Raw genomic sequence first — 115,343 nt, forward strand, 5'->3', positions numbered from 1 at the left:
TAGGTTCCATAACCGTAAGGACTGATTATTTTATCTCCTAAAGTTTGTTCCGACCAAACTTCAGGCATATGAATAAAATGAGTTTCTGGATTGGTATTGATGAAATCAATTGGGTATAATAATTCATTCCAATAAAATTCCCATTCTCCGTCAAGCTTCGATAGTTCATCATAAAAAGATTCCTCTTTTTCAGATAAGTCTAAAATACCTTTTTGAATTAAGCTTTGCTGAGGAGTTTGAGCAAATGCGGTGTGTTGAAAAAGTAGAATAGGTAGAAGAAAAAAATATAAAAATAATCTCATCAGATCAGATTGTTAGTGTTATCGGTGGCAATATAGCCAATGTAGCCCAAATAATTCAATCACAAACATTTAAACAATATGTATTTGAACTAAATTAAAGCTAGGTAAGGATACATAACATCTTGAAAAGACGATATTTACAAATATCAGATTATGAAAGGGTTAAGGCTGGTGTTTGTATGATGTTAAAGAAAGAGTATTCTTGAGATATTTTATTAAAATATATTCACAAATATTGATTCAATCTTTATTTAGTCTAAAATTAGGCTGATAAAAAAGAACAAATTCATACAGAAAGAAGCGATGATATTCATTCGCATGGTGTATTTATAATTCGCAAAATCTAAGTCTTTGAATACTTTTCTAGACCAATAAGTGAAGTAAATAAGAATAGGTTGGGTACAAAGAAGGTAAAATAGAATATGAAGATTCAGGTTATTTTGCCAATAATAAAAGATAAATCCGATACCTGTAACCAAGAAAATTCCTGCCGAGAAAAATAGTGTACCTTTTATACCAAGTAGTCGGCTCATTGTCATATCACCTCTTTGTTTATCTTCCTCATGTTGATAAATCTGTGTGAGCGGGTAATTGGCAAAAAGCATTAGGGTACACAAAAATGCAGGGAATAGATATTTATCTTGAAGTAACTCACTGATTTCAATATTTGCCAAAGCTAGTATTGTACACAGGTATACCCAAGCCCCTTGAAAGTTTGCAACCACAAACCATGAGAGAAGCGGTAATTTCTTCAGTCTGATACTCGGGTGACTGTATGCTTTAGAAACTAAACCATAGATAAGTACACCTAACATAAAGGGTGTACCAATGAAAAACCATGATAACACAAGTGCAATCAAGTCCATGACTAGCGAAGTGTACAAAAGGCTAGTATGTACGGGCGGAGGAGCTTCTATCCCACCAATACTTCCTTCGTCTTTATCGTAAAAGGAATTGTAGGCATTACTCGCTGGGTAAACGAACAGGTGCCAAACAAGAAAGATGATACCTACTTTGAATAGGTCAAGATCATCTAAGTTACCTACGGCGAATAAAAAAATAGGCATAAGCCAAATTGAGAAAGGGATTCTCAAATGTACCAGTGTACTCTTTATATTCGCTTGACTAACTTTCTGCATCTTTCTTGAACATAGTGAAGACGAAATTTAATAATTGTTGTATAAAAATGGGTGCAAGTCCTTCTATTTCATCTCAAAAAGATAAAATTAATACTTAAATTCGCACTCTAGTTTAAATAATGAGTGAATTTAGAAGAAGAGGAATATCGCTAATTCACTTTATTGCAAGTTTGAGAAAGTCACTTTTTATACCTCTACAATACGCCAATTTTCAATCTGTAGAAAAGTGAAATTTGTAATTCAGACCTGTTTAGGAATGAAATACGTTTAGAACAATGTTTTGGGTTTAAAGACTACAAAATGTACTGTTTGCTTTCTAGAAATGGTAAGATTGAAACTCTTTCAGAAGGTCTTCTCTCAACTTTAGTCATTAAATAAGAATAAGATGTCCGTACACAAACCAGGAATAAAGAAAGTAACAACCCACCAACTTCAAGCCATGAAAGAACGTGGAGAGAAAATCTCAATGTTGACGGCTTATGATTTTACAATGGCAAAAGTATTAGACCAAGCAGGGATAGATGTGCTATTGGTTGGTGACTCCGCTTCAAATGTAATGGCAGGGCATGAAACAACATTGCCTATTACACTTGACCAAATGATCTATCACGCTCAGTCTGTAGTAAGAGGTGTCGATAGAGCGTTGGTGGTTGTAGATGTTCCTTTTGGTAGTTACCAAGGAAGTTCTTCAGAAGCACTTCGTTCTTCAATCCGAATCATGAAAGAATCGGGTGGCCATGCCGTAAAAATGGAAGGTGGTGAAGAAATTGCTGATAGTGTAAAACGTGTGCTTAGTGCAGGTATTCCAGTGATGGGGCACTTAGGACTTACGCCACAATCAATTTATAAATTTGGGACGTACTCAGTAAGAGCAAAAGAAGAAGAAGAAGCAAAAAAATTGATCTCTGACGCTAAACTTTTGGAAGAGTTAGGTTGTTTTGCGATTGTTCTAGAGAAGATCCCTTCAGCACTTGCTGGCGAAGTAGCAAAAGCTGTAAAAATTCCTATCATTGGTATTGGGGCTGGTCCTGAAGTAGATGGTCAAGTACTGGTAGTACATGATATGTTGGGAATCAATAAAGATTTCAGTCCTCGATTTTTGAGAAGATATGCTGATCTGCACACAATTATGACGGATGCAGTACAAGGCTTTATCAAGGATGTGAAAGACAGAGACTTCCCGAACGAAAAAGAAAGCTATTAATTTAGTAAATAAGTTAAGTGCTCAGATAGTGGAGCATTATTTTGTGAGAAAGAAATGATGAATGATCCTTTTCAGGTGATTTATGAAGATAATCACCTAATTATCGTCAATAAAGAAAGTGGTATCCTAGTTCAAGGAGATGAAACAGGAGATATGCCTCTTTCTGAGATGGTCAAAGAATACATAAAAGAAAAATATAATAAGCCAGGAGCTGTTTACTTAGGAGTGGTTCACCGTATTGACCGTCCAGTAAGTGGTTTGGTGCTTTTTGCAAAAACTTCGAAGGCGCTCGAAAGAATGAACAAGCAGTTCCAAGAGCGTAAAGTGAAGAAAGTGTATTGGGCTCTTGTAGACAAGCGACCAGAAATGGAAGAAGAAACGCTTGTACACTGGATTAAGAAAAATCCAGAAAAAAATAGAGTAACAGTACAGCAGTCTGACCGAAGAGGTGGACAGCGTGCAGAATTGACTTACCGAATTAAAGCAAAAGTAAATAAATACTACTTGCTAGAGGTAGAGCCAAAAACAGGTCGTCCGCACCAAATTAGAGCACAGCTGGCTGCAATGGGTTGTCCAATCTTGGGTGATTTGAAGTACGGTTCTCAGAAAAAAATAAAAGGAGGGCGTATTTATCTTCACTCTAGAGCTTTAGGCTTTATTCATCCAACTCGTAAAGATGAGACTTTGATCACGGCTCGTTTGCCAAAAGATCAGCGTTGGAGTGAATACGAAGGCGTATAAATTTTTCTTTTTAGAAATAGTAAATCCCAACTTGGAGAATACTCAAGTTGGGATTTTTTGTATGAATGAAATATTTAGGCTAGTCCTAATACTTTGTCGCAATTAGTTCAATCACTCGATCTGGGTAATCAGAAATAATGCTGTACACAGGGTATTCCATTACTTTCTTGATGTCATCTACTTTATTTACCGTCCAAGGAATGATTTTAACATTGTTCTTTTTCGCAAAGTCAAATACATGCTTGTTTAGGTAAACATAGTCTGGACTATATGCCCAAGGAATAAAGCCAAGTTCATTAATATTATCGGCAATAGATCGACTGTTTTCAACAAGTAAAGCCAATCGGAACTGAGGATATTTTTTCTTTAAGACTTTCAGCGTCTCAATATCAAAACTCTGAAGAATAACTTTGTCATTTTTTCCGTATCGATTGATTTCCGTAACGACCAAGTCGGCATAGGTATTCACATCAGGGTGATAAACACCATCTTGCTGGGGTACTCTTTTAATCTCGATATTATACTCAGGCTCTTTTATATTATTTTCAGTGCAAACACGCTCAACCATTTCAAATACATCTCCTAAAAGTGGCTTTTCTACAGCAAAATTGATTTGTTCGGGAAATCTTGGATGATTTTTTTTACCTACATCATATTTTTTGATTTCCTCATAACTCATTTGATAAAGATTATGGCTTTTTTCTGCACCCTCAGAAATTATTTTTCCTTCTGGTGTTAGGCTAATTTCATGATTGAAAAAAGGCTCGTGAGAAAGTACGACTTGATGATCTTTAGAAATCACAACGTCCATTTCTAAAGTATTTACACCTAGTTCAATTGCTTTTTGGAATGCAGGTAGTGTATTTTCAGGATAAATACCACGACATCCTCTGTGACCTTGAACTCTAGGACGTTGAGTGCTAGATTCAAATGAACAGCTGAAAAAAATCAAAGACAGAAATAAAAAAATTAAAATAGATAGATTACGCATATTGATAGAAGACAATTTTAAGCCTAAATATAAAATCCTATGATTGACTTTATACTAACTTAATAATAAAAAATCCGCACCGCTAAAAAGCAGTACGGATTCTGATTATAATCTTGGTAAAATGAATTCTTTTTTAACCTCTCTTATTGTGAAAACGGATACCTGCATGGAATCCAAACCATCCATTCATTTCAAATTGTTGGCTGCTATAACGAATTTGTTCGCCTGTCCAAGGGTCATAATGACTATGTCTGACGGTTTGGAATGATCTGTTATAGAAAATATTGCTCTCTGAGAAGCTCGGCATTTCTTGTGCTCCAAGTGAAGTTTCTCTGATCTGTAGATTGAAAGAAGGTCCGAAAATAAGTGATGTATTTCCAGAGAGTTGAACGGCAAAATTAAGTCTCATCTGATTTAGTAGGTTTAATTGATTTGTCCAAAATTCATTTTCTGCTACTTGGTAAGTCATGGCTTCTATTCCCATTTTAACCCAACCATCGTGTGCTATTTTCCATTGTGAACCGATACCTAGACCAATTCCCCAACGTTCATAATCGTTGTCAGACTTTTGATAACCAAATCCGATCATTGTATAGAAAGGATCTACGCCAACTTTATAAGTACCTGTAAGTTGGAAAGAGTCGGTATAGGAAAACTCCATTCCTCTAAAACCATTTTTTCGGATTACATTAATCAAACCGATAGGCGCACCTGTCAGAGAATCGGCAACATTGATCAGCCCTACCATAGCTCCAGTGCTATTTTTACTTCTGTTGATTAGTCCAAACTGAGCACCTTTCATGTTGCCAGTTCTATTGATTACACCAATTTGAGAACCTTTTAACTCGGTCGATTCATTGAGGATACCAAATTGACCACCAGTGGCATCTTTGGTGATATTTACGACTGATATTTGAACACCTCTAAGGCTTTCTGAAATATTGCTAACTCCTGCTACTTGGAAACCCGTCACTTGGTTTGTGATATTTACCACACTACCAAATTCGATTCCTTGTAAGCCCCCGTTATAACCTGCAATCGCATTTATAGATATTCCATTATTATATTTTTCTGAAGAAATACCATTTGTACCGATTGGGTATAAAAATGATAATTGTGCTGGTCGGTATTTCAATTCTTCTGAACTTTCCGTTTCTATAGCTTGCTCTTGAACAACAGAAGCTTCAATTTCTACCTTAGTTTCTTCGGCCTCTGGTTTTTGAACAATTGTTGCCTTTTCTTCTGAAGAGGTATTTTTTAGAGTATCGGTATCAATGCCATTTCTTTTTTTGAACAGCGCCATTTGATTGTAGAACCTGTTCAGTTTGCTTTGGGTAGAATCAAGTTGTGTGTCAAGACTATCAGATTGATTGACTGATTGCTTAATAAAAAGTTGTTTTAGGTATTCAAAATCAGAAACTTGTTCCTTTTTCTCTTCTTTTTCTTGTCCTAAAACAATTGAAAAAGGGTTTGCTAAAAGGGTAATTGATAATAGAAATGTAAGCCAAGTCGATTTCATTAGTATAAAAATTTTGGTTTTGGTTTCGCTTATTTATCTATCAGTTTCCTTCACTTTCAAATACCCCTATCTCTGAATGATTTTTTTTGAAAATATTTTAAAAAGTTTTCTTCAACTAAAAAGTCACTGATTAAATAAGGTAAATCAGTGACTTTTTGGTGCAGTTTAAAAGGATGGCTATTCAGAAAGTTGATGGGCGAGTTTTTCACCTAGGCTACTTCCTATTGCTACTCCCATTCCTCCGAGTCGTACACCTATCGCGACATTCTCACTAAGTTTTTTATGTATTGGTCTTTTATTTTTTCCAAAAGCCATAATTCCTGCCCATTTGTGCTCTATTTCAAAATCTTGTTGAGGAAGGATGACATCTTTTAGTTTTTGTTGAAGTGTATGAATAATCTGATCGGTTGTTGCAAATTCAGTTGTCGATTCTCCTTGAAAATCAAGATTACGCCCCCCTCCAAAAATTACCCGATTTCCATGATTACGGAAATAGTAGTAGCCTTCATCCATATGAAAAACGCCTTTAAACTTTAAGTTTTCTATGGGTTTAGTAACTAAAACTTGTCCTCTTCCAGCTTTTACTTCAAGATTTGGAAGAAGACTTGGCGTAAATGCATTTGTGCAGATTGCTAATTTCTGAGCACTGAAAGCGATTGGAGAATTAGTTGCTGTATTTTTTACTTCCACTCGAACATCGGAGCCACTATCTTCAAAGTGTAAAACTTCCGAACCAGTGAGTAGAGTTACATTTTTTTGCTGAACATAATTAAGGAGTGATCGCATCATTTTTCCTGTATCAATTTGTCCTTCAAAAGGGTTGTATACTACCGATTGTACCATTCCGGAGTTAAAGCCAAATTGCTCAATTAATTCATCTTTGATGTGAAATACATCTTTTTTGAATAAAGGAAAAAGCATTTTATTCACGGCATCAATCGCATCTAAAGCATCAATTTCTTCATCTGACAAAAGTTCATAGCCTCCATCTTGGATAAATTCGATTGCTTCATCTCCCAGTCTACATCTGAGCTTTTGTAAACCCGACCATCTTTCATCTACCAAATGCATAACCATATCTAGTGGCATATAGTCTAGATCAGAAAGTAGTTCTGTAAGACTACCGAAACAGGCAAACCCTGCATTTTTTGTACTTGCTCCTGTTGGGAAAATCCCTTTTTCTAAAACTAAGATTGATTTATTAGGATGAAGTTCTGCAAGTGAGGCAGCCGTAGAAAGCCCGACTATTCCGCTGCCAATGATAATGAAGTCATATGAGGTGAAATGTTTATTTTCCCAATAACTGAGCATGATGTATTGTGTGTTTGGTTGTGAGATAGATAAAAAAGGCAGCATAAAAAAAGTGCTACTAATTATCTTAACGACAATTAGTAGCACTAGGATATATTTTGAGATGAAATTGACTTAGTTTAAGCTAAGTGCTTGATCATCTTTTTTTTCAGAAACTTTGATTTCAGCTAGTTTACAAACTGCATTGAAAATGCCGTCGTGGTCGAAACCAGCTTCTCTTTGTAATTCAATTTGTTCACCATGCTCGATAAGTGCATCTGGAATACCCAAACGAACAACTTTACTTTGGTAACCATTGTCCATCATCCATTCCAAAACAGCACTACCAAAACCACCCATCAGACAACCATCTTCAACAGTGATGACATTGTCAAACTTTTTGAATACTTCATGAAGCATTTCTTCGTCAAGAGGTTTGGCAAAACGCATATCGTAATGAGCAGGGTTTACGCCTACCTTTTGAAAACGGTCTTCTAGTTGTACTACATAGTTTCCGATGTGTCCGAAAGTCAGTACAGCTATATTTTCACCATCTTTGATTTTGCGTCCTTTACCAATTTCAATTTTTTGCATTGGTACTCTCCACTCAGGTTTTACACCTTGACCTCTTGGATATCTGATAGTGATTGGTGCATTTCTATTTTCAACAGCCGTAAACATCATATGACGAAGTTCCCATTCGTCCATTGGTGCTGCAACAACCATATTTGGGATAGAACGCATATATGAAATATCGTAAGCTCCGTGGTGTGTTGCTCCATCTGCCCCTGCAAATCCGGCTCTGTCCAAACAGAAGATTACAGGAAGGTTTTGGATAGCTACATCGTGAACTACTTGATCATAGGCACGTTGCATGAATGAAGAATAGATATTACAGAAAGGAATCATGCCTTCCGCTGCTAGACCCGCAGAGAAAGTAACTGCATGTTGTTCTGCAATTCCGACATCAATTGCTCTTTCAGGCATCTCTTTCATCATGATATTCAGAGAACTACCCGAAGGCATAGCAGGTGTAATACCCATGATCTTATCATTTTGCTTGGCAAGTTCTAAGATCGTGTGTCCAAATACCTGCTGATATTTTGGAGGTTGTGGTTTTTCGAAAGTTTTCTTTTTGATCTCACCAGTAAGCTTGTTGAACTTACCCGGAGCATGCCATTTCGTTTGATCTTGTTCTGCCAATGAGAAGCCCTTACCTTTTGTTGTGATGCAGTGCAATAACTTAGGTCCCGGTATATGTTTAAGGTCTTCCATCACACTAATCAAATGATTGATATCGTGTCCGTCTACAGGTCCGAAATAGCGAAGATTCAATGCTTCGAATAAATTGCTGTGAGAAAGCACAAAAGACTTTAATGTGTTTTCTAGCTTTCCTGCAATTTGTCTTGCTTGAGGACCTACAGCATTTAGTTTGCCAAGTCCTTTCCACAATTCGTCACGAAGCTTATTGTAAAGAGGGGATGTAGTGATGTCAGTCAGGTAATCTTTCAATGCCCCTACATTTGGGTCAATCGACATACAGTTGTCATTGAGCACAATCAGAAGGTTGGCATCGCTAACTCCTGCATGGTTCATAGCCTCGAAAGCCATACCTGCAGTCATAGCGCCATCTCCGATTACGGCAATGTGCTGTCTATCTTTTTCACCTTTTAATTGAGATGCTACAGCCATACCCAAGGCTGCACCAATTGAAGTAGATGAGTGACCTACCCCAAAGGCATCGTATTCACTTTCATCTCTTTTTGGGAAACCAGAAAGCCCACCATACTGACGGTTCGTATGAAATTCTTCACGACGACCAGTCAATATTTTGTGTCCGTATGCCTGATGTCCAACATCCCATACCAAACGGTCATAAGGAGTATTGAATACATAATGCAAAGCAACGGTTAGTTCAGTAACACCTAAACTAGCACCAAAATGGCCTCCAAAAACAGAGACATGATCAATAATAAATTGTCTCAACTCTGTACATACTTCGTACATTTGTTGAGGATCGAGCTTCCTGAGATCGTTTGGATCTTTGATCTGAGCAAGCAGTTTACCGGGTTTGATCAACATAATTCTTATTACTTATACCTGACGACAGTCCTTCTTTTTTTAAGAATCGACTAGCAAATATAATATTTCAAAGGGAAAGACTTTCTTTTTAAATTGGTAAATCCATATTTGAATGCATAGCAAATCTAGAATATAGATAAAGCTAACTATAATATATACAATATTTATCAGAGAATAGACTTCCTATTCGATCAAATTCACGAATATTCAGATTTATAAAGACTCTGAAAGAAGGATTTCCCAAGCTTTTTCAAGCTCCCCTTGATCTAATAACTTTGCCGCTTCCGTATGAACTTCGGCTCTTGTCTTTAATTGTGTAATATTTTTTTCTTCTTGCAATACAGGTATTGCTTCTATATTTGCCAGTTTCCCTAAATGATTTCCAGTAAGTATTGTACTACTTTTAATCTCTTCAGGAAGAAGGTCTATACCAATTCCTTTTTTGCGTAATGGTTTTTCTACTTCAAACAATGCATTTCCGTTTGCTCTAGAATACCAATTACCACCCATTCTACCAACTAGATCAAGCTTTTGCGTATCTACTTTACCATCTTCATCAAGAATCCTTTCATGGAAGTGAGCTTTGATAACTTCACAAATCACAAGATTTCCTGCACCGCCTTCATCTCCTAATGAAATTACTTCTTTCACTTTACACTCAAATTGAGCTGGAGCTTCTGCAACTCTTGGTGGTTTTACTAATTCAGAGGGTAACTCTGTGAAGCCAGCTTTAACAAATTCATTGACACCTTTATCATATTCAGTGCTTGACAATGACATTTGTTCAACCATATCATAATTAACGACATTGATCACAACCTCTTTTACCTCAAGCACATTTTCGAGTGTATGCTTGGTGGTATTGTCTCTCACTCTTCGGGCAGGGGAAAAAATGAGAATTGGAGGGTTTGCACTAAAAGCATTGAAAAAGCTAAAGGGACTAAGATTGACATTGCCATCCTGATCAATCGTACTAGCAAAAGCGATTGGTCTGGGAGCTACAACTCCTAGCATGTAGGAATGGAAAACGCCAACACTTACCTCTGAAGGAGCAATGGTTTTGTACATAGTTAATAAGCTTTGTCTACTGGTCGTATGTGTTTTTCTTACCTTTATAAGACAGGATATCCTTTAAATGTTTAGCAAAAAAATGATTTTTTACTCATAAAGGCATTTCAATACGTGCCTTTGGTAAAAAGAGTAATTTATAAACCACTCCAAAAAGATGGATATTTTTCTTTCAGATGGGCAATATACTTATATAAATCCTTGTCAAATTTCTCTTCCCACTCTTTTCTGAATTCATTTTGCTTTTCACGATAACGAATAAACCCCATAAAGAAGGTATTGTTTGGTAATTCTTCCTGATCAAAGTAATTGCGATAATTAGGATTATGGAAAGAAACAGTATCAAGATTTGCTACAATTTCTTCAATCTTAGCTTGTTTGAGGTTATTCTTTTCTTCGTCATTCATCTCTGAATCAAAGGATTCATAGAGTTGATTTAATGACTGACTAGATTGAATTATATATTGAGTAAACTTGCTACGATCTTCTTTTGCTAAGGAATAATTTGTATATTTCTCTGATTGTTCGCCGTATTTATCCTTCAAATATAGTTTAGCTCCCTCGTCACCTATAAATGATGCGAGATTTTCGTTATAACTAATATTACTTTTGATGAAGATGGTACCATGCGTGAGTTCATGAATAATGAGATTAGCTAGGCTAGCTTCACTCCTTTTTAACATCGATGAAAGGATGGGGTCGTTTAGAAAACCGAGGGTAGACCAAGCGCTGACTTCTCGAATGTCAGTGTCAAAACCTTGATTTTTCCATATTTTTTCTTCAGCCACAGCTTTGTCATATTCGAAGAATCCTTTGTAGCTAAAAGAGCCTGCAATAGGGAACATCCACCTCACTGCTTTCATCTCAAATGGGGGGCAAGCAGTAACAACCCACAGAATGGGTTTGTCTTGTTGATCGAACATTTTTTCATAGCTATTGGACGGATTTAATCCAAGAGAGTTGACCGTAAACTTTTTAATGTCTTGAATTAATGCTATTTTGTCCTTCAGAATTTGAGGATATTTTTCGTCATTGGTGTATTTAGAGATGGGTTGTGCCGAAGTCAGAATTTTTACTTGACCTTTCAGTTGTCCCCAACCATATACAACAGATTGATAGTGAATAATTAAAAAGGATAGGGATAAAAGAATTCCTACAGAAAATAATATTTTTAGTATTCTCTTTTTGTTTAGCATAGAATAAATTATTACTAAATATTTTGATGCTCAATTTAATTTCGGACGTACTTTCAAAGTAATGAAATTAATTTAGCTATGAATTGGATTTAAAATTTTTAATACTGCAAGTTTTTTAACCAACTCTATAACAGGTACTCATTTTAATGGCAATTGTACTCGTTGCCAAACTACTGTTTAATTACGACTATTTATGAAAGACACTATGCTTTATACGTTAGAGCAGGACAAAATTTCAAAGTATGCGAAAGCAATGGCACATCCTGCGCGTGTTTTTATTTTGAATTACTTATTGGAAAATGAATCATGCTATGCTGGTGACATAGTAGCAAAATTACCAATGGCTCAATCATCAGCTTCTCAGCATTTAAGAGAGTTAAAAATTGCTGGATTGATTAAGGGTAAAAATGAATTACCAAAGATTAAGTATAGTATTGAAATTGAAAACTGGAAAGAAGCAAGTAAGCTATTTGGTGGATTTTTCAATTAATGTACTAAACATTGAAATAATATAAAGATTTCAATATCAATCTTAAAAAAGTAATATTAATAAAGAGAAAGTTTGAACTTTCTCTTTTTTTTATCGTTTTTTGTCTATGCTGAGAGTGCAATAAAGTTTCTTTCAAAAAAGAAATTAAAAATATAGGGAAGCAAGCTTCCCCAAATTTAACACCCTTAGTTGTGATTGAGTACCATCGAAAGGAGATGCATCTTATGCGTCTCTTTTTTAGTATATAGAAGTTACAACTATTGTAAAAACTCGAAACGAGCACCTCTTTTCTCAATAAACCAATTATTTCTTACTTCGATAGCTTGTAATGTAGAATCTGCAATTACACCGCTAGGCCACGGCGTAAACTCCAATGAAGAAGAACTACCTTTCGCGGTAAAATCATATTCCACTAATGTTAGATTATTAAAACCTTTGATAAAGAGCTCATAAGTACCATCAGGGAAATTAAATGGTAATTCGATGGTTTCTGACTCAGGGTTAGAACTTTCTGCGGAAAGGATAATAGAGCTATCTAGTTCAAGGAAAAGATCAAGATCAGCCCCTTGTTCTAATTCGTTTTCTTCATTTATCCAATTCACAGATATAACTAAACCACGTTCATCAATTACTCCATTGGCAATAGAAGTTTCATCATTATTATTACAGCTTAGCATAGATAAGGATAGAGCTAAAAAGCCCACTATACCAAAAAGTGAATTCGTTTGCCTATTAATCATTATGTTTTCGTTTTAAAAAAATATCCTATTTATAAACTCAGATGCGATACCTTTTCACTAAATCTTGATAAGCATCTATTCGTCGATCTCTGAAAAATGGCCAAATTCTTCTGACATCTTCACTTCTTTTGAGATCGATTTCTACTACTGTATTTTCTTCTTGTTCTCTACTTCCTTCAAATAAAAACTCTCCTTGAGGACCAGCAACAAAGCTATTACCCCAAAATTGAATTCCTTTTGTGACTTTCGTCCAATCTTCTTCAAATCCTACTCGGTTAACACTGACCACAGGTAAACCATTAGCTACGGCATGTCCTCTTTGAGAGATAATCCATGCATTACGCTGTCTGTCTTGCTCATCGTTGGTATCTGTAGTTTCATATCCGATAGCAGTTGGATAGATTAGAAGGTCTGCTCCAGCCATAGCCATAAGTCTAGCTCCTTCTGGATACCACTGATCCCAACAAACTAAAACACCAAGCCTACCAACAGATGTATTTATAGGCTCAAAGCCTAAATCTCCAGGAGTGAAATAGAACTTTTCGTAGTAAGCAGGGTCATCAGGAATGTGCATTTTACGGTAAATGCCCGCAATGCTTCCATCAGATTCTAGAACAACAGCAGTGTTGTGATAAATGCCTGGTGCTCTTTTTTCAAAAAGCGAAGTCACAATCACAATCCCTAATTCTTTAGCTAATTGTCCAAATCGGTCTGTAGATGGTCCAGGAATTGATTCTGCCCAATCAAATTTTTCAACCTCTTCTGCCTGACAAAAATATAAGCCTGTGTGCAATTCTTGAAGAACAACTAGTTTAGCGCCTTTCGCTGCACAATCTCTAATCCCAGCAATACTCTTTTGAATATTGACCTCGTGGTCGGCAACACAGCTTTGTTGCACTAAACCAACTTTGAGTTTTTGTTGACTCATGATTTCTCCATTAAATACCTTGAAGTCGGGCAATATATTAAAATTACACCTATTCTCAGTTTCGAATATTAGACTTTTACTCGATAACTTTTTTTATTTTCAATGGATTCAAATCCTTAACTTTTCTTTACGCTAGTTTTTGAATTTGTTTCTGAACTAGGATGGTATTTATACTCCAAAGGATAATACTTAGGCTGATAATAAGCCAAAATGTATTTTTAATAGGGTTAGAAACTTCTCCAAAGTTTGTCATGAAGTCTAAAGGAAGAAGCGAAATAATGCCCATTGAAGAGATACCGATGAATAGGACTATTCCTGCAAATCCTTTGCTGTAAAATTTGACTATTTCTTGATAATCGATCCCCAATTGAATGAGCATTTGTAGCTCTGTTCGATTTCTAGTGAGAAGAAGTTGGAAGGCTAGAATGAATATGAAAATGGCAAGTACAAGAATGAATAGCGAAATCCCTCCTACGCTACCAAGTACAGTATGTGCAATTGAAATCACCTTGCTTCCTTTTATTTTTTCTTGATTGGTTTGATAATTATTCTCTTCGAGGTATTTAGGTAAATCTTCAATGGCTGAACTGTTGGTGGCGAGTAAAACCCTAGAAGGTTTATTGTCTTGGTCGCCATAGTTTGAGTTTGCCCACTTTAGGAATGACTCAGGAACAAGAATAGAATTGATTCTGTCAGTAAAACCTACAATTCTAGCTCTTAGTATTTTCTCTTTATATCTGTTTTTTTTACTTCTTAGTTTTAAATTGAAGCTCACTTGCCGAATCATGTTTTCAGATACTTGAGGTAAGCCTTGTCCTGCTGAAAATCCAAAATTGTATAGCATTAGATACTGACGAGGTATGACAATCGGTACTTCTGAAGATTTTTCATTCCATTGCCATCTGTGCAGGTCAATGTCTAGATACTGATCAGGTACAGATTCAAAAAATAAGTAGGTGTAGAAATCAGGTAAAAAGCTATTTTTTTCAATAAAGGCATAAGCTTTAAACTGATTCTTTTTGAAAGGTACAACGGAATCAAATAATTCTGAACCTTGAAGCTTCTCGATCTCAGAAGAAGAAAAAGTATTGTCAGATAAACCGATCGAATTGAAAAGAGAAACTTTTTTATTGATGACAATATATTCTGTACCTAAAGCCCCTTGTTTATTCGCTAAAAGACTATTGAGGGATTGGTAAAAATGCCATGAAAGTCCACAAAGAACCATCCCGATTACACTTCCGAGGATAGCTCCTATAAAATATGTTTTATTGATATTCTTAAGTAAGACTTTTTGAGCGAGTTTATTCATTAAAAAGTATCGTTAGGATAGAAAAAAGAAAAGCGAGAGTAAAACTTTGTTGCTCTACTCTCGCTCAAATTTATAACTATTCAAGAAATTATTTCTTCTCATCATCAATAGCACGAATTACATTTCGAATGATATCTTTTTGTTCTTCTGTCGTAAAGAAGTTTAAAAGGTCTTTATGTAAATCATAATTCAATTTCAGACCTGCTCTCAAGAAATGTTCGGCTTGCTTCAAATCTCCAATGATTAGATTATAAGCAACAATTCGGTAATGAAGTTCTGCTTTTTTGGGGAATGCATCTGCACCACTTTCCAAAATACGAATAGCCTCTTCTGTTTCACCATTCTGATGGTAGATGTCAGCCCAGTTTATCCACATTTTATGGTTGTCATGCTCATAGAGTTCTGCTTTCTCAAATGCTTCAAGAGCTGAAGTGGTATTTCCCATTGCCTTTTCAGCCTCGCCTAAAGTACTCCAATAAAGGGCATATTGAGGATAAACATCTGTTGCTTTTTTCAAATAATGAATAGCTTCAGAATACAGGTTTTCCTTAAAAAGGCAAAGACCTATACCATACAATGCTTCATCATAATTCGGGTCTATTTTAAGTGCTCTTCGGTAATTACGAATAGCAACTTTATAGTCTTTTAGATGTTCTGCTGCTGCTCCAATATGACAATAAACCTCTGCTGTAGGATCTTCAGTATCAAGCGTCTTAATATAAGCATTCAAGGCTTGACGGTACTCTTTCATATTCATGAAAGCATTACCCATATTGAAGAAGGCAGAAGAGAATTGATCGTCAATTAGCGTTGCGTATTCATAGGCTTGAGCTGATTTCTCAAATTCATCAAGGTATTCAAATGCAACACCAAGGTTGAACCAACCTTGTGCAGAATAAGGATCTTTATCTACTACACGTTCAAAGAAGGGAAGTTCATCTCTTAAATTTCCTGCTTCTTTTAAACAAGCAACAAGTTCATAGACAGCATCTTCATGCTCAATATTATGACGAATTGCTCTCTTATAATATTCAATAGCAGGTTCTAATTCACCAAAAGAATGATGAGTAAAACCTAAACAATAATATACTTCTGATTCATCTTCTGCAAAAGGAAGTGCTTTATGAAAATATTCAAGAGCTTCTTCTTTACGATGCATAGCTGAAAGTAAAGAACCCTTAGCAAAGAGAATGTCAAAATCTAATGGATTGATTTGTTCTGCTTTTTCAGCAACTTGTAGTGCATTACCATATTCTCCAACAGAAGTAAGAATACGTACTTGATGCATCATTAATTCTGTAGAATATGGATATTGCTCTAAAGCGGTTTGGCATACGTTGAGGGCATCTCTAAAGCGAAGTAATTCAAGATAATGTTCAATGATTTGTTCAAACACATCAAGGTCGAAAAACTCCGATGTATTATTCTTAATCATTTGTTCGTAACGCTTTAAAGCCTCTGTAAAATCTCTATTTTTCCTTGAGCTGTCTGCCATTAAGCTATCTCCTCTTTAATTTAAAATTACGAAATCACGATTTCCCGTGGATCGTCTTGATAAGCATAAAAAAAACACGTCGGCCTTTGATTGAATTCTATTCAGATCAAAAGTATGACATTTATTCACAGTCTGTAAAACATATTATTAAATGTGGGTTTTCCATTTTTGATATTTGATGATAGGGTATAAAAAATGGAAGGAGTCCAGTATTTTAAATACGTAGTTATCAAACTTGTGTTGCTGCTATCCAATCAATTGTATCGGATAGTTCTCTGAATTTATGATTAGTGAAGTTGATAGCTTTTTGATTTTCATAGAAGTTATCCTTTTTCAAGGAATTAATCATAGGTTTTGTGATAAATCGTTTTCCGCCAAGCAGTCTACATCTTATTCCATCTAAGATTCGCAGTTTTTCAAGAACAGTAGGGCTAATCCCCATTTTTGGAGCTTTTTTATTCATGGCGGTAGCTAAGCTCTCAAAAAACGATTTGTAGGATGTTTTTCCTGCATTTAAGATAAACCTTTCGCTTACAATATCTGATTGAATGAGTGTATAGGTCATTTCTATAACATCTCTTACATCTACATAATTGAAAGTCCCAATAGGGTAAAAAGGTTTTTGATCTTGTACATGTTTAATGAGCTTTAAGCTACTTCTTGTCGTATCACCAATTCCTAAAATTACTGAAGGATTAACCATAAAAGCACTTAAACCTTCTGCTATTCCGCGCCAAACTTCTAGTTCTGCTTTGTATTTACTCAGAGCATAATGGGATGTGTTTTCATCATATTCCCATTTACTATTTTCAGTGATTTTATCTTTAGATTCGTTGAGTGTAGCGATAGAACTGATGTGGCAGAAGCGTTTGACCTTAGCTTCTAAGGCTGCATTCACGATTGTGGCTGTTCCTTGAACATTCGTTTCGAGCAAGGTTGATAGCTTATCTGAATATGAGACTAATCCTGCTGCATGAATTACATTGTCTGAAGTTCTTAGTTCATCAACAAGTAAGTCATAATCGGATAATTGACCTTCAACATATTCTAAGTTTGAGGGAATTTTACTTTTATCTAATTTCTCTAATGTACTTGGTCGAACTAAAGCTTTGACTTTATGCCCTTCAGAAAGGAGTTTTTCAATCATAAAACTTCCTAACAGTCCTGTTCCTCCTGTAATAAAGTAATTCAAAACTTGCTTAGACTCATTCATTCTTCCAATATCTTCCTTTTCTTCCCTAAATTTTCTTGAAGGCTATAAGCTATTATTGAGCACTCCGTCTTTTAGTGTTTTCTGATAATAATAATCAGATTCTAATTTTTGATACCATTCTAGATGTTTTGCTTTATGGCAGTCACTTCCAACAAAGGCTATTAGGCCATCATCTGAAAGTTGTTGAGCTACTTTTTGAGCATCTTTTGAATAATAACCAAGGAAAGATAATGCATTAACTTGTAATAATACACCCCTTTCATGAAAGCTCTTTAACCTTTCGTAGTTTCCATATAAATATACATATCTCTCTGGATGCGCCATAATTGGCTTTAAACCTTGTGATTGCATGAGGAAAATTGCTTCATCTAAAAAGGCATTTGCAGTCATGTATGAGGTTTCAAATAAAATGTATTTTTCCTCACCTATGGTCAGTAGTTCCTCTTCATTTTTGAGTTTCTTAATGAAAAACTCATCTAAATAATATTCTGCGGCAGCTTCAATACGAATATCAATACCTTGTCTGTAAACCTCATTTCTGAGTTGATCAAGTCCATTAAGAATGATCTCGGGTGAGTTTTTAAAGTAATCCTCCATAACATGTGGAGTTGTGATGATTTTTCGAAAGCCCATATTCGAAAATGTTTTAATCATCTCAATCGATTCCTCTAAATTTGCAGCCCCATCGTCAATTCCTGGTATCAAGTGTGAATGTACATCAACTTGAAGTGCTGGTACTTCTCCAAGCGTTTTGACATTCTTTTTTTTCTTAAAAAGCCCCCACATAGTATTTTAATAAATAAAGAAAAACTACTACTTCAAACAAAATTAGTTTAAAATAGTAGTTTTCAGTTTATTTTAAGAAAGAAATTATGCTTTAGCTAAAGAATCGCTTCCACCATTTCTCGCTAATATCATTTTCATCGTAGTATCCATAACCATTGTAACCACCGTATCCATAACTATAATTATTTCCATAATAGTTACCGTAGTTCAATGTTCTAGAGTATACATCATTTACAACTAAAGCCAAATTCTTTATTTTCTTAGATTTAGAAAGTTCATTGGCATTTTCAACAAATGAAGTTTTCGAATACTCAGCTCTGACAACGTAAATTGGTAAATCAACATGTCTCATAGCTATCATACCATCTGTAACAGCTCCTACAGGAGGAGTATCAAGTACAATTACATCAAATTCTTCTTTTAACTGATTGATAACAGCACTGAAGCCTTTTGACATAATTAGCTCCGATGGATTAGGAGGAACAGGTCCTGCGGTGACATATTTCATAGTCGCAATAGGACTGCTTCTCAGAACATCTTTCAAGTTAGATTTACCGATAAGAACAGATGATAATCCATCTAAATTCTCATTCCCAAATGCGAAGTGGATTTTAGGTTTACGAAGGTCTACATCCAAAAGAGCCACTTTAGCTCCCGACATTGCAATTACTCCTGCAATATTCGCAGCGACAAATGTTTTTCCTTCACCACTAATTGTAGAAGTTACAGAAAGGACTTTTTGCTCTTCTCCTACATTCATGAAGTCAATATTTGTTCGTATAGAACGAAATGCTTCACTTATAGATGCTTTAGGTCTTTTTTGAACAACAAGTTGGGAGTAGTTCATATCCTCCTTGCTGTAATGAGGTACATATCCTAGAATTGGAAGATTAGAAATACGTTCAACCTGTTTTACAGAGTCGATTCTAGTATGAAGTAAATAGCTCAATACAATTAAAAGAAGGCTTAAGAAAACACCGCTTCCGATACCTACTCCGTAGACCATTATAGTTTGTGGGAATACGGGTGCAATATCTGCATTGGGTTGAGATAGTACTTGGAAGTTTTCTACAGTTCCCGATTTTGCAATATTCAGCTCAATCATTTTAGAAGCGATTAAGCTTGTCATTTCTTCATATATACGGAAGTTCTTTTCTATATTTTTAAGAACTGGATCTCCACCAATGCTTCCATAAAAAGCTTTTTCTAGTTTTAAAACTTCTTGATCTAAGTTGTCAATCTGACGATTAATAGTTCCTAAACTATATATAATTACTTCCTTTAACTTAGATCTACTTTCAAGTAAAGCTTCTCTTCTTTGGTTTCTGGCGTGAGTTTCTTTTGTGTATGAACCCTTTACTCTGTCAAGGTCTTGTTCAACAAGTAGAACATTATTGATCATTGATGCTATTTGTTGATTTCCAAGTAGGTGACCAACGGCTTCTAGATATATTGTACTAGAGTCTGCATCAATCAATTTTATAATCTCGTCGTATTGTGATTTGGTTAATCTAATTTCAAGCTTTTGCTGCTCAAGTTCTCTAATCTTTGATACAATATCTTCTAAACCTGCAAACTCAGGTACATTTTCAATACGTGTATAGCTTCTGTACTCTGTCTCGTACTTTCTTAAAGAGTCTTCAATCGTAGCTTGTTGATTCTTTAGATACTGCAAAGAACGTTCATAAACTACATTTTTGTTTTCAATAGTTTTAACTATGTAATTTTTATTAAAAGCTTCTAGTACATCTATTGATTTAGAGCGATTGTTAGCTTGATAGTTTATCCTAAGAGTATTTGCTCTAGCATTTTCTACATTTACACTTAGATTTTGCCTTAGATTTTGAAATAGTTTGTTTTTACTATTGAATACAAAGTTATACTTACGATGACCTAAAGATTCTAATGATTTAGTTTTTTGAAGAATGATTTCTGTACCATAAACTCTAAATGGTTGATTAAATTTTCCATTGATAGTTTGAATTTCAGAAAACTCATTAAAAGTAAGTACGAAATTTTCCTCATCAAGAAATTCAATATGAATCTTTTGATCGTAGAAAATAGAATTCTCTTTTCCTAAATGTTTATAACTTACTACGAAGGGAAGACTGCCATAAAGTTCTGTGTCTTGAACCTCCCCTTCTGAAAAATAGCTTATGGATAAGTCTAAAGAATCTAGTACACTTTCATACATCATCGGAGATTTGATCAGTTCCATCTCACCAGCGAGATTAACATTCTCCATACTTCCAGTGACACTAGGCATTTCAAGTCCAAATAGTTTTCTAGTACTTTGAATTTCCATCTTTAATAAGGTGGATGCTTCATATACCTTAGGAGTCCATCTTAGAAAAAGATAACCTCCAACGATACCCATACCTATGATTAGAATACTCCATAAAATATTTTTGCGAAGGACAAAAAGGAGCTTTTCAAAATCAAACTCCGTGTTAGATCTTTCTTCTGTCTGCTCTTCTACACCTGCCCACGGGTCAAATTCTTCAGCCATAATTATATGATTAGTCTGTGGAAACGTCTCTGATTAATACATAAAGAGTTACAAAACTCGTAATTAAAGAAGTAAATGTGAGTATATCCGAAAAATAGGATCTATCCAGTCTTCTTCTAGGCTCAACATAAATGATATCACCAGGCATAATATCCATATCAGCAGCGATTAAGCCATCTATAGTTGTAAGGTCAATAATTTGAACACTAGGTTCTTTGAATGCATTTTCAGCATCTGGACGTATTAATCTAATATTATCAACTTGACCATTTTGTTGAAGCCCGCCAGCAAATGCAAGAACTTCAAGAAGGGTCATATTCTCATTTCTTAAAGGAATTACTTGATCGCCAAGACCTCCAAAAAGTAATACTCTTTTATTTAGATATTGAATTGTAACAAAAGGGTCAACATAGAATTGAGTATATTGTTTTTTTACAAGATCTTCAGCTTCTTTGATTGTATAGCCTGCAATCTCGATTTTACCAATCATTGGAAGATTGACAAAACCATCAGTATCTACCATAAAAGTTCTTGGTTCTTGACCATTTTGGAAAATGGGAAGATTCATTAAACTATTAAATCCATTTCCGTTTTGTTGATTTTGTTGGTTCCTTTGATTGTTTTGGTTTGTATTTCTGCCTCCAGAAGATCCTTTTATAAATTCATTGTTGGGATCAATAAGAACTTCTCCTGAGTTTGTAAATACAGACATTGCAATAAAGTCATTGATAGAAATGACATAATTACGAGAAACCTTTCTTTCTAGTAGAGCGAAATTCTCTGGCTTAATTTCAGATTTTGTAGTGAACAGCTTAGGCTGGCATGAAGAAAATAAAATGGAAAAAATAAGTATTGACTTATATAAACTCCAACTCCTCAAATTATCCCAATAAAACCTACACATATATTTTTTTTTATCGTCAGATGAAATAGCTCTTAAATACTTTTTTAAAAAATTCTTGAATGTAAGATATATACAAAATGAGACAATTTTTAAAAAAGAGAAAGCTAGCCTTAAAATAGTCTAAATTTTGTACAATTCCTTAATAGAATTAGTCTTAACTCTTTTTGAAGTATTCGTGTAACTTCATTATTTGAGGAATTAATAAGCTTGAATCGTCATTTTGAAGAATATGATCACTCATTTTGATTTTTTCTTCTTCAGACATTTGCTTCTCAATAATAGCGAGTATCTGATTTTTATCTCTATGAGGATCTCTTTGTAAGACTCTATTAATCCGGACATCTAAAGGAGCTGTTACCACAATAATTTCATCAAGTACTTTTGCTCCTCCAGATTCAAATAATAAAGCTGCTTCTTTTAATAGATAAGGTGCTTTGTTATTTGAGATTACCCAATTTTGATAATGTTTTGCAACTCTTGGGTGTACAAGGTGATTTAATATTTTTACCTTTTCAGCATCATGAAAAACAACATTAGCAAGGTAAGAACGATTTAATTCACCATTTATAGAGTAAGACTCACTTCCGAATTCACTTATTATTCCCTGAATTAAAACCTCATCCTCTACCATCAATTTCTTTGCCATAGAATCTGCATCGTAGATAGGAATACCAAGATTTTGAAAAATACGGCATACAATACTCTTTCCAACCCCAATTCCTCCTGTAATTCCGATTTGTTTAGCCATTATTTTTTTGAAGTTTTTTGGTCTATCAATAAATAAACTTTATCTGGAATGAAGTGAGCTTCACTTAGGTTTACACTATCGGGTAAAATAGGCGTCAGCGTAGAATCTGTCCAATTTATCTGTGAGTAATCTAATATCGCAGGAATTGAATCTTCATTGGCTAAAAGAAATTCGTTGTCCTCCCTTACAGTATGTTGAATAATTAGATTATCCAATACAATTGGAGGAGATGATTTCTTTTTTGTATTAACCCAAGATAATTTTACAGGATTACTTTTTGATATAAAATATGAGATGTCAAAGCTCACATTGACTTCATGATGGTCAACAGAAGTGTATGGGTAGCGAGGATATTCGATTTGTACCATCTCATCGAAATTATCATTGATTGGAGCCAAATCAAGAATAACTTCAAGGTCTTCGTTTACATTATCCAAAAAGTGTGACGGACCTTGAATTACTACAGAGTCTGGTTCAACTCTAAAGTCTGAGACTTTTCGATAGCCTTTTTCAAACTCTAGATGAAGTGGAATCACTTTTAACCCCATAGTTTTGTGGATAAGTGAATCGTACTCGAAGAAAATACTGTCCTCTAAAACATAGTTGACTCGTGTTCCTTTGAGAAAATCATCTACGAGGGGTAAAAGGGTTCTTCCTGTGAGATAGCGAACCTCTAAAGGATTATTGATTTTTACCTGAATCGGTTCTTTCATGATATCTAGACTCTTGCTTAAGATTGTCCAGCCATTACCTGATACATTTACATGTACTTCGTCGGGTGGAGGAGCCAAGGCTACCAGATTATCAGAATAGTGTATGATATTTATAGGAACTGTAATACTAGCTGTATGTTCGCCATTTAGTGAATGGAATATCCAAAATGTGAAAGCGGTAATAAAGCATATGATGAAAGGTTTCCATTCCAAATTAGGAAGGAAACGGTTCAGAAAGTTGACATTCACCCACCATTGGTGAAGCTTCCGAAAGTTGACCCAAAAAAGTCTATGATATTTCTGAAAAATGTTCAATGCTTTCTCAAAATTTGAGGCTTACAGTATTTTCACAAATTTACTATAAAAATGAATATGAAGATACAGAATAAAAAAGACCTGTACATGAGCTGTACAGGTCTTTTTTTGTTGAAGAGATTAGATTATTTCTTTTTCTCTTCTTTGCCGTATGCAGCATTTGTATTTGCCATGCTAATAGATGAACGTTCAAATTTCATTTTAGCACCTCTGCCATCGACATCTAAAGTAACAGTATTATCTTCAATTGCTACGATTTTACCGTGAATACCACCTATCGTAACTACATTGTCACCTTTTTTAATTGCATCAGAAAATTTTGCTTGTTTCTTCTTGTCTTGTTGTTGAGGGCGAAGAATCAAGAAGTAAAATACTGCAACCATACCTACAATGAAAATAATATTCATCATACCGCCATTTCCTGCAGGTGCTTGCAATAAAACCGTAGTGTAATCGAAATTCATTTATACTGTCTGTTTATTATTGATTTTTGAAAGGTCCTTCAAGTTCCTTTTCCTTTTTTACAATTCCTTGAAGTCTTACTTCAGACTTTCCGTTTTCAACGTTAGCATACACAGTAATTGTTTTTACTTGCTTACCTGCACGATTTTTACTGTTGAATTTCACGTTGATTTCGCCTGATTCACCAGGAGCAACAGGAGCTTTAGTATAAGTAGGAGTTGTACATCCGCAAGAAGCTTTTACTCTTGAGATGATTAAAGGAACTTCACCATTGTTCTTGAAAGTATAAACGTGCTTTACTTCGTCGCCTTCGTTTACTTCACCAAAATCATAAACAAGTTCGTCCCATTTAATAGAAGCTACTTCTACAACTTTCTCTTCTTTAACGTCGCTGTCTGTAGAAGATACTGCTTGTTTAGTTTTCACTTCTTCTGAGCTAGTTTCGCTTGAACCGCTTTTCTCAGAAGTACATCCAATAAGTCCTGAAGCTACAAAGATCCCTGCAAGGATTGCATTTTGTATTCTCATTGTAATAGTATTTTAGATTATGTGATTATGATTCTGAATCTCCAGATGAAATTTTACTTTTTAAAGCATCAACTTCGTTCATGAGTTGCTCAGCATGCTTAATCGCATCATCAATAACTTTCTGACCTTCCGATTTAGCTTCACTTACTGGCTGAGACTGTTGTTTTACAAGGTCATCAATCATTTGTTGAAGTTTTTCCTTGTACTTATCTAATTGGTAGCTAAGCTTATCTCTGGTACTTTTCCCTTCCTCAGGAGCATAAAGTACTCCTACCACTGCGCCTACGGCTGCACCAGCTAAAAATGCAAGTAGAGTAGATCCTGTATTTTTCTTGCTCATATGATTATCAAATTTATTATTGGTTGAAAAAATTATATCTGAGAAAAGGAAGGGGTGTTGGATTATTTATTATCCATCAACCCTCTACCACTTTTTCTGATTTTTCCTTCTTTTTGAAGTTCTACAGAAATAGCATCCAAAAGTCCATTGATATATACAGCACTTTTTGGAGTACTATACATCTTCGCAACTTCCAAATACTCATTGATAGACACCTTTACAGGGATATTTGGGAAATTCACCATTTCCGTAATCGCCATATTGATTACAATGATGTCAATCTTAGCAATACGATCTTTAGACCATTTCTTAGAGTTATGAGCAATTAGTTCCTCATTATCTTTTTCTTGGCGGATCGTAGTATTGTACAACTTCTCGAAAAATTCTTTGTCTTCCTCCCAGTTACGAGAAAGAGAAAGCATTTCAATTTCATTGCTTCCTTCCTCAATGCTCTTGAGCGTTTTCAAGACCATACTACGAAGGATTTTTTGGTTCTCCACCCAATTCATGTCTTTTTCCTCGAAGAAAGACATGACAGCTTCATTCTTGAAAATGAAGTCGCGAACAATGTATTTTACTACATTTTTGTCTCTTTCAAACGAAGCTTCCTCAGACTCGAATTTCTCGAAGAACTCAATATCTTTCTTGAACAAGAAGTACCAGTCTGTTACTTGATCAAGGTCATCAGCCATTTTTAGTTTATGAGCATCAATTTCACTTGAAAGCTCTGCATTGTTTCTCAATACATCAACTACAGCATTTCCTTTGATCAAGTCGTAAAGGGCTTTCTCTTTTGTCAAGTCTTTGACACGAGTTGTTTTTCCTTCAACTTGTTCTTGTACAATATCTGCAAAATCTATAACATATTGCAAAAACTTCAAATACTTATTGTACAGCTTTTCAGTTTCACGCAACATGTTTGCTTTGACGTTCTCAAAGTCTTTTACGATGAGCGATTGATACTGAAGAAGTGCCTCGTTTCCGATTTTTAGCATTCTTCCATCAAACTCTTCCCCCACAGGTTCTCTTGTGGCATTCTCGAAGTTGTGATCGAAGTATTTGATGACCGCCTCTTGTTCTTTTTCAAGACGGCTTTTCTCCATCACTCCTTCATATTCTAACTCCTCTTGAAATTGCTTACGAATTTGGTCTATGACAAGCTCGTAGTTTGACTCTTTACATTGCTTGTAAGCATAGACACTTTGCATCGCTTTTACGCGTAATAACCTCCGATTGAGCATTCTTTTATCCTTCTTTAATTATTTTGCAAAGGTATGAATTTCAAATCTAAACTTTGCTAATCATGTTGTTTTTGTATTCAAATGCTATTTAACGTGCCATAGCCATCACTGCAACACTCACTTTCATCCCATTTTTGTCCAAAAGTTTGACACAGCTTTGCATAGTTGCCCCAGTGGTTAAAACATCATCGACTACTAATACGTGTTTACCTTCAAATTTGTTTTGAGAGATAAGTGCAAAAGCATCCTGAACATTTTCGGCACGTTCAAGTCTACTCATCTGTGTTTGTGTTTTCGTATTTTTGACTCTTTTCAGAATCGGGTGAAATGAAATATTTAGTTCCGAAGCTAAAGTTTGTGCAAAAAGATCAGCTTGATTAAAACCTCTCTTTTTTAACCTTTGGGAATGAAGAGGAACAGACGTTACAATATCTATTTGATGTTCTTGATTAGAAATAAGCTTGGAAAGCCGCTTTCCAATAAATTGTCCAACCTTTTCTTCACCTCGATATTTCAGTGCATGTATCAACATTTGAACTAAACCTCCTTTATTAAAATACATACATGCCCAAAAACCGTTCACTTCAAGCTTGTCAGCCCATTCTATATTTAGAGCGTTATTCCCTTTTTTGTCGATGTATGGAACCTCAGAATAACATTTCAGACAAAGGATATTTTCCTTTTTGTGGAGTACTTGTTTACAACCCACACATTTCTGAGGAAAGGCAGTATCCAATAAGTCATAAAAAAAATGGAGAAGTTTCATACAGTAAAAACTAGGGAATCAGTGTTTAAAGAAGAGAATATCGAGAAAAATGGAAAACAAAGATTTGGAGAACTAGTTCCTACTTTCGAATTTCACTTTATCATACAATTTTATCAGATAGTAATTCTATGAGTCAGGTTAAAGAATTTAACGAGAAGAGAGCCGAGCTGAACGAGAAGATCATAGCTGCAGATAATAAAATTTTGAAAAGAATTTTCAGTCTGGATACAGTAGCCTTTAAAGAAGGAACCGCTTTAGATGTCAAAACAAAAGAAATGATTGGTCTAACGACATCTTTGGTTTTGAGATGCGATGATTGTGTAAAGTATCATTTGGGCAAGTGTAAAGAAGTTGGGTTTACTTTCGATGAAATTGTAGATGGAATGGCAGTAGCTAATCTCATTGGTGGTACAATCGTAATTCCTCACCTCAGAAGAGCCGTATCGTATTTGGAAGAACTTTTTGAAGAAGAAAACTAATATGTACGACGAAGCACAAGAATTACCTTTAGTTTGGAACAAGCTGTTAGACTATGTTCAAACGTCAATGGGGAAGCGTCCAGATGTTCAAGGAATGCTATTTTTGGTAGGTGTTCAGGAATTGGGAAGAGGAAATCAGTTTTTCAGTAAAGAGGAAAAACAAGACTTAATGCACATCGCTATTTGTAAAGTCTTGAGTTTTTCTGGCTACTATGAGCTGGAGTTTGTAGACCAAGATGGCTGGCCTCATTGGAAAAATATCAAGAAATTACCATTCCTAAATATTCTTTCACAAGAGACATTGTTGAAAATGCACATTATTGAATACTTCAGACAAGAAGTATTAGGTGATGATTTTGAACAAGAAATAGGCTATTATCCAAACGAACTTTAAGATAAATGAAATTAATCACCTACAATGTAAACGGTATCCGAGCAGCCGTAAAAAAGGGTTTTTTAGAATGGTTAGCTGAAGAAAACCCTGATGTAATTTGCCTTCAAGAAGTAAAAGCACTTGAAGAACAAGGACCTATTGAAGAGTTAAAAGCTTTAGGATATCATCATATTTATTGGCATTCGGCCGAGAAAAAAGGCTATAGTGGTGTCGCTATTATCAGTAAAGTAGAGCCAAAAGCTGTTCAGTTTGGACAAGGCATTGAGCTTTATGATGCAGAAGGAAGAACGCTGATTGCAGAATTCGATGATTTCACTTTGGTGAATACCTATTTCCCCTCAGGTTCTAGTGGAGATGAAAGACAAGACTTTAAAATGAAGTTCTTGGCTGATTATCAAGTATTCATTGATGAATTGAAAGCTGAAAAAGGAGAAGTAGTTGTTTGTGGTGATTTCAATATTTGTCATGAAGCAATAGATATTCATAACCCTGTCAGATTGAAAAATACTTCGGGTTTCCTTCCTGAAGAACGTGAGTGGGTTACTCAATTCTTAAGTTCAGGGTTTATTGACTGCTTCAGAACATTGCATAAAGAAGAAGCTGACAGGTATAGCTGGTGGTCTTACAGGGCTGGAGCGAGAGGTAAAAATCTAGGCTGGCGTATTGATTATTTTATGGCAACGAATAAACTGGAAGGAGTACTAAAAGAAAGTGAAATTCTTTCTGATGTGGTACACTCAGACCATTGTCCTGTTCGTGTAGAATTAGGCTAATCATTTCCTTCCTATTATATTGATAATAAATATTACTTATAGCATGGTTTTTGCTATAAAATTGTATTGCTGAATGAAAAAAAAGTAAGTTAATTGCTTTTTTTTCATTTAACTTTTGAATAATTTTTTCTCACAATTAGTAGAGATCTAGAATCTTTTTAAACGAAGTGCTACAAAAATTACCTAAGCTATTTTATTCAGCTTTGTAGTAATCTATTAACCACCGAATTTTTATATGAAAAAGCTGTTATTGTTAAGTTTCGCTACTGTTTTTTTCTTTAGCTGTGGTGCTCCAAAAAAAGAGAAGGAGGAAGCAGCTGTTCAGTTTACGCCTGCAAATGGCAACAAATATTATGGCGGTGTTTTTAAACTAAATGAGTCTGAGTACATAAAAACACTTTTCCCACATAGTATTGTTGATATTTACTCTTACCGAGTAGCTTCACAGATTTATGAAGGACTTTTCAAATTCAACTCAAAAACATTAGAAGTGGAGAATGGACTTGTTGACTCTTACGAGTTAGACGATTCTCAAACTTTGTATACTTTTTACCTAAAGAAAAATGCCTTTTTCCATGACGACGCTTGTTTTGAAGGTGGAAAAGGACGTGAGGTTACCGCCTCTGATATAGAATATTGCTTCAATTTGCTTTCTACGCCAAGTAGAATCAATCAGAACTTTCACCTTTTTGACCATGTGGTGAAAGGAGCAAGAGAATTTTACCAAGCCAAAAGAGAAAAGGTAGAAGGACCTTCAAAAGTTGAAGGTATTAAGGTCGTGAACGATCATACTATCCAAATTGAATTGGAAAGACCAAATTCAATGTTCCTTTACAACCTTGCTAGACCTGGTGCTTTTATTTTCCCAAAAGAAGCTTTTGAGCTTTATGGAGAAGATATGAGAACCAAAAGTGTAGGTACAGGACCGTTCAAGTTGGCTAGTGTAGATGAGGATATCTCTATTATCTTGAGAAAGAATGAAAATTATTACGGTGTTGATGAACTAGGAAATGAACTACCATTCTTAGATGGGATTCATATGACGTTTGTGAAAGACAAGAAAATTGAATTCTTGAAATTCCAAAATAACGAACTTCATATGATGTATAGAGTTCCTACAGACTTCTTAATTGAAGTTTTAGAAAACGACTCTTACCTTATTGACCGCAGTCCAGAGATGTCAACTCAATATCTAGCAATCAATAATGCTCATGAAGTATTTGAAGACATCAATGTTCGTAAAGCATTCTCATTTGCTGTTGACAGAAAAAGAATTCTAGAATTCGTATTGAGTGGTGAAGGATACAAAGAAGGTGTGAATGGAGTAACTCCTCCTGCATTCAAAAGCTACGATATTGATAATATTGATGGTTATAATTACTCACCAGACTCAGCTCGAATCTATTTGAAAAAAGCAGGATTCCCGAATGGAAAAGGTTTTCCAAAAATCACTCTAGATTTAAATACTGAAGGAGACAACTACAGAAATGTAGCTGTAGAGTTGGAGAAGCAAATCAAACTCAATCTAAATGTTGATGTTGAAATTAAGATTTCTCCTATTTCTCAGATCATCGATAAAAGTATGAGTGGTAATTACCAATTACTACGTTTGGCTTGGGTTGCAGATTACCCGAGTCCTGAGAATTACCTTTGGGCATTCTACAGTAAGACTTTACCAGAAAATATTGCTGAAAAGTCTTATCCGAACATGACGCGTTATAAAAATGCAGAGTTTGATCAATTCTATGAAAAAGCACTTTTGGCATCGTCAAACAAAGAAGCTTTTGATTACTTCATGAAAGCGGAGAAAGTTTTGATGAAAGACGCTCCAGTGATTGTACTTTGGTACGATGAAGGCTATAGAATTCTTCAACCAAATGTTCGTAATTTGGTGAATAATCCAATTCAGTACAGAGACTTTAGTCGAGTGTACTTCGAGCAGCCAACAATGGCTAATCGCTAATTTGAGATACAGCTTTTCATATATAAAAAATCCTCTCTATTTGGTTAGAGAGGATTTTTTGTGTCTTTTTAGATGAAATATGATTTATGCATTTCCTCTGAATTTCTTCCAAAGACCTCCTAGGGCAGCAGCAATACCAACGAAGATTACTTTACCAAATTTAGCAATCAAGGCAAAGAAACCAGTTTTAGCTAATACTTTACCTGCAATAAGCCCACCGATACCATAAGCAGCAACTTTATCAATGCTACTATCGAATTCTTCGTAGCGGTAACCATCATTAAAGTTTACGCTTGGCATCAACTCAGGAATAGCGACTTTTACTTCGTCTAATTGTGCAATGTCAGCAACAAAATTCAACTCCAAGTAACCATGACGACCCAAGGCAAGCAAATTGTAGTTTAGAGTTGGAGAGTCACTGTCACCAAATTGAATAGATTTAGCCCAGTGTAATTTTTTTGAAGCTTCATCGTAGTAAGGAGCAGAAGCCCAATCTAGCAGTTGTATAGATTCATAACCTTGCTTTACTCTTTCTTCACTAGAAGCACGAGTATCTTCTTTCATTTCTTCAAGAAGCTCTTCGTAATCCATGTCTTGAGCGTCTTCGTCACTGATATAGCCCGACTCATCGTATGAAATAGCTACAAAGTATGAGCTGTCAGCAAATATTCCTGTATTTGCTGGATAAAGAAGTCCTAAGCTTTCTCCGTGAGGATTGCCATAAACATCTTTCAAAACATAACTACTTTGCTCAGGATTTAGGTATTTGAAACCTTCAGGAATTTGAATACTCGCAATTCCGTCAGCAATTGAAACCGTTGTACCTGCAGTGTCCCAGTTCATCGCTTTTTCTACGCTGTCAACATAGGTATAGTATGCTTGAATTTCGGCTAATTCTTCCTCGCTAATAACTCCTTCTTGTGCAAAAATCTGATTGGTAAAAGAGAATAGAGATAAAAAGATAAGAAGAAGTTTTAAAAAATTATTCATTAGAAAAATGGTTTAGTTTCATAAAAAATTAGGACAAAACTAATGACTTTATTTTTATATGACCAATTTTCAATTGTTGCAATAACTTGATAGAAGTAAAAAATCCCAATTCTAACATTTCTGTATGAATTGGGATTGGGAATATTCTAGTTGAGAAAAGAGTTATGCTTCTTCTTTTCCTTGTAATTGTTTATCGTAAAGCTCTTTGTATACGCCATTTTTAGCCATAAGCTCTTCGTGCGTACCAACTTCTTCAATGCTTCCCTTATTCAAGAAAATGATTTTGTCGGCTAGTTTGGCTGAAGATACACGATGAGAAATAATTACAGAAGTACGGTTTTGCATGATACGACTCAAGTTATTGAGAATTGCATTTTCAGTACTTGTATCTACCGCAGAAAGACAGTCATCTAAGATCAAGATTTTTGGCTTACGGATAATAGCACGTGCAATTGATGTACGTTGCTTTTGCCCTCCTGAAAGCGTGATACCTCTTTCTCCTACAATCGTATCTAATCCTTTTTCAAAACGCTCGATGTTTTCGTAAAGGTCAGCATCTTTTGTCGCTTGAATAATATCCTCTTCATTGAGATTGTCAGAGCCGAAAGCAATGTTATTTCTGACTGTGTCTGAGAAAAGGAATACATCTTGCGGAACGTATCCGATCTGATTTCTTAAATATGGAATATCGAAGTCTTTGATATTTACTCCGTCTATTTCAATATTACCATTTGAGGTATCGTAAAGTCTACAAAGTAAATTGGCAATCGTACTTTTTCCAGAACCTGTACCTCCCAAAATAGCGAGGGTTTCGCCAGATTTTACACTGAAAGAAATATCTTTTAAGGCTTCAATTCCTGAGTCTGGATAAACCAAAGAAACATTGTTGAAGCTAATTTCCCCGTTAATTTCTTGTTGTAGGTCTTTTTCAGAAACAATATCATTTTCTGTTTTTAAGAACTCATTCAAACGCTTCTGAGAAGCAGCTGCACGTTGGATAATAGAAGTAACCCAACCCAATGAAGTTACAGGCCAAGTTAGCATAGTAACATACATGATGAACTCAGCAATATTACCTGGTGTGATACTTCCGTTGATTACTTCAATACCTCCTACATAAACTGTAAGAATTGTACTCAAACCAATCAGAGAAAGCATCAGAGGGTAGAACAAGGCATTTACTCTTGTTAGTTTTAGAGAACGCTCTTTATACTCATCTGCTACATCAGTAAATTTATCCAAAGAATCATTTTCTCTTGCATAAGCTTTTACCACTCTAATTCCAGAGAAGGCTTCCTGCACGAAAGTCGACATATCAGAAAGACTTTCTTGAATCTTTTCCGATCGGCGGTTAATTAGGTTATTTACATAATAAATACTGATTGAAAGCAAAGGCAAAGGAAGTAAAGCGAAAATGGTCAACTTCACATTCACCGTAAGCATGTATGAAGTGATGATAACGAATGAAACGGCAAGGTTGATTCCGTACATTACGGCAGGGCCTAAATACATACGAACCTTACTCACATCTTCAGAGATTCTTGCCATCAAGTCACCTGTATTGTTTCTTCGGTAAAAACTTAAAGGCAGCGATTGATAGTGTTTATAAACTTCATTTTTGAGATCAAACTCAATAAGTCGAGACATCACAATAATTGTCTGACGCATGAAGAAAAGAAACGTACCTCTGAGCAATGCCATAATCACAATAAGTACACCGTAATAAAAAATAACAGTGTAGAAGTCATCTTTGAAAACTTCTTGTAAAGGTGTGTTTTGGTACAATGGATAGATATCAAGCCTGTCCAAAATAAGGTCAAGCGCATGACGTACCATTTGTGCTGGCACAACCGCAAAAATGTTAGAGAGTGAAACAAAGATGAATCCCCCTAAAAGGTGCCATTTATACTTGAGAAAATATTTGTTTAAATAGGATAGTTCTTTCATGAATCTGCTTCCGTTAGAAAGACAAAGTTAAAAATAGTATACAGACTGCCTTCCTTCTGAGGTCAAAAACATGGGATTGATCGTGATTGTTTAATAGAAAATTCAAAAAGCAGCAATTTAGACCATATTCTTAGGGAAGATTTTTTATTTTTACTTATGAGCTAAGGATGTAGCTTTTATAAATGATCGAAACCTTTTTCAACTACCAATCGCACCAAAACTTAATTGGATATTATGATGAATAAAACTTCCTTCGGCTTACCCAAAAAGAGAGAAGAAGTCATTGGGCTATTACAGAAAGCATATACAGATAATGATTTAGAGGAAACAGAATACGAAGACAGACTTCAAAAGGCTTACGAAGCAAGTTGTTTGGAAGATTTGGAAAAGGTTATTCATGATTTCCCGAATAGACATACGGTTTTTGCAACGCAATCTGCGCCTCATTTTTCAGCACCAAAAACAGCTGCTAGAAATGCTAATTTGCCAGATACTAAAACACCTCAGCATATGACGGCTATTTTAGGTGAGCAAAAGTTAAATGTCCGAAAGAGCTACTTTACGCCATTAAACGTACTGACTGTTTTAGGGGAACATCGTCTGAACTGTCAAGATATGGTGCCTAAAGCGAATCTGATTCCTTTTAGTGTGAAAACAGTGCTAGGAGATACAAGAATTGACTTGAGAAATCCTCAATTTCATGGGAAAACGATTCATATAGCGATCACAAATTTATTGGGAGAAACAAAGATTCTTGTACCCAAAGGAGCTGTGATTCAGAATATGACAAATACCATTTTGGGGGATTATAGTGAGAAGCACAAAAATAACTCAAATCTGATTAAGAAAATATATAAGTCTATTACGAATGAACCCGAAATACCTCAGGAAGAACTACAAGGAGTTGAGTTTACTGTGGTTTTGAGAGGAACGTGTTTGTTGGGTAATGTGAGTGTGGCATATTATTAGTAGGTTCTTTTACGAATTGCTAAGAAAACCACAATTATCAAATGAAAACTAACTATCAGGTTTCCTCTTTAGGGAACACTAATCTTTCTTTTTTGCTACAAAAAGAGAGTGTTATCACCCATTCCGATTGTATGGATTTATGTCTTTGGACATTTGAGGATGAAGATCAAAAATTAAGTTTTTTACTAAAAAAAGATTCTGACTGTTTGATCGAATTAATAGAAAACGCACCTGCAATCATTGAAAACTTATTAGAAAAGGGAATTGAACAACGTGTTTATCAAATTCAAGAAACAATAAAAGAAGGTTTGCTTTATCGTGTAGTTGGAGACCTTTATTTGAAGAAAGAAGAATTTGATATTGGAATGTTTGTCTACACTTTATGTTGTGCCAAAACAAGTCCCTGGAAAATGAAAAAGCCATTGATGAAGGCTATTTCTCTTAAATAAATAAAGCCTCAGAGCATTAAATTGCTTTGAGGCTTTTAATATTTTTCAGCTAGAATGATTTACTGAACAACCATTCTGTTTTTTACTTCTTGTGTCTTAACCTTAAAGGTTTGTGCATTTTTAGCGTCTCCTTTAGCTGTAAATATCTCACTAAGGTTTTGATTGGCTTGTAAAGCTACTTCGTTTGGTTTATCGTAAAGCTTTCCATCTCTAGAAAGAACTCGCCAGTAGCAGTTCCAAGCTTTGGAAGATTTGCCCATTGCATGATAGATATTTCCTAGCAACATATAACACGCTTCAGTCTTTATGTAATCTGTAGCATAAACATCTTCATAATAACGAGTCAGTTTTGTAGCATAGTTTAAGGAAGATTTATAATCCTGATCTCTGAAATAAAGCATCGCCAAATTATTGTAAACCAATGCCTCATTTCTACTTTCAGAACCTTTCACTTTTCCCATGATTTCTTCATAGTACTTGAGTGCTTCTTCCTTCTCTCCCATCAAACCATAAATATTTCCGAGGTCAAATAGGGACACAAGCATTTCTTCGCTGTCTTCGCCATATTTTTCTTTACGTAAAGTAACACTTCGATCAATCCATTTTTTGGCTTCTGTATAATCTTGGAGTGCAATGCTCAAATCAATTACTCTTGAATTGAGTTTGAGGCGTTGCTTGACATTTCGTTCTTTGGCAGTATCTAATTCCACAAAAACAGAATGAGCTGTTTCGTAGAAATGAATTGCATCATCCCATTTGCGAGCACCTCTGAATTTTTCTGCAACATTTAATACTTTTTCTCCTAGTTCTTTTGAAGGTTCATCTTCTTGAATCAACTTAGAAAAACCTCTGTCATACCATTCTCTAGAAAGCTCATATTTTTCTAAAAGGAAGAAGTCTTTACCGAGTTTAGCGTAGTGCTTTTCTCTTTTGTCAATTTCCTCACTCATCCAGTCCCTAATATCCATTGCTTTTCGAGAATAGTACATGGCACTGTCATATTCCATTTGCTCAAAATGTATAGAGGCAAGAAGTTGGTAACTATCTGCTACTTCTGGAGACTTATTTCCATAAACGACTTTCCCGATTTCTATGGACTTGCTAATATTTTCTTTTGCCAAATCAACCGAACCACCTTGAAGCAAGGCATTCGCAATGTTCTGATAAAGAATTGTAACGTCTGTACGTGTTTCGGTATCGAGATCAATGATGGCATTTACTGCTTTTCTATAATAGCTAATGGCTTTTCCGAAGTCTTGGATAAAGTAGTAGGTGTTTCCCATCATCATGTACAACTTAATCATATCAGGATAATGAGCTGTTCCTTTTACATTCTGAAAAGTACGGAGTGCACGAGCGTATTTATTAATGGCATCTATCCCTTGCTTGTTGTAGCGGTAGATATCACCAATAAACATATACATTTGTGCTATTTTGAGTGCATCGGGCTTGTATTGTGCTTCCAAGATTCCTAGCCCTCTTTCAGCATAATAGATTGATTTATGAGGATATTCTTTTTGAGCAAGAAGCTCTGATATCGCTTGATAAACAGGCACAATATCTATGTTACCTTGTCCGTAATATTCTTCATATCGTACAAGGGCACGCTCGAAGTAAACCTCGGCACTATCATACATATATTCGTTCAATAACGAATCAGCTCTAGCAAATTCATTATTGGCACGATCTCCCTTTAGCAAGAGATTGGCTTGTTCGGGGATAAATCCGAATTCTTGACCGTAACTAGTAATAGAACTTAGTAACAGGATACTAAATGTAAATAGCTTTTGTATTCTTGTCATATGTTTGCAAACTCTCCTCAAAAAGTACAAAAAAAAAGGCTAATCTTCATTTAAGACACCTTTTAACTTTCTTCGGATTAAATAAATTTATGAAAAAAATAAAGTCATTTACTTAAAAATCAAGCAAATGACCTTAGTTGAGGAGTTTGTTCGAATTAAAATAAAGTCTTTAATTCATTGATCTTAGCGATGGAAAGTGGTTTGTCTAACACCTTTACTATAAGCTCATAAGTCGAAGCAGTTTCTTCGTCTTGAGGCGTAACACCGGAAGAAAGCATCACAACTTTTGTCGTTGTAAGTCCTTCTTGTTTAAATGTATCTAGAAAATCCCAACCACTTGTAGGAGGCATATTTATATCAAGAAGAATCAGTTCAGGATATTCTTCATTACCGTCTAAAGATTTTAGCGCTTCAATAGCGTCAGAGGCTTCTGTATAAGTAGAAACTTTTTGTGTAAAGCCTGATTTTTCTAATAGTTTCTGACAAATTAGATTGTTTGTCGGGTCGTCGTCTATGACAAATATATGTTGTAAACTCGTCATGTTTGCTTCATTAGTGTTTATGATGAATCCGTAGACTGAATTAATTTATGATCAGTCGGAATGTAAGGGGGGCTGAAAATTAAGTAAGCCCAATTTTATTCAAAAGGAATTCACAAACTTTAAATCACTTCATAACATTTTCAATTATTTAATAATTCCTAATATTCATTAGCATTCAGGGCTTTGATTCTCGTTAATTGAGGAAAAAAAAGTGAAAAATTTCAGAAGTCCTTCCAATTGCATCCTATCTTTGTATATATAGATCAATAAATGTTCATAAATAGTTTTGAGTAGAGGTTATGGTAGTCTATAATGTAACTGTAAGTATAGAAAAGTCTGTGGTAGAGGAATGGAAAAAGTGGATGAAAGACGAACACATTCCAGATGTGTTAGCTACAGGGCTTTTCAGTTCAGCTCGCTTTTTGAAGATGCTTTCAGAAGTAGAAGGAAATCCGGGAGAGACTTATGCTATACAGTACAATTGTGAGAGTATGGATCATTTAACGCTTTATCAAGAAAAATACGCAGCAGTATTGCAAAAGGATCATAGCGATCGCTTTGGCGGAAAATACCATGCCTTCAGAACTGTTCTTGAAGATGTAGACTAAGTATATATATTGACTAATTACATGTAGAACATTTTAAATGAATACGCGTTAATTGGTTATTGAATTTGAACATATAAGATAAGCACTACGATAGCCTTTTATGGGCTAGATAAATTCTCTAAACAGCAAATAAGAATGAGAAAATCATCAATTTTGGTGTTTCTGTTCTTCTTGGCGTCTTTTAGTCAAGTATTCGGACAGATTTTTACACCAACCACATGGAAGTCTCCAGTAGCCGATAAGAAAGAAGTAAATGTCGGAGATGAAATCACACTTACTTTCGAGGCTAAAATTATTGATAAATGGTATTTGTACTCTTCAGACTTTGATCCTGATTTAGGACCAATGGTCACTAGCTTTACTTTCAAAGCGAATGATTCGTATGAGTTGGTAGGAGGAATTACACCTGTAAATCCTAATAAGAAATATGATGACCTTTGGGAGGGAGACATCACGTATTTCAAAAAAACAGGTCTTTTTACTCAGAAAGTAAAAGTACTTAGCAAAAACTTTAAGATTCAAGGTACAATTGTAGGACAGGCTTGTTCAGATATTGATGGACAATGTGTGCCTTTTGAAAAAGATTTTTCTTTTAGCGGTCTAAAAGTAACAGGAGAAGATATGGCTCCTGTAAAAAAAACTGAAGTAAAGAGTGTAATCGAGTCAACAGTAACAGACGTAGAGGGTGAACAAGAAGAAGGTCTTCTAGGCTTTATGTTGACAGCCTTTCTTTTTGGTCTTACAGCAATCTTTACACCTTGTGTATTCCCAATGATACCACTGACAGTGTCATTCTTTACAAAACAGAAAGGTGGGTTAGGAAAAGCATTGCTTTACGGATTCTTTATCGTACTTATTTATACATTGGTTGGAGGTATCTTGGTGCCGTTCACTAAAGATCCGGGTATTGCCAATTTGATTAGTACACACTGGTTGCCAAATACAATTTTCTTTGTTGTATTTATCATTTTTGCCCTTTCATTCTTTGGGTTATTCGAGATTACATTGCCCTCGTCGGTAGTGAATAAAATGGATCGTCAGTCTGACAGAGGAGGTCTTTTCGGAATCTTCTTCATGGCTCTGACACTTACTTTGGTTTCTTTCTCATGTACAGGGCCAATTGTAGGTTCAATCCTTATCGAGTCAATTCAAGGAGGTTCAATCAAACCTGTATTAGGCATGGCAGCTTTCGGACTTGCTTTCGCACTGCCGTTTACCATTTTTGCAGCATTCCCTAAGTTGATGGATACAATGCCAAAATCAGGCGGATGGTTGAACTCTGTAAAAGTTGTGCTTGGTTTCGTAGAATTGGCATTCGCATTTAAATTCTTGAGTACAATTGACCTTGTTCTTCACTGGAATTTGTTGGATAAAGACGTAATGCTTTCTATCTGGATTGCTACTGGTTCTTTCTTAGGATTGTATTTGTTGGGTAAAATTCGTTTGCCACACGATTATCAGCCAGTAGAACAAATTGGGGTATTCAGAATGCTTTTGGCACTAGGTGTTTTCACTTTCGTGGTTTATATGATTCCTGGTTTGTTTGGTGCTCCTGTAAATGTTCTTTCGGGTATTTTGCCTCCTCAAACACACCATAACTTCGATATGAACAAAGTGGTAAGAGATAACATTAAAACTTATGGCATTTCTGCTGCGAATGCTTCAGAGGGAATTGGAGAAACAGTGAAATATGGAGAGCTATTTGAGCTTCCTCATGGCTTAGAAGGCTACTTTGAATATGAGCAAGCTTTAGAAGCTTCTAAAAGAGAAGGGAAACCAATTTTCATCGATTTTACAGGACATGGCTGTGCAAACTGTCGTAGAATGGAAGATTTGGTTTGGAAAAATCCTGAGGTATTGAAAAGACTTCAAAATGACTATATCGTTTTGGCTTTGTATGTAGATGATCGTACTGAGCTTCCAGAAAGTGCGTGGATCACTGCTGAATATGATGGTAAAGTGAAAACTACAATCGGTCAGATTAACCAATACATTCAGTTTACAAAGTATAACGGAAATGCTCAGCCGTATTACATTATCACTGATGAAACAGGAAGTCTATTTACTGAAAATGGTAAAGAAGTTCTTCTTCCTCGTGGTTATGATACTAGTATTTCTGGTTTTGTAGAGTTCCTTGACAAAGGAAAACAACTTTATCAGAATAAATAATTTTGGAAATAGGATTTGAAAAAGCCCTCATTCAAACAAAAGAATGAGGGCTTTTTATATGAAGTATATTATTTGATTCTTTTCAGGTAGTGGAAATAGTCATGGGCTTTAGCGAGCTTGTAATAATGCTTTGCTTTCGATTTGTCTCCATGATCGCTGTAGTATTTATAGAGGTTTCCGTATACGTAAGCATGAAGAAAAGTTCCTCTTGTTCCCAACTTTTCTAGTTCTTTTTCAACTTGCATATAACAGGTGTAAGCTTCTTCGGTTTCTCCTTTATATTTTGCACCATAGATTCCATTGAAAACTTTAGCCGTGGTCTGGTAAAATGGGTCTTTCGCATTTTGATCCATCTCGGTAATTACATCGACACCCTGGTTAAGTAAGTTTCCTCTTTCAAGTATTCCTAAATAGATTGCATGGAAAAATCGATTTTTAGGATATTCTTCAATCAGATTCTTGGCGTAGCTTAGTGCAGTTTCATAGTCTTCTTCATAATAGAGGTATATGTAAACTAGGTAAAGTTGAGCCTCACATCTGGTAAAAACATTGTCTCTTGCTGACTTTTTGATTTGATCAAGCCCTAGTTCTTTATCTCCTTTTGGGAAAAACATCAGAAAAGGTTTGTAGGCAGGGTATTTACTTGGATAAGCATCTCTGTAATAGTTGTACATTCCTGCCACAAAGTAAAATTCTTTTTCTTCCTCTTTCCGAGACATCGCTTTTCTAATCAAACCGTAAACCTCAGAAGCATAACCCGCAGATTTCATTGTTTCATGCTGCTCTGCATAGCCTCTCATAATAATACTTTGTGCAACAAGTCTGAAGAATAAGCCTTCTATATCCTCTTCATCTTCATCGAGCCTTTTTTTTGATAGTTCAGCAGTTTTTAATAGTAGTTCGAAATGTTTTTTCGCTTCCGGAGAATCATAGCCAATCGGTGCTCTTTCCCAAAAAAGATACATCGCTTCAAGAAAGTAAGGTAGGGGGTGGTCGTTAGGAACAACAGCTTTTATTTCGGTTATTTTATTTTGGGCATCTTCAAATTCCCAATGATAGATCGCATTTACAGCCGTTACTGTTTTATCATAGATCTTCTCATCATTCCAGACTTTGTAAGACTCTTGTGCTAGTGTTTTAATAGGTAATAATTGGATTACTATCAGAAAAGTCCAACTGCTCAAAAATGCTTTCATATATTCATTGGGGGTAAGGCTTTAGTAATGGCTTAATAATAAGCTATTTTTTTGAATATACTTAATTTTATATAAAGGGCTGAGCTTGATAAAGTGAAATTAATTTTGTAAAATAAGTAAGGATATCGATGAAGTTAAAGAAATCAAGATGTAACCAAGTATTTTTCATTGATTTGCCTCATGCTACTTGCGCCTACTTATAAATGTAGGATTTAATGTGAAAATTAAAGATGCTACTAACCCACAATAATACCCATTAAGTGAATGAAGACACTTAGCCTCAAGCGTGTTGAAAATAAAATAAAACTCAAAGAGCAACAGAAGGGAGCAATAGGTTTTGGTTTGTTGCTTTGTATGGGACTTAACGGGATGATGTTTGTTTATTTTCTTCAACGTATTGAGCTGAATAAACCTTTAGAAGGTTTGACTTTCACGTCTTTAGATTATTGGATGTATTTCGGCGTTAATCTTCTTTTGCTCATGCTTACATCAAGTGTTTTTTGGGCTAAATGGGCAGCAAGAAGAAATAAGGTTAGTTTATTAAAGTACGCTTTAGTATTAACAATTTGCCTTTTTACTTTTTTATATCCTTTTGCTGAACATCTATTGAGGTTTTCAGTTAGTGGTAAGGGTCTTGCAGATGCTCAAATTATGCTGATGGAAACATTCTTCTTTTTGCAGTTGGGCATTGGGTTTATAGGCTGTTTGGTGTTGTTAGTGAAAAGCTTTCAGTTCAAGATACATTCAAAGAAAAAGTATCTCGTAAATGTGTTTTCGGTATACATGTCATACCATACATTTCTTTGGACGTGGATCACATTGGATGTTATATTCTTTTAATGGTATTTAACTTAACTATATCTTAATATTAGCAAAAAATATTTCGAATTTTGTGTTTTTACAAAATAAAGAGTAACATTGCATTAAATTTGTAATTCCAGAAAAAAGACGGCTAGTTTGCCATTCTAAAAATATTAAAGACACTTTTATCCAAAAGATGGAAGTTTAAATAATTGAATTGGTTTATTAAAGAAGGTGAGTATTACTCACCTTTTTTATTTATCTGTAAACCACCAGTATGGACAGCTACAATTTTACTTCCTTTCGGAAAATATCCTTTCTTTATTAAATCAAAAACACCATAAAGCATTTTGGCTGTATAGATGAACTCAAGCTCAATTTGATATTCAGACTGAATTTTTTCTATGAACTCAAGTAATTCAGGTTTCTTCTTTGCGTACCCTCCAAAATGATAATCACAGATTAATTCCCAGTCAGGCAATTCATTATTTTGGTGAAGATGTAGATATTGATCAATATCTTTTGCTAAAAACTCACCGCCTTTAAGCGCTGGAAAGCCTAATATTTTGGTATCCTTATCACTTCCTGCAATAATTCCAGCCATTGTTCCACCTGTTCCGCAAGCCGTACAAATGTAATTAAGGTCAGGAATCTGATTCTTAATTTCGGTAGCCAATTCAATTACACCTGGAATTGCAAGGTCATTGCTTCCCCCCATAGGAACGTGGTAAAAATCGCCCCATTTTTCTTTTATCTTTTCTAAAACATCTTCGTTATCCTTTTGCCTAAAAGTAGTCCGATCCATATAATCGATCTTCATTCCTTTAGAAGATGCAAATGAAAGTGTGGGATTTAAAGGTAAGTGTTCTTCTCCTCGAATAATGGCAATCGTCTCAAAACCAAATTCAGCTCCTGCTGCAGCCACAGCGTAAATGTGATTGGAATAAGCGCCACCAAAGGTCAAAAGTTTGGTATGCCCTTGTTCTTTGGCTTTGATAAGGTTGTACTTTAGTTTGCGAAGTTTATTTCCCGAAATAGCGGGGTGGTTCAAATCATCCCTTTTTATAAACAATCGAACCCCATTTTGCTCAAAAATGGGGTTCGACAGTTCTTGAATGGGTGTAACCTCTTGGTTTATAATCATTCTCTCTACTCTAATACTTCAATTACCAAATTATGATTGGTATAGATACAGATATCAGCAGCGATATTCAAACCTTCTCTTACAATTTCTTCGGCTGATAATTGATCTGCATGACGAAGCATAGAAAGCGCAGCAGCTTGTGCGTACATGCTTCCTGAACCGATAGCGGCAATTTGGTGGTCTGGTTCAATCACATCTCCTGTACCAGAGATAATCAAAACCTCTTCTCTATTTGCTACAATCATCATTGCTTCAAGACGTCTTAAGTAGCGATCCATTCGCCAGTCTTTAGCAAGCTCAATAGCAGCTCTTTTCATATTTCCTCCGTAAGCGCTCAATTTTTCTTCGAAGCGCTCCATAAGAGTGAAGGCATCAGCTGTAGAACCTGCAAAGCCTATTGCTATATTTCCATCAGCTAAACGACGAACTTTACGAACGTTACTTTTGGCTACTGTATTTCCAAAAGTAGCCTGTCCATCAGCTCCAATAGCCACTTTGCCGTCTTTTACGACCGCAAGGACGGTTGTTGATCTGAATTTTTGCTCTTTCATTTTTATCTCTTTGGTTTCAATTCTTAAAGACAAAGATTAAACCCTTAGTATACTTACAGCCAAATTGACAGAAATTGTCATAAGCTTGAATTTAAGTTACAGTTTTCCTAAAAAGCTTGTCATAAAGGATTTCAAGAACTTTTATAATAAAAAAAGGATTCAAACTTGAAGCTTGAATCCTTTTCCTCTAGAACGTATTTTTCCTAGTTATCAATTTCGCAGTCAGGGTGAGAAGCTTTAAATGCTCTTACTTCTTCTTGACTTACATTTGTATCTCTGATATAGAAAACTGAAAGCTTTGACAACTCTGAAACAGGAGTGATACTCTCAATTGGAGTTCCTGTACAGATGATCGTTTTCAAGTTTGAATTATCTTTCAAAGGACTGATATCTTCAACATGAGTTTGAGAGAAAGTAACCTCTTCTAATCCTGCGATAGTAGAAAGAGGTCTCAAAGTAGAAATACCTGTATTCGAAAGGTAAAGTACTTTAAGCTTTTTCAATTCCTCGAAATCTTGGATATCGATAATGTTTTGGTTATTGTTTCCGTTTACATACTCTAATTGAGTAAGTTTTTTGAGAGGAGCAATGTCTTTCACATTAGTCTCAAAGAACTCTAAACGTCTTAAGCTTTCAAGAGCTACAAGAGGATTTAGGTCAGAAATATAAGTTTGTGAAATACTTAACTCTTCAAGAGAAAGTAGGTTAGTAACAAAATCCAATGAAGCGAGAGATGTTTCATCTAAAGCAAGGATTTTAAGTTTTTTCAATTGTCCGATAGATCCAAAGTCTCTAAAGTCTGGACATTGATACAAATCTAATTTTTCGAGATTAGAAGTTTCTCCTAATTCTGTAACAGATCTAACAAATGTTTGCCCTAAGTATAATTCTTTAAGTAGTGAGGCATTAGCCAAAGGAGCAATGTTTTCAATCAGTGTACCTGTACAGTTGATAACTTTTAGGTTTGGAAGTTTTTCGAGTGGTATAATGTTATCGATTGAAGAATATGAACAATCGACTACTTCCAAGTTTTTCAACTGGCTCAATGGTTCAAGGCTTTGGATATCTCTGAAGTCACCTTCAACAGATAAGCCTGAACAATTGATTTTTTTTAGGTTTACAATCTTCTCAAGGTCTGATGAAGAAACTTCTGAAGAAGACAGATCAGCTGCTTCTACAAAAATTTGTTGCCAAGTTGGGCTAAGGTCGTTCCACCAGTTTTGATTGAGTGATTGAGCCTGTGCAGTATGAGAAAAAGTACTTGCTAGCAGGAAAAAATAGAGAATTTTAGACTCAATTTTATATAAAAATCTCTTTTTCATAGGTCTTAGTTTTTAGCAAGAAGTATTTTAAATAATCGTCCGACTATCATTTTACTTGCAAGTATGCAATAATTGATTTAAAACAGGTAGATTTGTTCACTACCTGAAATCTTTTTTAACAAGAACCAATCCAAACTATATTGATTTTAGATTATGTTTCTCTCAAAATATACGAATCTTCTTTTTATTCTATTTTTGGTCTTCATTGGCTGTAAAAGTTCTCAGCCGAGTGCAATAGAGTCTACAGAGCAGTTTAATGATTCTACGACCACACAGATATTGGTATTGCCAGAGGAGCCTATGCAAGCTGAGCCTATTTGGGCATCTAAAAAAGGAGTTTACCGTCCTGAGCGTACTAAATATTTTGATTTGAAGCATCAGCTTCTGGATATCCGTTTTGATTGGGAAAAACAACATGTTTTAGGGAAAACAACACTTACGTTATCACCTTATTTTTACCCACAAGAGCGTGTAGTGCTGAATGCTAAAGGATTCGATTTTCATGAAGTAGCATTATTGGATGGAAAAAAAAGAATACCTCTAAAGTATGAATATGATCAAGAGTTGGTCGAAATCTTTTTGGATAGACCTTATACAAGAAAAGATCAGCTAAGGCTATTTATATCGTATACAGCAAAGCCAAATGAAAGAATTTTAGGAGGTAGTAATGCAATCCTTTCTGATAAGGGGCTGTATTTTATAAATCCACTGAATAAAGAAGAAGGCAAGCCACAACAAATTTGGACACAAGGAGAAACGGAGGCTAGTTCTTGTTGGTTTCCAACCTTAGATGCTCCAAATACCAAAATGACGCAAGAGGTCTATATTACTGTTCAAGATCATTTTAAGACACTTTCTAATGGTGCGCTGATTTCACAAAAGAAAAATAAGGATGGTACACGTACTGATTATTGGAAACAGGATTTAGTACATGCTCCATACTTGACTATGCTAGCAGTAGGGGAGTTTGAAGTAATTAAAGAGTCTTGGAATGGAATTCCTGTAGAATATTATGTAGAAGCGCCCTATAAGGATTTTGCGAAAGGTACTTTCGGACACACACCTGAAATGCTGACGTTTTATTCAGAGCTTTTTGATTATCCTTATCCTTGGGCAAAATATAGTCAGATTGTAGTCAGAGACTTTGTTTCTGGAGCGATGGAAAATACCACTGCTACAGTTCATATGGAGGATTTACAACAGGATAGCCGAGGGCAATTAGATCAAGATTGGGATTTCTTGATTGCACATGAACTTATCCATCATTGGTTTGGAAACTTAGTAACCTGTGAGTCTTGGGCAAACCTACCACTCAATGAGTCCTTTGCTAATTATGGAGAATACCTTTGGAGGGAACATAAGTATGGAAAAACAGAAGCAGACTTTGCACTTGAAGACGAATGGTTACTTTATCTGAATGAGTCGGAAAGCAAGCAAGAGCCGTTGGTTCGTTACAATTATCTGGATAAAGAAGATATGTTTGATAGTCACTCTTATGCAAAAGGAGGAGTGATCTTGAATTACCTCAGATATATCATTGGTGATGAAGCCTTTTTCTTGTCAGTCCATAATTATCTAAAAGATAGAGCATTCAAAACAGCTGAAATTCATCATCTCAGAATGGCGATTGAAGAAACCATAGGAGAGGATATGAATTGGTTTTTCAACCAATGGGTAATGAATGCTGGGCATCCTTACCTAATCGTTGAAGATAAATTTGAGAACGGAACTTACACAATTGGAATCACTCAACAGCAAGATACTTTATATACGCCTTTATATAGACTACCAACAGAGGTAGGGTTTTATGATGGAGAAAATTGGGTAAATCATGATTTAGAAATTGATGGTTACTATACTGAATATTCTTTTCAGTTGGACACAATGCCTAAGCTGACTTTGTTTGACCCTTACAAAACAATACCAGCAGTAATTGAGCATAATAAAGATTCTGTAGCTTGGTTGAGACAATTTGAAAAAGCACCTCATATAGTTCATCGAATTGATGCACTCACGCATTTACTTCCGCTACTGAATGAATCAGAAGTGGCAAGAGTATTATTAGATGCTATGGATGATCCGTTTTGGGGAGTTCGAGAAGGAGTCGCCGAAATTATGGTATACTACAATGGAGAGTACGAGACAGAGCTAAAGGAAAAGTTGACCTCATTGGTATTAAATGACCCAAAGTCATATGTGAGAGCAGCAGCACTAAATACGGTATATGAAATCAGTGAAAATTTTCCATTAGAATTAACTGAAAAGGCTTTACAAGATTCATCTTATTTGGTGGCTACGACAGCTCTTTATGCCTATGCACAATCAGGTGCAGAAGATATTTTAGAAAAGGCTGCGGAATTTAGGGATAGCAAAAACATAAATGCCATCTTCATTTTAGCAGATTTGTATGGGACACTCAATGTTCCCAATCAATTGGATTGGTATTTAAGCAAGAGAAGTCAATTAAGTACATCTTATAAAGGGGCTTATTATAATTATTTAGGTGCTTATGTACTTAATCAGCCATTGGAAGAACAAGCTAGAGCAGCTGACTATTTATTGGAGGAGGCAAGGACACATCCAATTGCCGCAATTAGATCTTCAGCATATTTTAGTTTAGGTCTTTTGATTGAAGATCCAGAGATTAGAAGCCGTGTAGCAGAAGTTGCCAAATCTGAAAAAGACCCAACAGTCTTAGAGACAATTGAGCTTATTGGATTATAAAAGTGGTATAGATAAAGCTTTAATTCTTAATAGATTTGGGCTAAAGCAAAGAGTCTTTAATTATTTTCCAATTTTTATAGATATTGCAATATCTTTTTAAGTTCATTTTAGTTTATGTTTTGTAGATGAAACAAAACTAAGATAAAAACAAACGAATAATAGATCATGGCGGAAGAGACAGAGATGGGTTTTTTAGACCATTTGGAAGAGTTGAGATGGCATATTATGAGAGCGGTGTTCTCTATTGGAATCTTCGCAATCATTGCTTTTGTAAATGGTTCATTCATTTTCAAACATATAATTTTAGCCCCAGGACGTGTAGATTTTATTACGTATAAAATGCTTTGCCAATTATCAAATGCAATTGGCTCAGATATCTTGTGTATAGAATCCTTGCCCTTTACAATTCAAAATAGGGCGATGACAGGTCAGTTTTCGATGCACATTATGGCCTCGGCTATCATAGGTTTAGTCTTTGCCTTTCCTTATGCCTTTTGGGAAATTTGGAGGTTTGTTCGTCCAGGTTTGCACCGTCATGAGCAGAAGGCTACAAGAGGCGCAACTTTCTTCGTGACAGTTCTTTTTATGATGGGAGTCTCTTTCGGATATTTTATTGTAAGTCCGCTAGCAATCAATTTCTTGACAAACTATCAGATTGATGCGAGTATCTTGAATGAGATTGATCTTACGTCTTATGTCTCGACTTTAGCGATGATCGTGTTGGCCTGTGGTGTATTATTCCAATTACCAATTGTCGTATTTTTCTTAGCTAAGGCTGGTTTGGTGACGCCATCATTTATGCGTACTTATCGCAAGCATGCATTGGTTATGATTTTGGTGATTTCAGCAATTATTACGCCTCCAGACCCAGTGACACAGATGTTTGTAGCATTGCCAATTACCATCTTATACGAATTTAGTATCCGTTTGTGTGCTAGAGTTCATAAGAAGATGTTGAAAGAAAAAGAATTGATTTTGGGTAGCTAAACACTATCTTTTAGATATAGAAAAACGGTCTGAACTTTAGAAGTACAGACCGTTTTTTATTTATGCTAAAGTTAAAATCTAGTTCTAATTCAATTTCCCCGCTATAAAACCTGTCGTCCAAGCTGCTTGGAAATTGTAACCACCCGTAATTGCATCAATATCCAATACTTCACCGGCAAAATACAGATTCGGACACTTTCTACTTTGCATACTGTTGAAGTCAACATCGGCGAGGCTCACGCCTCCACAAGTCACAAATTCTTCTTTGAAAGTAGTTTTCCCTCTGACTTGGTAAATGTCGTTGGTGAAAATATTTACAAGTTTGTTTACTCCTTTTTTTCCTAATTCACCCCAACGTTTGTCTTGTGGCAAATCGCACTTTTCAAGCATATAAAACCACAATCTTTCGGGTAGAGAGAAAGGCTTAATATTCGCCAAAATCTTTTTTGGGTTTGCTTCAATTATGGAATATAATTGATTGGCAACAGTTTCATTGTTGATCTCATTTACCCAATTGACCTGAGCCTTGAATTCATAATTCTGTTCACTCAAAGTTCGGGCACCAAAAGCAGAAGCTTTCAAAACGGCAGGGCCACTCATACCCCAGTGCGTGACAAGTAATGGACCTTGCGATTTGTATTTCATTCCTTGAATACTCACTTGAGCGTTCTCAACTACAACTCCCATCAGTTTTGTAATAGACTCATTGGGCATATTGAAAGTAAAAAGTGATGGAACAGGGGCTTCAATCTGATGATCTAAAGTTTCTAACCACTCCAAGCCTTTTCGTTTTGGAGAACCACCAGTGGTGACAATCACTTTATCAAAAAGTTCTGGGCCATGATCTGCTCCAATAAATTCCAATTGAAGTTGTTCGCCAATAGTTTTGATACTTTTAACTCCTTTTCCCGATTGCAAATTGACACGAAGACGTCGGGCTTCACGCATAAAGCAATCAATAATCACTTGTGAGTCTTGTGCTTGAGGAAATACACAATTATCTTCTTGAATGACCAAAGGCACTCCACGACTTTCAAACCATTCCATTGTATGTTTGGTATTGAAAACTTTGAAGGCTTTTTTCAGTCTTTTTTCACCTCTTGGGTAAGCCTTTGAAAGTTCACTGATCGAGGTACAGCCATTAGTTACGTTGCAACGTCCTCCTCCAGAGATTTTTACCTTGGAAAGAAACTTATTCGATTTCTCAAAAATGCTGACTTTAGCATCTGGATGATTTTCTTTGGCTGCAATGGCCGAAAAAAATCCTGCGGCTCCACCTCCAATTACTGCAACTTTCATAGCTTGAAATTTCCTTCTAATATTCTACTTTTTCCCGATCTCCTACGAAATCAGTTTGCAAATAACACCATTAATAGTCATAAACTCAAAGTACTATCGCTTTTAGATGTTAAGCTCCAAGGTGGAGGAGTTAAATCGAATCGTGGAAATTTGATATGAAAAGAATTCGCATTCACGTCTTTTTCTGCATCTTTGTATTTTATAAGGATGGGATTTTCAAAAGGGAATTTATGTATTTGCAACAGCTGAGCTTGCTTCAATTTAAAAATTACGAAGAAGCCAAATTCGATTTCTGTGAGGGTATCAATTGCCTTGTCGGAGAGAATGGCTGTGGTAAAACAAATTTGCTAGATGCCATCCATTACCTCTCGATGACTCGGAGTGCGTTCAACCCAATTGAACAGCAGAACGTAAAACACGGACAAGACCATTATATGATTTTGGGGATGTTTGAAAAGAACAACTCTAAGTACAAGGTCAACTGTGGGTATTTTCAGCAGAAAAAAAGTTTCAGAGTCAATAAAGTAGAATACGATCGTCTGAGCGAACACATTGGCGTTTTTCCTTCGGTGCTGATCGCGCCCAATGATACGGATTTAGTGAGGGAAGGAAGCGAAGTTCGCCGAAAGTTCTTCGATAGCATGATTTCTCAGACAGATAGAGGGTATATGCAGCAGTTGATTCAGTACAATCATGTATTGAAGCAACGCAATAGCTTACTCCGGATGTATGAAGGCAGAAGAGTTGACCCAATCGTACTTCAAGTATATGATGGGCAATTATTGAAGCTTGCAAAATCCATACATCAGAAACGTAGTGAGTTTTGTGCACATTTCTTTGAGCTTTTTATCGGAAACTATAATCAGTTAAGTAATCAGAAAGAAGCCGTACAGATTCAGTACCGATCAGAGGTTGGAGAAGAAGATTACGAAGAACGATTTACAGAGGCTTTTGAGAAAGATCGGGTATTGCTCCGTACCACTAAAGGGATTCATAGGGATGATTATGTTTTTAAAATAGATAATTATGCACTTAAAAAATATGGTTCTCAAGGCCAGCAGAAGTCTTTTGTGATCAGTTTGAAACTTGCACAATTTGATATTGTCTATCGTTATACGAGTAGTAAGCCTTTATTACTTCTCGATGATATTTTCGATAAACTAGATGATTTCCGAATCAAGCAGCTTCTAGAAATGGTAGCTACAAATAAGTTTGGACAGATTTTTATCACTGATGCAAGGCCCGAACGAAGTCGGAAATTACTTGAAGATGTTGAAAGTGAAGTGCAGTTTACGGATGTAAGTAGGTTTCGCCCAATGAGAAAAGAGGATTAATTTATATAGAAGTGCAGAAATAGCGCTAACCTAAAAAAGAGATTTTATGTCGAATGATGGAAAAGTGAAGTACCGTTACCGTCAGTACAATGTTCCTCCAAAAAAACATGAAACGGTAAGTATAAAAAAGACCATGCAAAACATCATGAAGTCTTATCAGATGGAGGCACGTTATAATAATGCGATGGTAACCAAACTGTGGGCAAATATCACAGGGGCATCTATAGCAAGCCGTACACAACGTGTTTTTATAAAGAAAAAGGTACTTTATGTAGAATTGAATTCTGCACCACTTCGTCAAGAATTAAATATGAAAAGAGATAGACTTGTACAGCTCGTAAATCAGCATATGGAGGCAAATGCTGTAGAGGAAGTGAAATTTATCTAATAATAAGTTCAACTTGATTAAGAAATATTCTCAAGTAGTAAGTGTAATTTTACAGATAGTATTGTTCACTTTAAAGAGTAATACAATTTAAGTATAGAGGAAGAAGGAATGAATCTGACTCTTCGGAACTTTTTCAATATTAAGAGCTCCGAGTAGTATTTTGTATATTCCGAATAGAGTCAAAAAGATAGCATTATGGAAAACAATTATGTGGTGATCATGGCGGGAGGAGTCGGAAGTAGATTCTGGCCTTTTAGTCGTCAAAATTTCCCGAAGCAGTTTCAAGATATCTTAGGAACAGGGCGTTCGATGATTCAACAAACCGTCGATCGTTTTGAAGGTATTTGCCCAAAGGAAAATGTGTATGTAGTCACCAATGAATCTTACTACGACCTAATTAAAGAACATTTACCTTTCATTGCTGACCATCAAATACTGTTAGAGCCTGCTCGAAAAAATACAGCTCCATGTATCGCTTATGCTTGTTACAAGATTTATGCTGATAACCCAGATGCAAATATCTTAGTAGCTCCGTCAGATCATGTAATTATGAATATGCAGGAGTTCCAACGTGTATGTAAAGTTGTGTTGGATAGTGCCGAGCATACTGATTCTTTAATCACTTTAGGAATTAAACCTTCACGTCCTGATACAGGTTACGGGTACATTCAAGCTGAGCTTGATGGCTCACAGGGTGATCTGTTTAAAGTGAAAAACTTTACAGAAAAACCAAACTTAGAGAAAGCGGAGCAATTCTTAGCAAGTGGGGACTATTTGTGGAATGCAGGGATTTTTATTTGGAAGGCAGCTACAATTATCTCACAATTTGAGCAACATCTTCCAGAAGTTGCAGCTTTATTCCAAAAGGTAATGCCTTATTATCATACAGATGAAGAGGCAAAATATATCCATGAAATCTATCCACAATGTCCAGACATTTCGATCGACTATGGTATCATGGAGCATGCCGAAAGTGTTTATGTGATGCCTTCAGATTTTGGGTGGTCTGATCTTGGAACTTGGAAGTCTCTTTTCGAGTTAGCAGATAAGGATGAAGATACGAATGTACTCCAAGGTGATGTAGTTACTTATGAAACTAAGAACAGTATCATCAAGACTCCGAAAGAGCGTTTAGTTATTGTTCAAGGATTGGAGAATTATATAGTTGCTGAAAAAGACGATGTGTTAATCATTTGTCAGAAAGATCAAGAGCAACGTATCAAAGAGTTCGTTAAAAATATAAGCGAAACCAGAGGCGACAAATACAATTAATTGGACATATTTGTTTTTGTGTTGACCCGACAGTCTTTCGAGATTTGTCGGGTTTTTCTTTTTATAAATCTTAATGTTCAGATTGGTGAAATTTCTCTTTGCTTTTTCACTACATCAATCCTATCATTTATGGATACGTTAATATCCGTTAGCTGAAAATTTTATAATGAATAAATATTCACCTAAGCGGGAGCGTATGTTATCACTAATTCCTCTTGTACTATTCAAAGTTGCTAAAACACCTACTTAGAACTGTTTTTTCGCAGTTTCAAATCTCTTAATAACTTTAAATATTTTTAGAGTAAAATTGAAAATATCGTAAATAGTGTAGCTAATACATTTAAATATTTCAAAAATTAATATTTCCTAACAATTTGTTTTCAAAGAAATAAGTGTTTTCTTAGTAAAATATTAATACTATTTCTGAGTATATTTGAAGGTTGACAGAAGATTCTGTAAACCAAAGGTTAGAGCATATAATACATTTCAGATTAACAAACTGACATTAAAATACTCTCTCTAGGACTCTATGAGTCCGTTTTTTGGCGTGTCTAAACACTACTAAATGCCTTGCCTTGTTGCATAGGCCTTAAATATTACGCTTTGAGAAGTATTCATTGGATACTGAAATTCATTTAATACAAAGTGCATCATGCAAATAGGAGTACTAAAAGAACTACATGACCAAAGGGTGGCTATTACACCTGACTTGGTTAAAAAACTAGTTAAAAGTGGACATGAGGTAGTTTTCGAGAGCGGTGCTGGAGCAAAAGCTTTTGCCCAAGACGATGCTTACGAAGCTGCTGGTGCTAAGGCGCAAAATCGTGAAGCTGTAGTAGCTTCTTCTGATTTGTTAATGACAATCAAACCGATAGCGAAAGAGGAAATCGCTCAATTGAAAGACGGAGCAGTGCTTGTTTCTCAATTTCAGCCTTTCCAAGACGCTGCAGTTTGTGATGACTTCAGCACAAAGAACTTATCTACGTTCAGTTTTGACATGATCCCTAGAACGACTATCGCTCAGTCTATGGATATTCTTTCATCTATGGCTTCTATCTCAGGTTATAAAGCTGTATTGAAAGCGACTGAAGCTTTACCTCGCTACGTACCGATGCTTTCTTCAGCAGCGGGTACTATTCCTCCATCTAAAGTATTGATTTTGGGAGCAGGAGTAGCAGGTCTTCAGGCAATTGCAACAGCAAAACGCTTGGGTGGACAAGTTGAGGCTTTTGATACCCGTGCAGCTTCTAAAGAAGAAGTAATGTCTTTGGGTGCTAAGTTTGTAGAAGTAGCAGGTGCTGCTGACGACAAAGGTGCTGGAGGATATGCTGTAGAGCAATCAGAAGAGTACAAGCAAAAGCAACAAGCGCTTATTAAGGAGAAAATCCAGAAAGCGGATATCGTAATTACTACAGCTCAGTTGAGAGGACGTCCAGCTCCTACATTGATCACAGAAGAAATGGTTCAGAACATGAAACCAGGTTCTGTAATCGTAGATTTGGCTTCTTCTACAGGTGGTAACTGCCCACTTACAGAAGATAAAAAATCTGTAGTGAAGCATGGTGTAACGATCATTGGTGATTCAGAACTTTCTGATTTACTGCCTGAGCAGGCTTCACAATTGTATAGCCGTAACATCGAAAACTACTTGAAAATTTTCTTAAATGAAGAAGGTATTTCATATGATTTCGAAAACCAAATTATCCGTGAAAGCTGTCTAGTATTCAAGGGTAAGAAAGTATACGGAGATACTGATCAATTACTTCCTAAAAAAGAAGAAGTAGCTGAAAGTGTAGAGGCTTAAGCCCTCCTTTTTGATTCATTTATTTTAAAAGAATTACAATGGAACTGTTAATAAATTTTCTAGATCAATACCTAGCAATTATCACGGTACTTGTATTGGCTTCATTCTTAGGAATGGAGATTATCGGGAAAGTACCTACTGTATTGCACACGCCGCTTATGTCGGGTGCAAATGCAATTTCGGGTGTAGTAGTTATCGGAGCTGTTATTCTGATTCGTAGAGCAGAAGCGACTGACTACATCACTCTTGTACTTGGTTTCTTAGGAATCGTGCTTGCAATGATCAATGTTGTAGGTGGTTTCGCAGTAACCAACCGTATGCTTGACATGTTCAAGAAAAAGAAAAAATAAGGACCTATCGGGAACACATTGTTCTTCGACAGATTTTTCAACACTATTAAACTGGAATTACAGTGAATAACATTATAGATTTTCTGTATCTGATTAGTATTGTCGTTTTCATCGTAGGTCTGAAAGGACTTTCACACCCTGAAACGGCACGTAAAGGTAACTTGACTGCAGCCTTCGCAATGGGCGCAGCAATCATAATCTCTCTTTTTGCTCCAATGGAAGCAGGTGACAACAATTACCTTTGGATCATTGGTGGTATGCTTGTAGGTAGTGCAATTGGCCTTACAGCTGCCAAAAAAGTAGAGATGACAAAAATGCCAGAAATGGTATCTCTTTTCAATGGTTTGGGTGGTGCTTGTGCCATGCTTATCGGTATTGTAGAATTCAAACACTTGCCTGCTGGTACTGAAATGGTAAGCGGTGCGGTGTTCGCAAATATTTTCGCACTATTTATTGGTGCAGTATCTTTTACAGGTTCACTTATCGCTTGGGGTAAATTGAATGGTTCTCTTCGTGACAACTTGAAACTACCTTTCCCACAAGTATTGAATATCCTTACTTTGGTAGCGATTATTGGAGCAAGTGCATTACTAATGAGCAAGCCAGAGCTTGATTTTAACTTAGTATTTGCCATCCTAGGATTGTCATTGTTCTACGGTGTAGCATTCGTAACACCAATTGGTGGTGGTGATATGCCTGTAGTAATTTCATTATTGAACTCGTTTACGGGTATTGGTGCAACAGGAGCAGGTTTGATCTACGGAAATGATATCATGATTGTAGGTGGTATCTTGGTAGGTGCTTCGGGTATCATTCTTACAGTAATGATGTGTGAGGCAATGAACCGTTCATTGATCAATGTAATTATTGGAGGTCTTGGTGCTTCAAGCGGTGGAAGTGGTTCTGACCGTGAGCAAGTAGTAAAAGAAGTAAACCCTTCTGACCTTGCAATTCAATTGAAATATTCTGACAAAGTGACGATCGTACCAGGTTACGGTTTGGCTGTAGCACAAGCGCAGCACATTTGTCATGAGATTGAATCTATTCTTGAAGAAGAAGGAGTAGAAGTGAAATATGCAATTCACCCAGTAGCAGGTCGTATGCCAGGTCATATGAACGTACTTTTGGCTGAATCTGATGTTTCTTACGACAAACTTCAAGAACTAGAGGCTGCAAACTCAGAATTCCCTACTACAGATGTGGTATTGGTAATTGGAGCAAATGACGTTGTAAACCCTTCTGCAAAAGAAGATACAGCTTCTCCAATCTATGGTATGCCAATCTTGGATGTAGAGCTAGCGAAGAACGTTGTAGTCTTCAAACGTGGTATGAGTACTGGTTACGCTGGTGTTCAGAACCCACTATTCTTTGGCGATCGTACAAAGATGCTTTTCGGAGATGCAAAAGCTTCTTTGACAAAATTGAAAGAAGAAATCGCCAATGCTTAATTCTTAGAATTGATTGCGAAAATCCGATTTATATTAGCCATACAGCTTTAGAGTTGTGTGGCTTTTTTTGTATCCTTATTTAGTTTGCATCGTAAACTACTTGACGTTTTGTGAATAAAAGATTTTTTTAAATGAATGAACATGAAAAGGAGTTATGGGAAAATATTCGATCTTATCAGATAGGGGCAGCGCAATCAGCATTATCTTTTTCAGATCGTTTAGCAAGAGAAAATAATTGGTCGCTGAAGTATGCACTCAGAGTTATTTTTGAATACAAAAAGTTTATTTTTTTGATTTGTGTAGATAAGGGGCCATTTACTCCATCAGATGAAGTAGATCAGGCTTGGCACTTACATTTACTCTATACCGAAGATTATTGGGAAGACTTTTGTGGAGAGTTGTTACAAACAAAAATCCATCATGGGCCAACAAAAGGAGGACAGTCAGAACGAGTGAAATACACTGATTTGTATGAACAGACCTTGAAACGTTATGAATCTTTTTTTGGAGAAAAGCCTCCATCGGATATTTGGCCGTCTACAGAAATCCGATTTTCTAAAGTCAACTTTATAAGAGTCTTGAAAGAAGACTATTTTTTTATTCCCAAAAAACTAAAAACAATACTATCCTCATGGAAGAACTTAAAGAAATAAGCCCTGCTGAATTAAAGGTGTTTTTAGCACCTCGTGTAAGTAAAGTTGGAGAATTATTACACCTTACATTTTTAGATTTAGTAAAGAGAGGTGTACTGAAATATACCGAAAATGAATATCGAGAAGTTGAGGCAGGGCCTAAGCTCACCGAAAATACTTATAAAGCACATGAAGCTCTTTTTACAGAAATCTTTCAGCAGAATAAAGAATTAAAAATTACGCTTTCTGAGTTGTTGTCATTAGTAAAGGAAGGAATAAAAACGACTACACATTTTAAATGGCATTATCTTATAAAGTCAACTCTGAGAAGGTATTATTATCAAGCCACATCATATAGTATATATAGGTTTTTGTTTGCTATTTCTTTGAACTATAAAGGCGTTTTAAGTAGAGATGAGTTACTCGCGGAATATCAGTCTTATGAAGAAGCATGGAAAGATGGTTCAATAGATGAGAATATTAAAAGAAATCTATTAGATAAAGTAGGGGGTAATGAATTAAAGATTAGAGTTCTTTTTGGGGATGATTTTCTTAAAAATGAAGAAGCGATAAAAGAAGGAAAAGAAAGAGTAGAAGAGGGCGGATTTATTGAGTTTATGGATGGAGATACAATAGATGTTCTTATTGAAAATACCTCTGAGTATTTTCTCGATAGTTTTGAAATAACAGAAATTAGTACTGATAGTGGATGGTTTTCTAGTTGGGGGAGTGATAGTGGAGGATGGTTTTCTGGAGGAGATAGCGATAATGGTTGTAGTAGTAGCGGTTGCAGCAGTAGTGGCTGCAGTGGATGTGGCGGAGGATGCGGAAGTTAGTTCAATAAAAAAGAGAAGTACAAACTTGAGTACTTCTCTTCTAATATTTTTAGTGCTTATGATATAAAAAGGCTTATTGTAACTGAGCCAATTTATTCTTTAGTGTTGTCAAAATTCCACTGATATGACGGTCTAGCTCGGCGCCAGCCATAATTGGGTCTACAGCGGAAATATCGTTTTTATAGTTGTTCTTAACATCTTCCATAAAAGCTTGAAGAGAAACTAGTTGGAAAGTGCTTAGTCTTGTACTGAACTTGTGTTTTACAGCGCTGAATAATTCAGGATCATGATTATTTAAAGCTTGCTTTAGCTTTGGATAATCAGTCTCGAATTCTTCAATAGATATTTTCAAAAATTCTTGATAACCATTCAAATCGCCATCGTAAAGCTCGTCTGTAAAGCTGAAGTCCATAGTATAATTAGAAGTCATATCTCGTATCTTTTTTTTATGATAGTTGGTAGATTATGGGTGAGTCTTCCTTGTGCAGAAATCTAAACTCAAACAAAGATATATTTTTCGCTAGCTAAACTAGGGTCTAACCTCCTAATAATCTTTAAGCTAATTCCTAAGAAATTTGAATTAGGGCGTACTAAATAAAACTACAGTTGTTTTAGAATAATTCCTTACAATATTTTGGCAAATGTTTATTACTCAGGAGAATGTATAGCCAGAGAATAATAAATATGAAATTGGAATTCCTACCGCTAAAATTGAGAAGAAAGTAAATAGTGAAACTTGAAAGCGTCTGTTTGAAGATTCTGTAAGGTTTAGTGTTTTACGGAGTACATCATAAAAATTAAGGCATATCAAACCATAAAGTCCGATGCTAATCCAAATTCCTACATAATAATATTGTCCATTGAAGGCATCAAATAAACAGAGGTGAGAAGGAAGGCCATATATAAATTTGATGTAATGATATTTAATTGCAAAATAAGAACTCAGAGTAAATGCTAGGCTCATCAGCAGTGTCAGCTTACTTTTTCTCCAAAAGAAACAAATGGCGAGTAAGAGGTATGAGCCAATATGCAAACCAATGAGTTGTGTAGAAGAAAAGTTGGATACTGCATTTTGGAAAAAAGCATCTTGTTTGGCACTACTAAATGATAGACTACAACAGGTTGTTATAATATCTGGTGAAATCTCTACATAATATAGTACAGTGAAAACAAGGTCAGTAAGTGCGATAAGCATAGAAGGAAAAACCAACCAATATTTTTTAGGAGTTAGCGGATAGTCAGGTGCTTTATCGTCAATAGCATTCAATACCAAAAAGCTGAAATACACAAACACTCCTCCCATTTTCAAGAATAGTAATGGGTAGCCATATGAATTGAGAGCTAAAGTACCAGCAGCACACATTGCACCCTTTATGATCTGAGGAAGGTGAATATTGACGGTAAAAAGAAAAATTAATAAAAGTAGAATCTGAAAAACTAAGGTAGCCTGAAGAATGGATGCTAAAAGATAAGTCTTGCGTTCCATCTGAAGCTGTTGCTCATCATATTTTGAGGCATTCCAATTCCGAATGAAACCAATAGACTGAAAGCTGGCAAAAACCAATAAAATAACAGAGCAACTACCCCCAATAAGTTGCGTGATCACCCAATGATCTGTTAGCATAACTCCAAGTGTTTTTAGTTTAGGAAGATCAGTATATAAAATACTGTTTTACCTATAAAGTTAGGAGACTATTCAAATGTTTGGAATTTCGAGCCGCGATATAACATTTGTTAATATGCAAAGAAGTGCAAATACTGAAGATAAATGCTAAACATAAACTCTACTATATTCACCTCCTTTCGGATAAAATGAACAGAAACGTTCATGTGTGAGAGGAAAAATAAATTCAATTCGGATTTTTTAGATACAGGATATGAGTACAGATAAACCTTGGATAAACAATTACTTAGAGGGAGTTTCCTCAGAAATTGACCCAGATAAATACAAGTCGATCGTAGAACTGCTAGAGATAAGTGTACTCAAGTTTGCCCAACTTCCCGCTTTTGAGTGTATGGGGAAAAGCATCACTTATCAGCAATTGGATGAATATTCAAAAGCTTTTGCGGCTTACATGCAACATTTAGGATTGGAGAAAGGTGATCGTATTGCTATTCAAATGCCAAACATTCTTCAATATCCAGTGGCTTTGTTTGGCGCTTTAAAGGCAGGACTTACCGTTGTCAATACAAATCCATTGTATACAACTCGTGAAATGGAGCATCAGTTTTCAGATGCAGAAGTGAAGGCTGTGGTAGTTGTTTCAAACTTCGCAAGTAAAGTTGAGCAAGTTCTCAAGACGAACACAAGCATTGAGCATGTCATCATCACCGATATCGGAGATATGTTAGGCTTGTTGAAAGGTACAGTTGTCAACTTGGCGGTGAAGTATCTGAAAAATATGGTTCCTTCCTATTCGATAAAGGGAAGTACAAGCTTCAATAAAATTTTGAAGGAAGGAAAAGACATGTTACTGACTCCAGTAGATATTCAACCAGACGATCATGCTTTTCTTCAATATACAGGTGGTACAACAGGGGTAGCCAAAGGTGCTGTTCTTTCTCATAAAAATATCATTACCAATGTAGAGCAGTGTCAAGCTTGGATGAATCATTTGGAGGAAGGAAAAGAAGTTGTGATAACACCTCTACCTCTTTATCATGTCTTTTCACTTACCGTAAATGGTTTAATGTGTAGTACAAAATTGGGTGCGAAAATCGTTTTGATTACAAACCCAAGAGACATGAAAGGTTTCATAAAAGAACTCAAAAAGCAACCATTTACAGTAATTACTGGAGTAAACACACTCTTCAATGCTTTGCTAAATCAAGGGAAATTTGCAGACTTAGATTTTTCTAACCTTAAACTCGTGATTGCGGGTGGTATGGCTGTAAATACCTCAGTGTCTCAAAGATGGCAAAAGTTGACTGGTAAGCCACTTTTAGAAGGCTATGGACTTACCGAAACCTCTCCTGTAGTGACTTGTCAGCCCTATGCAGGCAAAATTAAAGAAGGTTCTATCGGGATGCCATTCCCGAGTGTAGAGGTTGTTGTAAAGGATGAGGAAGGAAACGATTTACCTCAAGGAGATGTCGGTGAAATCTGTGTGAGAGGTACTCAAGTAACTTCGGGCTATTGGCAAAGAGAAAAAGAAACCGCAGAAGCTTTCTTTGAAGGAAACTGGTTTAGAACTGGTGATGTTGGCTACATGGATGAAGATGGTTACTTCTACATTGTAGATCGAAAAAAGGATATGATCAATGTTTCTGGTTTCAATGTTTACCCAAACGAGATCGAAGATGTATTGATGATGCATGAAGGAGTAGCCGAAGTAGCAGTGATTGGAGTGCCACATGAAAAGTCAATGGAAGCTGTGAAAGCCTTTGTGGTAAAAAAAGATGAACACCTCACAGATGAAATTGTGAAGAAATTCTGTAAGCAAAATCTAACAGCCTACAAGATTCCAAAGTACGTTGAGTTCCGTACTGAACTACCAAAATCCAATGTTGGGAAGGTACTTCGTAAGGATTTGCGCATGGAAGAATTGCAGAAATATGAAAAAATAATGAAAAAAGGAGAAAAATAATTTTTGCAATATATAAACTTGAAAAAGAGTCTTTTATGCGGTTTTTGATGCCCTGAGGGCTCTTTTTGAAGTTTTAATAAATGTGAAAATAGTAGTTTTTTTTGATGCAAAGTTTGCACGTTCGGAAATTGGTCGTACCTTTGCATCGCTTTCAACGGAAACGCAGTTCGAAAGAACGGAAAATTAAGCGAGAATAGCTCAGTTGGTAGAGCACAACCTTGCCAAGGTTGGGGTCGCGGGTTCGAGTCCCGTTTCTCGCTCAATGCCTATCTTAGGCGCCGGGATGGTGGAACTGGTAGACACGCAAGACTTAAAATCTTGTGGCCGCAAGGCCGTGCGGGTTCGATTCCCGCTCCTGGTACTATTTTGGAAAGCGAGAATAGCTCAGTTGGTAGAGCACAACCTTGCCAAGGTTGGGGTCGCGGGTTCGAGTCCCGTTTCTCGCTCTAAAAAGGGATTCGATAGACATCGAATCCCTTTTTTTATTCTTTTTTATATTTCCATTTCTTGGCTATACAAGGGCTTTCTCTTATTTTTGAGTTTTGTGTAAAGCAGCGACGGAGAAAGCGAACTATTAGAAAACCACTTTTTTTTAGCTGAAAATTGAAATTATCAAGAGACAGAAGATAATAGGTATACTATGGCAATCATTAGTAAAATACGAGAGAAATCAGGTTTGGCCGTAGGAGCAATCGCAATTGGTCTTATCGGTTTTGTTGTGGGCGGAGATCTGCTCTCAGGCAATTCAAGATTATTAGGGTCGAACAAGCAAATCGTTGGAGAAATCAACGGGATGGAAATTGACCGTCAAGAGTTCGAAACTGAATTAGAGAGACAACGTGCATTGTACAGCAATCAGCTAGGGCAATATCCTGCTGCTAGAGAAATGCAAATCCTAAGAGACCGTGCTTGGAATGCTTTCATCGAAAAGTATGCGTACGATGCAGAGTATGACAAGCTAGGCTTGAAAGTAACGCCTGAAGAATTGGAAGATATGATCAAGGGGAATAATATCCACCCATACTTGAAGCAATCTCCAATCTTTTTAGATTCTCTTGGAAACTTCTCAAAGGAAAGAGTAATCCAATATTTAGGAGCTTTGAAGCAACAAGGTGCTAACTCTCCTGCATATGTTGAGTTCATGAACTTTGAGCAACAACTTCCAGGGCTTCGTGTAAGACAGAAATATGAAAACTTACTTTCTACTTCAAACTACGCAACTGATCTAGAAGGTAAGAAAGAATACGAAAAGCAAAATACAAAAGCAGATGTTGCTTACTTGTATGTGCCTTTCTACAGTGTAGCTGATTCTTTAGTAGAAGTTTCAAACGGTGAGTTGAAAGACTACTACAACAGCCACAAAGAAGACTTCAAAAGAGACGAAACAAGATCTATCCAGTTTGTAAGTTTCTCAATTGCACCTTCAGCAGATGATAAAGCTGCTTTGGAAAGAGAAGTAAATGGGTTGAAACAACCATTTGCAGAAGCAGTAGACGATTCAGTTTTTGTACAATCAAATACAGAAGCTGCAGCTCCATTCATGAGTGTAAACGCAACTGGTGTTCCTTCAACTTTGGATATCAACAAACTTGAGAAAGGTGAAGTAGCAGGTCCATTCTTTGCTGCAAATGCTTACAGACTTTATAAAGTTATGGACGTAGAGAAAGATACAGTTCTTTCTGCTCGTGCTAGCCATATCTTGATCAAAGCAGGTGATGACAAAGCAGCTGCTAAGAAAGAGGCTCAAGGTATCTTGAATGAAATCAAAGGTGGTGCTGACTTTGCTCAAATGGCAAGAAAGCACGGACAAGACGGTACAAAAGCAAAAGGTGGTGACTTGAACTGGTTCTCTGAAGGAGCTATGGTTAAGCCATTCAATGATGCTGTATTTAAAGCGAAGAAAACAGGTCTTCTTCCAAGATTGGTAGAAACTGAGTTCGGATACCACATCATTGATGTTACTGAAACTGCAACTGACAAGAAAGTAGTTCTTGGAGTAGTTGAAAGACCATTGAATCCTTCTGAGCGTACAATCAACGAAGCATTCACTAAAGCTGGTCGTTTTGCGGCATCAAGCAAAGACAAAGGAGATTTCGAAGAAAATGCTAAAGCTGATTCGTTATTCATCCAACAAGCTATCGATTTGAGAGCTGACGCTAGAAACATCAACAACATCTACGGTGATGAGGTAAGACCATTGATCCGTTGGGCATTTGATGAGGATACAAACAATGGTGACGTATCTGACGAGTTCCAATTGAATGATAACTATGTAGTAGTTAACTTGATCGGATCAAAAGACGAAGGTTATGAGTCTTTCGAGTCAGTAAAAGACCAAGTGAAAAGAGAAGTATTAAAAGCTAAGAAAGGTGAGTATATCGCTAAGAAGTTGAAAGAAACTTCTGCAGACAACCTTGGTGCTATGGCTGCCGCTTACGGTAAAGGTGCTAAAACAGGTTCTGCTGCAGACTTAGCATTTGGTGCAAGCTCTATTTCAGGTATCGGATTTGCTCCTAAGACTATCGGTACTGTATTCACAATGAAAGCTGGCGATGAGTCTGCTCCTATCATTGATGATAATGGTGTTGTAGTTGTAAACGTAGAGAATATCACTAACGCATTGGAAACTGCAGATTATTCAATCTACAAAGGACAAATCAACCAACGTCAGAACAACTCTACTACTTACAAAATTGGTAGAGCAATCACTGACTTGAGTGAAGTAAAAGACAACAGAGCGAAATTCTATTAATAGATATATCGCTTGAAAATATAAACGGGATGTTCTCTTTAGAGAGCATCCCGTTTTTTTATATCATGAAAAATTGAAATTAAGGAACAGGGTCATATCCACTTCCTCCCCAAGGATGGCATTTTCCAATTCTTTTTAAACCAAGCTTAAGCCCTTTTACGGGGCCATGTTTTTTTATTGCTTCAATCATATACTGAGAGCAAGTAGGTGAGTATCTGCAAGAGGCAGGGGTGTAGGGTGATATTCCTTGTTGATAGAACCGAACAAGAAAAATTAATGTCTTCTCAGTAAATGATTTCATCTTTTCGCGTGCGTATTTTTTGTTTTTATATACCTTAAAAATACTAATTCTTGAATGTAAAGTTTCATAATTAAGGTGATTATGAAATGAAAAAGGCTTAGACTTGAGATATATTTTTACTCTGAAGTGAGTTGGAAGTATTTAAAGGTATTAGATTAATAGAATGATTTAAAGTCATTAAAATTAGGTGTATTTGCTTTGACGAATATCTTAAATGCTTGATTTTAGAAAGATTTGACTCTAATGTGGTATATTTTTGTTTAAAAAAATTACATAACCGTATTAGTAAATCTGTAAATTCCTATTAAATTGCCAATGCGATTTTAAACAAATGCTAATAATCAAAAGCGACAACAGATGAGTGTTCTTGTAAATAAAGATTCCAAGGTCATAGTCCAAGGTTTTACAGGGTCAGAGGGAACGTTTCACGCGTCTCAAATGATCGAGTACGGAACAAATGTAGTAGGTGGAGTAACTCCAGGAAAAGGAGGACAACTTCATTTAGATCGACCAGTATTCAATACAGTTTCAGATGCAGTAGAAGCTACTGAGGCAAACGTATCAATTATTTTTGTACCGCCAGCATTCGCAGCAGATGCTATTATGGAAGCTGCTGAAGCGGGTATCAAAGTTATTATAACTATTACAGAAGGTATTCCTGTAGCTGATATGGTGAAAGTGAAAGAATACTTGGTAGGTAAAGATGTTCGTATGATCGGACCAAACTGTCCAGGTGTTATCACTCCAGAAGAAGCTAAAGTAGGTATCATGCCTGGTTTTATCTTTAAGAAAGGTAGAGTAGGTATCGTATCAAAATCAGGAACTCTTACTTATGAAGCTGCAGACCAAATTGTGAAAGCAGGTTTTGGTGTTTCTACAGCAATTGGTATTGGTGGAGACCCAATCATTGGTACAACTACGAAAGAAGCTGTTGAGTTGTTGATGAATGACGATGAAACTGATGCTATCGTGATGATCGGTGAGATTGGTGGTAACCTAGAAGCTGACGCTGCAAGATGGATTCAATCTCAAGGAAATCCTAAACCAGTTGTTGGATTTATCGCAGGTCAAACTGCTCCTAAAGGTAAGAGAATGGGACACGCTGGTGCTATCATTGGTGGAGCTGACGATACAGCTGAAGCTAAAATGAGAATCATGGGTGAGTGTGGCATTCACGTAGTACAATCTCCAGCAGATATCGGAGAAACTATGGTTAAAGCTTTGAACGAGTTGGCAAAAGCTTAATAACATAGTACAAAATAAATAAAAAGGCGATACTCTTTATTTCAAGAGTATCGCCTTTTTTATCGTTTATAATTTGTTATTTCGAGCTTCGATATACAGGAGTTGTTTTAGAGAAGGTGACGATGAATGCATCTTTATAACCTTTTCTTTTCATTTCCTGTACCAATCTATTCGCATCTGCTTTACTGTACTCTCTTCCTACCATATACTGATACTTATATTTATTAGAAGTATCGGTTTTAAATACATCAATTCGTCTATTTACAGACTTAAATTTACTAGAGTTCGGATCAACATATTTGATGGAAGACATGATTTGTACTTTGTAATAAGGAAACTTTTGCTGTCCTTTTTTAGAGGGTTTGTAATGCTCTAAAATATAAGTTCTTACCCCTCTAAATATCGCTGAAGCAATTAAGCTTTGACCTTCTCCAGAATTTAGAAATGCTTCTTCCTTTCGGTTAGACATAAATCCTGCTTCTACCAATATAGCAGGCATATTAGTGTACTGAAGTACTTGAAGGTTGTGTCTACGATCGGCTTTATCTTTTACCCCCCAACTTTTTCGTCCAGCTCGGTCTCTGAACTGTTTTTCAACTAGATCAGCTAGCTTACGGCTTTCATTAAATCCATGACTCTGAATATGTGTTTGGGTACCGTAATTTGAACGATTATTTGAAGAGTTACAATGGATACTGATGAAGAGATCAGCATTGTTCTCATTAGCAATCTTTACACGTTCATCCAAAGACACGTATTTATCGGTCATTCGTGTATATAGGATTTTTACGTTTTTCACCCTTTCAGAGAGGTAACCTCCTAGGCGATAAGCAATATCTAAATTGAGGTCTTTTTCATGTTTTTTAGACGCACTTCCTCTGGGTTTTCCCGGATCTTTTCCACCGTGTCCAGGATCAATTACGATAGTTACAGGAAAGGGGGCTTTCTTTACAACTACCGAAGGATCACTCTTTTGAGCTAAAGCTGAATGAGTGAAAAATAACAATAAATTAAAATATAAGAATATAAACGATCGAGAACTCATCTCTTGGCTGATTTCGAGTCTAAAAAAACTTTTATCCTTTATTGGATTATTTTAATGAAATTTGGCACAAAAATAGAACGCTTTAAATGAAAAAAAATTAAATCTATTGTTAAATAATTCTCAGAAAAAATAGATTTATCTCCCTTTTCAAATCAGAGTGTATATTCATACTATTTATAAGTATAAAATATTTCGTACCTTAGAAAGGTATGCAAATATATAATCTGGAATACGATTTATTTAATTGCAGGTCATTCAATATAGTAACATTCATGGGCTTCTTTGATTTTTTATCCTCTAATCTCGCAATCGATCTCGGTACAGCAAACACCTTGATCCTAAATAATGGTAAGGTAGTCGTAGATGAACCTTCTATTATTGCATTGAACCGTTCAAATGGAAAAGTAATTGCTCTAGGACGGCAAGCAATGCAAATGCATGAAAAAACGCATGAGCATATTCGAACAATTCGCCCGTTGAAAGATGGTGTAATTGCGGATTTCCATGCGGCAGAACAAATGATAAGAGGTCTTATCAAGTTAATCGGAAGTGATAAATGGTTTTTCACACCTCAACACAGAATGATTATTTGTATTCCTTCTGGGATTACAGAGGTGGAGAAAAGAGCTGTACGAGATTCAGCTGAACATGCAGGTGCTCGTGAAGTATTCATGATTCAAGAGCCAATTGCAGCAGCGATCGGTATAGGCTTGGATATTGATCAGCCAGTAGGTTCTATGGTTGTAGATATTGGGGGAGGAACTACTGAGATTGCTGTGATTGCCTTATCAGGTATTGTTTGTGACCAGTCAGTTCGTATTGCAGGTGATATCTTCAATCGAGACATTCTTGATTATATGAGAAGACAGCACAACCTTTTGATTGGAGAACGTACTGCTGAGAAAATCAAGATCGAAATTGGATCGGCCATTACAGAGTTAGAAAATCCGCCAGAAGACTTTGAGGTAAGAGGAAGAGACCTTATGACCGGTATTCCTAAAGTGATCAAAGTATCGTACACAGAAATTGCTTTTGCTATAGATAAATCGATTGCTAAGATTGAAGAAGCTATATTGAAAGCCTTAGAGACAGCCCCACCTGAGCTTTCAGCAGATATTTATGAGAGAGGAATTCACCTTACAGGAGGCGGTGCTTTATTGAGAGGATTGGATAAAAGAATCTCTATGAAAACAAAATTACCAGTACATATTGCAGATGATCCTTTGAAAGCGGTCGTATTGGGTACGGGTAAGGCACTAGAGCAATTCAATGAATTCAAGGGAGTATTGATGAACTAAATTTCAGATTTAGTAGCGTTAGAATAGACCAAAATATTGAAGCCATAAAAAATACATGAAAGGAAGTCCGCTTTGCTGTAGTAGCATAGCGGATTTCTTTTATATATTTGAAAGCTTGCACATAGAAATGAGAAAGCAAGCAGGGATTAGCGAGCTAAAGCGGATAGAGAATGCAGGAATTATTTGATTTTATATATCGAATTAGAGTCTTTTTGGTATTTGTTGTATTAGAAATAGTAGCAGGTATCTTAATAGTCTCAAATAATAGTTATCAGAGAGCAACATTTTTTTCATCGTCAAGTGCAGTTGCAGGAAACTTATTTCAAGTCACAACCAATGTGACAAGGTATTTGGATTTGAGCAGAATAAATGAAGAGTTGAGAGAGGAGAATGCTTTGCTCAGAGAACGTCTGTTGGCTTTGGACACCCTTGTTGTCGACCCAGAGGATAGCTTAGCGCTTTTGAATTTGAGTTTTTCAGACACATTAGTCACAAAAGATACAGCAGATACAGACCTAAAGTTTGCATTTCAAGAGGCTGAAGTAATCAATAATTCGATTCGTAGAAATAATAACTACATCACTATTGATAAAGGACGATTGGATGGAGTAGAAGAAGGAATGGGGATTATCACCTCTGGTGGTATTGTTGGACAGGTGAAAAATGTATCCGATCATTTTGCTACTTGTTATTCGGTACTTCATTCTCGAATGAACATTTCTGCTGAATTATTAAAAGATAAATCACTCTGTACTGTAAAGTGGGATACCAATAATCCTGCGAAAGCAAGTCTTCATTATCTCCCGATGCACATCGAATTAAGTGAAGGAGATACAGTCATTACTTCAGGTTACAACACTGTTTATCCACAAGGAATTATGATTGGAACAGTTAGTAAGACGGAGTATAAAATGGAGGAATCTTTTGTGAATGTAGAAATTGACTTGGCAGTAGACTTTGACCAACTTTCATATGTATATATAATCAATGCCCTATTCAGAGCTGAAAAGGATTCATTAGAAAGTTTGAATGCCATTGATGAATAACAGAATAAAGTATTGAAAGCATAGGGATTGACTTTGGGAGCATGAGAAATAAGAATATAGTAAGTATAATCGTAGGATTTTTTGGTTACATTTTAATCCAACTTCTTTTTTTCAGAAATACACAATTGTTTGGGTTGGCTTTTTGCTTCCCGTATATAGCCTTCATACTCCTTTTGCCTTTCGGACAAAATGGAATAGGAAGTATGGTATTGGCTTTTATTCTGGGAATCACTGTAGATATTTTCTACGATACCTTAGGAATACATGCAGCCGCCTGTGTTTTTATGGCCTTTGCACGTAACTATTATCTAAAAAATTTCGGGGGGGGAGATAAGTACGATGCTAATGACATACCGAGTGTGTTGTTATTGGGCAATGGCGGTTTTTTGTCACTTACATTACCTCTCATTTTCTTGCATCATTTTACCTTCCTAATGATAGAAGCAAGTAACTGGGCACTAATCGGAAGGACTTTATTACAAGCCGTATTGTCAACTGTATTTACAGCACTCATACTTCTTTGTATTCAAATGATCTTATATCCGGTACAGAAAAGAAGGCTGTAAGTTTAGGATACATTAAGAGATAAAGAGATTAGAAGGAATCGTTTGGTAAAAGTCTGTTAAAAATTTGAATCCAATCCTTTTTTAAACTGTAATTGAGAAGCTTAGTGGAATGAAATCAAATTGTCAATAATCGTAAATGATTATTTGATAAATCCCACTTTGGAGTAAATAAAAACGATTCTGAAAGTCTCCAATATGAAAAATATCAAGAAATTCTTCCTTTTATTTTCAATGATAGTTGTTGGTGTTTTTACTGTATCTGAAAGTAAAGCACAAGGAGAACAGCATATGATTAAACTCTCAGGAGTTGTAGTTGAAGGTGATAGTCTTTTTGGGGTTCCTGGAGTGCATATTGTAGTTGAAAATGCAGGAAAAGGAACAGTTTCTAATCAGGCAGGTTTATTTTCAGCAGATGTATTTCCTGGAGATTCTATTTCGTTTTCGGCCGTAGGTTTTAAGAAAGTGAAAATGGCAGTTCCCGATACTCGAAACCCTGCTTGGACTGTAGTCGTAAAGCTTCAGGAAGATGTGAAAACATTACCTCAGATTGAGATTTATCCATATCCAACAAAGGAATTGTTCAGAGAAGCTTTTTTAGCTCTTGATCAAGAAGAAGATCCGAGGATAACAAATATGAAGGAAAATGTAAATCAAGAGAAAATCACTTATATGGCTAAAGTGATTGAGGATGATTACAACGATAACTTCAATACCTTTTTAAAACAACAGCAAGCCATGCAAACTGCACGAATGTTTGCACCATCCTTTTCCTTCACTGATCCATTTGCATGGGCACGATTTATAAAATCTGTTCAAAATGGAGACCTGAAAAAGAAAAGGTGGAATTAAGAATTTGAAAATCAGAAAGCGTTAGAGAATAGCCGTTCTCAAACGCTTTTTTTCGTATAAAATAGAATAACAGAATGAAAAATTTGATTCAAGCTCCAGTTGCGAAAAAAGAGGAGAAGGTACTGGAAATCCATGGTCACAAACGAGTTGACCCGTATTATTGGATGAGAGAGCGAGAAGATAAAGAGGTCTTAGCGTACTTGGAAGCTGAAAATTCTTATACAGCAGAAGTGATGGCTCCTTTCAAAAGCTTGGAAGATAAATTATTTGCTGAGATCAAGGGCAGAATTCAAGAGAAGGATATGTCTGTTCCTTATTTATTGAATGGTTATTACTATTATACACGATACGAAGAAGGACAAGAATACCCAATCTATTGTAGAAAGAAAGGATCATTAGAGGTAGAAGAACAAGTCATTCTGAATGTAAACGAAAAAGCTAAAGGACACAGCTTTTATACCGTAGGAGGAATGAGTATCAGCTCTGAAAATGATATTCTGGCTTTTGCTGCAGATACAAAAGGGAGACGTATTTATACCATCTATTTTGTAAACCTAGAAACAGGAGAACAGTATACTGATACTATCGAAAATGTGACAGGTGATATCACTTGGGCAAACGATAATAAGACCTTATTCTATACTCGTCAAGATGAAGAGACCTTAAGAGCTTTTCAAGTACTAAGACATAAGCTTGGAGAGGCAGTGGAAGAGGATGTATTAGTCTATGAAGAAAAAGACGAGACTTTTACAGTATATGTACACCGAACAAAATCTAAAAAATTTATAGTACTTGGTTCATATTCTACTTTATCTACAGAATCACAATTGATTCCTGCAGATCAGCCAGAGCAAGAGCCTCGTATTTTTCTTCCGAGAGAAGCAAAACATGAATATAGCATAGCTCATTACGAGAATAGTTTTTACATCGTGACCAACTGGAAAGCTCAGAATTTCAGATTGATGGTGACCGATGAGGAAAATACAGCGAAAAGTGCATGGAAAGAAGTAATAGGACATCGTGAAGATGTTTTGTTGGAAGGCCTAGATATCTTCAAAAACTATTTGGTAGTTGAGGAAAGAAAAGAAGGTCTAGCTCAGATCAGAATCATAAAATGGGATGGTAGTGGCGAATATTACCTTGATTTTGGTGAACCAACTTATACAGCAGGTACTTCACTTAACCCTGACTTCAATACCGATATACTCAGATATCAATATAATTCATTAACTACACCAGCTTCTGTATTTGATTTTGATATGAATACAAAAGAGAAAACCTTACTTAAACAACAAGAGGTTTTAGGTGATTTTGATGCAGGTGCGTATACTGCCGAACGTATTTATGCAGAAGCAGAAGACGGAGCTAAAATTCCGATTTCATTAGTCTATAAAAATGGATTAGAGAAAGATGGAAATAATCCGGTTTACTTGACAGCTTATGGTGCGTATGGATATTCATATGATCCGTATTTTAGTTCTGTTAGGTTATCTCTTTTAGATAGAGGTTTTGTTTTTGCAATAGCTCACGTTAGAGGTGGGGAAGAAATGGGGCGTAAATGGTATGAAGATGGCAAAATGATGCACAAGAAAAATACCTTTACGGATTTCATAGCAAGTGCAGAAGCTTTGATTGCAGCTAAGTTTACTTCTACCGAAAAACTCGTAGTAAATGGCGGCAGTGCAGGTGGTTTGCTTATGGGGGCTGTAGTGAACTTACGTCCAGATTTATTCAAAGTAGTTGTTTCGGAAGTTCCTTTTGTAGATGTGATCACGACAATGCTTGATACTTCTATTCCCCTAACTACAGGTGAGTACGATGAGTGGGGAAATCCGAATGAGAAAGAGAGTTATGATTATATGCTTTCATATTCTCCGTATGATCAAGTAGAGGCGAAAAGTTACCCGAGTATGTTGGTGACTTCAGGTTTGCACGATTCTCAAGTACAATATTGGGAGCCAACAAAATGGGTGGCTAAACTAAGAGATTTGAAAACTGACCACAATACTCTATTGCTGAAAACAAACATGGATGCAGGTCATGGAGGAGCATCTGGAAGATTCGAAAGATATAGAGAAGTAGCCTTCGAATTTGCTTATGTATTAGCTCAGTTAGGGATAGTAGAATAAGTTAGTTCTTATAAACTAAAAGAGGCTAGACTCATAATTGGTCTAGCCTCCTTTTTTTTAATTTTTTATGCAACTTCCATAGAAGCTGGGTCTCTGAATGGGATTGTTATTTTGAAGTTCTGCTTGCACCAGCGTTTAAGCTCTTCTTTGTCGTCTTTTGGTAGTATGGTCATCGCTTTTCGTAATTCTTTCTCAAAAAGTGTTTTATCAAACGCTACTTTTTCGAGAATCATTTTAGAATATTCTAGCATTTTAAATAAAAATTTTAGGGTGTTAATCTGTGTTAAAGAATGCTGATTATAGGCTAATGTGCGTACTTTTAATTCAGGTCATAATAAAGATACGACTAATTAGTGTTGCGGTTACATTTATTCGTGATTGACGTAATTATATTAAGAAATATTTGGTTTAAATGCAAGTTCACAGTTCAAATGAGCACTGAAACTCAACAAGCATTCTGTCAGATATAACAGTCATAAATAATGCCAACAATCTCAGTATAAGATTATGAAAAGAATACTAAATAGTATGGGAGTGATGCTTGGGATTCTACTCTTTTCACATCTGAATGTCCAAGCTCAAAAGATCTCGATTGAATACGGAAAAACTGAAATTGGGGAGAATGAAAACTTCCAGATTACATTAAAAATAACTAACGATAGATTAAAAGAATACTCTGGTTTTCCAGATATCGAAGGTTTCAGAAAAGGACGACCATCCTCTTCTTCAGAGACTCGAGTGATCAATGGAAAAGTTTCAACCTCTCAGAGTATCATCCAATATTACAGTCCTTCAAAGCAGGGTACATTCAAAGTCCCTAGTTTCTCGATTAAAGTAAATGGCAAAGACATTTCTACATCGGGGACAACAATTAAAGTAGGACCGCCAGTAGAACGTCAAGTGCAAGATCCTTTTGCAGCTTTTTGGGGTGGAAATAGTGGATACAGACAGAATCGTCAGCCTCAAGAATTTATTGAGGTAAAAGATGATGCCTTTTTTGCCATAAATACCGATAAGAGAAAGGTATTTAAAGGAGAAGGTTTTACCATGGATGTATCTTTCTACGTAGCCACATCCAACCGAGCAGACTTGGAGTTTTATCAACTACCAGAGCAGTTGAATAAAATCTTGAAAGATATAAAACCAGCAAACTGTTGGGAAGAAAATCATACGATAGAGACAATTAATGCTGAATATGTAAAGATTGGAGATAAGCATTATCGTCAGTTCAAAATCTATGAGTCGACATTCTATCCTTTCAACGATCAAGATATTGATATTCCTAAGGCAGGGCTAAAAATGGTCAAGTTTAAGGAAGCGAAACAAAAGTCTTTCTTTGGAATGAATAAGAAGGAAGATTTTAAAATGTATTATTCATCTCCTAAGAAAATTGAAGTATTAGATCTTCCAGAGAATCCTACTTTTGTAGATGTAAATGTGGGTAATTATCGCTTGGAAGAAAATTATACAGGAGGAACCACAAACCTTGAAACAGGTAAAGGATTTACTTACCGTTTCACGATTAAAGGAGAAGGAAACATCAATGCGATATCTGAACCACGAGTGAAAGAAACAGAAGCTTTTCTATTCTATCCTCCTGCAGTAGTTCAAAACGTAAATAGAGCAAATGGTAAGGTCTATGGTTCTAAGGTATATGAATATTATGTTGAGCCTTTAGAGCCTGGCGAATATAAGTTGAAAGACTTTATCAGTTGGCAATTCTTCAATACTCGAACGAAGCAATATGAAACCCTAACTTCAGACTTTGAATTTAAGGTAACAGGAGAAAGTTTGAAGAACCAAGAAATCTCAAATCGAGACTTTGGAGACTTCTATGACAGAATTGATGATGAGAATAATTCATTGAGTGCAACGGTAGATTCGCCTTGGATAAGAATCATTATCAACGGAAGTATATTGTTGTTGTTTGGAGGAACAATCTTCTTAGTATTTAAACAAGTACGAGTAGATAAATTCAAAAAGTAAGTATCTGTCTGATACATAAAAGAAAGCTTCTTTAGCACTTATAGCTAAAGAAGCTTTTTTGTTTTTTACATATAATCGTTGAATTTATCGAAGTAAAAAGGGCTGAGAAGTTCGTTTAGGAACACAAAAGTAAGAGAGTGGGTTTTGGCGTTTAGTTGGCGACCGTTTTCACATTAAATGGTAACTACTAAAACTAAACTAACTAACAATCTCTCATGAAAATGAAATCAAATTTTTACCTCTGGTTAAAGTTCGCTTTAGCTAGTGTTATTTGTTTTTCATCATTTATGTCTTTTGATGATGATGAAAATGTGCCAGATCCTTTCTGTCCTGAAATTATAAAGCTAGATGTTCCACCTATTTTAGAACAAGGAGGAAAGACCAGTATTACAATTGGACTTTCAGATGTAACAGCTTCTGTCAACTTAAAATTATTGGTGCTAAATAATGACGGAACCTACACAGAATTAGAAGAAAATGATCTCATACCTGATCAATTTAATGAGGTAGAGAAAACATATTCTAATATCGAGTTAACAGGTTACAAAATAGTTGTAACTCCAAGCCAAGAAAATTGTCCGCCTTTTGAGGAATTGATCTTTCCTACATGTCTTAAATATGAATTGAGCGCAAGTTTTAACGATAGCTATGGAAGGTATGTAGATGGACACGTATTTTATTTTCCGAAGCTCCCGATCATTAATTCACAGACTTGTGAAACAACAGCTTCGAGCAAAATAACCCGTTTTGGATTAGAGGAAGGAGATGAGCTCTTTCTTTGTATAGATGGAGATGAAGCTAAAATTACGGGTACTGTTACAATTTATAGTGGTGAAAATATAGGAACACAATGGGGCGTAAATATAGAATTGATTCCTACTGATAGAGCTAACTGTGATCCTAAATTTGAGTTTAAGTCAAGTGCTAATACAAAACTCACAGAGTTTGAAAAATTTTGGGAGTACTACAAAATTAAATTAGATGGAGATTCCTTTTTAGAATTAATAGATACACCTATACAAATCCATATAACCAGCGAGATAGCACCTTATTGTATGCAAATAGGATTAGGTGGAAATAACAAGAATTTAGGGTTTGGACTCTCAGATTGGTTTAAATGGAAATTGGTTAAGGAAGGAGAGGGCTCAAATGGAGAACCTTTTTTTGAAACTATTTTTCAGACTAACAGTCATGCAGATATCAATGTTGATTTAGAATGTTCATCCCAATGTCCTGACATCGGGGTTTTAAGCCCAGATATTGATTGTGAAGAAGATGGGTTTGGAACGGTAGTATTGAATTTGAATAATGTTATTCCCGAAATAGATCAATTAGATTTTAGTGCAGCTATAGATGGAGTACCAGGTGTTATTTCAGATGTAAAATCTCTTCTTGAAATTACTCCTATGACTACCAACATCCTAGATGATGAGGCTACAGTACAACAAATAGGAGGGGCTAATAGTAACCCACAGATAGAGGTGCGATTACCAATAGGTCAGTATACGTTTAAGCTACAGAGAGGTGACGACCCTGAATGTATCTCTGAGGTGAATGTGAGAGTAGCGAGTGATAAATTCAATGTGTCTCCAGCCAAAATACCTGCATTTGTCAATTGTAACTTTGATGATGGCCACGTTTTCTGGTTTCAAGATTTTTGTGATTTAGCAAACCCAAGCCAAAAAGGGAAGACAATATTCTCTTTAATGGGAAATGATCAGCTATACCTTTGTGACGAAGACGATTGTTTATATCTGCAAGGAACTGTTACAGTTAAGAGTGGTAAAAATGTAAATACAAATTGGGAGGTAAATATAAAGTTTAATCCTAAAGATGATGTAACAGAAGGAAAATTCGAATGCGGATTAATTCCGGGAAACCTACAAGATTTCTTTGAGAATCATGTCTGGAAATATTACACAATTGATGAGGATTTATCTTACCTACAGTACACTGAGAATGCTGATATCTATAGGTTAGAGTTCTTGAACAAATCGAATTATACGCAACTTGGTGTAGCCGCAAACGGAAAAAACTACAAATATGGTTTATCGACGTGGTTTGACTGGGTTCTGAAAAAGAATGAGGAGGAAACCGTTTGTCAAGGTTCAAAGCATGCTGATATTAATATTGATCTAGAATGTAGAACAGAATGTGCACTTCAGCTTGCAGCATTAAGCCCTGAAGTAAATTGTGATTCAGATGGATTTGGAACCGTAGTTCTTAATCTTAATAACGTGATTGCAGGTTTAGATCAAATTGATATTAATGCCATTGTAGAAGGTGAGGGTTTACTTACAGAGTTGACAGATCTAATCCCGAATATTACACCTACAAATCTCAGTTTGAATTATTCTGGTACGTTGGCAAGAATTCAGAGTACATCAACCATCAATCCTCAAATAGAGTTAAAACTACCTATTGGTCAATATACTTTTACGCTTCAAAGAGAAGGACAAGACGACTGTACTTCACAAGTTTCGGTATTAGTTACCAATGATAAATTCAAAGTTGAGGCAGCCGTTAAATCAGTAAATTGTCCATTTGTAGATAATCATGTTTTCTGGTTGAGAGGTTTCTGTGATCTGACAAATTTATCAGAAAAAGGGCTTACAACTTTTTCTTTAGACCCATATAATGAAGATGAATTGTATTTATGTGAAGAAGATGACTTTTTGTATTTGAGAGGGACTGTGACAGTTCAGAATGGTAAAAATATAGGTACAAATTGGGATGTAAATGTAAAGTTTAAGCAACCATCAGAACCAAATTGTGAAGGGAAGTTTGAATGTGGCTTAGTTCCAGATCAATTAAAAGATTTCTTTGAAACCAAAGTTTGGCAATACTATGAAATTGATGAAGAGAAGTCTTATCTAAGGTATTCCGATGGGTATGATATGTACAAGCTGAGGTTTATGAATATAAATGGGAGTGACAATTGTACCCAAATTGGTATTGCGGCCAACGGTAAAAACTACAAAAATGGCCTTTCAACTTGGTTCAATTGGGTTCTTGAGAAGAAAAGTTATAGCGGATATCAAGAGGTTTGTAGAAGTACAAAACACGGTGATATAAACATCGATCTTATTTGTACAGATGAAGTTCCAGATATTGTAATTGGTGATGATTGTGATGAAATGTACCCAATGTGTGGTGATAATTTCTACTCATACGACCTCAACAGATGTATCGCCATGAAACCAGAAAAAATGACTAACATGTATGACAAGATTTCTCCAATGCTTGAGAATGAAGTTGAAAATACAGATATCAGACCAATGCCAGGTCATGCTATTTTCAGGTGTTATATGGATGCAGAAGAGGAAGGCGAACTCGGAGCTGAATGTTTGGCTATGGTAGAATTCTGTGGGCAATATTGGAAGTTGAGTACTCAGAATATGGTGAAGTACAATGATGAAGGTAAGAAGATGTTTGTTGGTGATGGGAAAATGGTCTTACTCAGTGATGAGAATATCGTTTGTGAACTTCCTTATGTAAAACTGAGAACAATTGGTTCATTAGAAACACCAGAAGGACGTGTTTATCAAGCTTTGAGAATGGGCTTCAAATGGGAAATGGAAGGAAAGAAGGGGTGGAATAATATTGTATTCCCGTTAAGTAAGGTTTGTACGAAGTCTATAGATGTCAAATTTATGGAATGTTCTCGTAAGCGAAATAAATACCAAACATCGATTACGAATATCGACCCATTCTTCCCTATGTTTTTAATGAAAGATAATGGTAAAAGATTTAAGGTTGAGCCAGGTCAAACCCGAAATCTTTTCAGTAAAGAACAAGAGGTCATCTGTTTTGTAGATGGAGAAGAGGAGATCATGGAACATGAGTACGAGTACGGAAATCAGCGTTGTAGTTCGACTGATTATACGCAAACGGTCATGAATGAAGAGGATGATATAGATTGGGATGAGGGAGAGCCTGTAGCTTATGCAAATACTAGCAATTATAGTTTGCCTAGTTTTGGAATTAAGGCTTATCCGAACCCAACAACAGGTTCATTTACGCTCGAAGCATATGGAAATGATAGTAGAATAGAAATCTTTACACCTTCGGGAAATAAAGTCTATGAGCTGTCTTTCAATACTACATTTAAGCGAGAAGTAAATGTGAGTGAGTTTGGACGAGGAATCTTCATTATTCGTCTGATTTCTGATGGTGAGCAAGTGGTTGAAAAGGTTGTGGTCAACTAATTTACTCTTGCTATAAAAAGGGAAATCCCATTTCAGTTTTAGTTGAAATGGGATTCCTTATTTTTAAGCTTTCGCATTTATTTTTTCTTCAAATTTCTTTTTTCCGAAGGCATTGTACTTTTCTACTCTAGGATTCATGACTCCAAACCAAAGCGGAGGAATGGCTGACAAGAGCATCATACCAGGATAGCCTGTTGGCATTTGAGGACTGTCATCGAAGTGTCTCAGAATCTGATATTTTCTACTCGCCATATAATGATGATCTGAATGTCGTGATAATTCAAAAAGTAGTGTTCGTCCGATCACATGATCAGAATTCCATGAGTGCCAAGGTTGTACTCTTTCGTAATGCTCTTTTTTCTTATGTCTTATCAGTCCATAATGTTCAATATAATTGACTGTTTCCAAGAGTAATATACCGATAACAGCTGCGCTAAAAAAAGCGGCTAAACTCAGCCATCCACCATAAACAAATACAGCTACTAACAATCCGATTTGAACGACTTGGAATTGTAAGAATTCATTCGAAAGATTAAAGGGAGAGCTTTTCTTTTTGGCTAATCTCTCTTTTTCTAAATGCCAAGCAGATAAGTATCCTTTGTACATTGAACGAAACCAAAAGGCATAAAGAGGTTCTCCTAATCTGGAAGTGGCAGGGTCTTGAGGAGTACTCACATAGCGATGGTGACCTCTGTTATGTTCAATATAAAAGTGCATATACAATGATGTTAGCAATAATGCCTGTCCTAATCTTTGTTCGCCTTTGGTTTTTCTATGTCCAAGTTCATGAGCCAGATTAATTCCCATTGTTCCACATAAAATCCCCATAGAAATGATACAACCAATCAACTCCCATGTTTGCATAGGACTTTGAATAATCCATAAAAAGTAAAAAAGGAAACCTATATGCACAAAGGCAGCCATGTACAAAACAAGATCATAACTCTTGTTGGAAAGTAGCGATTTGTATTCTTCATCAGACTTATTGCCTGTAGATGGCGGAATGAATAACTCGAGAAACGGAATAATACCAAATGAGTAGACTAATGGAAAAAAAGTCCATAGACCTTTGAGGTAAAAGGCTAAAAAAACAGCCAATGGTAAGCTGAAAATAATTGAATATCGGAGTGGTCGTAGCATTGTGTTGCGCTTTTGGATAATTATAATTTCTAAGAAAAAGATAAGAGATAAATCTCAATCATCCAATATATTATGAATTGATAGCGCAATTGTATTTTAGAGTGAATATGCTTGAGCGGTTAGTCCCAAGCATATTGTTCCCAACCCATTGGGCTCAGAATATTATTTAATTGACTGACAAATCTGGCTTTTGCCAATGCTCTAGCTCCAAAATTCACATTTAACTGCAAATCATAAACTTCGAGCTCTAATAAAGCACCAGAGGTTGTGAAGTCATCTTCCAAATCAAAAATATTGTTGGCAATAAATTCAGATGATTTCTGGGCAATGATCGCTTTCGATAGTACTTCTAGGTAAGTGACCTCTTCAGAAGAGTCCATAGCTTCCTGTACTTTAATCAAGTTTGCCTGTGCGGCATGTTGGAATTCTGTGATAGCTTGACCAACCGTTTTGTTTTGGTTTGACATAATGGCTTATTTACTAATGATAAAAGCAAGTTAGTAAAAGTTGAGAGTACAATTTCAATTCAGAAGCGAAGCTTTTAATTTTGAGCTATAAAATGAACCAATAGAAAAATGAATACAGCTGAAAAATTACCAAATCCGATCGTAAGTGTTGAGTGGTTGAGTGAGCATTTAGAACATCCTAACCTTATTCTTTTAGATGCTACGATTCCGAAGCCAGGAAGTAAAGAGAAGTATATTCCAACTGAAGTCATTGGTACGGCTCAGTTTTTTGATATCAATAATGCTTTTTCAGATAAATCATCTTCTCTTCCGCATACAATGCCATCAGTTGCTCAGTTTGAAGAAGAAGCTCAAAAACTAGGGATAAATCAAGATAGTTGGGTTGTGGTTTACGATGCTCTTGGTACTTACTCTAGCCCTCGTGCATGGTGGATGTTTAAGGCAATGGGATTTTCTAATGTGTCTGTACTTGATGGAGGATTACCAACTTGGAAGGCGAAAAATTTTCCAACAAAGTCTTATGAAAAGAACGAAGCTAAAGGGGATTTTAAAGCAGTCTTGAAAGAAGAGTTAATCAAGGATAAAAATGCGGTTTTAACTGCATTGGAAGATGAAGCAAAATCTATTTTAGATGCTCGTTCGGCAGGTAGATTTGATGGAACAGCTCCCGAACCTAGAGTAGGGCTGAGGTCTGGACATATGCCAAATGCGAAAAGTTTACCGTTCACGGACTTACAGTTGGAAGGTCAAATGAAGACTAAGGAAGATCTGAAGTCGATATTTAATGATAAGAAGGTAGAACAGGAGATGATATTTTCTTGTGGTTCTGGAGTGACAGCTTGTATTTTGGCATTAGGAGCTACCATTGCGGGTTATGACAAGCTAAGTGTTTATGATGGGTCTTGGAGTGAGTGGGGGCAAGAAGAGTTAGATTTACCTGTGGTGAAGTAGTAGCTAATAAAAAAGTCTTCTGAACATATTCAGAAGACTTTTTTATTATCTCTTAATCGATTGAACTTTTTCTAAGGAAATCATTTCGTGTTCATTTCCCCAAGTGTTCAAGATGTAGTTTGTAACGTCACGAACTTCTTCGTCGCTAAGACCTAGTTCAGACATATAACCATTATATTCTTCGCCGTTCACTTTAATTGCTCCCTCTTTGCCATATTTAATGATATGAATACCTCTATCAATATCATTGAATAGGTAGTCAGCTTTTGCTAAAGGTGGGTAAAGTCCTTTTACGCCTTGTCCGTTTTCTTGGTGACAATAGGCACAAAGTTTTTTATAAGTATCTTTTCCAGCTTTCATACTCTCTTCCTTAGAAGGAGGTTGAGTTTCATTGAAGCTTAGTACTGAAAATAGTAATGAAATTAAACCTAAAAAACCGTAATAATTCATGTTGATGAGATCTAAACCTGTTAGTCCTTGAAAATATCCACCCAAATATAATAACTAAAAGAATAAATTGTACAAAGTACGGTTTTAAATAGAATGTCTTAAAACAGATCTAGACTTAGAAAATAAAATAAAGGGAATTCTCTTTGATAGAAAATTCCCTTTAAATCGATAGCTGTTAAGTCTATTCAATTATTTCACTGGAGGTAATTCAATATTTACGCTACGCTCAAGGTTAAAAGTCATTGTAGTTCCTTGCTCAAGAACTAATGAACCTTTTTCTCCAATAGCAGTGGCACCAGCTCCTAAAGCAGCACCAATGGCAGCACCTATACCTGCAGCTTTTCCTTTATCTCCTTTTTTACCAACAGCCGCACCAATACCAGCACCAACAGCAGCACCAGCTCCTGTATTTCTTGCAGTTTTACCTGTTTGACTTTTCCCTTGGAAAGGAATTGTATTGGTCTTCAAGTTATAAGAAGCACCGTCTAAATAAACTTGAGAAAGTGTTACTTCTAGTTTAGAACGACCACCCATTTTCTTCTCATTTTGGACAGCAACAACTTTCCCTGTTACAGTCGCATTTTTAGGAAGAACTTCTTTTCCATTGACAATGATAGGACTTGTAAGAGCTGCTTTGAATGATTGATCTACCTGAAGAGATTTAGTATCCAAATCTTCAGAAAGACTAATGTTAAAATCTTTTCCTGCATCTACCGTCATGATTACAGGTTTTGGTGGTTCAGGTTTTGGTTCTTTTTTAGCTGCAGGCTGTTGTTTCTTTACTTCTTCTTTTACGACAGGAACAGGTTTTGGCTTGGAAGTTTGAGGCTTCTGTTTGTCTGGACTAGGTTTAGCTACTTCAGTAGGATTTTCTTTAGCTTGCTCCTGTTGAGTTTCTTCAGTTAGTGGAGCGTCTGTATCATTTACATCATCCGTGTTTTTCTTACTGCATGAGCTGAAAAAGGATGTAGCGGTAAATAATAGGGCGAGAGTTAATAATTTAGAGCTTGCCATTAGTTTTTAATATTTGATAACTGTGATTGTAACATTTTTAATTGTAGTATGTATATTTGAGTACCACAACCAACATACAAACGTCTACAAAATCATTAAGGTTTATACTTTTGAAACTCATTAACAATCCATGTTGGTATATATTTTATAAGTAACTGAGTCGTATATACGCTCATATTTACATACGGAGGGAAAGGTCATCATGAGAGTATTTTTCAAACAAACATTAGTTTTTAGCCTATTTATAATACTTACTTTTCAAAAAGCATTTGCGATGGTGCCTAGTGTAGGACCAGAAAGTGACGTTCAACGCGAAATCTTAGTAGATGCTGAAGATGTTTTTACTTATCGAGATGAGCTTGGAGATAAAAAAATTCAAGATATCCTGAAACTGCCAGATTCGCTGTGGGCGTCTCAAGAGGGTAAAACAGTTGCAGTAATTCCCAATACGACCTATGTCTATTGGGTAAAGCTTGATCTTGAAAGTGATTTCTTTGAAAATGGACACTGGCTTTTAGAATTATTGGATAGCCATGTCAATGATCTTACTGCTTTTTGTTTGACGGACACACTCGAGGAGTTCAAACCAATTGGCGTTGATCATAATTTTGCAGAAAGGCATTATCGTCATAAAAACTTCATCTTTGATATTCCGAAGACGAGTGAAAAAGTGACGGTTTATTTTCGATATAGAACGGACTTCTATTCGGCACTCCTTTTTAAAATTTGGCCCAATAATGAATTTCTGAGTTATAGTAATGGAGAGTATTATTTATTAGGTGCTTTCTACGGAATATTGATCCTGTTAGCTGTTTATAACCTCTTTTTCTTCTTTTCATTAAAAGAGCGATTCTATCTGTATTATGTTCTGTTTGTATTAGCGAGTGTTTTCGTTGGTTTAACAGAAGATCGAACAGGTTTTCAATACTACTGGGAGACATTTCCATTTCTTAATGCTATCACAGATAAATGGACTCCTCTTTATTTTATGGTGAGTTCCGTCCTTTTTGCGACCTCCTTTCTTCGAATGCGAAAGAAAAGTAGACTTGGGTGGCAACTGATATGGACTTCTGTAGGAATGAATATTTTGTACTTCATATATTATTTCAATTCCTATAATTTCTTGTGGGCTTCGCCTGTATATATTCTTCCGTTCTTAATCATTTTTGTATATGCTATCAAATACCAACGAGTAGGAAATGTACAAGAACGCTACTTTTTGATTGGTTTCACTTTTGTATTGATTGCGGCAAGCATTATGTCCTTCCGTTCGCAAGGGCTAGCCATTTTCTATACAATTCTTGGAGTATATACTTTCAATTTCAGCCTGATACTGAAAGTGGTCTTCTTTTCAATTGCTTTAGCTGAACGCTATCGCATCATGAAAAAAGAACATGCCGAGAGTCAGCAGAGAGTGATTGATCAATTACGTGAAAATGAAAGAATCATTGAACAGAAGGTAGTTGAAAGAACTGAGCAGATCAGAGAACAGAAGCAAATCATTGAAACAAACAATAAAGAATTAGCTAGCGCAAACTCACTTCTAGAAAATCAAGCAGAGCAATTGAAAGAGCAATCTTTAGAAATTGCAAGGATGAACGAACTGCTCAGAGGTGAAAATTTACAACTTCAGGAAAATGTAGAGGAATTAGCCACTGCTCGGGTTTTGGTTAAGGATGTAGGTTTTGCTGAATTCAGTAAGATTTTCCCAGATGACGATGCTTGTTACAAGTACTTGGCTAAAGTGAAGTGGTCAAAAGGATATGCTTGTAAAAAGTGCGCCAATGAGAAATATTCAGAAGTAGCTAAATACGGACATCGTTGTACGAAGTGTGGCTTTAATGAGTCTACTACAAATGCAACTATTTTTCACAGGCTTCATTTCCCGATACAAAAAGCATTTTATATGCTTTACCTAGTTTATAGCCATCAGGGAGATATCACTTCGACAGAGCTTTCAAAACTTTTAGACTTGCGACAAAACACCTGTTGGAAGTTCAGTAAAAAGATAAAAGAAAGATTGAGTAGAGTGAATGATAATAATGAGGATGGATGGAAAGTTCTGATTCAAGATTAGAAACCGGTATCGGAACATCCTTTTCAGAAGTATTATTAGTTCTAAAAAAACTCATTTAACATTTCTTAACAATGTTCTTAGGTGCAAACAAAAAATAGTGTTATCAATACGTTTTTGTATTTAAGATGTTGATTTATACTACTTTGTGAGTTTGTTATTTAAGTGCCAATACGCTTAAAAACAGTTAAATGTAGATTCTTGTTTTTTGTACACTTATCGTTTTCATTTGTATTGAAGACTTGACAAAATCACTTGCTCAGTCCCGGGTATAGCAGGTATTTTTTTCGTCTGACGAATGTCACTATATCGTTTACTTTATTTACCGCTCAAACAAAAAGGATATGTTTAGATTTTTTTGTTGTAGTATATCTAAGCTTAAACCCTGGCTTGCTTTCGTAGCAGCTTGGATGCTTACTTCAACTACATTTGCTCAAGAGCGAATGGTTGAAGGGAAAATTATTTCGGGAGAAGATAATCAACCGCTACCAGGTGTATCAATCCTTGTTCAAGGAACAAAAACAGGTACTATCACTGACTTCGATGGTATGTACAAAATAGCCATCCCAGAAGGCGGTACTACTTTAGTATTTTCTTATATCGGATATGTAGGGCAAGAAGTTGAAGTAGGAAATCAGACAAACATTGACATCACACTAACCCCTGATGCAGAGCAATTAGATGAGATTGTTGTAGTTGGTTATGGTGTCCAAAAGAAAAGCGTTGTAACAGGTGCTATTGCTTCAGTAAAAGAAGCTGATATCGTAAAAACACCTGTTGTAGAGGCTGGACAGGCCCTTCAGGGTAGAACTCCAGGGGTTACTGTAGTTGGAAATAGTGGTCAACCAGGTGCTGGTTTTGACATTAGAGTAAGGGGTACAGGTTCAAATGGAAACAACACGCCATTATATGTAGTTGATGGTCTTCAACTAGATAATATCGATCACCTTAACCCAGGAGATATTTCTTCTATCGAGGTATTGAAAGATGCTGCCTCTGCTGCAGTATACGGTTCAAGAGGTGCGAATGGTGTTGTGATTGTAACAACGAAAAAAGGTAAGGCAGGTAAGCTTACTGTAAATTATGATGGATACTACGGAGTGCAATCAGCGTGGAGAAAAGCACCTGTGCTGAATGCGAAAGAGTATATGATTCTTCATAATGAAGGAGCGATGCACGCGAATAAGTCTTTACCGTTCTCTGCCGAAGAAATGTCATCTAACATGGTGGACACGGATTGGCAAGATCAAATTTATGATACAGCTCCAATCACCAACCATACAGTACAAGTTTCTGGAGGATCAGAAGTATCAAGCTATCTTGCAAGTGTAAACTATTTTGGTCAGCAAGGTTTTGTGGCTCCAGAAAAGTCACAGTTCGATCGTTTCACAATGCGTTTGAATTCTTCGCATCAGTTGTCTGACTATGTAAAGTTTGGTCAAAACTTATCTTATACAAGAAGTACAAAACAAGGGATTAACGAGCAGAACGAATTTGGTTCTGTCTTACAGAATGCAATTCTTCATGATCCTTTAACTCCAGCCATTATCACTAATCCTGAGATCGCAGCAGAATATTCATCATTGTCTCCTTCAGCAGTAAGAGATGCAAATGGTAACTATTATGGTATCTCACAAAGAAACCTTAGAGAGATTGTCAATCCTTTAGCTAGGATTCAAAATACATATGATGAGAATATTCATTCAAGTCTTTATGGAAACGGTTTCTTAGAAGTAACGCCAGGTATTGAAGGTTTGAAAGTAAGAACTGATGTAGGTTTCAAATTGAGTAATGGAAACAACAGAGGATATACGCCTGAAGCATATTACAATGTAGTGAATACAGTTACCGCAGATGGTGTGTGGCAAGGTTCATATGAGAATGTTGAATTGCAATGGGAAAACATTGTCTCATATGATAAGACGATTGACAAACATACATTCGGAGTTCTATTAGGAACTACTTTGATTGATAGACAAGGAAAATGGTTCAGTGGTAACCGTACAAATCTTCAAATCAAAGGTTGGGACTATGCTTATTTAGCAAATGGTGCTGATGACGAAACTCAAAAAAGTAACAGTGGATTTTGGCAACACAGAATGCTATCTTACTTCGGTAGACTAACTTATAACTACGATGAGAAGTATATGTTGAATGCAGTTTTACGTTATGACGGTTCAACAAACTTTGGTACAAATAACCAATTTGGTCTTTTCACATCTATTCAAGGTGGTTGGGTAGTTTCAAGAGAGAATTTCTTAGTAGATAACGATGTACTTACATTCTTGAAGTTGAGAGCTGGTTATGGTGAAACAGGTAATGAGTCTATTGAAGCATTTGCTTATTTACCATTGGTAGGAGCAACTACAAACTACATTATTGGTTCTGCTGAGACACCAACAACGGGTTTCGCTCAAAATAAACTAGCAAACCCTAATTTACAGTGGGAGCACGCACAAGAGGTTAACTTTGGTATTGATGCAGGTTTATGGAATGATAAGTTGACAATGAACTTAGATGCTTATCAAAGAACACGTAAAAACCTTCTAGGACTTCAGCCAATTCCAGCTTATACAGGTATCGGACAGCCAAGCGCTAACTTAGGTGAAGTTCGTAACCAAGGTATTGAATTAGCTTTAGCTTACAGAAAAAGAGAAGGAGACTTCCACTACGAAATTGCAGCAAATGTTGCTTACAACGACAATGAAGTACAAAAAGTAGCTACAGGAGATGGTAGAATTTATGGTGACGGAGCATTCCAATATGACGGACAGTTGGTAATGGAACAAGGTCACGCACTACCTTATTTCTATGGCTATAAGACAAATGGTATTATTCAAAATCAAACTGAAGCAGATGCTTACAATGAAGCATTTGGTCAGAAAGCTGTTCCAGGAGATATCCGTTTTGTAGATACAAATGGTGATGGTGTGATTGACGGCGATGACCGTACAGATATCGGAGATCCTCAGCACGATTGGACATTCGGTTTGAATATTAGCATGGACTATAAAGGTTTTGACTTTAGCATGTTCTGGCAAGGACAGCAAGGAGCAATGTTGTTCAATGCCACACAGCGTCTTGAGCTTGTAGCAGACCAAAACTACAATGCTAGATATTTAAATCGTTGGACAGGAGAAGGTAGTACAAATAGTTTCCCAAGATTCACTCATAATGATACAAACGGAAACTTCACAAGAATCAACGATATGGTACACCTTGAAGATGCTTCTTACCTACGTCTGAAAAACATCCAAATAGGGTATACACTTCCTCAAAATATTTGTGCAAAAGCAGGAATGACCAAAGCTAGATTCTACTTATCTGTACAAAATGCTTTCACATTTACAGAATACACAGGTCTAGATCCTGAAGTAGGTCATGGTAGCGCTATGGGAATTGGTTTTGACCGTGGTTCTTACCCACAAGCAAGAACATTCTTACTTGGTACAAACATTTCTTTCTAGTGGTTTAACCTAATAAATGTAGATCAAAATGAAACTAAAATCTATATATGTCGGACTCAGCCTGTTTTGTGCAGTAGGAGCGACTTCATGTTCTGACTTTTTAGAAATTGATCCGAAAGATCAAGTAACTTCTGAGAGTTTTTATAAAACTCCAGACGATGCTTACAAAGCTTTGATCGGTATCTACGAAAAACTTAGAAGTGACTACAACGTGACTTATATCCCAATGGGATTGAACTCAGGGGTAATGTCAGACGATATGTACACTGGAGGCGGTGGAGCTTCAGATATGTTAGCGTGGCAACGTATGGCTCGTTTTGAATCATCTCCAGCTACAAATGACGTAGCAATGCAGCTTTGGAGTAAATGTTTTACAGGTATCCAAAGAGCAAACTCATTGATTCAAAAATATGATGAGATTGAGTTTAAAGTAAGTGAGGAAGGAATCAAGAATAACTACCTAGGGGAAGCACGTTTTTTGAGAGCTCATTATTACTTTGAATTGGCTCGTTTCTTTGAGAATATTCCATTGATTGAAGAACCATACATTGATGAGAGCTGGAGAGATGCAATACAAGCAACACCAGAAGAACTTTATGGCTTCATTACAGCAGAAATGATTGCATCAATAGATTTAATGTCAGAAGCTTATGATGCTGAAGGCACTCGTCTTGTTGATGAAGGTAGGCTATCAAAATATGCTGCAATGGCAGAGTTAGCTAAAGTATATGCGTTCTATACAGGCTATTACAATACGGCTGATTTGCCAGTAAGATCAACAGAAGAAAATGGTAGTAAAACATCATTCTCTTTAGATGAAGCGTTAGCAATGACTCAAACGATCATTACTAATTCAGGATCATCTTTAGAAGCAAATTATGCTGATCTATTTGGTGCAAATGGAGATAATTCTCAAGAAGTTTTATTTGAAATTCCATTTACAGCTACAGGTTCAGGTGACTGGGGTGATACTTCTCTAGGAAATATGTTTTGCCAAATGGCAGGGCCAAGAGGTTACTCTAGTGGTTTGTTAAAAGAAGGTTGGGGATTTGGAACACCAACAAGGTCTTTGGAAGCTGAATTTGAAGTTGGAGATTCTAGAAAATCAGCAACTATTGTTTATGCAAAAGAGCTTCTAGATATTCAGCAAGCTGAAGGAACAGCTCCTTCATTGGCTCCGAATTACAATTATACTTCAATGTTCAATATGAAGTATACTACACATTCTGATGCATTTTATGATGTGAATTCAGCATTGAACTGGGGAATTAATTATCACTATATCAGACTTGCAGATGTGATTCTTTTAGCTGCAGAGTTTGAGCTTGCAAAAGGTAATGTGTCAGGAGCTACAGATTATGTAAATCAAGTAAGATCACGTGCAGGTTTAGCAGGAGTAGCGTCAGTTGATTTGGATGCAATTTATCATGAACGTCGTGTAGAATTAGCATTTGAAGGTCACCGTTATTTCGATTTGCTAAGAAGAGGTCTTGATTATGCAAAATCTAAGATTGATGTAACTAATTATTCACTAACAGCACCAACTGAAAATGGCGGTATTTATGTGAATAGCGATAATCAGAATTTGACAGGAGACCTTGGAGACCCTTCTACTTTTGAAGTTAATTTTGATCTTTCAAAGAAAGGATTCCTTCCAATTCCTCAGTCTGAAATTGACTTGAATTCAAATCTTAAGCAAAACGCAGGTTATTAATGATCTGCATCTTATGATGACTAGTTCGATTTTTTAATTCTTTTGAAAACTGAAAACATCATGAAAAAATTAAATATATATCTACTGCTCACCGCAATACTTTTTGCGGTGGGTTGTACACCAGAGTCAGCTGAAATTGGCCCTGCTCCAACAGAAGCAGATGTGAAATTCAGCTTTACACCAAAAGCTGACCAACCGAATGTCGTTTTCTTTACCAATGAGACTCCAAACTCTACGGCCGTGTGGAACTTTGGAAATAGCGTAACAGCAAAAGGTGATGAAGTAAAGGCAGAATATCCTGTAAAAGGCGATTATACAGTGACACTAACTGTGTATACAAAAAGTGGTGCAGCTTCATCAACTCAAGTGGTTTCTATTGCAGATAATGATTATTCATTTTTCGAGGCTGAAGAGTTTACGTTTTTGACAGGTGGTTTACAAGCTATTGAAGGTAAGACTTGGGTGTGGGATCAAACAGTTTCTGGTCATATGGGTATCGGACCCGCTGATGGTTCAACACCTGAATGGTGGGCTGCTTCTCCAGGTCAAAAAGGTGGACTAGGTGTATATGATGACGAAATTACTTTTAGCTTAGACGGATTCTCTTTTGATTTAGAGAACAATGGTGATACTTATGCTAAAGATTATGTACAAGCTGAACTAGAAGCTTTGGGTGGAGTAGTCACACAGTCAGATGATGATATCACGCTTGATATTGATTTTGACCAAGCAAATTGGACATGGACAATGACTGAAAAAGGTGGCGTAGGCTATCTTATCTTTAATGGTGGCGCATTTCCTTCATGGCATACAGGTGGTAGTCAAGAATATGAAATTGTAACGTTGAATAATGACGAACTTTATTTACGTACAATCGGTGGTGATGGTAATGCTTGGTATTATGGTTTCATTCGTAAAGGGTTTGAACGACCAACAGCTCCTGATCCAGAGCCAGAACCAGAGCCAGAAAAAGAGTTGAAAGCAGAAGACTTCTATGAAGATTTCGAAGGAAACTCGAATATTACTTGGTTTACAGAGGAAGTGGAAGAGTTTGATGTAGCATTTGCTAACCCATTAGTTGGAGGGGCAAATACGTCAGCAACAGTAGCAAAATATCTTCGTACGGGAGCTAATGAATGGGCAAATGCTCAAATACACTTCGATTATAAATTAGATTTGAGCACTAGAAACTTCATTACATTGAAGGTGTTGATTCCAGAAGATAATGATTATGTAACGGAGAATGGTGGTGCAGTAGGAGGTCCATTATTACCTAGGTTATCATTGAAGTTACAAGATTCGTCACACGGAGCACCTTGGGAAACGCAGTATGAAGTATATCATGAACTTACAGAAGATCAGTTAGGCAAGTGGGTTGTACTTTCATTTGATTTTAGCGGCGCTGCAGACCGTACTGATTTTGATAAAATCATTGTACAGTTTGGTGGAGAAGGTCATTTCTCTGCAGGTACATTCTACCTAGATGATATTGAATTGCAATAATATTTACCCTAAAAGTAGGGGTTGACATAGCTTCCCCTACTTTTTTTAACCTTCCTCTCAACTATCAAGCAAAGATCTATGAAAAAGACATTAAGAAATAGTGTGTTGGCCTTATCATTTTTGGCTGCTATCTCATCGTGTTCAGAACTTACTGACAAACAAAATATTCAAACAGCGTCTATCGAAAATCAAGTAATTTCTCAGGATATTGAGGCTATCTTGAAACAAATGACCTTAGAGGAGAAGGTGGGTCAGATGACGCAAATCACGTTAGATGTAATCACAAAAGGCGAAAACGTTTTCGTAAGTGATGAACCTGTAGAACTTGACCCTGCATTGCTTGAAGAAGCAATCAAAAAATATAAAATCGGTTCGGTACTCAATACAGCTAATAACCGAGCAAGAACTACTGAAAAGTGGAATCAGTTGATTTCTCAGATTCAGGAATTAGCCCTAAAAGAATTAAAAGCTCCTGTATTGTATGGGGTAGATGCCATTCATGGTACAACTTATACAGCAGGTGCAACATTTTTCCCTCAACAAATCGGACAAGCAGCAACTTGGAACCGTGAGTTGACTAGACAAGCAGCAGAAGTTTGTGCTTATGAAACCAGAGCTTCTTCTATTCCTTGGGATTTCTCACCCGTACTAGACCTTGGTCGTGATGCACGATGGGCGCGTATGTGGGAGACCTTTGGGGAAGACGTTTATCTTGTATCTGAAATGGGTAAACAAGTAATTGATGGATATGAAGGAGCAAATAATGATATTTCAAACCCTACAAAAGTCGCTTCATGTTTGAAGCACTATTTAGGATATAGCTCGGTATCGGGTAAAGACCGTACACCAGCATTCATTCCAGATATCGAATTGAGAGAGCGTTACTTGGTACCATTCCAAAAAGCGATTGATGCAGGAGCGCATACAGTAATGATCAATTCGGGTATCATCAACGGAACACCAGTTCATGCAAGTCATAAATTAGTGACTCAAATCTTGAAAGAAGAATTAGGCTTCCAAGGTTTGGCGGTAACAGACTGGGCAGATATTGAAAATCTTCACAATAGAGATAAAATTGCTGCAACTCAGAAAGAAGCAGTAAAACTAGCTATTAATGCGGGTATTGATATGTCAATGGTTCCTTACAACTTTGACTTCTGTAAACACCTAGTAGAATTGGTGAATGAAGGCGAAGTTTCTATGGAAAGAATTGACGATGCAGTTCGCAGAATTTTGAAAGTGAAAAAAGCATTGGGTTTATTCGAAACTCCAGTAATGGATTTGAAAGAGTACCCAGAGTTTGGAAGTGAGAAATCAGAGCAAATTGCTTACAATGCGGCACTTGAATCGATCACTTTATTGAAGAACGATAAAAATGTACTTCCACTTTCAAAAGGAACGAAAGTATTGGTAACAGGGCCAAACGCAAATTCTATGCGTACACTGAATGGCGGATGGACTTATTCTTGGCAAGGAGAAAAAGTTTCTGAATTTGCAGAAGGTTACAATACAATCCTCGAAGCAGTACAGAATCATGTAGGCAAAAACAATGTAGTCTACAAAGCAGGAGTAGAGTACAAAATGGATGGTTTATACCACGAAGAACAAAATATCAACATCTCAGCAGCAGTAAGAGCAGCAAGAAATGTAGATGTGATTCTACTTTGTGCAGGAGAAAATACTTATACAGAGAAGCCAGGTGATTTACATGATTTGCATATCTCTGAAAATCAAGAGAAGCTCGCCAAAGCATTAGCTGCAACAGGAAAACCAGTTGTATTGATCTTGAATGAAGGTCGCCCTCGTTTGATCAGTAAGTTTGAAGACAAAATGGATGCAATTGTTCAAACGTATCTACCAGGAAACTTTGGCGCAGATGCATTGACTGATTTGCTTTACGGAAAAGAAAACTTCAGTGGTAAGCTTCCATACACATACCCCAAGTACCCTAACTCTTTAGTGACTTATGATATGAAACCGTCGGAAGCCTCGAAAACGATGGAAGGTATGTACAACTACGGTGGAGGCCCAGATGTACAATACGCATTCGGACACGGTTTGAGTTATACCACTTATGAATACAACGGATTAAAAGTAACAGAAACAGCAGACAATAACTTTGAGATAGCTGTAACAGTAAAGAATACTGGAAAGAGAAAAGGAAAAGAAGTAGTTCAATTATATATTTCAGATTTGTATGCCACAATAACTCCAGATCTAAAAAGACTGAGAGGGTTTGAAAAAATTGAATTGGAAGCAGGTGCGTCACAAGAAGTGAAGTTTACCATCTCACCTCGTGATATTGCATTTGTAAACGCAGACCTAAATTGGGTAACGGAAAAAGGAGAGTTTTTGATAAATATTGGGGATCAGACAGCAACGTTCAGTGTAGCAGAAGATTACATATTTAACAATAACCTCAGTATGTAAATCGGTAGTAATGCTGAAGGATATTTTTCCTTCAGCATTCTTTTCATTACTATTTCAACAAGAATAATAATTAGGGGGATGAATTGGAGAAGTCTAAGTGTGGCGGTGTTGTGTTTTAGTTTTTTTGGACAAGCAAAAGCACAAGTTCCTACTAAAATACAGGAAGGAAAATACGAGTTGGTTTGGTCTGATGAATTTGATTATGTCGGATTACCAGATTCTACGAAGTGGGGCTACGACCTTGGCGGACATGGTTGGGGAAATAATGAGTTGGAATATTATACTGATAGAGCAAAGAACGCTCGTGTAGAGGCGGGAAAGCTCATCATTGAGGCACATAAAGAAGACTACGAGAATAGAAATTATACTTCTACTCGTCTTATCACAAAAGGAAAAGGCGATTGGAAATACGGAAGATTTGAATTCCGAGTGAGGTTACCAGAAGGTCGTGGAACTTGGCCTGCAATATGGATGCTTCCAACAGATTGGGAATATGGCGGATGGCCTGCAAGTGGAGAAATTGACATTCTGGAACACGTTGGTTATGCTTCAGATGAAGTGCACGGGACAGTCCATACAGAAGCTTATAATCATGGAGAGGGAACACAAAAAGGTGGCTCACTTTTTATGGCAGACAATGCGACAGGTTTCCATGAATATGTGATTGAATGGGATGAAGAAAAAATAGTGTGGTTTATTGATGGAAGAAAGTATTTCCAATTCAAGAACGAACACAAAACATATAAGGAGTGGCCTTTTGATAAGCGTTTTCACCTATTGCTAAACATCGCTATTGGCGGTGGCTGGGGGGGCAAAAAAGGTGTTGATGATTCTATCTTCCCACTTCGTATGGAGGTTGATTATGTAAGGGTATACGCTAAAGCTAGCGAATTACAATGATAAATATGGATAAGTTATGATAGGCGCATTTTGCGTCTATTATACTTTACCCTAAAGACTATAAAATCTTATAGGCCTTACATAAATGAAAGGTTTACTTTGAAGAGAAACTAACAGAGCTATGAGACTAAAAGAGATTAGTATATTATTCTTTTTACTTACTCAATTTACACTAAGTTATGCCCAAGAAGACTGTGTAAGTTTAGTTTGGTCTGACGAATTCAATTATTCAGGTTTACCCGACCAATCTAAATGGGGCTATGATGTAGGTGGAAATGGCTGGGGAAACGGCGAAGCCCAATTCTATACTGAAAATAGATTAGAAAATGCACGTGTTGAAAATGGAAAACTGATCATTGAAGCACGCAAAGAAAGTATGGGAGGAAGTGATTATACTTCAGCTCGATTAGTAACAAGAGATAAGGGAGATTGGCTGTACGGTCGTTTTGAGATCAAAGCTAAATTGCCAACAGGTCGTGGAACTTGGCCAGCAATTTGGATGCTTCCAACAGATTGGGAGTATGGCGGATGGCCAGATAGTGGTGAGATTGATATCATGGAACATGTTGGTCATGATCCTGCTATTGTGCATGGAACAGTACACACAAAAGCTTATTATCATTCGATTGGTACTCAAAAAGGTGGAAGTACAATGGTAGACGATTTTAATACGGCTTTTCATGTTTATGCAATAGAATGGTCAGAAGAAGAAATCGTTTGGTATATCGATGATGTAGAATATTTCCGTTTCAAGAATGAGCACAAGACGTATAAAGAATGGCCATTCGATAAACGTTTTCATTTGTTACTAAATATTGCAGTTGGTGGAAGCTGGGGAGGAGCGCAAGGCATAGATGATACGATTTTCCCCCAAAGAATGGAAGTGGATTATGTGCGTGTATATGGCTACAATCCAGAAGCAAAGATCACAGGAGCTGATTTTCTAGAAAAAGATACTGAAGCAACTTTCGAAACCAATATTAAAGAAGGAAATACCTATCAATGGAGTTTTCCTGAAGGAGTTGAAATCCTTGAGGGAGAAAACTCTGATATAGTAAAAGTAAAATGGGGAAATATAGGAGGAACAGTTTCTGTAGATGTTCAAACAGAGTGTGATGCTTATACTGCCGAAAAAGAAGTAAGAGGGTATACTATTCCTGAAGGAGATATGTATATCCTAGATCATAAAGATACTGAAGGTAGTTTACGTTGGAAAGCTGTTCTGGGTGATGACAGCAACAGCATACAGCTAACCGAAGAGTCAGATGGGAGTATCAGGGTTGACTTCGATATTCCCGCTCCTCGGGGAAATCCACATTTAGAATTAGAGCTATTTGATTTGTTAGACCTATCGACTTACCGAAAAGTGAGCATGGCTATCAAAGCAGATAATGCCCCAGAAAACATTCGTTTAGACCTTTATGATTATAAAGAGCTATATAATCTTGAGAATGTTTTCGATAGTTTCAATGTCGTGGAAGGAGAGGAGTTTTTCGATTATATCCACTTTTATGGTGTTGAAGGAAAAGAGACTTCTGGGTTCAGTTTAGATAAAATTCAGACGCTAAAGCTTTATTTCAATTATAGCTTTTTGGCAGGGGCGAAAAGCGGAACTTTCTGGTTGAAGCCATTGGTATTTACCATTCCTGCAGAAGGAGAAGATCAGGTAGAGCCAGAGCAACCAGAAGAACCTCAAAATCCAGTTACAGGAGTTGAAGATGATCTATTCTATGAGGTAGTGGTATATCCGATACCAGCCAAGGAAGAGTTATTCATCAAAAATTTGAAAGGAAATGAGCAGCTTACTTTAATCGATATTGTAGGAAATCAATCTGAACTACCGTTTGATGAGCTTGGAAAAAAAGAGTGGAAAGTAAAACTTCCGTCGGTAACACAAGGAATTTATTTTCTACAAATCACATCAGAAGAAGGAAGTATAAAGACTTTCAGAATACTTATTGAAAAGTAAAATTACATTCAAAAAATAGGAGTTTCTCGTTTGTTTAGATGATATAGGGCCAAGAGTGTGTTTTGCATACCTTGGCTTTTTTTGAATGAAAAGTGAGAATCCCCCTTTGCGTTAGAATTAATTACCCAAGAGCAGCTACGTTCAATTTTTATTTATGACGTTTTTTAAAGAGCAATTTTTATGAAGAGATGTATCATATTTTTATCGCTTTTAGTCAGTAGCTTTTTGGCAAATGGACAAGGTTTCCTCCGAGCTGATGGAGTAGACATTATCAATGACAATGGCCCCGTTTTATTACGAAGCATCGGGACTGGAAATTGGATGATTCAAGAGGGCTACATGATGCAGTCTACAGGAGCTAAGGTCAATACGCATACGCAGTTCAGAACAAAGCTTGAAGAATCGATTGGTAAACACAAAACAGAGAAGTTTTACAAGACTTGGTTAGCGAATCATTTTACAAAAGCCGACCTAGATTCCATGAAAGCATGGGGCTTTAATGGTGTACGAGTAGCTTTACATTACAAGTGGTTTACTTTACCAATTGAAGAAGAAGAGCTAATTGATGGGAAAATGACAAATACTTGGCTAGAGACAGGTTTTACGTATACCGATAAATTAGTGGAATGGTGTACCGAAAATGAAATGTATCTGATTTTGGATATGCATGGAGCACCTGGAGGCCAAGGAAAAGATGCTAATATTTCAGACTACGACAAGCATAAACCATCGCTTTGGGAATCTGAAGAGAATAAGGATAAACTAGAAAAGCTGTGGATTGAATTAGCTAGTCGCTACAAAAATGAAAAATGGATAGGAGGTTATGATCTGATCAATGAACCCAACTGGGGGTTTGCAGAAGGAGATCACCAAAATGGGTGTGGCTGTAAAGAAAATGATGCTATTTGGGATTTGCATGAGCGTTTGATTAAAGCTGTTCGCACAGTAGATCAGAACCATATTGTATACATTTCGGGAAATTGTTGGGGGAATAATTACGATGGACTAGACACACATTCACTTAGAGAAGTTGATGATAATATGGTGATCACTTTTCATAAATATTGGAATTACAATACCGACAAATCAGTGCAAGCTTGGTTGGACATGAGGGAAAAATTTCAACTGCCACTTTGGATGAGTGAGGCTGGAGAAAACTCGAATACATGGTTTTCAGATTGTATTTCTCTTTTTGAAAAGAATAATATTGGATGGTCTTGGTGGCCTGTAAAAAAGCAAAGAATGAACAATGTCTTGAAGGTTAAAACACCAGAAACTTATAAGGCATTATTAAAGGCTTGGGAAGAAGGAAAAACACTTTCAGTAAAGGATACTTACAAGGCTGTGATGGATTATGCGGAGGCGCACAAAAATGAAAATTGTGAAGTAGCTTATGATGTGATTTATGCAATGCTTCATCAGCCACATACCAATGAAACAGCTCCTTTCAAGTCTCATAAAATAGGTGAGCCAATCTTGTTTGCAGATTATGACATGGGTAAAAATGAGCTAGCTTATTTCGATAATGTATCAGCAGATTATCATATCGATAAAAACTCTGATTGGATGGTTTGGAATTCTGGCTATGTTTATAGAAATGATGGTGTTGATATTGGCTTGCATGAAGAAATTCCTTTCGTAGGATGGACAGAAAAAGGGGAGTGGATGAATTATACCCTCAATATTCCTTCAGAAGCTACTTATAAAATTGACATCAACTATTTAGCCGAAAATAAAGAAGGGTTAGTTCGACTAAAAGTAAATGGAAAGTCTGTGCAGGAATGTAAGCTTTCTCAGACTGGGAATGAGTGGGTAACTCAGAGTTTTGAGGGGATTCAACTTCCAAAAGGACAAGTAGAGTTACGTGTAGAAATTATGGAAGGAGGAATGAAGTTGAAAAGTTTTACCATTCTTAAGACGCAGAAAATATAGAGGTCAATTATTCCAAAATGGGAGGTAGAATGACCATTATCAATAAAAAAGATAATATTACACAGACCTCTTAAGTATATTGAACACTTGAAAAGAGAATACATTCTAGGATAGAAAGTTATAAATAAGAAATGAAAAAGAGATTCCAATTAGTAGCTGTATTACTATCATTATTTACATCTTGCCAAACAGCAACAGAGCAGAGAGAGAAAGAAAATGTAGGAACAGTCGAGTTTTCTACTGAAGAAATGAAAGCCCTATTTGCTGAAGATACTCAAGTAGAGTTCTTAGCAGAAGGATTTTCGTGGGCAGAAGGACCGCTTTGGTTAGAGGAGTCAAATCGCTTGATTTTTACAGATGTTCCTCAAAATAAAATTCACCAATGGAGCGAAGCTAACGGATTGTCTCTTTATTTAGAGGGCGCAGGTTATAAAAGTCAAGAAACATTGAAAGGCTCAAACCTTGGAGCGAATGGTCTTCAGTTGAATGAAAAAGGACAGCTTGTAATGTGTCAGCACGGAGGACGCCAAGTAGCAGTTTTAGAAAGTTCTTTGGAAACGCCAGAAGCAAACTTTACAAGTTTAGCTGGAAGTTATGAAGGGAAAAGTCTAAATAGTCCAAACGATTTGATCTTCGATAAATTAGGGAATCTTTATTTCACAGACCCACCATACGGTTTGGAAGGAAGAGATGTTCAAAAGGATTTGCCGTTTAATGGTGTCTATAAATTGGATACAGAAGATCAGCTGATATTGCTAGATAGTACACTTACAAGACCTAATGGAGTTGGTATTTCTACAGATGGAAAGACACTTTATGTAGCCAACTCTGATCCTAAAAAATCAATTTGGATGGCATATGACATTACAGAAACAGGAGTTGAAAATGCACGCTTGTTTTACGATGCTACCGAATGGGTAGGGGAAAAGTACAAAGGTTTACCTGATGGTCTGAAAGTACATTCTTCTGGAAATATTTTCGCAACAGGTCCTGGCGGAGTCTGGGTTTTTTCTCCAGAAGGAAAAGTTGTGGGTAAAATTTCAACACCAATGCCGGTAGCCAACTGTGCTTTTGATACAAAAGAAGAGTACATCTATCTGACTGCAAATGATAAACTATTGAGAGTAAAATTGAAATAGTAATAGAAATAGAAAAACGAAGGCATTTAGCGAATTGAACCTCTATTCAATTCACTAAATGCCTTTAATCTTTGGAGCAAGAAAGTAACTATTGTACTTCTAAAAACTCCTCTAAAGCTTGTTTATTTTTAGTGTACGCTAGTTTAGTGACAACCAAATGAAATTTTGGTTTATCAGAAGTGTACTGATAAGCCATTTTAGCAAAAGCTAAACGTTGACCATCTAAGTTAAATACGCTCAAGTATTCTAAAACTTGATCAACATTGATACATTTCTTTTCCATTAGGAATTCATTTGCCATTCCAATAGCATCACCTCCAGCATTTATTTCTGTTTCGATGTCTTTCTTTAAAGCTGAAAAATCAGCGTAAGACAATGCGCAGTCTTTAGCAACATCTTTCTTTTCTTCAGTCGCTTTTACCTCTTCTTTTTTAGCAGCCTCTTCAGTTTCCTTGTAAGTAGTACTTGTTACCTTGATTGGAGCAATTTTTACATCAACAAGATTCATTACTTGGAAAGCATTTCCCCACTCAATACTTGTTTCTTCACCATTTGGTGTGATGTTGATAGAAAAAGTGTAAGATTTTCCTGCTTGAAGGACATCACCTTTTTTTACGATTTTAGGCGTTCCACCATTTACTGTGATTCCTGTTAGGTCAATTTTCCCAAGCTGTTTGCCATTACCATTGAATGTACACTTTACAGAAGCGTAGATTCTGTCAGAATAAACATTGTATTCCATCACTTTTACTGCAAACTCACCCGCTGTTTGAGTTGCTTTTTCAGCTAACACAAGTTTCTCTGCAGTGATGCTACTTTTAGCAGCTTTAGCGTATTGAACTCCATCTAAAATAAAATCGAAATAATCCGCATTTTTTTGAACAGGAGCCTTAATTCTGAACTGGTTATAGATTACTTTACTTTCTCCAGCTTTTAGCATTGTAATTTGAGAAGTTGGATAAACCTCACCTTCGTTTTGAGCAAGTTTAGTTTTACTACGGTCTAAAAGTAAAACACCATCACCTGTGTTTTGAGCTTTAAAGTTTACAGAATAGCTCGAAGAAGATCCACTAACTTTTTGGAAAGTGAATGATGCATCAGGAGCAGTAATAGCTTTTGGTAAGTTGTATTTTTTTTGTTGTCCAAAAACGTTAGTCAAGACAGTCAAAAAGAGTACTGTCATTAAAAGATTTTTCATAGCTGTTTTGAAAAATTGGTTTGTAATAGATTGTTTAAAAGTCTAATGCAAATATAGCAATTGTACATAAACCAATTGTGTACCAAAATGTGAGAGCTATGTAGGTGTTGTTATATGATAAATCTGATAGACTAAAAATTTTCTTCTACTTCTGGTCTCAGAACGAGTTCATGTGGCATGACGTCTTTCGGATATTGGAACGTAGTAATGATTGCTTGAGCGACACTGTCAGCAGACATATAATCTGGGCGATCTGCTGTTCTAAAAGCAGTATCAACACCGCCTGGGTAAACACTCAAAACGTTTACTCCTTTTCGTCTAGCTTCCTTTCTGAATACTTTTGTAAGCCCATCCAAAGCTACTTTAGATGCGGTGTAGGCTCCAATATTTTCATTACTGAATAAACAAACGGTAGAAAGAATATTGACAATTGTTCCCTTGATCTCTTTTGACTGCATTCTATTGAATACTTCTTTCATAAAAATGAAAGGCGCACGGAAGTTTACCGACATCATAAAATCTAGCTCCTCAGTCTTTATTTCATTTAGCGTTCCTCTTGCCGAATTTAAACCTGCACAATTAATCAGAATATCTATTCCTCCCAAAAAATTGTCAGCAGCTTCGATAAACTGAAGATTAGCATCTTCGTCAGTTACGGAAAAAGTTTCGGAATAAACCTGAGAAGAATAGGCTTCTACCTCTTGAAGTAAGCTTTCCATTTTTTCGGAAGACCTTCCACAAATAGCCAATTTAGCGCCCTTTTCAAGAAGTTGTTTGGCTAGTGATCTACCAATTCCGGAGGTCGCACCAGTAAGTAATATTCTTTTATTTTCTATAGAATTCATAAAAGGGGAAGTATTTATTGATAGGCTTAAAAAAATATAATGAGGGAAAAGTCTTATAACCTTATTGGAAAGTACAACAAAAATGAGTCACCCTAAACATGGATTCGGGATGACTCATTTTTTTATTTCTTGACAGCGTTATAAATGAAGCCGACAAGAGCGCCTACACCTCCAGAAATAAAAATGTTTTTACGAATTTCTGAGATACCCATGAGTTTCTTTCCAAATGAAACAAGTTCATTCGAAGCAGGCTTAAAAAAAGTACCTAGACTAACATATTCGCCAGCAATTTTACCGAAAAGTAAATAACCGATTACCAAACCGATAATTGTGAAAAGAAGAACAGTTGTTAGTGTCTTTTTCATGATTGAGAATTTTAGTTGAAAAACGCTTCAATCTTTTACGTTGAAAAAAGTGATTGAAGGCTGATTTCTGTAAAATTAATATTTAACCTGAGATTAGGTGTTAATTTCCCTGTAAAGACAAATCCTTTGATAGCCTCATATGAAAAACTCCCTCGACCGAAAGTATCAGCAGAGGGAGTTTATATTTTAAAGAACGTGTTCTTTATCCTTATTCAGCATCCATAAATGGATATTTATAATCTGTAGGAGGAACCAAAGTTTCTTTGATTGTACGAGGAGATACCCAACGCAACAAGTTCAATGCAGAACCTGCTTTGTCGTTTGTACCAGATGCTCTAGCACCACCGAATGGTTGTTGACCAACAACAGCACCAGTTGGCTTATCATTGATGTAGAAGTTACCCGCAGCATTTTGCAATTTTTGAGTTGCATGCTCTGCAGCGTAACGATCTTGAGAGAAGATTGCACCTGTCAAAGCGTACTCAGAAGTATTATCTACCAAGTAGATAGCTTCGTCGAAGTACTCAGTATCGTATACGTAGATAGAAACTACAGGACCGAAGATCTCTTGAACCATTGATTCGTAGTGAGGATCTTCAACCTTGATGATTGTTGGCTCTACGAAATAACCTTTCGATTTGTCGTATCCACCACCCGCAATAACGTCAGCTACGTTAGACTCTTTAGCTCTGTCGATGAATCCAGCGATTTTATCGAATGAACGTTCGTTGATTACTGCAGTGAAGAAGTTTTTGAAGTCTTCTGGCATACCTGAACGGTTCTCGATGATATCTTTGATATCTTCTTGCAAGTAAGCCTCAACTTCTGGCCACAAGTTTCTTGGGATGTAAACTCTTGATGCAGCAGAACATTTTTGTCCTTGGAATTCGAATGCTCCACGGATAATTGCTGTAGCTAGAGCTTTAGCATCTGCAGATTTGTGTGCCAAGATGAAATCTTTACCACCAGTCTCACCTACAATTCTTGGATAAGTTTTGTACTTAGCGATGTTCTCACCGATAGTTTTCCATAGGTGTTGGAATACGCCAGTAGAACCTGTGAAGTGAAGACCTGCGAAATCTGGGTGATTAAATACTACCTCACCAGCTTCAGGGCCGTCTACATATACCAAGTTGATTACGCCTTCAGGAAGACCAGCTTCGATGAATACTTCCATAATTACTTGAGCAGAGTAGATTTGATCTTCAGAAGGTTTCCAAACTACTGTATTACCCATCATAGCAGGAGCTGCAGGAAGGTTACCCGCAATCGCTGTGAAGTTGAATGGAGTGATCGCAAATACGAATCCTTCTAAAGGACGTTGCTCCAAACGGTTCCAGATACCAGGGGCAGATACAGGTTGCTCTTGGTAGATTTCAGTCATAAACTTCACGTTGAAACGCAAGAAGTCGATGAACTCACATGCTGAATCAATCTCAGCTTGGAAAGCTGTCTTAGATTGTGCCAACATAGTAGCAGCATTGATACGTGCTCTGTAAGGACCTGCGATCAAGTCAGCTGCTTTCAAGAAGATAGAAGCTCTGTGCTCCCAAGAAAGTTTATTCCACTCTTCTTTAGCACCTAAAGAAGCGTTGATTGCTTGTTCTACGTGAGACTTGTCGCCTTCGTGGAAGTTTGCAATTGTATGGTGAATGTCATGCGGAGGAGATAGAGGCTTTGTATTGCCTGTTCTAATTTCTTCCCCACCAATGTACATTGGAATATCTCTTACCTCAGCTCTTAATTTTGTTAGTTCTGCTTGCAATGCAGCTCTTTCTGGAGTACCTGGAGCATAGCTTTTTACTGGCTCATTAATAGCCTCAGGTACATTGAAAAATCCTTTTAACATTGTTGTTGAATTTTTTAATGCTTAATCAATTGCTTATTAAAATTAGAGGTTGTTAGCCTCTACCTCTCGTGGTCATGCTGTGTTGCGGAAAATTAATATTCCCGACTTCTTCTTTCGTATGACAAAACTATAAATGCTTTGGCATTTTCCCAATAAAACAAATAAGCATTTCTATAAAGTAAAATACTTTGCCAAGGGAATAGTTTCCAATAAGTTATTCGTCTGTCGCTTTTACAGAAAATGGGATGTTAAATTCTGTTTTTGCCCCTGCATCATCTTGTGCATAGAATAAAATACGATGTGGCGCAAGGGTATCAGGAGCATACTGATTATCAAAAATGGCAGAATCTGAAGCAATACTAAAGTTGAATGTTTCAAGTGTCACCCAAGTATCTGGGGCATCTAAAGTTCTTCTCAAAAATTGCACTTGATATCTACCAGACTTCAAGTCCTCATCCCTATCCGATACATTCCCTTGAATTAAGATCGGCTCATTTATTGGAATAAAGAGTGAATCTTTTTCAGGGATTCGATCAATGGAAGTAACGTGAAACTCGGGGCTGTTGTTTACAATCGTGATTGTATTATTTACAGGTGGGGCTTGTAATTGCTCTGCATCCCATACATTGAACTCAAAATCGTAATTACCATTTCGTGCAACTTGATTAGTTAATGGGAATTCTCTATTAATTCTTACACGTGCGCCTCCAATTTGTACAATTGTATCAAGTTCGTAAAGTGGAGGAAAAAGAACGCCTTCGGGCATAGGATTGTCATCTGTAGCAGAAACCCTAACACGGTAAGAAAGAAGGTTTATATTATCTCGTAATTCACCCGAAAGATTGAATGGGGGTAAATCATCTTCATCACGATCTAAGTTACTAGCTTCGGTAGTGAGTACAAGATCAGCAGTATCAAGTGGAGCAACTTGAGAAGTATTGACAAATAATTCGATGACTTCAGGAGGAGTAGTATCCTTTGTTTCTTCGCAACTCGCGAGGGTAAAAAAGCTAAAAATAATAAGGCTAAAGATAGAAATCTGTCTTTCCATAAACTGTTGATCTATTTTTCGATTGCCCAAATTACACAATACGAATTTCAAAAGTTCATCAAAAAACAAAAATTCTTATATTCTTTAGCCTATATCTATAAATACTTTTACTTAAAACCGTAATGCAAGCCCTAAACCATTCGGGCGAAGAAAAAGACCAAGTGCAGGACTCTGGTTTTGCTGTTCAAGCTCTGGATGAAACTTATAGATTGCTTTATAGGAATGCCTTTTGAAAGAGTATTGAAAAAAGAATGTGGAAGCTAAGGAAAGTCCTGCTACAGAAACAATGGCAGGGTCAATTTTATCTGTATTATAATAATTCAAAATACCCCATGTCAGAAAGCCCGCAGCACTAAAGCCCGAAATGAGGGTAGCTACATAATCAAACTTAGCTCTTTTGATATACTTTGTCGCTTCTTCAGATGAAGAAACATATTCGAGCATATCATGAAAAGAAGCACCACGTCCATTGATGATATATGGAGGATAACCAGAATTTGCTTTGAAGTCACTTCTAAAAAAAGAAGAAGCACTGTCGGGTAGAGTAAGATTTTCTTGTTGGGCAGAAGCAGAAATAGCAAACAGTAGTACCGCTACTGTAATGAAAAAATGTTTAATCATGGTATAGGGATGAATAGGTATAAAAGTTATTAGGCTGAATATAAGTATAAAAAGCGTCTAAACTTTAACGTGTTTAGTTTTTCTTCCCAATACGTTCGAGTTCTTTTCCTACTTTTTGCTCCAAGCGCATAGCCTTCGGAAATAGAAGCTCATTTTCTATACGAGAGTGTATCTTAAGTTTGTTTTCGAAGTTTTTTAATTCATGGTAAAAAATACGCATGAAAAGAGGTGATTGTTCATCAAGACGGTATTGATCCGTTAGCGTACGAATACCTTTCATGTCATCGTCATCGTCTTTGTGGTGACTGATGAATTTTGCGATAGAATTTTTTTGAAGGAAAAAGATTTCTTTTCCCATTGGAGTATGTCCGTTAAGAATTCGCTCAAGTAAGTTCAAATAGTTGAAAACAATCTCTTCTTCCTCCTTGATATGTTCTACGAATGACTTGTGGAATTCGAAGAAGAAATACCTAAAATCAAGCATTAAGTCTTTATGGATATTTTCTTCATTTTGTAGGTTATCTACAAGGCTAGCCATAAAAGGAAGGTGATAGCGGATAAAGTCTAGGTGCTCATTTTTTATATAAGCTATAATATGACTAATGTCTTCTACAGCCAATACCTCGTAAAGCGCTCTATATCCTTTAGGTTGATGTGTATTCTGAAGATCATGTACAAGGGAAGGAAGGTCAACTTTATTGTAGTTGACAATCTGATTAAGAGTATGCTTAGGATAGTGCTGAAATGGAATCCCATAAAAATACAAAATAGACGCATAGTTAGGATTCTCCTCAACTAAGTCAATGAGTTTCTTATGAATGAGACGATAAGACATTTCCTATGTTTATAGTTTTCTTGTGTTTTTGAGTAATGAGTTGTCTATAAATTTTAGGATATTCTCGCTTAAATGCAAGATTTTAACCTATGTAATAAAACTAGAATTGGAAAAGAAAAATTTTAAAATGTAAAAGCCCTACAATAGTAAGTTTGTAGAGCTTTTACATTTTTGTTTCAAACTGAAAAGTTGGGTAGTGTGAAATTACAGTCCTTCTACTGCATCTTTAATTGGTGTCTCTCCATCTTTCATAGTAATCACTTTATGAATAGAAGCTTTACTTTCGGCTAATTCGGCAAGGGTAGTAGCTACATTATCAATCGAATTTTCCCCAAGTGTTTTCGTGTTGATTTCTATTTTTCCAGAACCTTCTTTTTCAGTAAGCATTCCGGGCTGGAGGATCGTATAGTCAAGTTCACTGTTGAGTAGCCAATGATCGGCGTAATGTTTGGCAATATTGTAGTTGGTAAGCTTTTCTAGTCCATTTTCTTTCCATTTTTCGGGTTCTAAAGAGAACATAAAACTGAGCATGATATACCTACGGATTTGAAGACGTTTAGCAGCTTCTATGGTTTTAATAGCTCCATGTAAGTCAACTTGTAAGAGATTTTTTCCTCTTGAACCCGAGACAAAATAGATGAGGTCTATATTAGTCGGAATTCCTTTTACCATTTCATCTTGCTCTGCTAGTAAGTCAAGATTGATTTGTGAATAATTAGAAGCATCAAAAAGGAGTTCTTCTTTTCTTGAAGTACCCACTACCTGATGCCCTTTTTGGATAAGTTTTTCTGTAAGTAAATGTCCAACTCTTCCTGTAGAGCCAATAACTAGAATATTCATGCTGGTATTTATCGTTTTTCAGCTAGAACAACTTGAAGCTATAAAGTCATTCCATATTTTTTGATTTTCAGTAATATGAATAAATCCCTTTGATCAGATTGAGGAGATCAAAGGGATTTTATTTTGACGATTACGTTTTCTAGAATTCTAGATTGTTATCTATCGGCTTGCAGTACCTGTAGGATTTGTTTCTTCTGCATTGTTATCCATATTCAAAACACTGCCGCTAGTCGCATCTGAAGGTACTTCGTGTGCGAGTGGTTTAAGCAAGAATGGAGCAGGGCTATTGTCTGGAACAGGCTCTACAGAAATCACGACAGTTCTTCCTAATAAATCGGCAGGGAAAGTCACGCCATCAGGTGCATTTTGAAGGAAATCTTCTCCAGGGTAGTTTGGTGCAGGATTTACAGTTCCACTAAAAGGATTGCCACTATCGGCACTGTCAGGATTTGTAAATGTGCCTGTCGTAATTGGGTTTCCATCAATAACAGCCCAACCTTCGTAGGTCCAACCTGCAGGAAGAGTTGGAAGTGTAAGACCTGCAATCGGGTCACCACCATTTGGGTTTAAACACCAAATGCCACTCGTCTCGTTGGTGTCATCATCATCTGTAGGCGTGGCAAGAATATATTCGCCAACAGCAGAAGTGAAATCAGAACCAATGGCATCGGGATGGTCTACTGTAAGTGAGGCTAAGTTATTTGAGAAATCACCGGCTAGGATATGTACATCACTAGGGCTTGAATCACTATCGGGATTGGGTTCAATTGTTAATACATAAGCAGTCGCTGCATTCAAGTCATCAGTATCGAGTTCAAAACTGGTTTCAGATAGATTTCCACTAGAGTCCACATTAAAAATACCCGCAGAAATTGGTGCACCATCTACAATGATCCATCCTTCATAGGCATAATCATCGCCCAAATCTTCTAGTCCAGAGATATTCAGTGTTAGGTTGCTTGTAGATGAGCCATTGTTGTCGTCGTCATCGTCGCAACTAGCAAAGAAGAATGTTCCGACTAAAAGTATTGAAAGGTAAAAGTTCTGTTTCATGGATTAACTAAATTATAATAATGCCTACTCCTGTTTTTGGTCTATTTTCGGCCTATTCCGACACTAAATAGCTTGTTTATAGATAGGTGTCATATTAATAATAGCGAATATAGTGGCTTCCTTTTTTTCTAATGATTTGAAATCTGCCTTAATCAAACTGAAGTAAGAAATCTGAATTTGATGTCCTTCCTAAAAATAGATCGATTGAACTTGTGCTAGACTAAGACTGTCTTTACTTTGTGTCGTCATTGTGTTTAATTCAATGTTGAAGTATGAAAAAAGAAGGTCAAGTGAAATTGTTTTTAGGAAAAGTCAAAACTCATGAAGGGATTACTTCTGCGATTTTTAAGAATGAAATATCAGAGACTGTTTATCTATCGGAGCTAGGACTGAATGGTGATGAATGTGCAGATAAAAGGCATCATGGCGGATTAGATAGGGCTTTGCATTATTACCCTAAAGAACATTATTCATTTTGGCGAGAATTCTATAATGATGAGTCTATAGCTTGGGAAGCTCCTGGAATGGGAGAGAATATAAGCTCAGAAGGTTTCACTGAGGAAAATGTTTATCTTGGTGACCGTTTTCAGCTAGGAGAAACCATTATAGAAGTGAGTCAACCTCGTTCGCCTTGTGTGACATTGAATAAAAAATGGGGTGTGGAAAACTTATCTTATTTCATGCAGACAAGTAGCAGATGTGGTTGGTTATTCCGAGTAATTCAGACTGGAAATATTACTCCCGAAGCAGAGTTCAAACTGATTGAACGAGCAGAAAACAGTCTTACGGTAAAAGAAGTGTGTGATATATTTTTTGGAGATCCACTTAATAGGAAAGGGTTGAATAGTTTAATGGAGCTTGAAAGCCTTTCTGATGGTTGGAAAAGTACAGTGAAAAAACGCTTAGAAACGAATGTTTTGGAGAATTGGTCAAGACGTTTGTTTGGAGGGTGATATTACTTTTAAAGCCTTATATAGAACTAGTCCTACTTTTAATTCTTAGATAAAAGTAGGACTAATTTTTTACTCTGATGATTTAAGGACTAGGAACTGTGAAGTATAGCCCAAAGTGAAATCCATCTTGAAGCCCAGATAATTCTTTATAGTAGTCTCTGAAAGCATGCTGATAAGCAAGTGTGAACCCGAAAGCACTATCTCCTCCAATTTGAAAATCTACACCATAACGCATTCCGATGTTGCGAACATTGATTTCTCTATGGTCGGCGTTGAAATTGTGTTGGTAATATGGTGTAATGAGTGCTTTAAATTCGGAAGGTAAACCAAATGTAGAGCCTTTATAAAAAGAATATCCAAGATCAATTGGGATTAGTATTGAGGATAGATTGTGTCTTTTCTTTGGGGAATTTAGGTAACTGATTCCAGGACGAAACATAAAACGACCTTTGTTAAGATGTATAAAAATCCCTGTTTCAAAGCTAGAAGAGTAGTCGTCGTATCTTCCCAATGTCGGTGTCGCATTAATATGAGAGGCAAATTTCACCCCGAATCTTAATCTTTCATGAAACTCTTTTCTTCTTTTAAGAATCTCGATTTCTTCTTGAGAAACTTCAACTTTTTCATCTGCTGTAATTCCGTCATCTATAAATTCAAGAATCCCTTTTGGGTCATCATAATCATGCTTATTGAATATAATTCCGACATTTCTATTTGTAACGGATTTGTCAGGAGTTAACATCAAAAAAGTAGGGTATCCAGCAATCTGAAACTCTTTCTTAAGTTTTTCTCCTTCATAAGTATCGATATCAATTTTTACAGGAATGACATCATTTTTTAATCGATGAATGACAGTGTCATGTTGAAATAAAGTTTTATCTAGAAGTTTACACTGACCACACCATTTGGCACTCACATACACCAGAACTTTTTTATTCTCAACTTGAGCACGTGTTAAAGCCATATCTAAAGAGATTGGGAAAAAAGGGTTGATCAGCTTGATTTTATTTCCTTTAATGTTGACTACACTTAGCTCTTTCACATCTTCATCAAGGTTGAATTTCTTTGAGGTTTCATCAGCTCTATCCATATAAATGAAATATCCATCTCTTGATTTTTTTAAAGGCATAAAAACAGTTTTGTGCCCTTCATGGCTAATTTTTAGCGTGTCTTTAGTCTCCGTTTCGAGAATCTCAATTGAATAAGCCCCCTCTTCATTACTTAAGGTACTAGAGTTTGCATGATTAGAAGAAATCTGTGCATTTGGTATTCCATTTCTATTTTTTTCATCGATAATATACCCTCTAATGGTTCTTGTTTTCTGTGCAAGGGCGTTTGAAGTCGAAAAAATGATTAAAGGGATAATTAGCAAAAAGTATCTCATGATCTAGGTTTATTATGTTCAATATTAATCTTGAGACAAGTTAAAGTTAGAGGTAGACGTTTAATGTCTAAATAAAATATACAATCCTAGTTTTTTTAAGTTTTAGACCATAAATGACTGATAGAGTATTTGTGGTATTCTAAATAAATTTTGTGAATCAGTATGATAAAATCTATTTTGCTCTCACACAAAATTATTTGATATGAAAAAGTTTGTATTAGCTATTTTCAGTTTACTTTTTTTCATTACGGCATGTGGGCCTAAAGAAGTACCTTCAATTCCTTTAAAAGAACTCGATCCTGCTACAAAGTATAGGGGCGAATTGATCATGAGTGAGTTGGTAAAACTCAATCGGAAAGAGATCACAATTCAAGACTTTAGAGCACAAAAGTTTGTGACTCCTATGGTGCACGCAGGTATACAACATCCTAGAGGTGTTTATCGACAAATGCCTGATGTGATGGATATGGTGTTAGGAGAAATGGGAAATTATAAATTATTCAAAGCATTGAGAATGGATAATGAAATTACCCGATTACGCTTTAAAGTAGACTTTTCTAAAAAGAAAAATGAATTTGTAGAGGTCTCTCTAGATTTGAATCTGAATAACGATTTGGCTCGAATTTACTTGATCGTAAAGCGAGGCAATGAATGGGTAAACCTGTTAGAATATTAAACACAAAAAAATAGAAAAAAGCAGTTCTAGATGATCTAGAACTGCTTTTTCATTTCAATCAATTTCTATTTTTATTGAGGATTCTCATTGTAGAATTTCAAATGCTTCGTGCCATCGTCATCTGTTTTCAGAGAAATACCAACTGCACTATCCTTCTCAATTTCTCCTTTCAGAATGGCTTTAGAAAGATCATTAAGCAGTGTTTTCTGTAAAACTCTTTTTAATGGACGAGCACCAAACTGAGGATCGTAACCTAACTCACCTAAGTAATCTAAAGCATCATTATCAGCTTCGAGTGTAATGTCATTTTCAGCCAAACGTTTCTGAACATCCTTAAACTGAATTCTGACAATATCTCTGATCACGTCTTTAGAAAGCGGTCTGAACATCAAGATTTCATCAATACGGTTCAAGAATTCGGGACGAACCGAAGCTTTCAACAACTCGATGACATCTTTACGAGTTTCTTCCAACACTTTTTCCGGATCGTCGACTCCTTGCTCAAAGTTGGCAATACGTTCTTGAATCAAGTGAGAACCAGTGTTGGTTGTCATGATCACAATGGTATTCTTGAAGTCCGCTACACGACCTTTATTATCTGTCAAACGTCCGTCGTCTAATACTTGAAGCAAGATATTGAAGACATCTGGATGTGCCTTTTCAATCTCATCTAAAAGAATTACAGAATACGGCTTTCTTCTGACAGCTTCAGTTAATTGTCCACCTTCATCATAACCGACATAGCCCGGAGGCGCTCCGATCAATCTACTTACCGCATGACGTTCTTGATATTCTGACATATCAATTCTGACCATAGCGTGTTCGTCATTGAAGAGGAATTCTGCAAGTGCTTTAGCCAACTCCGTTTTACCAACACCCGTTGTACCCAAGAATAGGAATGAACCAATCGGACGGCGAGGGTCTTGCAAACCAGCTCTACTTCTTCGAATTGCATCTGAAATAGATTCGATAGCTTCACCTTGACCCGCAACTCTTTTCTTGAGTTCGTCTTCCATATGAAGTAGTTTCTCACGTTCGCTTGCAAGCATTCTACTCACAGGAATTCCCGTCCAACGAGAAACGATATCGGCAATTTCTTCGGCTGTAATTTCTTCCCTAATCAGCGGATTTTCCTCTGACTGAATAGCCATCTGTAATTGTTTGAGTTGCTCTTCTGCATCTTGGATTTTCCCGTAACGAAGTTCAGCGACTAAACCGAGGTCTCCATTTCTTTCTGCTTGATCGGCTTGAATGCGGTATTCATCAATTTGTTTTTTGATACTGCTGAGTTTCTCGATCTTTTCTTTTTCAGCATCCCAACGTGATTTTTCTGCATTGAAATTGCGTTGCAAGTCTGTGATTTCCATCGAAAGGATTTTTTCTTTCTCCTTATCTTTTTCACGACGCATGGCTTCACGTTCAATTTCCAATTGCATGATTCTACGTTGTACCTCATCCAATTCTTCTGGAAGAGAGTTCATCTGAATACGCAAACGAGCAGCCGCTTCGTCCATTAAGTCAATGGCTTTATCGGGTAAGAAACGATCTGTGATATATCGGTTCGAGAGTTCTGCCGCAGCAATAATTGCATCGTCTTTGATGCGCACGCCGTGGTGAACTTCATATTTTTCTTTAATCCCTCTCAATATCGAAATCGTATCTTGAACTGTTGGTTCATCTACAACAACGGTCTGAAAACGTCTTTCGAGGGCTTTATCTTTTTCTATATGTTTCTGATACTCTTTCAGTGTAGTAGCTCCAATCGAACGCAGTTCGCCACGGGCTAAAGCAGGTTTCAATAAGTTGGCTGCATCCATTGCGCCTTCTCCACCACCAGCACCTACCAAAGTGTGTATCTCATCGATGAAAAGAATGATTTTCCCATCAGATTCAGTTACTTCTTTAATTACTGACTTCAGACGTTCTTCAAATTCTCCTTTATATTTTGCTCCAGCTACGAGCAATCCCATATCCAAAGACACCAAAGTAATATCTCTTAGGTTTTCTGGAACATCACCCGAGGCGATACGCTGTGCTAAACCTTCTGCAATAGCAGTTTTACCTACTCCCGGTTCACCAATTAGCATTGGATTGTTCTTCGAACGTCTCGATAAGATTTGTAATACTCGACGAATTTCTTCGTCACGACCAATAACGGGGTCTATCTTTCCTTTTTTGGCAAGTTCAGTAAGGTTCTGAGAATATCTTTCTAAGGATTTATATTTTGATTCGGCATTCTGATCTGTTACACGATGACTACCTCTCAATTCCTTAATCGCTTTTTTCAGTAAGTCTTCTGAGAAACCCACACTTCTTAGGAGTTGAGCCTCTTTATCAGTTCCTTTTAATAAACCTAATAAAACGTGTTCGATCGTCACAAACTCATCTTTCATGCTAGAGCGATATTTATCAGCTTCTTGTAAAGCCTTCGCTGCATCGTTCGATAAGTAAGGATTTTGCCCACTCGATTTTGGATAAGTGGAAACGATATTATCTAACTGACGGTCAAAAGAAGCTTTATCAACATCTAGTTTTTTAAATAGGAAAGTGGTGATGTTTTCTTCTTGACCAAATATTGCTTTTAACAGGTGCCCTGTTTGTATAATTTGTTGCTGATCGGAAACAGCTAATTGTGAAGCCTTATTGAGGGCTTCTTGAGTTTGAATGGTAAATTTATCAAAGTTCATACGCTCTCTTTTTTAGTTATGAAATGCCAATCTTCAATTTTGAGTTTGGATTCATAGAAGACTTAACAAATTCGTGACCAATTCAAGAAAATGTTGATTTTCAGAGATTTGTATGACAAAATTTCCGATTCATTGTATTTTATTGATTAAAGTCAGTCAAACTGTCTCATTTTGTGTCTTTTACCGTCAGGTTTTCTTGCTCACTTTTTTTAGAGGTTACTTGTTTCGTACTGAGAATAGCCATCACTTTTACGACAACTTGGGCTAAATTATAAAGTGGATAAAGACTAATTACGGCTTGAACTTCTTTTTTGTCTTTGGTCAAAATGTTAAATGTATGAGACTGTAGCTCTTTTTCGTCAACTACTTTTTTGATCTTATTATCCAACTGAGTCATTTCTCTAGCACTAAGCATAAGGTCGGCAAGCGGACGGTCTCTGTATTCAATTCTTTTATATCCTGTTAGCTTTTCAAAATTAGGGTTAGCCTTTTTCATTTTACCATTCTTGTCTAGTTCAACTATTGTAAGATGATTGTTAAAGGCTGTGATTCTTAGATTGCTGTCAAGTGATTTTTCACGTTCTTCAGTGATGAAATTGGCGAGCATAATCACTTTGATTGTTTTTCCA

Annotated in this window: 97 protein-coding genes and 3 tRNA genes (2 of these 100 running past the window's edge); 47 read left to right on the top strand and 53 right to left on the bottom strand. The window is 36.3% G+C overall.

Going from position 1 to position 115,343, the window contains the following annotated elements; translation table 11 throughout:
* Positions 1 to 302, bottom strand: partial view of a 7TM diverse intracellular signaling domain-containing protein gene (locus tag BC781_RS23110; RefSeq protein WP_109622489.1) — the beginning only. The gene continues 1,864 nt to the left of window position 1, outside the view; only the first 302 of its 2,166 coding nucleotides appear in the window; the start codon lies at positions 300 to 302; the stop codon falls past the left edge of the window.
* Between the two features lie 251 nt (positions 303 to 553).
* Positions 554 to 1,441 carry a UbiA family prenyltransferase gene (locus tag BC781_RS23115; protein WP_245935652.1) on the bottom strand — a complete coding sequence of 296 codons (888 nt, stop codon included), beginning with the start codon at positions 1,439 to 1,441 and terminating at the stop codon, positions 554 to 556.
* 385 nt (positions 1,442 to 1,826) lie between these two features.
* Between BC781_RS23115 and panB the strand changes: the two genes are divergently transcribed.
* Positions 1,827 to 2,645, top strand: a complete 819-nt coding sequence (panB, locus tag BC781_RS23120) for a 3-methyl-2-oxobutanoate hydroxymethyltransferase (protein WP_109622491.1) — start codon at positions 1,827 to 1,829, stop codon at positions 2,643 to 2,645.
* 54 nt (positions 2,646 to 2,699) lie between these two features.
* Complete coding sequence (locus tag BC781_RS23125; RefSeq protein ID WP_109622493.1) at positions 2,700 to 3,386, top strand: RluA family pseudouridine synthase; 687 nt, start codon at positions 2,700 to 2,702, stop codon at positions 3,384 to 3,386.
* 85 nt (positions 3,387 to 3,471) lie between these two features.
* Here BC781_RS23125 and BC781_RS23130 read toward each other — a convergent pair whose 3' ends face one another.
* The 6 genes from BC781_RS23130 to BC781_RS23155 all read right to left on the bottom strand — a co-directional run bounded on the left by BC781_RS23130 (position 3,472) and on the right by BC781_RS23155 (position 11,532).
* Positions 3,472 to 4,338, bottom strand: a complete 867-nt coding sequence (locus tag BC781_RS23130; RefSeq protein WP_211323959.1) for a glycerophosphodiester phosphodiesterase family protein — start codon at positions 4,336 to 4,338, stop codon at positions 3,472 to 3,474.
* A 172-nt stretch (positions 4,339 to 4,510) separates the two neighbouring features.
* Positions 4,511 to 5,896, bottom strand: coding sequence for an LA_2272 family surface repeat-containing protein (locus BC781_RS23135; RefSeq protein ID WP_109622497.1), 1,386 nt, complete (start codon positions 5,894 to 5,896; stop codon positions 4,511 to 4,513).
* A 177-nt stretch (positions 5,897 to 6,073) separates the two neighbouring features.
* On the bottom strand, positions 6,074 to 7,207 hold the full coding sequence (locus BC781_RS23140) for an NAD(P)/FAD-dependent oxidoreductase (protein WP_211323960.1): 1,134 nt from the start codon (positions 7,205 to 7,207) through the stop codon (positions 6,074 to 6,076).
* A gap of 114 nt (positions 7,208 to 7,321) precedes the next feature.
* Positions 7,322 to 9,268 (bottom strand): 1-deoxy-D-xylulose-5-phosphate synthase, encoded by a 1,947-nt coding sequence (dxs, locus tag BC781_RS23145; RefSeq protein ID WP_109622499.1) that lies wholly within the window; start codon positions 9,266 to 9,268, stop codon positions 7,322 to 7,324.
* A gap of 213 nt (positions 9,269 to 9,481) precedes the next feature.
* Entirely contained in the window at positions 9,482 to 10,336 is an 855-nt protein-coding gene (locus tag BC781_RS23150) for a flavin reductase family protein (protein WP_109622501.1), read from the bottom strand.
* Between the two features lie 137 nt (positions 10,337 to 10,473).
* Entirely contained in the window at positions 10,474 to 11,532 is a 1,059-nt protein-coding gene (locus BC781_RS23155) for an aminopeptidase (protein WP_109622503.1), read from the bottom strand.
* Between the two features lie 193 nt (positions 11,533 to 11,725).
* On the opposite strand from BC781_RS23155, the gene BC781_RS23160 reads away from it, so the two are divergent.
* A complete protein-coding gene (locus BC781_RS23160; protein WP_109622505.1) occupies positions 11,726 to 12,022 on the top strand; it encodes an ArsR/SmtB family transcription factor in 297 nt (98 codons plus the stop codon).
* A gap of 257 nt (positions 12,023 to 12,279) precedes the next feature.
* Here the strand turns inward: BC781_RS23160 and BC781_RS23165 are convergent, their stop codons facing one another.
* The 15 genes from BC781_RS23165 to BC781_RS23235 form a co-directional block, all read right to left on the bottom strand.
* A complete protein-coding gene (locus tag BC781_RS23165) occupies positions 12,280 to 12,762 on the bottom strand; it encodes a hypothetical protein (protein ID WP_109622507.1) in 483 nt (160 codons plus the stop codon).
* A gap of 37 nt (positions 12,763 to 12,799) precedes the next feature.
* A complete protein-coding gene (locus BC781_RS23170) occupies positions 12,800 to 13,690 on the bottom strand; it encodes a carbon-nitrogen hydrolase (RefSeq protein ID WP_109622679.1) in 891 nt (296 codons plus the stop codon).
* Positions 13,691 to 13,817: 127 nt separating this feature from the next.
* Entirely contained in the window at positions 13,818 to 15,002 is a 1,185-nt protein-coding gene (locus BC781_RS23175) for a hypothetical protein (RefSeq protein WP_109622509.1), read from the bottom strand.
* 88 nt (positions 15,003 to 15,090) lie between these two features.
* Positions 15,091 to 16,497, bottom strand: coding sequence for a tetratricopeptide repeat protein (locus tag BC781_RS23180; RefSeq protein WP_109622511.1), 1,407 nt, complete (start codon positions 16,495 to 16,497; stop codon positions 15,091 to 15,093).
* Positions 16,498 to 16,726: 229 nt separating this feature from the next.
* Positions 16,727 to 17,710: an NAD-dependent epimerase/dehydratase family protein gene (locus BC781_RS23185; protein WP_109622513.1), complete on the bottom strand. Its 984-nt coding sequence runs from the start codon at positions 17,708 to 17,710 to the stop codon at positions 16,727 to 16,729.
* 42 nt (positions 17,711 to 17,752) lie between these two features.
* Entirely contained in the window at positions 17,753 to 18,496 is a 744-nt protein-coding gene (locus BC781_RS23190) for a tyrosine-protein phosphatase (protein ID WP_245935653.1), read from the bottom strand.
* A 91-nt stretch (positions 18,497 to 18,587) separates the two neighbouring features.
* Positions 18,588 to 21,005: a polysaccharide biosynthesis tyrosine autokinase gene (locus tag BC781_RS23195; protein WP_109622515.1), complete on the bottom strand. Its 2,418-nt coding sequence runs from the start codon at positions 21,003 to 21,005 to the stop codon at positions 18,588 to 18,590.
* Positions 21,006 to 21,015: 10 nt separating this feature from the next.
* Positions 21,016 to 21,909: a polysaccharide biosynthesis/export family protein gene (locus tag BC781_RS23200; RefSeq protein WP_109622517.1), complete on the bottom strand. Its 894-nt coding sequence runs from the start codon at positions 21,907 to 21,909 to the stop codon at positions 21,016 to 21,018.
* A 154-nt stretch (positions 21,910 to 22,063) separates the two neighbouring features.
* Positions 22,064 to 22,657 carry a dephospho-CoA kinase gene (coaE, locus tag BC781_RS23205; RefSeq protein WP_109622518.1) on the bottom strand — a complete coding sequence of 198 codons (594 nt, stop codon included), beginning with the start codon at positions 22,655 to 22,657 and terminating at the stop codon, positions 22,064 to 22,066.
* Complete coding sequence (locus BC781_RS23210) at positions 22,657 to 23,619, bottom strand: YbbR-like domain-containing protein (protein ID WP_146201764.1); 963 nt, start codon at positions 23,617 to 23,619, stop codon at positions 22,657 to 22,659. Before BC781_RS23210 ends, coaE begins: the two co-directional genes overlap by 1 nt.
* Before the next feature lie 191 nt (positions 23,620 to 23,810).
* Positions 23,811 to 24,149: a preprotein translocase subunit YajC gene (gene yajC, locus BC781_RS23215; RefSeq protein ID WP_109622521.1), complete on the bottom strand. Its 339-nt coding sequence runs from the start codon at positions 24,147 to 24,149 to the stop codon at positions 23,811 to 23,813.
* Between the two features lie 16 nt (positions 24,150 to 24,165).
* Positions 24,166 to 24,675 carry a DUF1573 domain-containing protein gene (locus BC781_RS23220; protein ID WP_109622523.1) on the bottom strand — a complete coding sequence of 170 codons (510 nt, stop codon included), beginning with the start codon at positions 24,673 to 24,675 and terminating at the stop codon, positions 24,166 to 24,168.
* A 25-nt stretch (positions 24,676 to 24,700) separates the two neighbouring features.
* Positions 24,701 to 25,015, bottom strand: coding sequence for a YtxH domain-containing protein (locus BC781_RS23225; protein WP_109622525.1), 315 nt, complete (start codon positions 25,013 to 25,015; stop codon positions 24,701 to 24,703).
* A gap of 62 nt (positions 25,016 to 25,077) precedes the next feature.
* Positions 25,078 to 26,256 carry a transcription antitermination factor NusB gene (gene nusB / locus BC781_RS23230; RefSeq protein WP_109622527.1) on the bottom strand — a complete coding sequence of 393 codons (1,179 nt, stop codon included), beginning with the start codon at positions 26,254 to 26,256 and terminating at the stop codon, positions 25,078 to 25,080.
* A gap of 88 nt (positions 26,257 to 26,344) precedes the next feature.
* A complete protein-coding gene (locus tag BC781_RS23235; RefSeq protein ID WP_109622529.1) occupies positions 26,345 to 27,022 on the bottom strand; it encodes a ComF family protein in 678 nt (225 codons plus the stop codon).
* Between the two features lie 128 nt (positions 27,023 to 27,150).
* Between BC781_RS23235 and BC781_RS23240 the strand changes: the two genes are divergently transcribed.
* The 4 genes from BC781_RS23240 to BC781_RS23255 all read left to right on the top strand — a co-directional run bounded on the left by BC781_RS23240 (position 27,151) and on the right by BC781_RS23255 (position 30,631).
* Positions 27,151 to 27,501, top strand: coding sequence for a carboxymuconolactone decarboxylase family protein (locus BC781_RS23240; protein ID WP_109622531.1), 351 nt, complete (start codon positions 27,151 to 27,153; stop codon positions 27,499 to 27,501).
* A gap of 1 nt (position 27,502) precedes the next feature.
* Positions 27,503 to 27,895 carry a hypothetical protein gene (locus BC781_RS23245; protein ID WP_109622533.1) on the top strand — a complete coding sequence of 131 codons (393 nt, stop codon included), beginning with the start codon at positions 27,503 to 27,505 and terminating at the stop codon, positions 27,893 to 27,895.
* A 5-nt stretch (positions 27,896 to 27,900) separates the two neighbouring features.
* Positions 27,901 to 28,668 carry an exodeoxyribonuclease III gene (locus tag BC781_RS23250; RefSeq protein ID WP_109622534.1) on the top strand — a complete coding sequence of 256 codons (768 nt, stop codon included), beginning with the start codon at positions 27,901 to 27,903 and terminating at the stop codon, positions 28,666 to 28,668.
* Between the two features lie 235 nt (positions 28,669 to 28,903).
* Complete coding sequence (locus BC781_RS23255) at positions 28,904 to 30,631, top strand: ABC transporter substrate-binding protein (protein WP_109622536.1); 1,728 nt, start codon at positions 28,904 to 28,906, stop codon at positions 30,629 to 30,631.
* Positions 30,632 to 30,715: 84 nt separating this feature from the next.
* On the opposite strand, the gene BC781_RS23260 is transcribed toward BC781_RS23255, so the two are convergent.
* A complete protein-coding gene (locus BC781_RS23260) occupies positions 30,716 to 31,621 on the bottom strand; it encodes a DUF2167 domain-containing protein (protein ID WP_211323962.1) in 906 nt (301 codons plus the stop codon).
* Positions 31,622 to 31,783: 162 nt separating this feature from the next.
* Positions 31,784 to 33,568 (bottom strand): ABC transporter ATP-binding protein, encoded by a 1,785-nt coding sequence (locus BC781_RS23265; RefSeq protein WP_109622538.1) that lies wholly within the window; start codon positions 33,566 to 33,568, stop codon positions 31,784 to 31,786.
* Positions 33,569 to 33,802: 234 nt separating this feature from the next.
* Between BC781_RS23265 and BC781_RS23270 the strand changes: the two genes are divergently transcribed.
* The gene (locus tag BC781_RS23270) at positions 33,803 to 34,537 is read left to right on the top strand and encodes a DUF1707 SHOCT-like domain-containing protein (protein WP_109622540.1); all 735 of its coding nucleotides are present in this window, start codon (positions 33,803 to 33,805) and stop codon (positions 34,535 to 34,537) included.
* Positions 34,538 to 34,578: 41 nt separating this feature from the next.
* A complete protein-coding gene (locus BC781_RS23275; protein ID WP_146201765.1) occupies positions 34,579 to 34,986 on the top strand; it encodes a hypothetical protein in 408 nt (135 codons plus the stop codon).
* A gap of 59 nt (positions 34,987 to 35,045) precedes the next feature.
* Here the strand turns inward: BC781_RS23275 and BC781_RS23280 are convergent, their stop codons facing one another.
* On the bottom strand, positions 35,046 to 36,788 hold the full coding sequence (locus tag BC781_RS23280; protein ID WP_109622544.1) for a tetratricopeptide repeat protein: 1,743 nt from the start codon (positions 36,786 to 36,788) through the stop codon (positions 35,046 to 35,048).
* A 155-nt stretch (positions 36,789 to 36,943) separates the two neighbouring features.
* Positions 36,944 to 37,330 (bottom strand): response regulator, encoded by a 387-nt coding sequence (locus tag BC781_RS23285; protein ID WP_109622546.1) that lies wholly within the window; start codon positions 37,328 to 37,330, stop codon positions 36,944 to 36,946.
* Positions 37,331 to 37,629: 299 nt separating this feature from the next.
* On the opposite strand from BC781_RS23285, the gene BC781_RS23290 reads away from it, so the two are divergent.
* Both BC781_RS23290 and BC781_RS23295 read left to right on the top strand, forming a co-directional pair.
* On the top strand, positions 37,630 to 37,938 hold the full coding sequence (locus BC781_RS23290) for a DUF4286 family protein (RefSeq protein WP_109622548.1): 309 nt from the start codon (positions 37,630 to 37,632) through the stop codon (positions 37,936 to 37,938).
* 135 nt (positions 37,939 to 38,073) lie between these two features.
* Positions 38,074 to 40,107 (top strand): protein-disulfide reductase DsbD family protein, encoded by a 2,034-nt coding sequence (locus BC781_RS23295; protein WP_109622549.1) that lies wholly within the window; start codon positions 38,074 to 38,076, stop codon positions 40,105 to 40,107.
* Positions 40,108 to 40,175: 68 nt separating this feature from the next.
* Here the strand turns inward: BC781_RS23295 and BC781_RS23300 are convergent, their stop codons facing one another.
* Positions 40,176 to 41,303, bottom strand: coding sequence for a hypothetical protein (locus tag BC781_RS23300; RefSeq protein ID WP_109622550.1), 1,128 nt, complete (start codon positions 41,301 to 41,303; stop codon positions 40,176 to 40,178).
* Positions 41,304 to 41,567: 264 nt separating this feature from the next.
* Between BC781_RS23300 and BC781_RS23305 the strand changes: the two genes are divergently transcribed.
* Positions 41,568 to 42,143, top strand: coding sequence for a hypothetical protein (locus tag BC781_RS23305; RefSeq protein ID WP_109622552.1), 576 nt, complete (start codon positions 41,568 to 41,570; stop codon positions 42,141 to 42,143).
* Positions 42,144 to 42,345: 202 nt separating this feature from the next.
* Here the strand turns inward: BC781_RS23305 and BC781_RS23310 are convergent, their stop codons facing one another.
* From BC781_RS23310 to BC781_RS23320, 3 genes are all read right to left on the bottom strand, one after another.
* Positions 42,346 to 43,248, bottom strand: coding sequence for a 1-aminocyclopropane-1-carboxylate deaminase/D-cysteine desulfhydrase (locus BC781_RS23310; protein WP_109622553.1), 903 nt, complete (start codon positions 43,246 to 43,248; stop codon positions 42,346 to 42,348).
* Between the two features lie 5 nt (positions 43,249 to 43,253).
* Positions 43,254 to 43,799 carry an ATP-dependent protease subunit HslV gene (gene hslV / locus BC781_RS23315; protein WP_109622555.1) on the bottom strand — a complete coding sequence of 182 codons (546 nt, stop codon included), beginning with the start codon at positions 43,797 to 43,799 and terminating at the stop codon, positions 43,254 to 43,256.
* A 203-nt stretch (positions 43,800 to 44,002) separates the two neighbouring features.
* Positions 44,003 to 45,121: a leucine-rich repeat domain-containing protein gene (locus BC781_RS23320; RefSeq protein WP_109622557.1), complete on the bottom strand. Its 1,119-nt coding sequence runs from the start codon at positions 45,119 to 45,121 to the stop codon at positions 44,003 to 44,005.
* Between the two features lie 153 nt (positions 45,122 to 45,274).
* Between BC781_RS23320 and BC781_RS23325 the strand changes: the two genes are divergently transcribed.
* Complete coding sequence (locus tag BC781_RS23325) at positions 45,275 to 47,845, top strand: M1 family aminopeptidase (protein WP_109622559.1); 2,571 nt, start codon at positions 45,275 to 45,277, stop codon at positions 47,843 to 47,845.
* A 165-nt stretch (positions 47,846 to 48,010) separates the two neighbouring features.
* Positions 48,011 to 48,832, top strand: coding sequence for a twin-arginine translocase subunit TatC (tatC, locus tag BC781_RS23330; protein ID WP_109622562.1), 822 nt, complete (start codon positions 48,011 to 48,013; stop codon positions 48,830 to 48,832).
* A gap of 84 nt (positions 48,833 to 48,916) precedes the next feature.
* Here the strand turns inward: tatC and BC781_RS23335 are convergent, their stop codons facing one another.
* Positions 48,917 to 50,131, bottom strand: coding sequence for a BaiN/RdsA family NAD(P)/FAD-dependent oxidoreductase (locus BC781_RS23335; protein ID WP_109622564.1), 1,215 nt, complete (start codon positions 50,129 to 50,131; stop codon positions 48,917 to 48,919).
* Positions 50,132 to 50,361: 230 nt separating this feature from the next.
* Between BC781_RS23335 and recF the strand changes: the two genes are divergently transcribed.
* From recF to BC781_RS23375, 8 genes are all read left to right on the top strand, one after another.
* The gene (recF, locus tag BC781_RS23340; protein WP_109622566.1) at positions 50,362 to 51,465 is read left to right on the top strand and encodes a DNA replication/repair protein RecF; all 1,104 of its coding nucleotides are present in this window, start codon (positions 50,362 to 50,364) and stop codon (positions 51,463 to 51,465) included.
* Positions 51,466 to 51,511: 46 nt separating this feature from the next.
* On the top strand, positions 51,512 to 51,853 hold the full coding sequence (locus tag BC781_RS23345) for a DUF721 domain-containing protein (RefSeq protein ID WP_109622568.1): 342 nt from the start codon (positions 51,512 to 51,514) through the stop codon (positions 51,851 to 51,853).
* 195 nt (positions 51,854 to 52,048) lie between these two features.
* A complete protein-coding gene (locus BC781_RS23350) occupies positions 52,049 to 53,125 on the top strand; it encodes a mannose-1-phosphate guanylyltransferase (RefSeq protein ID WP_109622570.1) in 1,077 nt (358 codons plus the stop codon).
* A 652-nt stretch (positions 53,126 to 53,777) separates the two neighbouring features.
* Positions 53,778 to 54,929 carry a Re/Si-specific NAD(P)(+) transhydrogenase subunit alpha gene (locus BC781_RS23355; RefSeq protein WP_109622572.1) on the top strand — a complete coding sequence of 384 codons (1,152 nt, stop codon included), beginning with the start codon at positions 53,778 to 53,780 and terminating at the stop codon, positions 54,927 to 54,929.
* A 38-nt stretch (positions 54,930 to 54,967) separates the two neighbouring features.
* Positions 54,968 to 55,279 (top strand): NAD(P) transhydrogenase subunit alpha, encoded by a 312-nt coding sequence (locus tag BC781_RS23360; protein WP_109622574.1) that lies wholly within the window; start codon positions 54,968 to 54,970, stop codon positions 55,277 to 55,279.
* A 62-nt stretch (positions 55,280 to 55,341) separates the two neighbouring features.
* Positions 55,342 to 56,727: an NAD(P)(+) transhydrogenase (Re/Si-specific) subunit beta gene (locus BC781_RS23365; protein WP_317047254.1), complete on the top strand. Its 1,386-nt coding sequence runs from the start codon at positions 55,342 to 55,344 to the stop codon at positions 56,725 to 56,727.
* 131 nt (positions 56,728 to 56,858) lie between these two features.
* Positions 56,859 to 57,380 carry a glycine-rich domain-containing protein gene (locus BC781_RS23370; RefSeq protein WP_109622576.1) on the top strand — a complete coding sequence of 174 codons (522 nt, stop codon included), beginning with the start codon at positions 56,859 to 56,861 and terminating at the stop codon, positions 57,378 to 57,380.
* A complete protein-coding gene (locus tag BC781_RS23375) occupies positions 57,359 to 58,195 on the top strand; it encodes a hypothetical protein (protein ID WP_109622579.1) in 837 nt (278 codons plus the stop codon). The genes BC781_RS23370 and BC781_RS23375 overlap by 22 nt, the downstream gene beginning before the upstream one ends.
* Before the next feature lie 73 nt (positions 58,196 to 58,268).
* On the opposite strand, the gene BC781_RS23380 is transcribed toward BC781_RS23375, so the two are convergent.
* Positions 58,269 to 58,625, bottom strand: a complete 357-nt coding sequence (locus BC781_RS23380; RefSeq protein WP_109622581.1) for a hypothetical protein — start codon at positions 58,623 to 58,625, stop codon at positions 58,269 to 58,271.
* 222 nt (positions 58,626 to 58,847) lie between these two features.
* Positions 58,848 to 59,819 (bottom strand): hypothetical protein, encoded by a 972-nt coding sequence (locus BC781_RS23385; RefSeq protein ID WP_109622582.1) that lies wholly within the window; start codon positions 59,817 to 59,819, stop codon positions 58,848 to 58,850.
* Positions 59,820 to 60,072: 253 nt separating this feature from the next.
* On the opposite strand from BC781_RS23385, the gene BC781_RS23390 reads away from it, so the two are divergent.
* The 5 genes from BC781_RS23390 to BC781_RS23410 all read left to right on the top strand — a co-directional run bounded on the left by BC781_RS23390 (position 60,073) and on the right by BC781_RS23410 (position 64,534).
* Positions 60,073 to 61,782: an AMP-binding protein gene (locus BC781_RS23390; protein WP_109622584.1), complete on the top strand. Its 1,710-nt coding sequence runs from the start codon at positions 60,073 to 60,075 to the stop codon at positions 61,780 to 61,782.
* 187 nt (positions 61,783 to 61,969) lie between these two features.
* Positions 61,970 to 62,042: transfer RNA gene (locus BC781_RS23395), tRNA-Gly, on the top strand.
* Between the two features lie 17 nt (positions 62,043 to 62,059).
* Positions 62,060 to 62,143 (top strand) — tRNA-Leu (locus BC781_RS23400).
* 12 nt (positions 62,144 to 62,155) lie between these two features.
* Positions 62,156 to 62,228: transfer RNA gene (locus BC781_RS23405), tRNA-Gly, on the top strand.
* Positions 62,229 to 62,422: 194 nt separating this feature from the next.
* On the top strand, positions 62,423 to 64,534 hold the full coding sequence (locus BC781_RS23410) for a peptidylprolyl isomerase (RefSeq protein WP_109622586.1): 2,112 nt from the start codon (positions 62,423 to 62,425) through the stop codon (positions 64,532 to 64,534).
* Between the two features lie 79 nt (positions 64,535 to 64,613).
* Here BC781_RS23410 and yidD read toward each other — a convergent pair whose 3' ends face one another.
* A complete protein-coding gene (yidD, locus tag BC781_RS23415) occupies positions 64,614 to 64,835 on the bottom strand; it encodes a membrane protein insertion efficiency factor YidD (protein WP_109622588.1) in 222 nt (73 codons plus the stop codon).
* Positions 64,836 to 65,192: 357 nt separating this feature from the next.
* On the opposite strand from yidD, the gene sucD reads away from it, so the two are divergent.
* Complete coding sequence (gene sucD / locus BC781_RS23420; RefSeq protein WP_109622590.1) at positions 65,193 to 66,080, top strand: succinate--CoA ligase subunit alpha; 888 nt, start codon at positions 65,193 to 65,195, stop codon at positions 66,078 to 66,080.
* A gap of 76 nt (positions 66,081 to 66,156) precedes the next feature.
* Here sucD and BC781_RS23425 read toward each other — a convergent pair whose 3' ends face one another.
* Positions 66,157 to 67,125: an N-acetylmuramoyl-L-alanine amidase family protein gene (locus tag BC781_RS23425; RefSeq protein ID WP_109622592.1), complete on the bottom strand. Its 969-nt coding sequence runs from the start codon at positions 67,123 to 67,125 to the stop codon at positions 66,157 to 66,159.
* A gap of 272 nt (positions 67,126 to 67,397) precedes the next feature.
* On the opposite strand from BC781_RS23425, the gene BC781_RS23430 reads away from it, so the two are divergent.
* The 5 genes from BC781_RS23430 to BC781_RS23450 all read left to right on the top strand — a co-directional run bounded on the left by BC781_RS23430 (position 67,398) and on the right by BC781_RS23450 (position 73,013).
* Entirely contained in the window at positions 67,398 to 68,423 is a 1,026-nt protein-coding gene (locus tag BC781_RS23430; RefSeq protein ID WP_109622594.1) for a rod shape-determining protein, read from the top strand.
* A gap of 170 nt (positions 68,424 to 68,593) precedes the next feature.
* Positions 68,594 to 69,469, top strand: coding sequence for a rod shape-determining protein MreC (gene mreC / locus BC781_RS23435; protein ID WP_109622596.1), 876 nt, complete (start codon positions 68,594 to 68,596; stop codon positions 69,467 to 69,469).
* A 41-nt stretch (positions 69,470 to 69,510) separates the two neighbouring features.
* Positions 69,511 to 70,035 carry a rod shape-determining protein MreD gene (locus BC781_RS23440; RefSeq protein ID WP_109622598.1) on the top strand — a complete coding sequence of 175 codons (525 nt, stop codon included), beginning with the start codon at positions 69,511 to 69,513 and terminating at the stop codon, positions 70,033 to 70,035.
* Between the two features lie 195 nt (positions 70,036 to 70,230).
* A complete protein-coding gene (locus BC781_RS23445; protein WP_245935654.1) occupies positions 70,231 to 70,884 on the top strand; it encodes a carboxypeptidase-like regulatory domain-containing protein in 654 nt (217 codons plus the stop codon).
* Positions 70,885 to 70,958: 74 nt separating this feature from the next.
* Positions 70,959 to 73,013 (top strand): S9 family peptidase, encoded by a 2,055-nt coding sequence (locus BC781_RS23450; protein WP_109622600.1) that lies wholly within the window; start codon positions 70,959 to 70,961, stop codon positions 73,011 to 73,013.
* A gap of 65 nt (positions 73,014 to 73,078) precedes the next feature.
* Here the strand turns inward: BC781_RS23450 and BC781_RS23455 are convergent, their stop codons facing one another.
* Entirely contained in the window at positions 73,079 to 73,264 is a 186-nt protein-coding gene (locus BC781_RS23455) for a hypothetical protein (RefSeq protein ID WP_109622602.1), read from the bottom strand.
* Positions 73,265 to 73,520: 256 nt separating this feature from the next.
* Here BC781_RS23455 and BC781_RS23460 point away from each other — a divergent pair, with 256 nt between their 5' ends.
* Positions 73,521 to 74,999 carry a BatD family protein gene (locus BC781_RS23460; protein ID WP_109622604.1) on the top strand — a complete coding sequence of 493 codons (1,479 nt, stop codon included), beginning with the start codon at positions 73,521 to 73,523 and terminating at the stop codon, positions 74,997 to 74,999.
* A gap of 221 nt (positions 75,000 to 75,220) precedes the next feature.
* On the top strand, positions 75,221 to 79,207 hold the full coding sequence (locus tag BC781_RS23465) for a T9SS type A sorting domain-containing protein (protein ID WP_158281566.1): 3,987 nt from the start codon (positions 75,221 to 75,223) through the stop codon (positions 79,205 to 79,207).
* A gap of 63 nt (positions 79,208 to 79,270) precedes the next feature.
* Here BC781_RS23465 and BC781_RS23470 read toward each other — a convergent pair whose 3' ends face one another.
* Positions 79,271 to 80,347, bottom strand: coding sequence for an alkane 1-monooxygenase (locus tag BC781_RS23470; protein WP_109622608.1), 1,077 nt, complete (start codon positions 80,345 to 80,347; stop codon positions 79,271 to 79,273).
* Positions 80,348 to 80,466: 119 nt separating this feature from the next.
* Positions 80,467 to 80,814 (bottom strand): hypothetical protein, encoded by a 348-nt coding sequence (locus BC781_RS23475; RefSeq protein WP_109622609.1) that lies wholly within the window; start codon positions 80,812 to 80,814, stop codon positions 80,467 to 80,469.
* A 108-nt stretch (positions 80,815 to 80,922) separates the two neighbouring features.
* Between BC781_RS23475 and sseA the strand changes: the two genes are divergently transcribed.
* A complete protein-coding gene (sseA, locus tag BC781_RS23480) occupies positions 80,923 to 81,765 on the top strand; it encodes a 3-mercaptopyruvate sulfurtransferase (RefSeq protein WP_109622611.1) in 843 nt (280 codons plus the stop codon).
* A 45-nt stretch (positions 81,766 to 81,810) separates the two neighbouring features.
* Here the strand turns inward: sseA and BC781_RS23485 are convergent, their stop codons facing one another.
* A complete protein-coding gene (locus tag BC781_RS23485) occupies positions 81,811 to 82,215 on the bottom strand; it encodes a c-type cytochrome (RefSeq protein ID WP_146201766.1) in 405 nt (134 codons plus the stop codon).
* A gap of 189 nt (positions 82,216 to 82,404) precedes the next feature.
* A complete protein-coding gene (locus BC781_RS23490; RefSeq protein WP_109622615.1) occupies positions 82,405 to 83,229 on the bottom strand; it encodes a hypothetical protein in 825 nt (274 codons plus the stop codon).
* Positions 83,230 to 83,503: 274 nt separating this feature from the next.
* Between BC781_RS23490 and BC781_RS23495 the strand changes: the two genes are divergently transcribed.
* From BC781_RS23495 to BC781_RS23535, 9 genes are all read left to right on the top strand, one after another.
* Positions 83,504 to 85,306 carry a 7TMR-DISM family protein gene (locus BC781_RS23495; RefSeq protein ID WP_211323964.1) on the top strand — a complete coding sequence of 601 codons (1,803 nt, stop codon included), beginning with the start codon at positions 83,504 to 83,506 and terminating at the stop codon, positions 85,304 to 85,306.
* 341 nt (positions 85,307 to 85,647) lie between these two features.
* Complete coding sequence (locus BC781_RS23500) at positions 85,648 to 88,770, top strand: SusC/RagA family TonB-linked outer membrane protein (RefSeq protein WP_109622619.1); 3,123 nt, start codon at positions 85,648 to 85,650, stop codon at positions 88,768 to 88,770.
* Between the two features lie 28 nt (positions 88,771 to 88,798).
* Positions 88,799 to 90,484, top strand: a complete 1,686-nt coding sequence (locus BC781_RS23505; RefSeq protein WP_109622621.1) for a RagB/SusD family nutrient uptake outer membrane protein — start codon at positions 88,799 to 88,801, stop codon at positions 90,482 to 90,484.
* Positions 90,485 to 90,544: 60 nt separating this feature from the next.
* Positions 90,545 to 91,987: a PKD domain-containing protein gene (locus BC781_RS23510; protein WP_109622623.1), complete on the top strand. Its 1,443-nt coding sequence runs from the start codon at positions 90,545 to 90,547 to the stop codon at positions 91,985 to 91,987.
* 78 nt (positions 91,988 to 92,065) lie between these two features.
* A complete protein-coding gene (locus tag BC781_RS23515; RefSeq protein WP_109622625.1) occupies positions 92,066 to 94,417 on the top strand; it encodes a glycoside hydrolase family 3 N-terminal domain-containing protein in 2,352 nt (783 codons plus the stop codon).
* A 78-nt stretch (positions 94,418 to 94,495) separates the two neighbouring features.
* Complete coding sequence (locus BC781_RS23520; RefSeq protein WP_109622627.1) at positions 94,496 to 95,317, top strand: glycoside hydrolase family 16 protein; 822 nt, start codon at positions 94,496 to 94,498, stop codon at positions 95,315 to 95,317.
* 121 nt (positions 95,318 to 95,438) lie between these two features.
* Positions 95,439 to 97,286: a family 16 glycosylhydrolase gene (locus BC781_RS25840; protein ID WP_158281567.1), complete on the top strand. Its 1,848-nt coding sequence runs from the start codon at positions 95,439 to 95,441 to the stop codon at positions 97,284 to 97,286.
* Positions 97,287 to 97,466: 180 nt separating this feature from the next.
* Positions 97,467 to 99,218 (top strand): cellulase family glycosylhydrolase, encoded by a 1,752-nt coding sequence (locus tag BC781_RS23530; protein ID WP_109622629.1) that lies wholly within the window; start codon positions 97,467 to 97,469, stop codon positions 99,216 to 99,218.
* 131 nt (positions 99,219 to 99,349) lie between these two features.
* Positions 99,350 to 100,357, top strand: coding sequence for an SMP-30/gluconolactonase/LRE family protein (locus BC781_RS23535; RefSeq protein WP_109622631.1), 1,008 nt, complete (start codon positions 99,350 to 99,352; stop codon positions 100,355 to 100,357).
* 88 nt (positions 100,358 to 100,445) lie between these two features.
* Here BC781_RS23535 and BC781_RS23540 read toward each other — a convergent pair whose 3' ends face one another.
* The 9 genes from BC781_RS23540 to BC781_RS23580 form a co-directional block, all read right to left on the bottom strand.
* The gene (locus tag BC781_RS23540; protein ID WP_109622633.1) at positions 100,446 to 101,555 is read right to left on the bottom strand and encodes a DUF4476 domain-containing protein; all 1,110 of its coding nucleotides are present in this window, start codon (positions 101,553 to 101,555) and stop codon (positions 100,446 to 100,448) included.
* Between the two features lie 131 nt (positions 101,556 to 101,686).
* Positions 101,687 to 102,400, bottom strand: coding sequence for an SDR family NAD(P)-dependent oxidoreductase (locus BC781_RS23545; protein ID WP_109622635.1), 714 nt, complete (start codon positions 102,398 to 102,400; stop codon positions 101,687 to 101,689).
* Positions 102,401 to 102,522: 122 nt separating this feature from the next.
* Positions 102,523 to 102,765, bottom strand: a complete 243-nt coding sequence (locus BC781_RS23550) for a hypothetical protein (RefSeq protein WP_109622637.1) — start codon at positions 102,763 to 102,765, stop codon at positions 102,523 to 102,525.
* A 208-nt stretch (positions 102,766 to 102,973) separates the two neighbouring features.
* Positions 102,974 to 104,614, bottom strand: coding sequence for an L-glutamate gamma-semialdehyde dehydrogenase (gene pruA, locus BC781_RS23555; RefSeq protein WP_109622639.1), 1,641 nt, complete (start codon positions 104,612 to 104,614; stop codon positions 102,974 to 102,976).
* 214 nt (positions 104,615 to 104,828) lie between these two features.
* Positions 104,829 to 105,665: a hypothetical protein gene (locus BC781_RS23560; protein ID WP_109622642.1), complete on the bottom strand. Its 837-nt coding sequence runs from the start codon at positions 105,663 to 105,665 to the stop codon at positions 104,829 to 104,831.
* A gap of 111 nt (positions 105,666 to 105,776) precedes the next feature.
* Positions 105,777 to 106,286 carry a hypothetical protein gene (locus tag BC781_RS23565; protein WP_109622644.1) on the bottom strand — a complete coding sequence of 170 codons (510 nt, stop codon included), beginning with the start codon at positions 106,284 to 106,286 and terminating at the stop codon, positions 105,777 to 105,779.
* A 73-nt stretch (positions 106,287 to 106,359) separates the two neighbouring features.
* On the bottom strand, positions 106,360 to 107,121 hold the full coding sequence (locus tag BC781_RS23570) for a hypothetical protein (protein ID WP_109622646.1): 762 nt from the start codon (positions 107,119 to 107,121) through the stop codon (positions 106,360 to 106,362).
* Positions 107,122 to 107,325: 204 nt separating this feature from the next.
* Entirely contained in the window at positions 107,326 to 107,961 is a 636-nt protein-coding gene (locus BC781_RS23575) for an NAD(P)H-binding protein (protein ID WP_109622648.1), read from the bottom strand.
* Positions 107,962 to 108,120: 159 nt separating this feature from the next.
* On the bottom strand, positions 108,121 to 109,014 hold the full coding sequence (locus BC781_RS23580) for an anti-sigma factor (RefSeq protein WP_109622650.1): 894 nt from the start codon (positions 109,012 to 109,014) through the stop codon (positions 108,121 to 108,123).
* Between the two features lie 272 nt (positions 109,015 to 109,286).
* On the opposite strand from BC781_RS23580, the gene BC781_RS23585 reads away from it, so the two are divergent.
* Complete coding sequence (locus tag BC781_RS23585; protein ID WP_109622653.1) at positions 109,287 to 109,967, top strand: MOSC domain-containing protein; 681 nt, start codon at positions 109,287 to 109,289, stop codon at positions 109,965 to 109,967.
* An 82-nt stretch (positions 109,968 to 110,049) separates the two neighbouring features.
* Here the strand turns inward: BC781_RS23585 and BC781_RS23590 are convergent, their stop codons facing one another.
* Positions 110,050 to 111,351, bottom strand: a complete 1,302-nt coding sequence (locus BC781_RS23590; protein ID WP_109622655.1) for a thioredoxin family protein — start codon at positions 111,349 to 111,351, stop codon at positions 110,050 to 110,052.
* Positions 111,352 to 111,553: 202 nt separating this feature from the next.
* Between BC781_RS23590 and BC781_RS23595 the strand changes: the two genes are divergently transcribed.
* Positions 111,554 to 112,027 carry a hypothetical protein gene (locus BC781_RS23595; RefSeq protein ID WP_109622657.1) on the top strand — a complete coding sequence of 158 codons (474 nt, stop codon included), beginning with the start codon at positions 111,554 to 111,556 and terminating at the stop codon, positions 112,025 to 112,027.
* A 71-nt stretch (positions 112,028 to 112,098) separates the two neighbouring features.
* On the opposite strand, the gene clpB is transcribed toward BC781_RS23595, so the two are convergent.
* Together clpB and BC781_RS23605 are read right to left on the bottom strand one after the other, a co-directional pair.
* On the bottom strand, positions 112,099 to 114,714 hold the full coding sequence (gene clpB, locus BC781_RS23600; RefSeq protein WP_109622659.1) for an ATP-dependent chaperone ClpB: 2,616 nt from the start codon (positions 114,712 to 114,714) through the stop codon (positions 112,099 to 112,101).
* A gap of 166 nt (positions 114,715 to 114,880) precedes the next feature.
* Positions 114,881 to 115,343 carry the 3' portion of a PAS domain S-box protein gene (locus BC781_RS23605; protein WP_109622661.1) on the bottom strand. 1,868 nt of this gene lie beyond the right edge of the window, so only the last 463 of its 2,331 coding nucleotides appear in the window; the start codon falls outside the window, past its right edge; it ends in the stop codon at positions 114,881 to 114,883.

The organism is Sediminitomix flava (genome assembly GCF_003149185.1).
GTDB lineage: Bacteria > Bacteroidota > Bacteroidia > Cytophagales > Flammeovirgaceae > Sediminitomix > Sediminitomix flava.

What these genes read in the sequence shown, in the direction of transcription:
- BC781_RS23125 (WP_109622493.1), top strand. Translation starts at nt 2,700, where the DNA reads ATGATGAATGATCCTTTTCAGGTGATTTATGAAGATAATCACCTAATT.
- BC781_RS23185 (WP_109622513.1), bottom strand. Translation starts at nt 17,710, where the DNA reads ATGAATGAGTCTAAGCAAGTTTTGAATTACTTTATTACAGGAGGAACA.
- BC781_RS23575 (WP_109622648.1), bottom strand. Translation starts at nt 107,961, where the DNA reads ATGAATATTCTAGTTATTGGCTCTACAGGAAGAGTTGGACATTTACTT.
- BC781_RS23345 (WP_109622568.1), top strand. Translation starts at nt 51,512, where the DNA reads ATGTCGAATGATGGAAAAGTGAAGTACCGTTACCGTCAGTACAATGTT.
- BC781_RS23595 (WP_109622657.1), top strand. Translation starts at nt 111,554, where the DNA reads ATGAAAAAGTTTGTATTAGCTATTTTCAGTTTACTTTTTTTCATTACG.
- clpB (WP_109622659.1), bottom strand. Translation starts at nt 114,714, where the DNA reads ATGAACTTTGATAAATTTACCATTCAAACTCAAGAAGCCCTCAATAAG.
- BC781_RS25840 (WP_158281567.1), top strand. Translation starts at nt 95,439, where the DNA reads ATGAGACTAAAAGAGATTAGTATATTATTCTTTTTACTTACTCAATTT.
- BC781_RS23245 (WP_109622533.1), top strand. Translation starts at nt 27,503, where the DNA reads ATGTACGACGAAGCACAAGAATTACCTTTAGTTTGGAACAAGCTGTTA.
- BC781_RS23530 (WP_109622629.1), top strand. Translation starts at nt 97,467, where the DNA reads ATGAAGAGATGTATCATATTTTTATCGCTTTTAGTCAGTAGCTTTTTG.
- BC781_RS23310 (WP_109622553.1), bottom strand. Translation starts at nt 43,248, where the DNA reads ATGATTATAAACCAAGAGGTTACACCCATTCAAGAACTGTCGAACCCC.
- BC781_RS23140 (WP_211323960.1), bottom strand. Translation starts at nt 7,207, where the DNA reads ATGCTCAGTTATTGGGAAAATAAACATTTCACCTCATATGACTTCATT.
- BC781_RS23170 (WP_109622679.1), bottom strand. Translation starts at nt 13,690, where the DNA reads ATGAGTCAACAAAAACTCAAAGTTGGTTTAGTGCAACAAAGCTGTGTT.
- BC781_RS23375 (WP_109622579.1), top strand. Translation starts at nt 57,359, where the DNA reads ATGGAAGAACTTAAAGAAATAAGCCCTGCTGAATTAAAGGTGTTTTTA.
- BC781_RS23325 (WP_109622559.1), top strand. Translation starts at nt 45,275, where the DNA reads ATGTTTCTCTCAAAATATACGAATCTTCTTTTTATTCTATTTTTGGTC.
- BC781_RS23430 (WP_109622594.1), top strand. Translation starts at nt 67,398, where the DNA reads ATGGGCTTCTTTGATTTTTTATCCTCTAATCTCGCAATCGATCTCGGT.
- BC781_RS23115 (WP_245935652.1), bottom strand. Translation starts at nt 1,441, where the DNA reads ATGCAGAAAGTTAGTCAAGCGAATATAAAGAGTACACTGGTACATTTG.
- BC781_RS23275 (WP_146201765.1), top strand. Translation starts at nt 34,579, where the DNA reads ATGAAAACTAACTATCAGGTTTCCTCTTTAGGGAACACTAATCTTTCT.
- BC781_RS23320 (WP_109622557.1), bottom strand. Translation starts at nt 45,121, where the DNA reads ATGAAAAAGAGATTTTTATATAAAATTGAGTCTAAAATTCTCTATTTT.
- BC781_RS23355 (WP_109622572.1), top strand. Translation starts at nt 53,778, where the DNA reads ATGCAAATAGGAGTACTAAAAGAACTACATGACCAAAGGGTGGCTATT.
- BC781_RS23300 (WP_109622550.1), bottom strand. Translation starts at nt 41,303, where the DNA reads ATGAAAGCATTTTTGAGCAGTTGGACTTTTCTGATAGTAATCCAATTA.
- recF (WP_109622566.1), top strand. Translation starts at nt 50,362, where the DNA reads ATGTATTTGCAACAGCTGAGCTTGCTTCAATTTAAAAATTACGAAGAA.
- BC781_RS23540 (WP_109622633.1), bottom strand. Translation starts at nt 101,555, where the DNA reads ATGAAAAATCTTTTAATGACAGTACTCTTTTTGACTGTCTTGACTAAC.
- BC781_RS23495 (WP_211323964.1), top strand. Translation starts at nt 83,504, where the DNA reads ATGGTGCCTAGTGTAGGACCAGAAAGTGACGTTCAACGCGAAATCTTA.
- BC781_RS23270 (WP_109622540.1), top strand. Translation starts at nt 33,803, where the DNA reads ATGATGAATAAAACTTCCTTCGGCTTACCCAAAAAGAGAGAAGAAGTC.
- BC781_RS23380 (WP_109622581.1), bottom strand. Translation starts at nt 58,625, where the DNA reads ATGACTTCTAATTATACTATGGACTTCAGCTTTACAGACGAGCTTTAC.
- BC781_RS23225 (WP_109622525.1), bottom strand. Translation starts at nt 25,015, where the DNA reads ATGAGCAAGAAAAATACAGGATCTACTCTACTTGCATTTTTAGCTGGT.
- BC781_RS23160 (WP_109622505.1), top strand. Translation starts at nt 11,726, where the DNA reads ATGAAAGACACTATGCTTTATACGTTAGAGCAGGACAAAATTTCAAAG.
- BC781_RS23155 (WP_109622503.1), bottom strand. Translation starts at nt 11,532, where the DNA reads ATGCTAAACAAAAAGAGAATACTAAAAATATTATTTTCTGTAGGAATT.
- BC781_RS23515 (WP_109622625.1), top strand. Translation starts at nt 92,066, where the DNA reads ATGAAAAAGACATTAAGAAATAGTGTGTTGGCCTTATCATTTTTGGCT.
- BC781_RS23565 (WP_109622644.1), bottom strand. Translation starts at nt 106,286, where the DNA reads ATGATTAAACATTTTTTCATTACAGTAGCGGTACTACTGTTTGCTATT.
- BC781_RS23260 (WP_211323962.1), bottom strand. Translation starts at nt 31,621, where the DNA reads ATGAATAATTTTTTAAAACTTCTTCTTATCTTTTTATCTCTATTCTCT.
- BC781_RS23295 (WP_109622549.1), top strand. Translation starts at nt 38,074, where the DNA reads ATGAGAAAATCATCAATTTTGGTGTTTCTGTTCTTCTTGGCGTCTTTT.
- dxs (WP_109622499.1), bottom strand. Translation starts at nt 9,268, where the DNA reads ATGTTGATCAAACCCGGTAAACTGCTTGCTCAGATCAAAGATCCAAAC.
- BC781_RS23425 (WP_109622592.1), bottom strand. Translation starts at nt 67,125, where the DNA reads ATGAGTTCTCGATCGTTTATATTCTTATATTTTAATTTATTGTTATTT.
- BC781_RS23305 (WP_109622552.1), top strand. Translation starts at nt 41,568, where the DNA reads ATGAAGACACTTAGCCTCAAGCGTGTTGAAAATAAAATAAAACTCAAA.
- BC781_RS23470 (WP_109622608.1), bottom strand. Translation starts at nt 80,347, where the DNA reads ATGCTACGACCACTCCGATATTCAATTATTTTCAGCTTACCATTGGCT.
- BC781_RS23180 (WP_109622511.1), bottom strand. Translation starts at nt 16,497, where the DNA reads ATGGCAGACAGCTCAAGGAAAAATAGAGATTTTACAGAGGCTTTAAAG.
- sseA (WP_109622611.1), top strand. Translation starts at nt 80,923, where the DNA reads ATGAATACAGCTGAAAAATTACCAAATCCGATCGTAAGTGTTGAGTGG.
- BC781_RS23200 (WP_109622517.1), bottom strand. Translation starts at nt 21,909, where the DNA reads ATGTGTAGGTTTTATTGGGATAATTTGAGGAGTTGGAGTTTATATAAG.
- BC781_RS23585 (WP_109622653.1), top strand. Translation starts at nt 109,287, where the DNA reads ATGAAAAAAGAAGGTCAAGTGAAATTGTTTTTAGGAAAAGTCAAAACT.
- hslV (WP_109622555.1), bottom strand. Translation starts at nt 43,799, where the DNA reads ATGAAAGAGCAAAAATTCAGATCAACAACCGTCCTTGCGGTCGTAAAA.
- BC781_RS23350 (WP_109622570.1), top strand. Translation starts at nt 52,049, where the DNA reads ATGGAAAACAATTATGTGGTGATCATGGCGGGAGGAGTCGGAAGTAGA.
- BC781_RS23335 (WP_109622564.1), bottom strand. Translation starts at nt 50,131, where the DNA reads ATGAAAGTTGCAGTAATTGGAGGTGGAGCCGCAGGATTTTTTTCGGCC.
- yidD (WP_109622588.1), bottom strand. Translation starts at nt 64,835, where the DNA reads ATGAAATCATTTACTGAGAAGACATTAATTTTTCTTGTTCGGTTCTAT.
- BC781_RS23175 (WP_109622509.1), bottom strand. Translation starts at nt 15,002, where the DNA reads ATGAATAAACTCGCTCAAAAAGTCTTACTTAAGAATATCAATAAAACA.
- BC781_RS23500 (WP_109622619.1), top strand. Translation starts at nt 85,648, where the DNA reads ATGTTTAGATTTTTTTGTTGTAGTATATCTAAGCTTAAACCCTGGCTT.
- BC781_RS23235 (WP_109622529.1), bottom strand. Translation starts at nt 27,022, where the DNA reads ATGAAACTTCTCCATTTTTTTTATGACTTATTGGATACTGCCTTTCCT.
- BC781_RS23560 (WP_109622642.1), bottom strand. Translation starts at nt 105,665, where the DNA reads ATGGAAAGACAGATTTCTATCTTTAGCCTTATTATTTTTAGCTTTTTT.
- BC781_RS23280 (WP_109622544.1), bottom strand. Translation starts at nt 36,788, where the DNA reads ATGACAAGAATACAAAAGCTATTTACATTTAGTATCCTGTTACTAAGT.
- BC781_RS23150 (WP_109622501.1), bottom strand. Translation starts at nt 10,336, where the DNA reads ATGTACAAAACCATTGCTCCTTCAGAGGTAAGTGTTGGCGTTTTCCAT.
- BC781_RS23450 (WP_109622600.1), top strand. Translation starts at nt 70,959, where the DNA reads ATGAAAAATTTGATTCAAGCTCCAGTTGCGAAAAAAGAGGAGAAGGTA.
- BC781_RS23285 (WP_109622546.1), bottom strand. Translation starts at nt 37,330, where the DNA reads ATGACGAGTTTACAACATATATTTGTCATAGACGACGACCCGACAAAC.
- BC781_RS23485 (WP_146201766.1), bottom strand. Translation starts at nt 82,215, where the DNA reads ATGAATTATTACGGTTTTTTAGGTTTAATTTCATTACTATTTTCAGTA.
- BC781_RS23410 (WP_109622586.1), top strand. Translation starts at nt 62,423, where the DNA reads ATGGCAATCATTAGTAAAATACGAGAGAAATCAGGTTTGGCCGTAGGA.
- BC781_RS23190 (WP_245935653.1), bottom strand. Translation starts at nt 18,496, where the DNA reads ATGTGGGGGCTTTTTAAGAAAAAAAAGAATGTCAAAACGCTTGGAGAA.
- BC781_RS23455 (WP_109622602.1), bottom strand. Translation starts at nt 73,264, where the DNA reads ATGCTAGAATATTCTAAAATGATTCTCGAAAAAGTAGCGTTTGATAAA.
- BC781_RS23265 (WP_109622538.1), bottom strand. Translation starts at nt 33,568, where the DNA reads ATGAAAGAACTATCCTATTTAAACAAATATTTTCTCAAGTATAAATGG.
- BC781_RS23570 (WP_109622646.1), bottom strand. Translation starts at nt 107,121, where the DNA reads ATGTCTTATCGTCTCATTCATAAGAAACTCATTGACTTAGTTGAGGAG.
- BC781_RS23255 (WP_109622536.1), top strand. Translation starts at nt 28,904, where the DNA reads ATGAAAAAGCTGTTATTGTTAAGTTTCGCTACTGTTTTTTTCTTTAGC.
- BC781_RS23505 (WP_109622621.1), top strand. Translation starts at nt 88,799, where the DNA reads ATGAAACTAAAATCTATATATGTCGGACTCAGCCTGTTTTGTGCAGTA.
- BC781_RS23220 (WP_109622523.1), bottom strand. Translation starts at nt 24,675, where the DNA reads ATGAGAATACAAAATGCAATCCTTGCAGGGATCTTTGTAGCTTCAGGA.
- BC781_RS23445 (WP_245935654.1), top strand. Translation starts at nt 70,231, where the DNA reads ATGAAAAATATCAAGAAATTCTTCCTTTTATTTTCAATGATAGTTGTT.
- BC781_RS23440 (WP_109622598.1), top strand. Translation starts at nt 69,511, where the DNA reads ATGAGAAATAAGAATATAGTAAGTATAATCGTAGGATTTTTTGGTTAC.
- BC781_RS23545 (WP_109622635.1), bottom strand. Translation starts at nt 102,400, where the DNA reads ATGAATTCTATAGAAAATAAAAGAATATTACTTACTGGTGCGACCTCC.
- sucD (WP_109622590.1), top strand. Translation starts at nt 65,193, where the DNA reads ATGAGTGTTCTTGTAAATAAAGATTCCAAGGTCATAGTCCAAGGTTTT.
- BC781_RS23460 (WP_109622604.1), top strand. Translation starts at nt 73,521, where the DNA reads ATGAAAAGAATACTAAATAGTATGGGAGTGATGCTTGGGATTCTACTC.
- BC781_RS23250 (WP_109622534.1), top strand. Translation starts at nt 27,901, where the DNA reads ATGAAATTAATCACCTACAATGTAAACGGTATCCGAGCAGCCGTAAAA.
- pruA (WP_109622639.1), bottom strand. Translation starts at nt 104,614, where the DNA reads ATGTTAAAAGGATTTTTCAATGTACCTGAGGCTATTAATGAGCCAGTA.
- BC781_RS23390 (WP_109622584.1), top strand. Translation starts at nt 60,073, where the DNA reads ATGAGTACAGATAAACCTTGGATAAACAATTACTTAGAGGGAGTTTCC.
- nusB (WP_109622527.1), bottom strand. Translation starts at nt 26,256, where the DNA reads ATGCTCAATCGGAGGTTATTACGCGTAAAAGCGATGCAAAGTGTCTAT.
- BC781_RS23290 (WP_109622548.1), top strand. Translation starts at nt 37,630, where the DNA reads ATGGTAGTCTATAATGTAACTGTAAGTATAGAAAAGTCTGTGGTAGAG.
- BC781_RS23475 (WP_109622609.1), bottom strand. Translation starts at nt 80,814, where the DNA reads ATGTCAAACCAAAACAAAACGGTTGGTCAAGCTATCACAGAATTCCAA.
- BC781_RS23360 (WP_109622574.1), top strand. Translation starts at nt 54,968, where the DNA reads ATGGAACTGTTAATAAATTTTCTAGATCAATACCTAGCAATTATCACG.
- BC781_RS23490 (WP_109622615.1), bottom strand. Translation starts at nt 83,229, where the DNA reads ATGGCAAGCTCTAAATTATTAACTCTCGCCCTATTATTTACCGCTACA.
- BC781_RS23385 (WP_109622582.1), bottom strand. Translation starts at nt 59,819, where the DNA reads ATGCTAACAGATCATTGGGTGATCACGCAACTTATTGGGGGTAGTTGC.
- BC781_RS23240 (WP_109622531.1), top strand. Translation starts at nt 27,151, where the DNA reads ATGAGTCAGGTTAAAGAATTTAACGAGAAGAGAGCCGAGCTGAACGAG.
- BC781_RS23510 (WP_109622623.1), top strand. Translation starts at nt 90,545, where the DNA reads ATGAAAAAATTAAATATATATCTACTGCTCACCGCAATACTTTTTGCG.
- BC781_RS23135 (WP_109622497.1), bottom strand. Translation starts at nt 5,896, where the DNA reads ATGAAATCGACTTGGCTTACATTTCTATTATCAATTACCCTTTTAGCA.
- BC781_RS23195 (WP_109622515.1), bottom strand. Translation starts at nt 21,005, where the DNA reads ATGGCTGAAGAATTTGACCCGTGGGCAGGTGTAGAAGAGCAGACAGAA.
- mreC (WP_109622596.1), top strand. Translation starts at nt 68,594, where the DNA reads ATGCAGGAATTATTTGATTTTATATATCGAATTAGAGTCTTTTTGGTA.
- BC781_RS23520 (WP_109622627.1), top strand. Translation starts at nt 94,496, where the DNA reads ATGAATTGGAGAAGTCTAAGTGTGGCGGTGTTGTGTTTTAGTTTTTTT.
- BC781_RS23465 (WP_158281566.1), top strand. Translation starts at nt 75,221, where the DNA reads ATGAAATCAAATTTTTACCTCTGGTTAAAGTTCGCTTTAGCTAGTGTT.
- BC781_RS23370 (WP_109622576.1), top strand. Translation starts at nt 56,859, where the DNA reads ATGAATGAACATGAAAAGGAGTTATGGGAAAATATTCGATCTTATCAG.
- BC781_RS23590 (WP_109622655.1), bottom strand. Translation starts at nt 111,351, where the DNA reads ATGAGATACTTTTTGCTAATTATCCCTTTAATCATTTTTTCGACTTCA.
- panB (WP_109622491.1), top strand. Translation starts at nt 1,827, where the DNA reads ATGTCCGTACACAAACCAGGAATAAAGAAAGTAACAACCCACCAACTT.
- BC781_RS23165 (WP_109622507.1), bottom strand. Translation starts at nt 12,762, where the DNA reads ATGATTAATAGGCAAACGAATTCACTTTTTGGTATAGTGGGCTTTTTA.
- coaE (WP_109622518.1), bottom strand. Translation starts at nt 22,657, where the DNA reads ATGGCTAAACAAATCGGAATTACAGGAGGAATTGGGGTTGGAAAGAGT.
- BC781_RS23550 (WP_109622637.1), bottom strand. Translation starts at nt 102,765, where the DNA reads ATGAAAAAGACACTAACAACTGTTCTTCTTTTCACAATTATCGGTTTG.
- BC781_RS23535 (WP_109622631.1), top strand. Translation starts at nt 99,350, where the DNA reads ATGAAAAAGAGATTCCAATTAGTAGCTGTATTACTATCATTATTTACA.
- yajC (WP_109622521.1), bottom strand. Translation starts at nt 24,149, where the DNA reads ATGAATTTCGATTACACTACGGTTTTATTGCAAGCACCTGCAGGAAAT.
- tatC (WP_109622562.1), top strand. Translation starts at nt 48,011, where the DNA reads ATGGCGGAAGAGACAGAGATGGGTTTTTTAGACCATTTGGAAGAGTTG.
- BC781_RS23580 (WP_109622650.1), bottom strand. Translation starts at nt 109,014, where the DNA reads ATGAAACAGAACTTTTACCTTTCAATACTTTTAGTCGGAACATTCTTC.